Source organism: Phaeacidiphilus oryzae TH49 (genome assembly GCF_000744815.1).
Classification (GTDB): Bacteria; Actinomycetota; Actinomycetes; order Streptomycetales; family Streptomycetaceae; genus Phaeacidiphilus; species Phaeacidiphilus oryzae.
The window spans coordinates 5,993,661-6,106,243 of the sequence record NZ_JQMQ01000005.1; the positions used below are offsets into that span (position 1 = coordinate 5,993,661).

Consider the following 112,583-nt stretch of genomic DNA (forward strand, 5'->3'; position numbering starts at 1 on the left):
CCCCGACCCGGGCACCGACCTGGAGGAGACCCTGTCCGCCCTCACCGACCTGGTGCGGAGCGGAAAGGTCCTGGCGATCGGCGCCAGCGGGACGCCGGCCTCCGACATCGTCGAGGCGCGGCGGGTGGCCGAGCTCCGCGGTCTGGAGCGGTTCCACACCGAGCAGCCGCCGTACTCGCTGCTCAACCGGGGGATCGAGCGGGAGCTGCTGCCGGTGGCGCAGCGGCACGGCCTCGGGGTGCTGGTCTGGGGCCCGCTCGGGCAGGGGATGCTGACCGGCCGGGTGCGGCAGGGGCGGGCGACCGACGTCCGCCGGGCCGGGATGATGAGGGCGTTCGGCGACGAGCGGCGGCTGGACGCCGTCGAACGGCTGCTGCCGCTGGCCGCCGAGGCGGGGCTGCCGCTGACCCATCTGGCGATGGCCTTCGCGATCAGCCACCCCGGGGTGACCAGCGCGCTGCTCGGGGCGCGCACCATGGAGCAGCTGGACGGCCTGCTGGCGGGCCTGGACGTGGTCCTCTCCGACGAGCTGCTGGACCGGATCGACGAGATCGTCCCGCCCGGCACCGACGCCGGCCCCCTCGACCAGGCGTACCTGCCGCCGGCCCTGCGGGACCCGGCGCTCCGCCGGCGCCCGGCGGACGCGCGCTCGGCGGCCTGACCAGGGGCCGGTGGCCGGGGCCGGCGGTTATCCTCGATCTTCGTGGGTGCAGCCGTGCGGGCCGAGGGCCGAGAAGACCATCTGACGATACGAGTGGCGAAGCGGGACGAGTTCGCCGCGGTCGGCCGGCTGACCAGGGACGCGTACACGCTGGACTACCCCGGTCTCAGCCCCGGCTATGTGGACGAGATGGGCCGTCCCGAGCTGCGCGAGCAGGACTACGAGCTGTGGGTGGCCGAGGAGCCGGGCTCCGGGGAGCTGCTGGCCACCGTCTCCGTGCTGCGCCCGGGCCGGGACAACGGCGGCGAGATCCGCCCGGGCGAGCTGTACTTCCGGCTGCTCGCGGTCGCGCCGAAGGCCCGCAGGCGCGGACTCGGCGCCCGGCTCACCCTGTTCACCCTCGAACTGGCGAGGGAGCGCGGCCTGGACGCCGTCGTCCTCCACAGCGGCCCGGAGATGCTGCCGGCCCACGCGCTCTACACGGCCCTGGGCTTCCGGCGCGCGCCGGAGCGCGAGCGCAGCTTCCTGGACGACAGCGGCCGCGAGCTCCACCTCCTCACCTTCGTCCGGCCCCTCGACTCGCCGGCGGAGTGAAGAAGTTGACCAGGTTGCCGTCGGGGTCGCGGAGCAGCAGCGAGCGGTTGCCCCACGGCATGGTGGTCGGCCCGGCGACGAACTCGGGGACGAGGCCGGGGGCCGAGCCGGGGACGGAGCCGGACAGCTCCCGGTAAAGGGCGTCCACGTCCGCCACCCGGAACTCGATGATCACACTGCGGTTCTCCGCCGGGCGGGCGGAGCCCGGGGCGAAGAGCGGCACGGTCCGGGTGCTGCCGATGGCGAGGGTGCCGTGCGGGGTCCGCAGCTCGGCGAAGTCCTCGGTGACCCAGGCCGCCGGCACCCCGGTGGCCTTCTCGTAGAAGCCGACCAGGCGGTCGATGTCGGCGGTGATGATGCGCGTCGATACGAAGTCCATGGCGGCCACGCTAGGAGCTGTACCGGACGGAACCCGCCCGGTATCAGGATTAGGCTGCGCACCATGTCCCGACCGACCGCCCGTGTGCTGACCCTGCTGGAGCTGCTCCAGTCGGGCGGCACCCGGAGCACCGCCGAACTCGCCGACCGGCTCGGGGTCGACCCGCGCACCGTGCGGCGGTACGCGGAGCACCTGGCCGACCTCGGCCTGCCGGTGGAGTCGGTGCGCGGCCGGTACGGCGGCTACCGGCTGGGCCGGGGCTACCGGCTGCCGCCGCTGATGCTCGACGAGGACGAGGCGCTGGCCGTCCTCCTCGGCCTCCTCGCCGGCCCGCGGGCGGCCCGCGGCGGCGCGGCGGACACCGCGGCGGAGACCGCCGCGGAGACCGCCGCGGCCAAGATCCGCCGGGTGCTGCCGAGGCACCTCGCCGAGCGCCTGGACGGCCTTCTCGCCGCCCTCCGGTTCACCGACCGGACCGCCGCCGGGACGGCCGGCGCCCCCGCCGCCCCCTCCCCGGACGCGGCGGTCCTCCTCACCGTCGCGGACGCGGTCCGCCACCACCGCCCGCTGGCCGTCCGCTACACCGACCGCGAGGGCCGGCGCAGCGACCGCACCCTCCATCCGTACGGGATCGTCTCGCACTCCGGCCGCTGGTACGTGAACGGCGCGGACCCCGGCGCAGGGGAGGAGCGGACCCTCCGCCTCGACCGGATCGCCGACGCGCGTGCGCTGCCCGGCGCCTTCGAGCCGCCCCCGGGCGGGGCCGACCGGGCCGAGCGGGTGCTGGCGGGCTTCGCCGGGGCTGGGTACCGCCACCGGGTGGAGCTCCGTATCCAGGCCACCGTTCGGCAGATCCGGGCCCGTCTCCCCCCGGCGATCGCCCTCCTCGACGAGGCGGAGGCCCCCAGCGAGGAGATCTGGCGGGCCGTCACCATCCATGCGGAACGGCTCGATTGGCTCCCGCCGCTGCTGGCCGCCCTGGACCGCCCGTTCGTGGTCCGCGCCCCCGACGAGCTCCGGGCACTCACCCTCGCCTTCGCCGAGCGTCTCGCCGACCGGGCGCGCCGGGCCCCGTGACCGCGCGGGAGCGGGAGCGCGCCGGCGTCCGTCCTGGTCAGAACTCGCCGCCGGAGGCGTGGAGGGTCTGGCCGGTCAGCCAGCGGGCGGCGTCCGAGGTGAGGAAGGCGACGACCTCGGCGATGTCGCCGGGCTCGCCGAGGCGGCCCAGCGGGGTGTCGGCGAGGATGCGCTCCAGGACCTCGGGGCGGCCGCGGGCGGCCAGGGCCTCGGTGCGGACGGCGCCGGGCAGCACGCTGTTGACGGTGATCCCGCGCGGGCCGAGCTCCTTGGCGAGGGACTGCATCAGGGCGTCCGCGGCGGCCTTGCTGGCCGCGTAGATCCCGGACCCGGCGCGGCGGGAGACCGCGGCGCCGCTGGACATCAGGACGATCCGGCCGCCGTCCGGCAGCCGCCTGGACGCCTCCCGGAAGAGGCGGAAGGCCGAGCGGGTGTTGGTGTCGAAGACCAGGTCGTAGTCGGCGTCCGAGAGGTCGGCCAGGGCGCCGAAGCGGGCCACCCCCGCGTTGCAGACCAGGATGTCCGCCGGGCGGCCGAAATGCCGCTCGGCGGCGTCGAAGAGGACGGCCGGGGCGTCGGGCGAGGTGACGTCGGCGGGGACCGCGAGCGCGCGGGCCCCGGCGCGGTGGACGGCGTCCACCGTCTCCGCCGCCGCGCCGGCGTCCGCGCGGTAGTCGACCACCACCGCGGTGCCGTCCCGGGCCAGCCGTTCGGCCACCGCGCGGCCGATGCCCCGGGAGGCTCCGGTGACGATGGCGAGGCGGGTCTCGGGCGGCAGCGGGGCGTCGGCCATCCGGCCATCGTGGCACGCGGGCCGCGGCGTGGGACATACCGGTGACGCATCGGCGACGCACCGGCGCGCGCTCTGGTGCCGCCGGGCCCGGGGCGTGGATACTCGGTCCACGGCCGTCCTGACGGGAGGTCACCTCACATGGACCTGGGCCTCGTTCTCCAGACCGACCCGCCGGCGGCGGCGGTCGTCAGCCGGATGCGCCGGGCCGAGCGGGCCGGCTTCCGGTACGGCTGGACCTTCGACTCCGCCGTGCTGTGGGAGGAGCCGTTCGTCGTCCACAGCCGGATCCTGGAGCACACCGCGAAGCTCCGGGTCGGGCCGATGGTGACCAACCCGGCGACCCGCGCCTGGGAGGTCACCGCCTCCACCTTCGCCACCCTCAACGAGATGTACGGGCCGCGGACGGTCTGCGGGATCGGGCGCGGGGACTCCGCGCAGCGCGTCGCGGGACGCCGGCCGGCCACTCTCGCCCGGCTCGGCGAGGCGATGACCGTGATCAAGACCCTCGCCGAGGGCCGCGCCGCCGACGTCGGCGGCACCGAGCTGCGCCTGCCGTGGGTGCGGCCCGGCACGCCCGCCGCCCGGCTGCCGGTGTGGATGGCCGCTTACGGGCCGCGGGCCCTGGAACTGGCGGGCCGTCAGGCGGACGGCCTGATCCTGCAGTTGGCCGACCCGTACCTGGTCGAGTGGATGGTGCGGGCGTTCCGGGCGGCCGCCGAGAGGGCCGGACGCGACCCGGACGCGCTGACGGTCTGCGTGGCCGCGCCCGCGTACCTGTCCGACGCGGAGGGCCTCGGGCACGCCCGGGAGCAGTGCCGCTGGTTCGGCGGCATGGTCGGCAACCACGTCGCCGACCTGGTCGCGCGGTACGGGGACGCCTCCGACGCGGTGCCCGCCGAGCTGACCGACTACGTCAAGCGCCGCCAGAGCTACGACTACGCCCACCACGGCCGGGCCGGGAACCCGGACACCGCCTTCGTCCCGGACGAGATCGTCGACCGCTTCTGCGTGCTCGGCACCGCCGAGCAGCACCTGGCCAAGCTGGAGCGCCTCCGGGCGCTGGGCGTGGGGCAGTTCGCCGTCTACGCCATGCACGACGCCGTGGACCCGCTGATCGACGGCTACGGCGAGCACGTCGCCCCGCGCCTGCGGGGTTAGGGCGGACCGGCCCGCTCAGCCGGCTCCGGCCGCCCAGCCGGCCCGCAGCACCCCCTCTCGACCCCCGGGAGCCCGCGATGACCGCGACACCCGCGCCGACCCCCGCGTCGACGCCCCCAGAACCCGGCGTCATACCCGAGGGCGAGCGGCCGACCGGCCGCTACGCCAACCCCGACCTCCTTCCCATCCCCCCGGAGCGGCGCACCTGGGGGACCTACAACTTCCTGGCGCTGTGGGTCGGAATGTCCCACTGCATCCCGTCCTGGCTGCTCGCCAGCGGCCTGGTCGCGGCCGGGATGGACTGGGTGCAGGCGGTGGTCACCATCGCCGCCGCCAACGTCATCGTGCTGCTGCCGATGCTGCTCACCGGGCACGCCGGGCCGAAGTACGGGATCCCGTTCCCGGTCTTCGCCCGCACCTCCTTCGGGCTGCGCGGGGCCAATCTCCCCGCGCTGATCCGGGCCGCGGTGGCCTGCGCCTGGTTCGGGATCCAGACCTGGATCGGCGGCGAGGGGATCTTCCTGCTGGCCGGGAAGGTCTTCGGGCACGGCTGGCTGACCGTGGGCCAGTTCTGGGGCTTCCCCTGGACCCAGTGGCTCTCCTTCGGGATCTTCTGGCTGATCGAGGTCGCCGTGATCGTCCGCGGGATGCAGACCCTGCGCCGCTTCGAGAACTGGGCGGCACCGGTGGTGCTGCTGGGGGCGCTGGCACTGCTGGGCTGGATCACCGACAAGGCCGGCGGTATCGGCCCGCTCGTCGACCAGCCGTCCAGGCTGGGCTGGGGCCGGCACTTCTGGCCGGTCTTCTTCCCCTCCCTGATGGGGATGATCGGCTTCTGGTCGACGCTGTCGCTCAACATCCCGGACTTCACCCGCTTCGGCCGCTCCCAGCGCGCCCAGCTCCGCGGCCAGGCGCTGGGACTGCCGACCACCATGACCCTCTTCGCCCTCCTCTCCGTGCTGGTCACCTCCGGCTCGCAGGCGGTGTACGGGGCGCCGATCTGGGACCCGATCCAGCTCGCGGCGAAGCTCGACAATGTGGCCGGGGTGCTGCTCGCGCTGGTGCTGGTGATGGTCGCCACCCTCTCGGTCAACCTGGCAGCGAACACGGTGAGCCCGAGCTACGACTTCGCCCATCTGCTGCCGCGCTGGATCGACTTCCGCACCGGTGCGCTGATCACCTGCGTACTGGGCGTGGTGATCATGCCGTGGCGGCTGACGTCCAATCCGCACGTGTACATCTACACCTGGCTCGGCACCGTGGGCGGGCTGCTCGGCACCGTCGCCGGGATCCTGATCGCGGACTACTGGGTGGTCCGCCGCACCAGGCTGGCCGCCGCGGAGCTGTACAGCGGCAGCGGGCGGTACCGGTACGCGGCCGGGTGGAACTGGCGGGCGGTGGCCGCGTTCGCGGTGGGCGGGCTGCTCGCGGTCGGCGGCTCGTACTCCACCGTCGCGGGCGGGGTGAAGCAGGGGCCGTTCCCGGCCGGCGGGCTGGTCCCGGCGCTGAAGCCGCTGGCCGACTACGGCTGGGCGGTCGGGCTGACCGCCTCGCTGCTGGTGTACTGCCTCCTCACCTGGTTCGTCCCGCCGTGGCGCGCGGCGCACGCCGGGCCGCGCGGGGCCGGAGCGGCCGCCGGCGGGTCGCCGGGCGAGGAGGGCCGGCCGGCCGACGCCGAGGGCCGGCGGCGCCGTGGAGAGCGACGGCTCGCGGACGGCCAGTCGCCGTGACCCGGGCGCGGCGGGGTGCTGAGCTGGGCCGGCGGGCCGCCGCGCGCCCGTGCTCCGCGTCCCGCGGCCCGCGACCGAGCCCCGCGGCAAGGGGCCCGGCCTCAGGCGGCCGGGCCCCTTGCCGCGGTGGGACCGCCGGGGTGGTCAGGCCGTACCGGCGCGGGTGAAGTGGAGGGTGGCCGACACCGTCGTCGGACCGCGCATCGCGCTCAGCTGGTTCCAGGTGATGCCGTGGTCGGCGCGCTCGACCTGGAACTCGGTGCTGAGGACGACGGAGCCGTCCTGCTCCTGGCGTACCACGGCCTCGACGGCCTGCGGCCGGCTGACCCCGCGCACCGTCAGCTCGCCCTCGACCTGGACCTTGTCGCCCTCGCCCGTGGCGGCCCTGGCCACCGCGAAGGTGATCGTCGGGTGGCGCTCGCACTCGAAGAAGTCGGCGGAGCGCAGATGCTGGTCGCGCTTGGCGTTGCCGGTGTCCACGGACTTGGAGTCGACGGCGATCGCACCGGCGGCGGTGCCGTCCGGGTACACCTCGCCCTCGCCGGAGACGGTGGTGAAGGTGCCTCGCACCGTGACGAGGCCCCACATCCCCTTCTGTTTGAAGGCGACGTTCGAGCGGGCTGAATCGAGTTTCCACGAGCCGGTCGCGACATCGGTCGACATGGCTTCTCCGCGTAGGCGTTGAGTCGGGATGTGTGGCTGTGCCTCGCTGCGCACGCCCGTGGGCGTCAGGGAAATCCTATGCCCGTTGACGTGGGGGCGGGGGGCGGTTAGCGTCCGGGGGAGAGATTGACAAAATGTTGAAATCGCTGGTCCGTGGGGAAGGGATGGTGGCGCGTGGCGCGGTCGGTCTTTGGGGACGGGGGCAAGGGCGTCGTCGCGGAGGCGGACGCCCGACTGGCGGGCGTGGACGAGGAGTTGGCGCGGCGCTTCCCCGGCGAGCCGGCCGGCCGGCAGCCGGTGCACACGGTGTACGTGCCGGGGGACGCCTTCGGGCCGGGGACCGTCCGGGAGTGGGGCGAGCGCGCGCTGGCCGCGCTGGAGGAGCACGCGCCGGACGCGGCCGCCCTCGCCGCGGCGGTCGGCGCGCCGGTGGACGACGCCCTGTACGCGCGGGTCCGGGAGAAGCTGCGCCGGGAGCCGGTCGAGGACCTGCGGGTGGACTTCGAGGACGGCTACGGCGTCCGGGACGACGCCGAGGAGGACGCGGCCGCCGCCGCGGCCGCCAGGACGCTGGCCGCGATGGCGAGGGAGGGCGCGCAGGCGGGCCCGGGCGCGCCGCCGTACTTCGGGATCCGGATCAAGTGTCTGGAGGCCGCCGTCCGCGCGCGCGGGATCCGTACCCTGGACGTCTTCCTCGCCGAGCTGCTGGACGCCGCGGGCGGGGTACTGCCGGCGGGGCTGCTGCTGACCCTGCCCAAGGTGACCTACCCTCAGCAGGTCTCCGCGATGGCCCGGTTGTGCACCCGGATCGAGGAGTCCGCCGGGCTGCCGACGGGCCGGCTCGGCTTCGAGATCCAGATCGAGACCACCCAGTCCATCCTCGGCCCGGACGGCCGGGCGACGGTCGCCCTGATGATCGACGCCGCCGAGGGCCGCTGCACCTCGCTGCACTACGGCACCTTCGACTACAGCGCGGCGTGCGGGATCAGCGCGGCCCACCAGGCGCTGGACCACCCCGCCGCGGACCACGCCAAGGCGGTGATGCAGACCGCCGCCGCGGGGACCGGGGTCCGGCTCTCCGACGGCTCCACCAACGTGGTGCCGGTGGGCGGCACCGAGCAGGTGCGCTCCGCCTGGCGGCTGCACCACTCGCTGGTCCGGCGCTCCCTGGCGCGCGCCTACTACCAGGGCTGGGACATGCATCCCGGCCACCTGCCCACCCGCTACGCGGCGGTCTACGCCTTCTACCGGGCCGGGCTCGGGGACGCCTCGGCGCGGCTGGCCGCCTACCTCGACGCGCTGGACGCCGCGCGGCTCGGCGCGAGCGCGAGCGCGGGGACGGGGACGGGCCCGGGGGCCGGGGCGGGCGCCGGCGAGCCCGCGGTGCTGGACGAGCCGGCCACCGCCCGCGCGCTGGCCGGCTATCTGCTGCGCGGGCTGGACTGCGGGGCCTGGGCGCCGGAGGAGCTCGCCGCCCAGGGCGCGCGTCCGGCGCCGAGCCGCGCGCGGCTGGAGGAGCTCGCCGGGCGCTCGAAGCAGGGGTAGCCACACCGCAAGCGCGTGGCGCGCGAGGTGGCGCATCCGCCCCGAAGAGGCCCGGATGTGCACTGCCGCCCCACGGATTGCCGGATTCTACAGATGAATTGCCAGCGGGCGCGCACTACTTGAGTGCGCGCCCGCAAGTGTGCGCATGCGCCTAGGATTTCTCCCACTTGCTTGCGAATACCGCGAAAGCAGTGCTAGCAATTTGCCAAAGGTCACTCGGGATTCGCCCTGTGGCCGCACGCCGTCGGATTCACCCGGCACGCAACGCAAGGAACAGCACGCCATGCGCCTTACTTTCCTTGGAACCACGTCGAACAACGGCAATTGCCCTACGCTCTACCTGACAGATCGCGACACCTACGTCGTCCAGGGATACCTGGTCACCGACCAGGGCGCCCTCGATCAGCTGCGGGATCTCAATCCCGGCGAGACCGCCGTGGAAATCCCGCGCGCGCTGCTGGAGTTCGCGCCCCCCGGCGCGCTCCCCCGGATGGGGGGCCTCCCGTCCACGAGCGGGGCTGAACTGGTCACCGGTGCCGCAACGGGGGAAGACTCGGCATAGGCGGCCGGAGCGGTCGGGACCGCCCCGGCCGCCCGGACCGACTATGGGGAGCAGCACTCTATGACCGATTTCCAGCGCGAACGCGAGGCGCTCGGCGCCTGGCTGCACCGTCTGCGCCGGGACTCCGGGCTGAACGGCAAGGAACTGGCGCTCAGACTGGGCTGGGCGCCGTCCAAGGTCTCCCGGATCGAGAACGGCCGGCAGACCCCCACCGAGCCCGACATCGCCGCCTGGGCGGGGGCGGTCGGCCGTCCGGACGCCGCGGAGGAGCTGGTCGCCCGGCTGCACGCGCTGGACAGCCACTATGTGTCCTGGCGCCGCTCGCTGCAGGCCGGGCACGCCCCCCGGCAGCGGGTGGGCGCCGAACTCGACGCCCAGACCCGGGTGTTGCGGATCTTCGAGCCAGGGATGATCCCCGGCCTGCTGCAGACCGCGGAATATGCCCGCACCCTCTTCAGTGGACTGGTGGACCTCAACGGGAGCCCCGCGGACATCGCCGAGGCGGTCCGGGCCCGGATGGAGCGCCAGCATGTGCTGTACGAGCCGGACCGGGAGTTCCACATCCTGGTCACCACCGCCGCGCTGCGTACCCGGGTGTGCCGTTCCGAGGCCCACCGCGGGCAGCTCGACAGACTGCTGGCGGTCTCCTCGCTCGGCAACGTCCGGCTGGGCGTGGTCCCGGACCGGGCGGGATGGCCGCTGGCCCCGTTGCACCCGTTCTGGATCTACGACGAGCGGCTGGTCCAGGCGGAGATCTGGACCGCCGAGCTGAACCTCACCGAGCCCCGTGAGATCGGCCTCTACCGCCGGGTCTTCGACTCCTACGCGGAGATCGCCGTGTACGGCGCGGAGGCCAGGCGGATCGTCAACCAGGTGGTGGAGGAGCTGGTCCGGGAGGAGGAGGCGGCAGCGGAACGTTCCGCCGCGGCCTCCGCACCGGCGCCCCGGCCGGAGGCGACCGTGCCGGTGCAGGCCGCCCGGCCGGGGGCGGAGGCGGCTCCCACCGCCGGTCCCACTTCCGGGCCCTCGGCCTCGGCCGCACCGCCGGCCGCCGTCGGCGTCCCGTCCGGCGAGGGCGGTTCGGCGGGCGAGGGCGGCACGCCGACCGTCGGCGGCTCCGGTTCCGGGCCCTTCGGGATGCGCGGGGCCGGCGGCGGCGGCCGGCCGGCCGGCGAACCGCTCCGGCAGCAGCCGCACTCGCAGCAGCAGCCGCACTCGCAGCCGCAGCCGCAGCCGCAGCCGCAGCAACCGCAGCAGTCGCCGCAGAACCAGCTCCCGCCGCAGCTCGCCCGTAGTGAAGAGGTGCGGCAGCCGCCCGCGTTCGATCCGGCGCACGCCGTGGGAGTCGCCGGCGGTGACGGTGGAGGAGGCAGCGGAGGCGGCGGCCCCGACGGCGCCGCCGCCCGCGCGCCCGCCCCCGAGGGCGAGGCCGACCTCTACAGCAACTCCTCGCGCGCAGAGCAATCCTGAGCAACCGTCGACAATCCCGGCCCGGGGCTCCACCCCCGGGTGGAGCGGGCCGTCGGCCGTCCGCCCGCAGGATCCGCCCACGGGCGGTGGCCGCCGGCGTCCGCGGGGACGAGGCTGGTGGGCATGAGCAGTCTCCACTCCGCCCTCACCACGCTGACCTGGGTCTGCATCCTCGTCTTCGTCGCTGCCTGGATCCTCGGCGCGATCTGGTTCGGCCTCAGGTCGCCGGGCGGGGGCAGGAGCCGGCCCGGCGGCCGGCGGCGGGCCCTGGTCTCCCGGCTGGCGCTCGTGCTGGGGATCGCCCTGGTCATCCGGCTCACCAGCGGCGCCGGGGGCGGCTCCGGGCCCGGCTTCGGCTTCGGCTCCGGTACCGGCGCCGGCTCCGGCGTCTGGCGGCATCTCACCTGGTGGCAGCCGGCGGTGGCGGTGACGGGCGCGCTCCTCGCGGTCGCCGCCACCGCGCTGCTGCTCTGGGCGCGCTGGACGCTGGGGGTGATGTGGACCAGCGTTCCCACCGTCCAGGAGCACCATGAGCTGGTCACCACGGGTCCGTACCGGATCGTGCGGCACCCCATCTACACCGGCCTGCTGGCGTTGATCCTCGGCGCCATGCTGGCGCACGGCTTCGGCGTCTGGCTGGTCTACTTCGGGCTCGCCGTGCCGTGGCTGCTGCGCCGGGTCCGGGTCGAGGACCGGCTGATGGCGGGGCGCTTCGGCGAGCGGTACCGGGCGTACCGGGCGGAGGTCCCCGCGCTGCTGCCGTACCCCAGGCCTGGCCGGTAGCGGAATGCTCTGGCGTGGCGTGGATCGAACACGGAGGATGTGGCCATGCCCGAGACTCGAAGCGGTACACCCTTCCACGACCTGGACGCCTTCCTCCGGATACCGAGGATCGGCGGGCTCGCGCTCTCCCCCGACGGGCGCCGGCTGGTCGCCGCCGTGCAGCGACTCGCCGCCGACGGAAAGCGGTTCAACGGCTCGCTGTGGGAGCTCGACCCGGACGGCGAGCGCCCGGCCCGCCGGCTGACCCGCTCCGCCAAGGGCGAGTCCGCCCCCGGTTTCCGCCCGGACGGCACCCTCCTCTTCCTCTCCGGCCGGCCCGCCGAGGGCGCGGACGCGACCGAAGCCACCGACGCGAGCGGCGCCGACGAGGCCGCCGAGGCGGCCGGTCCCGAGGGCGGGAAGCCCGGGAAGGACGAAGCCGAGGAGACCACCGCCCTGTGGGCGCTCCCGCCCGGCGGCGGCGAGGCCGAGCGGGTGGCGGCCCTCCCCGGCGGCGTGGACGGCTACGCCACGGCCCGCGCGGCCGACCGGATCGCCCTCGGCACCAGCTTCCTGCCCGGAGCCGCGGACACCGCGGCGGACGCCGAGCTCCGGGCCGCCCGCCGGAAGGACGGCACCAGTGCGATCCTCCACGAGGAGCCGATGGTCCGGTTCTGGGACCACGACGTCGGCCCCGCCGTCCCGCGGCTGCTGACCACCGGTCAGCTTCCGGCGGAGCAGGGCGCCCTGGTGGACCACGGGTCGATGTCCCGGCACACCGGGGAGTACGCCCTCTCCGCGGACGGCGCCCTCCTCGCCCACGTCGTCGACGCCGGCGACCACCCCGACGAGGCCCGTACCGCGATCGTGGTCAGCGACGCCGCCACCGGCAAGCGCCTGCGGGTCCTGGACGAGCCCGGCCGGGACTACTACGCCCCCGCCTTCACCCCGGACGGCCGCGGCCTGGTCGCCGGCGTCCACCCGCACGACCGCTGGGAGGAGAGCGGCGAACCGAGCCTGGTGCTGATCGAGGACGCCGGGGACGCCGCCTCGGAGCCCCGCGACCTGCTGCCCGAGTCCGAGCTCTGGCCCTCCGCCCCGCTGGTCTCGCCGGCGCCGGGCCCCGACGGGGAGCTGGTCCTCTTCTTCGCCGCCGACGAACTGGGCCACGCCCCGGTCTTCCGGCTGACCGTGCCGCGGACCGGCGCGCCCGCGCAGCCCGTCCGGCTGACCGCTGACGGCGCCTACTCGGAGCTCGCCGTCACCCCGGACGGCCGCACCCTCTACGCGCTGCGCTCGCACATCGACGCCCCGCCGGCCCCGGTCCGGCTGGACGCCTGGGCCGCGGACCAGCAGACGGCCGTGATCCCGGCGCCTGGCGCGCTCGGCCCGGCGGACTTCCCCGGCCGGCTCGCGGAGGTGCGCACCACCGCCGAGGACGGGATGGCGCTGCGCTCCTGGCTGGTCCTCCCCGAGGAGGCGGGCGCGGACGCCCCGGCCCCGCTGCTGCTCTGGGTGCACGGCGGCCCGCAGCACACCTGGAACGCCTGGACCTGGCGGTGGAACCCGTGGGTGGCGGCGGCCAACGGCTACGCCGTGCTGCTGCCCGACCCGGCCCTCTCCACCGGCTACGGCAGGCGGATGCACGAGCGCGGCTGGGACAACTGGGGCGGCAACCCGTACACCGACGTGATCGCGCTGACCGACGCCGCCCTGGAGCGGCCCGACCTGGACGCCTCGCGGACCGGGATGATGGGCGGCTCCTTCGGCGGCTACATGGCGAACTGGATCGCGACCCAGACCGACCGCTTCCGGGCCATCGTCACCCACGCCAGCCTGTGGAACCTCAACGGCTTCGCCGGCACCACCGACTTCCCGGCCGCCTGGCGCCGGGAGATCGGCGACCCGCTGAGGCAGCCGGAGCGCTACGAGAAGAGCTCCCCCCACCTGCGGGCCGCACAGATCAGCACGCCGATGCTGGTCATCCACGGCGACAAGGACTACCGGGTGCCGATCGGCGAGGGCCTCGCCCTCTGGGCGGACCTGGTGCGCTTCGAGGTCCCGGCGAAGTTCCTGTACTTCCCGGACGAGGGCCACTGGATCCTCAAGCCGCCCAACATCCGCCTGTGGTACCGGACCTGGCTCAACTTCATGGCCCACCACGTCCTCGGGGCCGAGTGGGTGCGTCCGGACCACCTCTGACCAGCGAGGCCGCGCGCCGAATTGACGGTGGATCACGATCTGTGCAGTCTGCACACGATGAGGAAGCTGCGCTCGAAGAGTCGTTCGGGGCGGCTGCGGGCCGTCGTCGCCGCGCTGGCCGCCACGGCGGTGCTGGCCGCCTCGGCGGCCTGCGGCGGAGGCGGGAACACCGGGTCCGGCGATGGGACGACCGCGCCCACCGCCGTCGGCGGCGGAGCCGGCATAGCGCCGGCCACCGCCGGCCCGCGCCGCATCGCCGCCTGGCCGGCCCGGTCACCGCCGGCGGACCGTCCTTCCACGCCCAGACCGTCCGGATGGTCGTCCACAGCACCGTGGCCGGCCGTTCCCCGCGCCTGGAGTTCTCCAACCGCTACGGCAGCGGCCCGCTGGTGCTGGGCGCCGTGGACGTGGCGCTCCGGCAGGGGAGCGGCGGCAGCGGGGACGCCGTCCCCGGCAGCCACCGCACCGCCCGCTTCGCCGTCGCCGGCGGCGGGCCGGGCGCCGCCGCCACCTCCACCAGCGTCACCATCCCGGCCGGCGGGGAGGCCGTCACCCGGCCCGTGGCCCTGGCCGTCGGCGCCGACCGCTCCCTCCTGGTCAGCGTCTACCTGCCGAACCCGACCGGGCCGTCCTCCTTCCACGCCAACGCCGACGGCACCACCTGGGCGACCGCGCCCGGCGGCGGCGACCACGCCGCCGACGACAGCACCGCGGACTACCCGCGGACCTCCACCCACTGGTACTACCTGGACGGCGTCGACCTCGTCCCCGACCGGGCCCGCGACACCGTGGTCGCGTTCGGCGACTCCATCACGGACGGCTCCGCGGCCACCCCGAACGCCGACCGCCGCTGGCCGGACGACCTGGCCCGCCGCTTCACGGCCCGGCCCGGCGGCCGGCCGTACGCGGTGGTGGACGCCGGGATCGGCGGCAACCGGCTCCTCACCGACGCCCCGCTGCTCGAACACGGCGTCCCCGGGGTCGAACGCTTCACCAGGGACGCGCTGGACCGTCCCGGCGTCCGGTCGGTCGTCGTCCTGGAGGGCGTCAACGACATCGGCAACGACGCCGGACCGCACGGCGGTCCGCTCACCGCCGCCGAACTCGTCGGCGGGCTGCGGCGGTTGATCGACCTCGCGCACGCCCGGCACGTCCGCGTCTGCGGCGGAACGATCCTGCCCTTCCGCGGCGCCTTCTACTGGAGCCCGCAGGGCGAGCGGATCCGGGAGGCGGTCAACCGCTGGATCCTCACCTCGCACGCCTTCGACTGCACTGTCGACTTCGCCCGCGCGGTCGCCGATCCCGCCGACCCCGAGCGGCTGGCCCCCCGCTACGACAGCGGCGACCACCTCCACCCCGGCTCCGCGGGCTACCAGGCGATGGCGGACGCGGTCGACCTCCGGCAGGTCACCGGCGGCTGACGGCGGCCGGACCGGCGCGGCCGGGCGGGTCCGTCCCCCGACCGGGGCAGCCGGCCTGGCCGGCCGCCCGGTTCAGGCGCCCGGTTCGGCCGCCCGGTTCAGCCGACGGGGTTCGCCGTGGCCGCCGGACGGGCCGGAGCCCGGGTGGGGGCCGCCGGCACCGGCAGGTGGGGGGCCAGCAGAAGGCGGATCACCTCCTCCAGGCGGCGGTAGGCGTCGGCCAGCGTGCTGCGGCCGGTCACCCAGGCGATCAACTCGCCCTGCCAGGCCGAGTCGATCAGATGCGGCACCACCGACCGGGCCTGCGGCGGAAGTTCGGGAAGGATGGTGCGCAGCGACTCCTGGCCGACGCAGGCCATCCGCTGCACCGCCTCGCTGGCGAAGGGATCGGTGGAGACCGCGACCGAGACCAGCAGGTGGGCCATCTGCGGCTGCCGCTGGAAGGCCCGCAGCCCGCGGTGGACGAAGTTCACCACCCGGTCCGCGGGCTCGTCGGGGCGACGGCCGCCGCCGGCGCCGCCGCAGCCAGGTCGGCGAGCAGCTGCGCCCACCAGTCCGCGACCGCGGCGGCCAGCAGATGGTCCTTCGAGGAGAAGTACCGGTACGCGGTTCCCAGCGCGACCCCGGACCGCTCGCTGACGTGCTTCATCTGGACGCGTTCCACGCCCATCTCGGCGACCAGCTGGGTTGCTGCCTCGACCAGGTTCCTGCGGCGTTCCAACTGGCGGGGAGACATGGCCTCGACCGGCCGAGGGGACAGGTCAACCTTGGACACGCGCCCCATTCTACGGGGCGACCCCGCGCCGTAGTATGACGCCTGATCAGGTGAGACGGATCTGGCCGCCGCTCACCCGCACCTTCTGCGGCGCCAGCGGGGCCGGGGCGGGACCGGCCGCGACCGACCCGTCCTCGACCCGGTAGCGGCTGCCGTGGCAGGGGCAGTCGATGGTGCCGCCGGCCACCTTGTCGACGATGCAGCCGGCGTGGGTGCAGACCGCGCTGTACGCCTTGTACGTCCCGGCGGTCGGCTGCACCACCACGACCTTGGCGTCGGCGAACACCTTCCCGCCGCCGACCGGGACCTCCGAGGCGGCGCCGAGGGCCCGGCCGCCGGCGGCCGGGGAGGAACCGGCCATGCCGCTGCTGCCGCTGCCGCTGCCGCTGCCGTCGCCGTTTCCGCTGCCCGAGCCGGCCGAGCTGCCGGAGCTCCCGGAGCCCCCCGAGCCGCCGTAGCCGGACGAGCCCATGCCGCCGCAGCCGGCCAGCAGCAGGCCGCCCGCCGCCGCGCCCGCCCCGGCCAGCAGCGCGCGCCGGGCCGGGCAGCCCGGAAGGGCGGGGGCGTCCGTCGTCTCGTTCTCTGCCATGGTCAACTCCCGTTGTCCGTGTGGCTGTTGGGACTTCGGGGGGTGGTTACGCGGGCGACGGGCGAACGGTTCAGCCGTTCTTCCCGGGCTTCTCCTCCGGTCCTCGGGACTCCCCGGGCTTGCGCAGCCGCTCGCGGACCAGCGCCTCCTGCACGCAGGAGGCGACCAGGTCGCCGTCCCGGGTGTAGAACTCGCCGAGGGCGAGGCCGCGCCCGTCCGAGGCGGAGGGGCTGCGCTGGGCGAAGAGCAGCCACTCGTCGGCCCGGAACGGCCGGTGGAACCACATCGCGTGGTCCAGGGAGGCCACCGAGAGCTCGGAGCGGGCGCGCTTCTGCCGCGGCGGCTGCCGGTCCAGCGAGGCGGTCCCGGCCAGCGTCAGGTCCGACATGTAGGCCAGCGCGCAGACCTGGAGCAGCGGGTCGTCGTCCGGCAGCGGCGCGGAGGCCCGCACCCAGACGAACTGCTCCGGCATCCCCGGCTCCTCGGCCGGCAGCCCCTCCGCCCGCCGCGGCACGAAGCGCAGGTCCATCGCCAGATGGGTGTGGGAGGCGGCGTACCCCTCGGGGTCCAGCTCCTTCCACGCCGGGTACGGGTCCGGCAGCTCCTCGGGCGGCGGGACGACCGGCATGGTGCGCTGCCGCCCCTCGTCCTTCTCCGGGACCTTGAAGGAGGCGGAGAGGGTGAAGATCGCCTCTCCGTTCTGCACCCCGGTCACCCGGCGGGTGGTGTACGACCGGCCGTCGCGCACCCGGTCCACCTCGTACACGATGGGCCGCCGCGGGTCGCCCGGGCGCATGAAGTAGCCGTGCAGCGAGTGGACATGGCGCTCGGCGCCGACCGTACGGCCGGCCGCCACCAGGGCCTGGGCGGCGACCTGGCCGCCGAAGGCGCGCAGCGGCGCGCCGGCGTGGCACCAGCCGCGGAACAGGTTCTGCTCGATCTCGTCCAGGCGGAGCAGCTCGGCGAAGGCGCCCTTGCGCGCCTCTTCCTCGTCGGTCATCCGATCATCGTGGCAGGTCGGGCCGGGGCACCGGGTGTGATCTCGCCCACTGGACGCGTGCCGTCGCCCGCTCAGCCCTGCGGGATCTTGCGGAAGTCCCAGGAGCGGATCGCGGTCGGGGTGATCCGCAGCCAGTCGTGCCTGCCGTCCGGCGGCACCTCGTCCAGGCCGAAGTTCTTCCGGGCGAAGCCCTTGCGCACCGCCGGCGGGGCCTCGGCGGGCTCGGCGGAGCCGCGTACCTCCACCCCGCGCAGCTCCCCGTACTCGTGGCCGGCGTCGACCACGACGGCCACCCGCGGTTCGCGGACCGTGTCGGCCCAGCGCTGACTGCGGGTCAGCGAGTACAGCCAGAGGGCGCCCTCGCCGTCGCCCTCGCCGTCGTCCTCCCCGGCGGGGTCCCAGTAGAACCAGAGCGGGGTCGCGTGCGGGGAGCCGTCGGCGGAGACCGTGGCCACCCGGCAGGTGCGCTGCTCGGCCAGGAAGGCGTCGCGCTCCTGCCGGTCCATCATGATCCGCCGCCCGCGCCGCTGTTCATTCCTCGATGTCATGGGCGCACGTTACCTAGAACGAGTTCTATTCCGGAAGGGCCACGGCCGGCTCCGCGATCACCCGGTAGGCTGCCCGCCATGAACCCGTACACGGCTCTCGTACTCCCCCCTCCCGCGCGCTGAGCGGGCAGGGAAGACGGAGGGGCCGCAGGCGCTGAACGCGCCCGGCCCGCGCTGAACGCTGCCCGCGGAGACGACACCCACCCGTCCACGCGCGGACCAAGCGCTCATCCCGTACGGAGTCACCCCCTCATGCGCGCGACCTCACGCACGCTCCCGCGTTCCCTCGACCGCCCCGGCGCGGCCGGCCTCCCGGCCGAAGCCGGCCACCCCGGCGCCGCGCCCCGCCTGCTCTCCGTGCCGCGCGGGCTCGCCTACGCGGCCTTCGCCGCCGTCTCCTGGGGCACGGCCGGCGCCGCGGCCACCCTCCTCCACCAGTTCTCCGGGCTCGGCCCGTTCGCCATCACCTTCTGGCGGTTCTCACTCGGCGCCCTGCTGCTCCTCGCCGGCCGGATCCGCCGGCTGCCCCGGTGGCGGCAGCTGCGCCGGGAATGGCCGTGGCTGCTCGCCACCGCCGCCGGGATGTGCGTCTTCCACGTCTGCTACCAGACCGCGATCGTCCTCTCCGGGCTGGCCGTCGGCACCGCCGTCACCCTCGGCGCGGCCCCGGTGCTGACCGCCCTCGCCGCCCGGCTGCTCTTCGGCGAGCGGATCGGGCGCGGCGGCGCGACGGCCGTGCTGCTGGCCGTCGGCGGCCTGCTGCTGCTGGCCTTCGGCGGCGCCGGCGCCGGGACCGCCTCCGGTGGCACCGCACCGCTCTGGGGCTATCTGGCCGCCCTGGGCTCGGCGGCCGGGCTCGGCGCCACCAATCTGCTCAGCCAGTTCCAGGCCCAGACCCAGGCCCAGGCCGGGCGGCCCGGCGGCAGCGGGCTGAGCGCGCCGGACCGGGCGGCCGGCGGGTTCGCCGTCGGAGTGGTGCTGCTGCTCCCCGTGCTGCCCTTCGTCCAGCTGCTGCCCACCGGCGGCCGATGGGTCGAGGCGTACGGGCTGATCGCCTTCCTCGGGCTGGTGCCCTCCGCGCTGGCCTACGCGCTGATGTTCCGCTCGCTGACCGTGGTCAGCGCCACCACGGTGACCGCGATCGCCATGCTGGAGCCGGTCGCCGCGCTGCTGCTCGGAGCGACCCTCCTCGGCGAGCGGCTGACCGCGCCGGCGCTGGCCGGCACCGGGGTGCTGCTGCTCGCCGTGCTGCTGCTGGCGCTCGCGGAGCGGCGGCGGCCTGGCCGTCCGGGGTGAGCAGCGCGGATGAAAGGATGAGCGGGTGCATCCACCGTCCCACCCGCTCGCCCTCTCCTCGCTGCTGCCCGGTCCGCTGGCCGAGTTCGCCTCCGTGCTGGTGCTGATCGGCGTGCTCGCCTTCGCCGTGCTGCGGCCGCGGGGCTGGCCGGAGGCGCTGGCGGCGGTGCCGGGGGCGGGGCTGCTGATCGCCCTCGGGGCGGTGCCGTCCGGCCCCGCCTGGACGCAGCTGCGCACGCTGCTGCCGGTGGTCGGCTTCCTGGCCTGCGTCCTCGTGCTGGCCTGGCTGTGCGCCGAGGACGGGCTCTTCGAGGCGGCCGGGGAGCTGGTCGCCCGGTACACCGGGAGCAGCGCGCAACGGCTGCTGGTCGGGGTGTTCGCGGTGGCCGCCGTGGTCACCGCGGTGCTCAGCCTGGACGCGACGGTGGTGCTGCTGACCCCGGTGGTCTTCGTGACCGCGTCGAAGGTCGGCGCGCATCCGCGCCCGCAGGTGTACGCCTGCGGGCACCTCTCCAACACGGCCTCGCTGCTGCTGCCGGTCTCCAATCTGACCAACCTGCTGGCGCTGGGCGCGAGCGGGCTGAGCTTTCTGCGGTTCGGCGCGCTGATGGCCCTGCCGTGGGTGGCCGCGGTGGCCGTGGAGTACGGGATCTTCCGCTGGTTCTTCCGGGCCGACCTCGCCGAGCCGACCACCGAGGAGCGCAGGACGGGGGCGGAGGGGCCGTCCGGCCGGCTGCCGGTGTTCACCCCGGTGGTGCTGGGGCTGACCCTGGTCGGCTTCGTGGTCTGCTCGCTGCTGGGGGTCAACTCGGCCTGGGCGGCCTTCGCCGGCGCGCTGGTGCTGGCCGTCCGGGCGGTGGCGCGGCGGCAGGCGACGGTGCGGGGGGTGGTGCTGGCGGCGAACCCGGCGTTCTGCGTCTTCGTGCTGGCGCTCGGGGTGATCGTCTCGGCGGTGGTGCAGAACGGGCTGGGCCGGGCGGTGGGCGACGTGCTGCCGCGGGGCAGCGGGTTCCTGTCGCTGCTGGCGATCGCCGGGATCGCGGCGGTGCTGTCCAACGTGATCAACAACCTGCCGGCGGTGCTGGCGCTGCTGCCGCTGGTCGCGGGGGACGGGGCGGGGCCGGTGCTGGCGGTGCTGCTGGGGGTGAACCTGGGACCCAACCTCAGTTACGCGGGGTCGCTGGCGACCCTGCTGTGGCGGCGGGTGCTGCGTGACCACCAAGTCGACCCCGGGATCACCCAGTTCACCCGGCTCGGCGCGGTGACCGTCCCGGCGACGCTGCTGGCCGCGACGGCGGCGCTGTGGGCTTCGCTGGCGGTCACGGGCGGCTGAGCCCGGAGGGCGGACGAGGGGCGCGGGGTTTCCCGCGCCCCTCACCAGCGTCCTCGGTGCTGCGCTCCGGGCGCTCCGGGCGCTATGGGGCGCTACGGGGTGGCCGTGGTGGCCACGGGTGCGGCGGGGCGGGGGGCGCCGCAGCGTTCGGTCGGGGACGGCGCTGCGATCGCGCGCCACCACGGCTCCGGCGCGGGGGCCTTCGCGGGCTCGAAGGGGGCGCCGACGCGCGGCAGCGCGAGGGTGACCCCCGCGGACGCCGCCGCGGCCAGGGTGCGTTCCGCGGGCTCGTCCCAGGGATGCGGCGCCAGGTTGAAGGTCGCCCAGTGGATCGGCAGCATCAGCTCGCCGCCCAGGTCGAGATGGGCCCGTACGCCCTCCTCCGGCGTCATGTGGACGTCCGGCCACAGCTCGGGGCTGTACGCGCCGATCTGAACCATCGTCACGTCGAACGGCCCGTGCCGGGCCCCGATCTCGGCGAAGCCGGGGAAGTACCCGGTGTCCCCGCTGTGGTAGACCCGGTGCCGCTCGCCCTCCACCACCCAGGACGCCCACAGCAGCAGCGGGCTGGTGCGCGGGCCGCGCGAGCAGTAGTGCCGGGCCGGCGTCGCTGTCAGCCGCAGCCCGGCGGCCTCGGCCGTCTCGTTCCAGTCGAGTTCGACGATCCGCTCCGGCCGCACCCCCCACAGTTCGAGGTGGGCGCCGAGCCCCAGCGGCACCGCGAAGACCGCGTCGGAGCCGACCAGGCCGCGGATGGTCGGCATGTCCAGATGGTCGTAGTGGTCGTGGGAGACCACCACCGCGTCCACCCGGCCCAGCCGGTCCAGCGGGATCGGCGCGGGATGCAGCCGGCGGGGGCCGAAGCCGCCGATCGGCGAGCAGCGCTCGCCCCACACGGGGTCGAAGAGCACCCGCCGGCCGTCGATCTCGGCCAGCACCCCGGCGTGACCCAGCCAGGTCACTCGCAGCCCGGAGGCCGGCGGTTCGGCGAGCTCCTCGGGGGTCAGCGGATGGACGGGGATCTCCCCGGCCGGCAGCCGCCGGCTGCGGTCCTCCGCGAGGAAGGTGGTGCGCAGTGCGGACAGCATGGACCCCGGCTCACCGCGCCGGGTGGGGACGGGGTTGCGGAAGGCGCCGTCCACGAAGTTCGGCGAGCGCAGGATGCGCTCCAGCCGCTCCCCGGCCGGTTCGGCGCCGAAGGAGTCCGGGCGCAGCCGGCGGGCCACCGTCCCGGCCGCGTCGGTGACGCGCTCCGAGACCCGCTCGGTGACGTGGCCGGCGACCAGGGGAACGGAGCGGGAGACCGAGCCGGGGATCGTACGGGCGGCCTTGTTCAACCGCGAGAGCCAGGGGGTGGAGCCGGGCACGGCACCTCCTCGATCAGGGACGCCCCCGGACGGGGGCCTGACCTGCGGTCGCGCCGTCGGGCAGCGCTGCCCGGCCGCTGCGCTCCGACCCGACCGCCTCCGGCAGCGTACCCGGCGGGCCCCCGGCCGACCCGCCGAGCGGAGACGTGTTGATCTACCCGGGGGCGCCGGGCGGGGGCCCGGCGGCGGCCCGGCTCAGGCGTAGAAGCGGGTGATCGTCTCGGCCACGCAGTGCGGCTTCGGGCTGCCCTCGCTGCTGACGGTGAACCGGACGACGGCCTGCCGGCCGCCCGGCACCTCGTCCAGCGAGACCAGCTCGGCGCTGCCCCGGACCTTGGTGCCGACCGGCACGGGGGAGGGGAAGCGCACCTTGTTGGAGCCGTAGTTGACGGCCATCTTGATGCCCTCGACCGCGTAGCACTCCTTGGCCAGCAGCGGGATCAGCGAGAGGGTGAGGAAGCCGTGGGCGATCGGGCCGCCGAACGGGCCGGCCTTGGCGCGCTCCGGGTCGACGTGGATCCACTGGTGGTCGCCGGTGGCCTCGGCGAACAGGTCGACCTGTTCCTGGGTGACGGTGTGCCAGTCGCTGCTGCCCAGCTCGGTGCCGACGGCGGCGGCCAGCTCGTCCAGGGAGGCGAAGGTCTTCATCGGGCGGCTCCTCAGCGTCGCGCGCGGTGCGGATACGGCAGCGAGGGTATACCGACTGGTCGGTAGGGCGTCCAGAGGATCCCGGTCACAGTGGTCACAGTGGCAGGTGGCGGGCGCTACGCTCGGTTCGCAGGCGACGGGCCTAGCCGGGGGGCGGGGTGAGCGGGTTGGAGAGGCCGACCGAGTCGGCCGGCGCGGGGGGCAGGGAGTCCGCGCTCGCCGTGGACGTGGTGCTGGTCGGGGCGGAGTGCCCAGACGACCGGGCGCTCGGCGGCTCGCTGGGCGCCGCGGCGGGCGCTGCCGCGCTCGGCCGCGCGCTGGCCGCGGGCCTGCTGGACAGCGGCCCCGAGCACTGCCGGATCAGCACCGCCCTGCCGGACGGCGACGCCAACGCGCTGCACACCGCGGTCCGCGAGGGCGCCGGGCGGCCCGGGCGGCTGCTCGTCGTCTATCTCGCCGGGCAGCTGGTGGAGGACCCGCGGCGGCGGCGTCCGGTACTGGCCGTGGCCGGCTCCCGGCGGGAGGACGCCGGCCGGCTGGGGCTTCCCGTCTCCTGGGTGGCCAGCGCGATGGAGCACGGCCGGCACCCGGAGGCGCTGCTGCTGGTGGACGTCGCGGTCGGCCGTGCGGACTGGCCGCGGCTGGGGGCGGTCCCGGTGGATCTGACGGGGGACCAGGAGGCGGGCGCGGGCGTGAGCGCGGGCGCGGGCGTGAGCGTGGGGACGGGCGCGGGAGCAGGTGCAGGCCGGGCCGTCCGTTCCGGGCAGGCCGGCGGGCGTGCCGCCGAGGCGGTGTCCCTCCAGGTCTGGGGCCGGATCGTGCGCTACGGCGGGCACGGCGGGGTGTCCCGGCTGCGCCGGGTCGCCGGGCCGGAGGGCGCCTCGCTGCACGCCGGCGGTTTCGCCCGGGACCTCGCCGTCCTCCTCAACTCCGGGCTGCCCGGCGGGGAGCCGGTGCTCGACCCGGCCGCGCTGGACGGGGCGCTCGGCTCGGCGGGCTCGCCCTCCGAGGGCGTACGCGACCTGCCCGCACCCCCGCGCAGCCGGCTGCTGCTGCGCAATCGCGCGGCCCTGCGCGGACGACTCTCGCTGGACGCCCTCCCGCCCGCGCTGCGGGCCGAGTTGACGGCTGGTCAGGGCCCGGTCAACCAGCGGGAGGCGCCCCGCCGGCCGGACCGGCGGCAGGGCCGGCGCGAGCATTCCTGAACATCCGGGAGACAGATCCGACCACTCCGGACTACATGGCTGTCGGAAGAATTTTCCCGGCACCCTGGGACATGAGGGGGTGTGCGTCATATTCTGCAAACCCCGCAGGGTGATGTGAACAGCGGGAGTGGCGCAACGAGGGGGAGCGATGCGGCGCGAGCTGTGGTCACGGCGTACAGCGCCGGCGCTTACCGTCGGCGTCCTCCTGGTGGTCCTCTGGACGCTGTCCGCATGCGCCGGCGGGGGTGGCGCGCAGACCCTCGACGGTGATCCGGTGGCCGGAACCGGCGGCGGCACCCCGGCCGCTCCGCCCAGTTCGCCGATCCCCTCCACCGGTCCGCAGGGCGCGGCCGGCGTGGAGGTGCTGCGGATCTACCGCGGTTACTGGGCCTCCGAGATCCACGCCTCCGCCACCGCCGACGCGGCCGGTTCCGGCCTCCAGACCTACGCCACCGACAAGGCCCTCAGCGACGCCCTCGCCGGCGTCGTCCGCCTCCAGCGCTCCGGTCTGGTGATGACCGGGCGCCCGATCTACCGACCGAGGGTCACCTCGGTGGACCTCCAGAGCGACCCGCACACCGCGACGCTGTGGGACTGCCTCGACGTCACCGGCTGGCACCAGGCCACCGCCAAAGGCCACCACGACGCCGACCCCGCCCAGCGGCTCACCCGCTATGTGATCACTGTCCAGGCCAGGACCGTGGGGGAGACATGGATGATCTCCGACGTCAACCGCTACACCACCCAACCGTGCTGACGCGTTTTCGGGCACTGCGCGGCGGACTGGCCGCGCGGGCCGCCGTCACCGTGGCGGCCACTGCCGCCACCACCGCGCTGGCCTTCGCCGTGCCCTCGCCGATCGGCGCGGCGGCCTCGGCGGCCCCGGCGCGCGGCGGCGGGGGCGGGGGTGGGGGCAGCGGCTCGGTGTCGCAGTGCCAGATCGACTACGTCTGCACCGTCGCCAAGGACCCCGGTTCTCCGGGCTCGGCGAGTGGCGGCGGAGGGGGGAGCAGTGGCGGAAGCGGCGGCGGCGGGGGCATGCCGACCTGCAGCTACCAGGGGAAGACCTATGCCTGCGAGGTGCCCGGGGTAGGCGTCTTCGACTCCAGCGACGGCTGCTACTACCAGCAGGCCCAACCGCAGCCGCCCGCAGGGGACATCGCCTGGCAGGGCCACCAGCCCGGCGACGGCGCGGTGTACACCCGGACCTGCCTGGACCAGGGCGGGGGCGGCCAGATCGATGTCTGGCGGCCCAGGCCACCGGCCGTCCCGGGCGCGGTGGTCAGGGTGAACCCCGCGGACCTGGCCCGCCAGGCCCTGCAGAAGAACCCGCTGCCGGTCTCCCAGGTCGAACTGGCGCCCGCCGACAAGGCGCTGGTCGGCATGCCGATCTGGCTGTGGCTGGCCCGGCCGGCCGGGATGGCGGCCTGGCCGACCGCCGCGCGGCCGCTCGCCCTCCAGCCGGTCACCGCCGGCGGCACCACGGTGACCGTGGAGGTCTGGATCACCCAGGTGGTCTGGGACATGGGCGACGGCCACACGGTCTCCTGCAACGGGCCCGGCACGCCGTACCAGACCGGCGACTCCACGCCGGACTGCGGCTACCAGGGCTACGGGCAGCCCTCCGCGAACCAGCCCGGCCACCGCTACCCGGTGAACGCCACCGTCCAGTGGGCGGCCCGCTGGCGGGTCACCGCCGGGGGCAACGGCGGCGGGCAGCTCGCCCTCGACCCGGTGCCGCAGCGGGCCGGCTCGATCGAGATCGACGAACTCCAGGTCCTCAACAACTGACGGCTGGTCACAGCAGTGCAGCGCAGAACGAAGGGCGGCAGGAAGCGGATGGTGGACAACCCGGCGAACACCGCCTACCAGCGCGCCGCGGCGCCCCCCGGCGGGCCCGGCGGCGGCTACGGGACGCCCCTGGCCAACGGCGGCGGCCACGGCGGTGCGGGCGGCGCCGACGGCGGCAGCGGCCCGGGCGCTGTCGCGCCACCGCGCGCCCTGCGCGGGCGGCGGCGCAGACCGGCCGTGCTGGCGCTGGCCGTCGCGCTGATCGCGGCCGGCGGCCTCGGCGGTGCCGCGCTGTACACCTCCACCGGCAAGCGGGTCGCGGTCCTCGCCCTGGCCCAGAACGTCTCCGCCGGGGAGACGATCACCAGCCAGGACCTGGCCGAGGCGCGGATCTCCCTCGACCCGGCGCTCCGGCCGCTCAGCGCCCACAGCAAGGTGGTCGGCATGCGGGCCACCACCGACCTCAAGGCCGGCACCCTCCTCACCAAGGACGACCTGAGCAATGCCCCGCTGGTCACGGCGGGGAAGCAGGTGATCGGCGTGGCCGCCAAGAACGGCCAGCTGCCGGCCCGGCGGCTCTACCCCGGCGGTTCGGTGCTGATCGTCTCCACCCCCAGCGCGGCCGGCAACAGCGGCAGCGGCGGCGGTTCGGGCAGTGGAACGGGCAGCTCCGGCTCCTCCGCCAAGTCCGGTTCTGTGCAGCCCAGTTACGCCGCCACCGTGGTCGACGTCGGCCAGCCGGACGTCAACGGCACGGTGGTGGTGGACGTCGCCGTACCGGCCACCCAGGGCCCGGCCGTCGCCGACCTGGTCGCCGGCGGCCGGTTCGCCGTGGTGATCGCCGCGCAGGGCGGGGGTGGCGGGGGATGACCGTGGTCGCGATCGCCGGCGGTCCGGGCGCGCCCGGCGCCACCACCACGGCATTGGCGCTGCTGCTCGCCTGGCCGCTGGGCCCGGGGCGGCGGGTGCTGCTGGCCGAGTGCGACCCGGACGGCGGGGCCGTGCTGGCCGGTGCGCTGGAGGGCCGGGTGGAGGCCGTGTACGGGCTGCGCAACCTGGCCGTCGCCGACCGCCGGGGCCTCCTCGCCGAGACGCTGTGGAGCCAGCTCGTCGACCTGTCGCCGGACGGGGAGCAGAACCGGCTGCTGCTGCCCGGGCTCACCGATCCGGCCCAGGCGCCCGGACTGGCCTACACCTGGGAGCCGCTGGCCCGGTTGTTCCAGGACCTCCACCTCCAGGGCTGCGACGTCCTGGTCGACCTGGGCCGCTCCGGGGCGCACGGCGCCTCCTCGGTGCTGGCCCGGCGGGCGGACGTGGTGCTCACCGTCCTGCGGTCCACCCTGCGCGGGGTCAACTCGGCGCGGCCGAGGGTGAGTTCGCTGCACGCGGAGCTGGACGCGCAGGGTACAGGGGCGGACGCCCACGGCCTGCTGGTGGTGGGTGAGGGGCCGTACCCGGTGGCGGAGGTGGCGCGGCGGCTCGGCGCCCCCGCGCTGGGGCTGCTGCCGTATCTGCCGAAGCAGGCGCGGGTGCTCTCCGACGGCGGGGAGCCGGACCGGCGGTTCGTCCGATCCGAGCTGATGCGCGCGGCGCGCTCGACGGCCGACGCGGTACGGCAGTTGACGGCCCGCCGCCGGGCCCGGCTGGGGCTGCCGGACGTGCCGCCGCAGGGCGTGGCGCAGGGCCTGCCGCAGGCCCCGCCGCCCGGGCCGGGGCAGGCGCAGGGGCCGGCGAACGGGCGGGTCCACGGCCCGGCGCAGGCCGGGCCCTACCCCCACCCGCAGGCGGGACCGCAGCCGCAGGCGGGACCCAACCCACAGCCGGGACCGCAGCCGCAGCGGGCCCAGCAAGACCCGCGGGCCCAGGCGGGCCGACAGCAGCCCCCCGGCGTCCACCAGGCCCCGGGCGTCCCCCAGGCCCCCGGCGTCCACCAGCCGTCGGGGGCGGGCGGTCCGGGCGCGGGCGGTCCGGCGGCCGGGAGTCCGGCGGCCGGCGACCCCGCGGCGCCCCTCGCCGGGCTCGCTCCCCATCCCGCGCCGCCGCAGCCCGGCCCCGGCCATCCCCAGGTGATCCGCTGATGCCCAATCCGCCCCACCCGAACGCGGAGGCCGTGAACGGCTTCCACGGCGTCCCGCGGCCCCCGCCGGCGGGCCCGTCGGGACGCTCGCGCCAGGCGGCGCCTGGGGCGCCGCCGACCTGCCGCCGTCCGCACCCGCCGCACCCGCCCCGCCTGCGGTCGTCGGTACGCCCGTGGACCCGGCGGTGGCACGGGAGTTGAAGCGGCAGGTGGCCGCCGCCCTCCATGAGCGGGTGGCCCAGGACCCGGCCGCCGGAACCGACCAGGCCACCACCCGCCAGCGCGGCCGGGCGCTGATCGAGGAGGCGGTCGCCCGGTGGTCCGACGCCCACGCCCTGGCGCATGGCGTGCCGCCCACCCGGGAGCAGGACCGCGCCCTCGCCGAGGCGGTCTACGACCTCCTCTTCCGGGCCGGCCGGCTCCAGCCCTACCTGGACGACCCGGAGGTGGAGAACATCCTGGTCAACGGCTGCGACCAGGTGTGGGTCGCACGGGTCGACCAACCCCTGCGCCAGGTGCCGCCGATCGCCGACAGCGACGACGAACTCATCGAGCTGCTCCAGGATCTGGCCCGCCGGCACGGCGGCGGTGAGCGCACCCTCTCCACCGCCAGCCCGATGCTCGCCCTCCGCCTGGAGGGCGGGATGCGCCTCCAGGCCCTGACCGGCGTCACCCCGCGCCCGTACGTGGCCGTCCGCCGGCACCGGGTGGCCAGCGCCACCCTCGGTGACCTGGTCCAGCTCGGCACCGTGGACCACACCCTGGCGGCCTTCCTGGCCGCCTGCATCCGGGCCCGGAAGAACGTGATGATCACCGGCACCCAGGGGGTCGGCAAGACCAGCCTGCTGCGCGCGATGGCCGGCGAGATCCCCGCCGACGAGCGGATCGGCACCCTGGAGTCGGAGTACGAGCTGTGGCTGCACACCCTCGGCCATCTGCGCCAGGTGGTGCCGATGGAGGCCCGGGAGGGCAACGGGGAACGCGTGGACGGGCGCTCCGCGGGCGAGTTGTCGATCGGTGAGCTGATCCCGGCCGCGCTGCGGATGTCGCTCTCCCGGATCATCGTCGGCGAGGTCCGCTCGGCCGAGGTGGTCCCGATGCTCCGGGTGATGACCAACGGCGAGGGCGGCTCGATGTGCACCCTCCACGCCCGCACCCCGCACATGGTCGTCGACCGGATCGCCGAACTCTGCCTGGAGTACGGCGCCCAGATGACCGACTCGCTGGCCTACCGGCTCACCGCCAACGCGCTGGACTTCATCGTCCACCTGGCGATGGTCGACGAGACCGCGATCGGCGGGCGCCGGCACCGCTTCGTCTCGCACGTGCTGGAGGTCAGCGGCCTCGGCGAGTCCGGCCGCCCGGCGCTGAGCACCGTCTTCGGTCCCACCGCGGGCGAGCCGCGGGCGGTACCGCAGCTGCCCCCGGCCTGCCTGGACGACCTGCGGCGGGCCGGCTTCGACGCCCGGCTGCTCGAGGTCTCCCCGCACGGGAGCTGGGCGGCCCCGCTCGACCTGCGGATCCCCGGGGGCGGCGGACGTCCGGGAGGTGAGACCCGATGATCGTCCCCTCCACCGACCTGCTGGCCTTCGCCCTCTGCGGCGCCGCCGTGGTGGCCGGTCTTGTCGCGCTGTGGGCGTATCTGCGCGGCAGCGAGCCGGGGACGGGCCGCGGCGGGCGGCCGGACGGCGAGCGCGGCCTGGCCGTACGCCTCCGGCGGGCCTGGTACGGGACGACCGGGACGCCGAACCCGCGGACCGTGCGGCTGCGCCGGATCCAGGTCGGGCTCTCCCTCCTCGGCGGCGCCGGCGGCTGGCTGTACACCGGCGTCCCGCTCTCCGTGCTGCTGGTCCCGGTGCTGGTCTTCGCGCTGCCCTGGCTGCTGGACTCCACCCGGTCGCAGACCGACCGGATCGAGCGGCTGGAGGCCCTGGCGGAGTGGACCCAGCGGCTGGCCGACGTCCTGCTGCTGGGGGTGGGCCTGGAGGCCGCGGTGGTCAGCAGCCGGCGTACCGCGCCCGCGGCGCTGGAGCGCGAGATCAACGACCTGGCCGGGCGCCTCCAGGCGCGCTGGGCCCCGGCCGACGCCCTGCGCGCCTTCGCCGACGCGCTGGACGACTCGACCGCGGACAAGGTGCTGGCCGCCCTGCTGCTCCGGGCCACCGACCGCGGCCCCGGCCTGGCCCGGGCGCTGGGCGACCTGGCCGAGTCGGTCCGCGAGGAGGTCCGGCAGCGCCGGGCGATCGAGGCCGACCGGGCCAAGCACCGGGCCACCGTGCGGTGGATGGTGCTGATCATCCTGGGCGTGGTCGCCGTCGGCTCGCTCAACCACCGGTACACCGCCCCCTACGGCAGCGCGCTGGGGCAGTTGGTGCTGCTGGTGCTGGCGGCGGCGTTCTTCGCGGTGGTGCTGTGGATGCGTTCGCTGGCCGGCCAGAAGCCGGTGCCGCGCTTCCTGGAGCGGGACCGCCGGTCCCGCGCCGGGCTCCTCCCGCGGAGGCGGGCGGCGGAGCCGGACGGTGAGGGGGGTGGCGCCGGGGGCCCGTCTCCTGACGGGCTGCCGGCGCCCCTGCCCTCCGGAACCGAGGGGGTGGCCGGACGATGACCCCGCTCGCCTGGCTGATCGTGGTCGGCGCGCTGCTCGGCGGCGGACTCGCGCTGCTGGTCGCTGAGTTGCGGCCGGGGCCGCCTGACCTCGGCGCCGCCCTGGACCGCCTGGGCGCCGGCCGCGGCAGCGGGATGGCGGTGGAACCGCCTGCCCGGCGCGCCGGCGCGGAGTCCGCCACCCCGCGGCTCGACCGGCTCGGCGGGCGGCTGCTCGACCTGCCCGGGCTGACCCTCCCGCACCGCGAACTCGCCCTCCTCGGCCGCACCCCCGCCCGGTTCATGGCGCACAAGCTGCTCTTCGCGCTCCTCGGCCTGCTGATCCCGCCGTACCTGGTGGTCTTCGCGGCCCTGATCGGCACCGGGCTGTCGCCGGTGGTGCCGGTCATCGGATCGCTGGGGCTCGCGGCGGCGCTGTGGTTCCTCCCCGACCTGGTGGTGCGGAGCGAGGCCAAGGCCGGACGGGTGGAGTACCTCCACGGCATCGCCGCCTACCTGGAGCTGGTCGCGCTGGAGCGGGCCGCCGACTGCGGCCCGGCGGAGGCGCTGGTCCGGGCCGCCGCGGTGGGCCGCTCCGCGGTCTTCCGGCGGATCACCGATGCCCTGGACCGGGCCACACTGGCCCGGCAGGCGCCCTGGGACGGCCTGGAGGCGCTCGCCGGGGAGCTGGGCCTGACGCCGCTCCAGGACCTCGCGGACATCATGCGGATCTCCGGTACGGACGGCGCCGCCGTCTACCGCACCCTGCGGGCCCGCGCCCGCAACCTGCGGGCGGAGCTGCTGGCCGAGGACCTGGCCCGGGCGAACGTGGACAGCGAGCGGATGGTCGCCCCCGGCTCCGCGCTGGTCACGCTGATGACCGTGCTGATCGCCTTTCCCGCCGTCTACCAGATGTTCCGAGGGGGATGACCGGCCCCTCGTCCGTATCCATTGATCGCTATGTCGATGAAGAGACCCCGAGCAACGCCAGGCACCCCCGAAGGAACCACAGGAGTCCCCATGAGTCGGAACCTCCGATCCGCGGTCCCCAGCTCGCTGCCCGACTTCCTCCTCCCCGCCGTGATGGCCGTCCACGTGATCCGGCACCGCGCCCTCCGCGTCCAGCACGCCCGCGCGGACCGCGAGCGCGGGGCGCTCAGCATCGAACTCGCGCTGCTGGTGCTGGTGCTGATCCTCGCCGCCGGGCTGGTGGTGGCCGCGATCACCAAGCTGGTCACCTCCAAGGCGAACCAAATCGGCAACACGCCGTGAGGTTCCGGCCTCGCCTCCGCCTCCGCGTCCCCCGAGGGGAGGAGGGGGCGATGTCGATCAGCCTGGCCATGGTCTTCCCGGCCGTGCTGGCGCTGATCCTCCTCGTCGTCCAGGCCTGCCTGTGGTGGTACGCCCGCCAGGTGGCCCTCACCGCGGCGCGCGAGGGGAGCGAGGCCGCACGGGCGTACGGGGCGTCCACGGACGCCGGCGACGTCCAGGCGCGCAACGTCCTCGACCGGGTGGGAGGCGGGTTGACGGATCGTCAGGTGGAGATCAGCCAGATCGGCGCGGCGGCCGGCGGGGCGCCGCAGATCACCGTGACGGTGTCGGTGCGCGCGGAGTCGCTGCTGCCCTTCGTGCCCGGGCTGGCCATCGCCCAGCATGTCACCGCGCCGGTGGAGGAGTTCGTGCCGGACCCGGCGGTGGGGGCGGGCGGATGAAGGGGCGGGAGGATGAGCGGGAGGACGGACGGGAGAACGGCGGGATCGCCATCGAGGCGGCCATCCTGGTGCCGGCCATCCTGCTCTTCGTGCTCCTCGCGGTCGGCGCCGGCCGGATCGAGTCGGCCGGGGGAGTGGTGGACGCCGCCGCCCGGGACGCCGCGCGCAGCGCCTCCATCGCCCGGACCGCGGCGGCCGCCCAGGCGGCGGCCGAGAACGCGGCCCGGACGACGCTCAGCCAGCAGGGCGTGGACTGCCCGGACGTGCAGCCGCAGGTGGACACCTCCGGGCTGGACGCCCAGCTCGGGCAGACCGGGTACATCACGGTCACCGTGGTCTGCACGGTGCCGCTCGGCGACCTGATGGTGCCGGGCCTGCCGGGCTCGCACACCATGAAGAGCACCTTCACCTCGGTCGTCGACGCCTACCGGGCACGCTGAGGAGGCCGGGGAGAGGATGCGGAGAACCCCACTGCGCCGGCCGTGCGACGCGCGCGGCTCGCGCGGCTCGCGCGGCTCGCGCGGACCGCGCGGACTGCGCCGGCCGGGCGGGCTGCGGGAGGAGAGCGGTGCGCTCTCGCTCTTCGTCGCGCTGAGCGCGGTCGCGCTGCTGGTGGTCATCGGGCTGGTGATCGACGGCGGCGGGCGGCTGCGGGCGCTGGAGAACGCGGACGCGGTCGCCCAGGAGGCCGCGCGTGCCGCCGGCCAGGCGATCGACCAGCAGGCGGCGCTCAAGGGCCAGGGCTTCACGGTCGACCCGGCCAAGGCGGAGGCCGCCGGACAGCAGTACCTCGCGGCCAGCAACGCCCGCGGCACCGTGGTCGCCACCGCGCGGACCGTCACGGTGGACGTCTACGGCGACTACCACACCACCATCCTGGCCCTGATCGGCCTCGGCGACCTCACCGTCCACGGCCACGGCAGCGCCACCCTCATCGCCCGAAACGACTGATCCCGGAGCCGACAGCCATGCCGTCCAGCGCGCCCCGCGTACCCGCCTCCTCGTCGCCGCGTCCCGCCGCGCTGCCCGCGCGGCCCGTGCTGGGCCCGGCGGGCGGTGGCAGAGGGAGCGGCGGCGGGCGCGGGCGGCTGCGCGCCGCGCTGCGGGCGGTCGGGGCCTTCGTCCTGCTGGTGCTGCTGCTCGGCGGGCTGCCGGCGGCGCTGCTCTTCGGCACGGCGGCGGTGGTCGGCAACGGGGCGCCGGCGCCGGCCGGATCCGGCGGCGGGATCGTCGACCTGCTGACCCGGCCCGACAACGGGAACCTCTTCCTCTGGGCGCTGGTCGTGGTCGGCTGGGCGGCCTGGCTGTGCTTCGCCGCGTCGGTGGCCCTGGAGATCCCGGCGCAGCTGCGCGGGCGCACGGCACGCCGGGTGGCCGCGCTGGCCTGGAGCCAGCGGATGGCGGCGGGACTGGTCGGGGCGATCCTGGCGACCGTCCCGACCACGGGCGCGATGCTCGCCGCGGCGGCCACGCCCGCGCGCGCCTCGGAGAGCGCGCCGATGCGCGCGGACGCGCCGACGATCGCGCTGACGGCGGTACGGGGGGTCGCGAAGGGGGGCGCGAACGCTCCCACCGGGGCGCGTACCTACACCGTGCGGGAGACCCGGCCCGCCGAGAGCCTGTGGACCATCGCCGAGCGCGAACTCGGCTCCGGCAGCCGGTGGGTGGAGATCGCCCGCCTCAACCAGGGCCGCGAGATGGACGCCGAGGGCCGGACCTTCGACGCGGACCGCCCGATCCAGCCGGGGTGGCGACTGCTGCTGCCGCCGGGGGCCGGGACGGGTGCGGGCGCGGCAGGGGGTGCGGGCTCGGGAGCGGGCTCGGCGCCGGGGACGGGGACGGCGGCCGACGGGGGGCGGGTCACCGTGCAACCGGGGGACACCCTCTCCGCCATCGCCGCAAGGGAGTTGGGTTCCGCCGCGCACTGGCAGCAGCTCTACGACGCGAACCGCGGTGCGACGGACGGCGAGGGCCACCACCTCACCAACCCGGACCTGATCTACCCGGACATGACCCTCAAACTCCCCCGGGTGAGCACGAGTCCACCGGCCGCGCCCGGCGGCGCCCCGACGAAGCCGGCCCCGACACCGGCTCCGGCCCCGCCCGCCACGCCGAGCGCGGCGCCGACCGCGGATACGCCCGCCCCGACGCCGACCGGCAGCGGTGGCAGCGGTGGGGGTGGCGGCGGTGGCGCTGCTCCCGCTCCCGTGCCCAGCTCCTCGGCCCCCGGGCACACGCCCGCGCCGAGCACGGCGTCGAGCGCGAGCGCCGACGCGAGCGCAACACCGAGCAACGCCCCCACCTCGTCCGGCCATCCGACCGCAGCCGGGCAGGAGCCGGCTCCGGTGCCCGGCGGTTCGGCGCCCGCCCGCACGGCCGCGCCCACCGCGCGTCCGAGCGTCGGCGAGCCGGCCCCCGCCCCTACCGCCACGCCCGCCCCGGCGCCCACGCCCACGCCCACCGCCGCTCCCGCCCGTACCACCTCCAGCGATCTCGCCGCCGAGACCACCTTCGGCGGGACCGCCCTGCTCGCCGCCGCGCTGATCGCGGCGCTCGGGCTGCGCCGCCGCAGGCAGCAGCAGCGGCGCCGGCCGGGCCGCCGGATCCCCATGCCGCCGCCCGAGACCGCCGCCGTCGAGACCTCCCTGAGGAGCCGTCAGGACGCGGCCGGCCTCGCCCTCCTGGACCGCGCCCTGCGCAGCCTCGCCCGCACGGCGGCCCAGGAGGAGAAGCGCCTCCCGGCCGTGGTCGCGGTCCGCGTCACCCCCGCCCACACCGTCGAACTCCACCTCGCCATGCCGGGCTCGCCGATCGCCCCCTTCCGGGCCGCCCACGCCTCCACCGTGTGGTGGTGCACCCCGGACGCCGAGCACGGACTGCTCGACGCGGCGGCCGCGGCCGACGTCCCCGCCCCGTACCCGGCCCTGGTCGGGGTCGGCACCTCGCCGGACGGCAGTACGGTGCTCGTCGACCTGGAGGCGGTGCGGCTGGTCCAGCTCTCCGGCGAGCCGGCGGCGGTCGGGGCGGTGCTGCGCACCCTCGCCGTGGAGTTGGCGCTCTCGCCGCTCACCGACCACCTGCGGCTCCACCTGGTCGGCGAGGAACTCGCACCCGGCCTGGCCGAGGTGCTCGGCGCGGACCGGGTGCGAGTGCACACCGGCCTCGGGGAGGCGGTCGCGGCCGTCGAGGCCCGGGACCGCGCGGTGCGCGAACGCCTCCTCGCCGCCTCGGCCGCGCACGTCCGGGACGTGCGGGCCAAGGGCGACTCCGAGGACGCCTGGACCCCGGACATCGTCCTCTGCGCGAACGCCCCCGAAGGTGACCAACCAGGAGTGCTGGGGCGGCTGCTGGACGCCAGGCCGCGCACCTGCCTGGCCGTGGTCACCGGCGCGCCGACGGGGCCCGGTGCTCCGGTGGCCCGCTGGCACCTGCCGGTGGGCGAACCGGACGAGGCCTGCACGCTGCCCGGCTCCAACGTCGAGGTCCGGCTCCAGCGGGTGGGGGACGAGGAGTATCGGCACTGGCTCGAACTCCTGCGCACGGCGCAGCGCGAGGACGACGTGCCGGCGCACGAGCCCGAGCCCGAGCCCGCGCCTGCGCCAGCGCCCGTTCCTGCGCCCGCGCGGGCGTCGGCGGCGCCGTCGCCCGCAGCCGTACCTGCTCCGGCACCCGTGCCCCCGCCCGCGCCCGCGCCCGCGCCCGCGCCCGCGCCCGCGCCCGCGCCCGCGCCCCGTCCGCGGATCGTCGGTGAGCCCGCGGCTTCGGGCCCGGCCGCGTCGCGGCTGCCCGCGCCGACCCGCTCCGTGCCGCTTCGCGCGCTGCCGCCCGGGCCCGCCAGGCCCCCGGAGTTGACGCCCGCTCGGAACGGGGCGGACACTCCGGCCATGCCGGCCGGGCAGGACCGTCAGGACCGCCAGGGGCGCCCGGGTGCCCCCGGGGAACCTGGGGGGCCTGGGGAGCCCGGGGAGCAGGTCCTCGACATCCTCCGCGCGCCCGCCGGAGCCCGCGCCCCCCGGGAGCCCTCCGGCCCCCGGATCCGGCTGCTCGGCGAGGTCGAACTGCTGGGCGCCCGGGGCCCGGTCTCGGCCGACCAGCGGCCGCGGCTCACCGAGATAGCGGCCTATGTGGCGCTCAACCCCGGCAGCGACCAGCGCGCGCTGGAACTGCTGATCGACCCGGCCCCGCGCCGGCGCGGCCAGTCCGGCTCCGCCCGCGGGCCGGCCGCCGGACGCGGACTCGCGGTGGCCGTGGACCGGCTGCGCGACTGGCTCGGCGACGACCCGTCCGGCCGTCCCTACCTGCCGCTGGACAGCAGTCGCGGGTACGCCTTCGGTCCGGCCGTCTCCTGCGACTGGGACGAGTTCCGCGCCCTGCACCGCCGGGGCGTGCGCGGGACGCCGGGCGGGGACCGGGCGTTGGCCCGCGCCCTCGCGCTGGTCAGCGGCGCGCCCTGCGCCGTCGCCGACCCGACGGGGTACGCCTGGGCGGAGCCGTTCCGGCAGGACATGATCTCCGCGATCGTGGACACCGCCCACGAGCTGGCGGTCCGCCGGCTGCGGATCGGCGACCACCGCGGCGCGGAGGCCGCGGCGTACCGGGGGCTGACCGTGGAGCCCGGCACCGAGCTGCTCCACCGCGACCTGCTGACCATCTACGCGGCGGCCGGCGCCCGGGACCAACTCCTCAAGGCGGTCTCCCGGTTGCACGCCCAGGCGACCCGCGACGGGCACCCGCTGGAACCCGACACCACCGCACTCCTGCGGGACCTCCTCGAAGCCTGACGGGCACGAGAACCCCAGGATGCGGAATACTGCTCGTTCGACGCAGGTGTGACAGCGCCGCAACGGGCGCGACGGACGACGGGGCGGAACGGCATGAACGGGCGTGGGACCGAGGGGCGGACGGGGCGCCGAGGGGGTACCCGCCGTGACTGACCTGCCGGAGACGCCCCGCGACCTGCCGTTCAGGCCGCCGGCGCCGCTGAAGGAGACTCAGGAGCTGCCCGCGCTGGACGCCTTGACGCCGCCTGGCGCCGAGGCCGCGCCGATACCGGGGGCGGCCTCGCCCCAGCCCCCCTCAAGGCCCCTCACCTTCGCCGCGCCCCAGAGCGCATGGCCCTGGGCACCCCCACCGGCGACGCCCGCGTCGTCCCCCTCCACCCCCCAGCACACCGCGCCTGCGGGCCTCCCCGCCGCCGCGCCGCAGACCCAGCCGCCCGCGCCCGCGTCGCCGCCTCCCCCTCCGATCCCGGCGTTCGCCCCGGAGCCGGTGGCTGTGCCGCAGAGCCAACCGGCTCCCGACTCCGTGGGCGCCTTCCACGGTCAGCCGCCGGCGCCCGAGCCGCAGGCGGTGTTGCAGGGGCAGGCGTCTGTGCCCGGACCGCCGCCTCCCCCCTTGAATCCGGCGTTCGCGCCGGAGCCGGTATCTGAGCCGCAGGGCCAGCCGGCCCCCGGTTCCGAGGGCGTGGCCTACGGTCAGCCGGCCGCGCCTGAGTCGCAGGCGGTGTTGCAGGGGCAGGCGTCCGTGCCCGGACCGCCGCCTCCACCCTTGAATCCGGCGTTCGCCCCGGAGCCGGTGGCTGTGCCGCAGGGCCAGTCGGCCCCCGGTTCCGAGGGCGTGGCCTACGGTCAGCCGGCCGCGCCTGAGTCGCAGGCGGTGTTGCAGGGGCAGGCGTCCGTGCCCGGACCGCCGCCTTCACCCTTGAATCCGGGGTTCGCGCCGGAGCCGGTGGCTGTGCCGCTGGGTCAGTCGGCCCCCGGTTCCGAGGGCGTGGCCTACGGGCAGCCGCCCGCGCCTGAGTCGCCGACGGTGTTGCACGGCCAGGCGCCCGTGCCGCCGCCTTCACCCTTGAATCCGGGGTTCGCGCCGGAGCCGGTGGCTGTGCCGCAGGGCCAGCCGGCCCCCGGTTCCGCAGGCGTGGCCTACGGGCAGCCGCCCGCGCCCGAGGCGCCGACGGCGTTGCACGGCCAACCGTCCGTGGACGGGCGGTCGTCCGCGTCCTTTGTGCCGGGGTTCGGGCCGGAGCCGGCGACGGTGTCGCAGGGGCAGGCTGAGCCTGGGGCCGGGGACGCGGCCTACGGCCGGGCGGTCGCGCCCGAGCCGCCGACTCTGGTCTACGGCCAGGCGTCCGGCCCGGTGGCGCCGGCCGGTTTCGGTGAACAGGAGTTCGGGCCGGAGCCGGCGACCGTTCCCGCTGGCCAGGCCCCCGCGCCCGCGCCCGCCTTCGCTGCCGCTGCCGCTGCCGCAGGCGACGACGCGTGGCAGCTCTCGCCCGAGATCGGCGGCCCCGCGCTGCGGGGGCGGGTTCTGGTGGTCGAAGGGGGCCACGGGCGCGGCCTCCGGCGCTACCTGCCGCGCCGGGCCGGGGGCCCGCTCAGCACCGGGCTCTCGACGCTCCTCGCCGCCATCTCGCCGCAGATACTCGTCGCCGCCGATGTGGTGGACTCTGTGCACCTGCCGAGCGCCACCGACCCGTACACGGCCCTCACCCACATCCGCGCCGCCGCGCGGCACCCGGGTCCGCTCCTCGTCCACCTCGGCGGGCACCTGGTGGTCGACCGCCGCACCGGGCGGCTCAACCTCGCGCTGCGCGACACCCGCCCGTCCGCCCTCCGCGCCGACGCGCTCCCGTGGTCCGACGTGGCCGCGCAACTGCGCTCGCGCCCGCCGGAGTGGGGCACCCTGGTGATCGCCGACCTCACCGCCGACCCCAAGGCGATGCCGCTCCTGCGTACCGTCCCCTCGCCGCTGTCCCAGGGCATGCCGCTGTGGGGTGCGGTCAGCTCCGATCCGGACCAGGTCGGGATCTTCACCCGCGCGCTGGTCGAGGTGCTGCACACCGGACGCCCCGGCGCGGGCGCGGCCCTGACCCCGGATCAGATCCGGGGCCAGGTGCAGAGCGTCCTGCGACCCGACACCATTGTGGTCGCCGCCTACGACAACAGCGCCCAGGTCGCCTTCCGCAACTCGGCCCGCCGTACGGTCACCCCCTCCGCGCTGGCCACGGAGGCGGAGGAGGCCGCGGCCGAGCCGGCGCCCGGCACCGTCCCGCCGATGCCGTCGGCACCCCCCACCGTCCACCTCACCTCCGCGCCCGCGCCCGCGCCTGCCCCCGCCCCTGCGCCCACGTCCGCGCCGCAGCCGCCGCCGCAGCCGCAGGAGCCCGCCCCCGCCCCGCCGGCGCCGACTCGCCCCTCCCCACCCCGGACCCGCTCGCCCGGCACCGCGATGCCGTGATCGCGATCGTCAGCGCCGCCGATGCGGGGGAGCACCGCCGAGCGGCCGACCTCGCCGCCGAGTTGGAGACCGAGGTGGCCACCGAGCGCGGCCACGACACCCCGGCCGTGCTCCAGGTCCGCCAGGTGCGGGCGCATGTCGCGCGCCTCTCGGGGGAGCAGGCCGAGGCGGCCGGTCTCTACCGGGCGGTGGCCCTCGAACTCCTCCGGGTGCACGGCGCCGAGCACGACGAGACCCTCCAGGCCGCCGCCAACGCGGAGGCCTGCTGGCGGGCCATCGAGGACGATCCGACCGCCCGCCGGGTCGGCCGGGACATCGTCGACATGCGGCGCTCGGTGCCCGGTGAGGACGGCCGCCGCCTCCGCGCCGCCGAGCGCTACCAGGCCCGCCTCACCGGCGCGCTCCCCACCCCGGCCCTCCCTTCGGCGCCGGACCTCGCCCCAGGCCCGGACGACCTCTCGGTCTACTCAGACCCGGCCCCGGAGCGGGAGCCGCAGCCCGAGCCGACACCGCCGACCCCGACCACCGTGTCCCCCACGCCGGATGACGCCACATCAGGCGAAGACGAGGTCTCGACCAGCGCCTTCCGCAAGCCCGCCCCCGAGGACGGCTGACGCTCACACCGCGACCAGCCGCCCGCTCCGCCCCCGCAGCCGCAGCGAGGCGAGCGTCCCGCAGGCCAGCGCGACGGCCAGCAGGGTTACGCAGGCGGTGAACGAGGTCCGGGCGTCGCCCGCCAGCGCGGCATGCAGTCCGCGCACGGCCCAGTACCCGGGAGACGCCGGGGCCGCGTCCGCGACCCAGCGCGGCAGCACGCTGAGCGGGACCAGCGCCCCACCGAGGCTGCTCAGCAGCATCCCGCCGATGTCGAAGGCGGCCGACAGCTCGCCCATGCTCCGGGCCAGCACGCCGAACAGCGCCCCCATCCCCAGCAGCGTGCCGCTCCAGCACAGCAGCACGCCTGCCAGCAGCAGCGGGTGTCGGACCGTCAGGCCGAAGGCGAGAACGCCGCACCCCACGATCAGCAGCTGCTGCGCCAGCAGCGCGGCGAAGACCGGCACCGCCTTCCCGACCAGCAGCTCGGCCGCCCGCAGCGGCGCCGCCCGCAACCGGTCCCAGGTGCCGGCCAGCCGCTCGGTGAGGATCGCGCTCCCGGAGATGCTGAGCGCCAGCAGCGAGAAGGTGACCAGCGTCCCGGCGACCGCCTGCTCGGTGCCGGCGCCGGGGCCCTGGGCGGCCAGGTAGAGCGGCCGGAGCAGGGTCAGGAAGACCAGCGGGAGGACCATCCGGCTGAGCACCGGGCCGGGTTCGCGGACCATCAGCAGCAGGTTGTGCCGGATCAGCACCCCGGTCCGCAAGACCGACTCGAGGACCGGCTCGAGGACCGACTCAGGCAGCGGCGCCATCATCCGCCCTCTCCTCCTCCCTCTCCTCCTCCAACTGCCGGTAGAGGTCGTCGAGATCGGGCCGCCGGACGTCCACCGACGCCGGAGTGCGCCCGGTGGCCAGCAGCGCGGCCAGCTCGGCGCCGGGATCCCGGGTCCGCAGGCGGAGTTCGGGCTCGGCCGGGTCGGCGAAGGTCACCCGTAGTTCGCCCGGCAGCTCCCGGGTCAGCTCCTGCTGCGAGCCCCGGGCGATCACCCGCCCGGCCCGGGCGAGCGCCAAGGTGGCGTCCAGATCGACCAGTTCGGGCAGGTAGTGGGTGGTGTACAGGACGGCGGCTCCGGCCCGGGCGCGAGCCCGTACGGCGGCGAGCAGCGCCGAGCGGGTCTCCGGGTCGGCTCCGGCGGTCGGCTCGTCCAACAGCAGGAGCGGCGGCCGGCCGACCATCGCGGTGGCCGCCTGCACCCGGCGCCGCTGACCGCCGGAGAGGAGTCCCACCGGACGGTCGGCGAGCTCGCTGAGCTGCAACTCCTCCAGCACGGCGGCGATCTCGGCGTCCCGCCCTCGTCGTCCTCGCCCGCCTCCGGTGGACCCCGCCAGCCCGGCGAAGAGCCGGAGGTTCTGGCGTACGGACACGGTGGCGTAGAGGGACGGCTCCTGCGGCGCCACCCCCAGCAGCCGCCGGGCGGCCCGGCCGTCGCGCAGCGCGTCGACGCCGCCGATCCGGATCCGGCCCGCGTCGGGGCGGACCAGTCCGGTGACGGTCTCCACGAACGTGGTCTTCCCGGCGCCGTTGTGGCCGATCAGGCCCACGATCTCACCGGGTCGCACGGTCAGGTCGAAGCCGTCCAGAGCGCGCCGCCGGCCGTAGCGCTTGACCACTCCTTCGGCGTTGAGCATCGAGCCACCCCCTCAACCCTCTGTGCGAGCCGTTCTGTTCAACCAGGTATACGCTGTATACGTCTACACTGTATACCCATGGTGGGACGACGGGAAGAGATCCTGGACGCCGCCCTGGCCGTCGCGGACGAGCAGGGGCTGGACGCGGTCTCCATGCGGGCCGTGGCCGATCGGGTCGGAGTGACACCGATGGCGCTGTATCGGCATGTCAGCGGGAAGGCCGAGCTGCTGGACGGCATGCTGGGCCGCCTCCTCGCGGCGCTGCTGCCGACCCCGACGAAGGCCGCGAACGCCGCTGACTCCCCGCCCGCCGGGTGGAAGGGGCGCCTTCGCGCGTTCGCCCTCGCCTTCCGGGAGGTGACGCGGCGACACCCGTGGTCCGCCCAGTTGCTCTTCTCGCGGCCGGCGGTGACCCCGGACGCGGTACGCGTCGTCGACCTGATCTACACCGCGCTGCTGGAGGCCGGCGTGCCGGAGTGCGAAGTGCCCCGCCTGGAGCGGATGGTGAGCACTTTCGTGATCGGCTTCACCGCCTCCGAGGCCTCCGGCCGCTTCGGCGCCGGAAGCCTCGACCCGCGCGGCCGCCGCGGCCGGCTGCCGGAGGGGGAACTCCCCGGCCATGGTGCGCTCGCCCACTGGCTGGACCGGCCCGTCGACTACGCCGCCGAGTTCGACGCCGACCTGGCCGACATCACCCGGTTGATCGAGGCGACCGCCCGCCGCGCCGGTCCCGTAGCCTGACGCCGTCAGTCGTCCCGCATACGAGAGGCCGCCCGTCTTGTCCAGCCCGAGATCCGGTCCCGCCGCCGCCCCCACGCTCGCCCTTGCCGTCGCCCAGCCCAAGTGTGTGGCCCATGATGTGGCCGCCAATGCGATCGCCCATGCCGAGGCGGTGCGCGCGGCGGGGGCCCGGGTGGTGGTCTTTCCCGAGATGTCGCTGACCGGCTACGAGTTGGACGCGGAGCCGGTCGCCCCCGGCGACGAGCGGTTGCGCCCGCTGATCACCGCCTGCGCGGAGACCGGCACGCTGGCCCTGGCCGGTGCCCCGGTACTGCCGGGCCCGCGGATCGGCGTCCTCGCCGTGGACGGCGGCGGGGCACGCGTCGCCTACGGGAAGGTCCACCTCCACGACTCCGAGGCGGTCCGCTTCCGGGCCGGTGGGTACGCGGTGGTCGAGGTCGACGGCTGGCGCCTCGGCCTGGCCGTCTGCCGGGACACCGGGTTCCCCGAACACGCCGCCGTAACGGCCGCGTTGGGCAACGACGCCGGGGCCGCGGTCCGCACCGGCATCGACGCCTACGTGGCCGGCGTCGTCCATGCCGAGCACGAGTCCGGGCTGCACGGCGAGCGGGCCCGCCGGGTGGCCGCCGACCACGGCGTCTGGGCCGCCACCGCCGCCTTCGCCGGGCCCACCGGCGGCGGCTTCGCCCGCACCTCGGGCCGGTCCGGCATCTGGTCCCCCGGGGGCGACCTCGTCGCCGAGGCCGGGCCGGACGCCGGCGATCTGGCCCGGGCGGTCCTCACCAGGCCGTCGTCCTGACCTTCGCGGCCGGCCGGGCTGAGCCGCCGGCTCAGCCGCAGGCCCTCTCCCCGGCTCAGCCGGCCGGGGAGAGGGCCTCCGGGGCGAACTCCCGGACGGTCTCCAGGAGGAGGCGCTTGCTCGGGTTGACGAGTGGCACCCCCGCCACGGTCACCGTGGGCACCGTCTCGTTCCCGTCGGCGACCGTGCGGACGAAGGCCGCCGCGTCCGGGTTCCTGCGGATGTCCACCTTGGTGTAGCGCAGCCGGGTGAACTTCAGGCGCAGCAGGAGGTCCAGGCAGAACACGCAGTCCGGCCTCCAGTAGATGACGACGCCGTCCTGTCCCATCGTTCTCCCCCTCGTGGCGGTGGCCGGTCGCTCGATCATAGGCGCGGGGAGGGAGACAGTCGTCAACCGGCGGTTGACGGACCCGGCATCGTCAACCTAAGGTTGACGCATGGATCAGTTCCCGGTTTCTCTCGACAACCTCATCGCCTTCGTGCGCGCGATCCACCCGGAGGGCGACCCGCTCGCCCACCTCGGGGACGCGATGCGCGTCTCCAGCCGCCTCGAGGACCAGGGCGACGCCCTGATCGGCCACTTCGTCGACCAGGCCCGGCGCTCGGGCGCCTCCTGGACCCAGATCGGCGAGAGGATGGGGGTCTCCAAGCAGGCCGCCCAGAAGCGCTTCGTGGCACGCGCCGACGAGCTCGTCCCCGGGGGTGCGGGGAAGATGTTCGGCCGGTTCGCCCCGCGGGCCCGCAACGCTCTGGTCGCCGCCCGCCGGATCGCTGCCGGCGACGGCCCGGACTCGCCGGTGCAGCCCCGGCACGTGGTCGCCGGGCTGCTGACCGAGCCCGAGGGGATCGCCGCCCGTGCGGTCCACCAACTCGGCGTCTCGGAAGGGCAGTTGCTCGACGCCCTGGGCCTCCCGGCGGACGCCGTGACCCGGGGGGCCGACACCGCCACGCCGGTGGACATCAGCTCCGCCGCCGTCCACTTCGACACCGAGTCCAAGCAGACCCTCAGCCGGACCCTCAATGTGGCACTGCACTTCGGCCACAACTACATCGGCACCGAGCATCTGCTCCTCGCGCTGGCCGCCGAGGGATCGGCCAGTGGGCCGCTGCACTCCCTCGGCCTCGACGTCGACCGGCTCCGCCCGTGGATCACCGCCGAGGTGGAGCGGATCGCCGAGGCGAGGAAGGGGGAGCAGCGCCCGCCGGCCCAGGCCTGAGGGTGGGGACCCGAGCGCGGGGACCTGAGCGCGGGAGCCTGAGCGCGCGGGAGGCGCGCCCGGTCGGCGACAGTCCGCCGGCCGCCGTCGGTCAACCGGCCTCGCCGTGCCCCCAGATGAGGCAGTCGTGGCGGAGGTCCAGCGCCGGGTCCTGGTGGATCCAGGACCGGCAGTGCCGGGGGAGCCGGGTCTCGTAGCGGTAGCCGGCCCTGGCGGCCAGCCGCTGGGAGGCCGCGTTCTCCGGTGCGATCTCCAGCCACAGCCGGCGGAGCCCCGCCTCCTCGTGGGCCCACCGGGTCAGCGCCCGCACCGCCCGCAGGGCGATCCCCTGCCGGCGGCTCTCCGGCCGTACCCAGTAGGCGAGTTCGGCGCCGGTCGGCGGGCCGCCGGGGATCGCGGGCGGGTCCGGCATCAGGCCGATCGCCGCGAGCAGCCGTCCGTCCTGGACCACGCCGTAGGAGACCTGCCCGCCTGCGGCCGACTCCCATTCCGCCAAGGCGGCCTGAGCTGACGTCAGGTCGTACGGCCCGATCGGGCGCGCTCCCCAGAGGGACCGCGCCCGCTCCTGTCCCGTCGCTTCGACCAGGAGAGGGGCGTCCCCGGACCGCAGGGTGCGCAGCCTGGACCCGCCGAGCGCCAGATCCAGGTCGAGATCCATGGCTCCAGGTTACGAGCCCGGGCTCAGGCCGTGAGTGCCGCGTCGCCGCCGGTCCAGTCCGGGGTCTCCGCGCAGGCCGCGAGCAGCTCGTCCAGGGACAGTCCCAGGGCGGTGGCCAGGGCCGCGATGGTGAAGAAGGCCGGGGTGGGGGCCCGGCCGGTCTCGATCTTGCGGAGGGTCTCCGCGGAGACGCCGGCCGCCGCGGCGATCTCGACCATGCTGCGCTCGCCGCGTGCCCGGCGCAGCAGCGCCCCCAGGCGTTCGCCGCGTCGCCGCTCTTCCGGGGTCAGAGGGGTTCGCACCATGAGCGTGATACTAATACCGGTATAAGAATTGGTTCCCTGTGCGGTGGGCTGAGGAGCGGAAGACATGGTGGAGATCAAGACCGAACCGGCGCTGGACGCGATGCGGGAGGCCGGGCGTGTCGTGGCCGGTGCGCTGGCGGCGGCGCAGCAGGCGGCCGCCGTCGGGGTCTCGCTGCGCGAGCTGGACCAGGCCGCCCGGGCCGTCCTGGACGAGGCCGGCGCCCGCTCGCCGTTCCTCGGCTACCGCCCGCACTTCGCCCCCACCCCCTTCCCCGCGGTGATCTGCGCCTCGGTCAACGACGCCGTCGTCCACGGCATCCCGACCGACTACCGGCTCCGCGACGGCGACCTGGTCAGCATCGACTGCGGCGCCGAACTCGACGGCTGGACCGGTGACGCCGCGATCAGCTTCACCGTCGGCACCCCGCGCCCCGCCGACCTGGCGCTGATCGACGCCACCCGCCGGGCGCTGGAGGCCGGCATCGCCGCCGCCCGGCCCGGAAACCGGATCGGCGACATCTCGCACGCCATCGGCGCCGTCGCCCGCGCCGCCCGGTGCGGCATGCCCGCCGACTTCGGCGGCCACGGCATCGGCCGCCGGATGCACGAGGACCCCGGCGTGCCCAACCGCGGCCGCCCCGGCCGTGGCCTCCCCCTCCGCCCCGGGATGGCGCTCGCCATCGAACCGATGCTGATGGCGGGCGGCCGCGACGCCTACCGCACCGACCCGGACGGCTGGACGCTGCGCACCACCGACGGCAGCCGGGCCGCGCACATCGAGCACACCGTCGCCGTCACCGAGGAAGGGCCGCGCGTCCTCACCCTGCCGTGAGGCGGCCCGGCACTAGGCTGACCAGGGTGGCGCAGCAGCAGCATCCCGAGACCGCCCCGCAGCCCGGTGTCCGGCCCCCGGCGACGACCCCCCTGCTCGCCGTCGCGCTGGCCTACCTCACCTTCCTCAGCGGCTTCCTGGACGCCGTCAGCTATCTCGGCCTCGGGCGGGTCTTCACCGCGAACATGACCGGGAACGTGGTGGTCCTGGGGTTCGCCGCCGGGGGAGCGCCCGGGTTCTCGGTGCCCGGCACGGCGATCTCCGCCGGCGGCTTCCTCCTCGGCGCCGCGCTCGGCGGGCGGCTGGTCAGGCACCGGGGCCCGGCCCCGCGCTGGATGGACGCGGCGATCGCGGTGGAGGCGGCGGGCACGGCCCTGGGCGGGGCCTTCGAACTCCTCGGCCTCTCCCACTACCTGACCATCCTGGTGCTGGCCCTCGCGATGGGCTGCCGCAACGCGGCGGTGCGCAGCCTCGGCGTCGCCGACGTGACCACCACCGTGCTGACCGGAACCCTGACCTCCATCGCCGCCGACTCCCGGCTGGCCGGCGGCGGCAGCACCAGGCTCCCGCGCCGGGTGGGCTCGGTGCTGGCGATGCTGCTCGGCGCCATGGCGGGGGCGTATCTGCTGCGGACCAGCTCGGTCGCGGTCTGCCTGCTGGCGGCCGCGGCCGCGGACCTCGTTCTGCTGTTCGCGTATATCGCGCGAAACGGATGGCGTCCGGCGGCCGCGGCTGCCCAGGATGAGCCATGACTGAAGCAAGCACTCAGGGAAATGCCCCCCGTCGGAACCATCTGCTGGTGATCGGAGGCTCGGTCTTCCTGGGCCGGGCGTTCGCCGCCGAGGCGCTGGCCCGCGGCTGGCAGGTGACCACCTTCAACCGCGGCCGCTCGGCCCCGGACCTGCCGGGCGTGCGGGCGCTGCGCGGGGACCGCGAGGACGCGGCCGACCTGGACGCGCTGGCCGCCGCCGGCCCGTACGACGCGGTGGTGGACGTCTGCGGCTACACCCCGAGCACGGTGGGGGCCTCGCTGCGCGCGCTGGGCCCGGTGGCGCCCGCCTACCTCTTCGTCTCCTCGATCAGCGCCTGCCGCGGCTGGCCGGCCGAGACCGTCGACGAGTCCTCGGAGCGCTGGCCCTGCAAGCCGGACGCGGGCCCCGAGGACGGTGACTACGGGGTGCTCAAGGCGGGCTGCGAGCGCGCGGTGGAGGAGTACTTCCCCGGGAGGTCGCTGATCCTCGCCCCCGGCCTGATCATCGGCCCGGGCGACCCCACCGGCCGGGCCACCTGGTGGCTCGAACGGGCGGCCCGCGGCGGCCCGTTCCTCGCGCCCGGTGGGCGGCACCGCCCGATCCAGCTGATCGACGCCCGGGACATCGCGGCCTTCGGCCTGGACCGGATCGCGGACGGCGACGAGGGGCGCTGGCTGACCACCTCCCAGCAGCAGCGCAGCACCTGGGAGGAGTTCCTGGCCGGCTGCGCCGCCGCGGTGGCGAGCACCGGCCGGGCCCCCGCCGAGCCCGCCCGGCCGGTCTGGGTCGAGGACGGGTTCCTGCTGGACCACGACGTCGAGGTGTGGAACGAACTGCCGCTGTGGGCGCCGGCCGTCCCCGAGATGGACGGCGTCTGGAACCCGGACGCCTCGCGGGCGCTGGCGGCCGGGCTGACCCCGCGCCCGCTGGCGGACTCCCTCCGGGACGCCTGGGCCTGGCTGGACGAGCCCTCCGGCGACAACCGCCGCCTCGTCGCCGAGTACGCCCGCGGCAAGCAGGCCAAGGGCCTCCGCCCGGCCGGGATGGACCCGGAGCGGGAGGAGGCCCTGCTCGCCGAATGGGCCGGAGCGGCGCCGGTCGCTGGCAGCCGGCGTCAGGAGGCGTAGGCCTGCAGCTCGGAGAGCTGGCCGGCGGGCCAGCCGGTGTTGGCGGTGAAGGTCAGCCGCAGGTACCGGACGTTCGCCGGGCTGCTCAGCCTGGCCGTCGCGGTGTTACCGCTGGACGGGTCGAAGGTGTAGCCGGCGGACGGGGCGAGGGTGGTCCAGCTGCTTCCGTCCGTGCTGCCCTGGACGGTCAGCGTCTGGGTTCTGGTCTGCCAGGCGCTGGACGGGGGGAGGTCCATGACGAGCCGTCCGACCTGCTCGGTCGCGCCCAGATCGACCTGGAACCACTGCGGGAAGGCGTTGTCGGCCGACTCCCAGTAGCTGTTGGTGTCGCCGTCCACCGCGTTGGCGGGGACGTAGGTCTGGGTGGAGGCGCTGGCGGTGGCCGGTTTGCCGAGCGCCAGGTTCGGGTTCCCGGTGGGTGTCGGGGTGGGCGTCGGCGTCGGCGTCGGGGTGCCGGTCGAGCCGCCGCCGGCGGCCGGGGGCAGGCCGACCGGGGCCGGGAAGGCGGTCAGCGTCGGGCTGGTGCTCCAACCGCTGTTCCCCGTACCGAGGTTGAAGGCGAAGGTGCCCGCCGTGTCGTTCGGGTACCCGTAGTCGTACGCGCCGGCCACCCCCACGCTGCTCGCGGTGAGCCCGCTGACCGGGGCGGAGCCGGTGGTCTCGGCCTGGAAGACGGTGGTACCGGTCCAGTCCACGGTGTCGTCGCTGAACTCGACGCCGTTGACGGCGTTTCCGCTGCCGCCGCCGGAGACGATCTCGAAGGCGCTGTACGGGCTGTCGTCCACGGCGTTGCCGTCGACCTTGACCGAGACCCCGCTGAACGCCGAGTCGTAGGAGTCGAGGCGGATGGCGCCCATCGGGTGGTTCCAGTTGGGGTTCATCGCGCCGGTGCGGACGAGGGTGTTGCCGGAGACCGTGATCGTCCCGGAGAGCGGTGTGAACGGCTGCAGGAAGGCCTGGTTGGAGACGGCGATCCCGCTGCCCAGGGAGTTGCTGTCGACGATGACGTTGCCCTGGATGGTGTTGTCCGAGCCGCCGTAGTCGGCGATCCCGTTGGCCAGGGTGGGCTGGACGACGGTGTTGTCGGTGAAGGAGATCTGCCTGTCGGCCGCCGGGTAGGACCAGATGGCCAGGCCGTCGTCCCCCGTGTTGCGGAGGAAGTTGTCGTCGACGGTGTCGCCGCTCGCGTTGCCGTTGAAGTTGATGCCGTCGGCGTCGGTGGAGAGGATCTCGCAGTTCTCCACGGTGATGCCGGAGTTGTCGTACTGGAGCCACATGCCGACGTTGGTGTCCTGGATCCACAGCCCGTCCACCACCGAGCCGCTGCCCAGCGAACCGTTGATGGCGTTGGCGGTGGAGTCGTCGTGCCGGCCGACCGTGGAGCCGAGGATGGCGAAGCCGGAGAGGTTGATCGGCCCGGACACCGCGGAGGTGTTGTCGATGAAGGTGTTGGTCTCGATCTGCGAGTACCAGTCGCCGGCGCCGGCGATGGTCGCCTTCTGCATCTGCAGCGCGCTGCCGACCCTGTAGGTGCCCGGGGGGATCCACACCGAGGTGCCGGCCGCATTGGCGGCGCTGACCGCGGAGGCGAACGCGCCGGTGGAGTCGGCGGCGCCGGTCGGGTCGGCGCCCTCGCTGGTCACCGAGATCGAGCCGGAGGGCTGGGTGGCGGCGGCCGGGACGTCGTAGAAGTCGGCCACGTCCAGGGTGTAGGGGAGGGCCGAATCGCCCGCGTCCGCCTGGAACCTGACGGTGTCCCCGGCCTTCAGCGCGGAGGGCAGCCTCATCCGGGCGTCGTCGTAGAACTTGTGGGTCTTGCTGCCGGTGATGTTCCCGGTGGTGATGTAGCTGTAGGCCGAGGTGAGGTGGAGCCCGGTGGCGAGCTTGGCCCCGTTCACGTACACCGACAGCGTGCCGGAGGCGCCCTGCGGCAGGGCGTAGTGGAGGTCCAGGGCGTTCGCCGGGGCGGTCAGGGTGAACTGGACGTACTGGCCCTGGGCGGTGAGCTGCACGGCCTGCCGGCCGGAGGCCTCGGTGGCGAGCTCGCCCTGGGTGTAGTCCGGGCCGATCGCCTTGCCGGTGGTGGTGGCCTGCGGGCCCTCGGCCTCGTACTCGGTCATGCCGGGGATGCTGGCTCCGGTGCCGTCGGCGGCGCCGGCGGCGAAGGGGGAGAGGGCGGCCGGGGCGCTGCCCGCGGCCGGGGCGCCGCCCTGCGGGATCGCGGCGCTCGCGGGCCGGGGGAGCGCGAGGAGCGCCAGTCCGGCGAGGAGAGCGGCGGCCGCCAGTGCCGCCAAGGTCATGTTCCTGACAGGTCTGGAGCGGGTTCCGGTCTGCGTCTGCATGGCTCGGGACCGTAGTACTCCGTTCAGCGGGCTGCAAGATTCTGCGCAGGACGAGAAAAAAGACGATGGCTCGGCAAGTGCACTTGCGCGGGGGCGTTAGAGTCGGGCCATGAGTCGACGACTTGCCGATGTGGCGGAGAAGGTGGGGGTCAGCGAGGCCACGGTCTCGCGGGTGCTGAACGGCAAGCCGGGAGTGTCCGAGACGACCCGTACCGCCGTCCTCACCGCCCTGGATGTGCTCGGCTACGAGCGGCCGACCCAGCTGCGCGGCGAACGCGCCCGGCTGGTCGGCCTGGTGATGCCCGAGCTGCAGAACCCGATCTTCCCGGCGCTGGCCGAGGTGGTCGGCGGGGCGCTCACCCAGCAGGGGCTCACCCCCGTGCTGTGCACCGGGACGGTGGGCGGGGTCTCCGAGCCGGACTACGTGGAGATGCTGCTCCAGCAGCAGGTCTCCGGGGTGGTCTTCTTCGGCGGGCTGTACGCCCAGGCGGACTCCTCGCACGCCCACTACGCCCGCCTCGCCGCCCGCGGACTGCCCACCGTGCTGCTGAACGCGGCCGTGGACGGACTGGACTTCCCGCAGGTCTCCACCGACGACGCGGTCGCCGCCGAGCAGGCTCTGGAGCACCTCCGCCAGCTCGGCCACCGGCGGATCGGGCTGGTGCTCGGCCCGCCCGACCACATGCCTTCGCAGCGGAAGCTGGCCGCGGCCATGGACTTCGCCGCCCGCGAGGGGCTCGACCTCGTCGACCATCCCGAACTCCGGGTCGGGCACGCGCTGTTCACCATCGAGGGCGGCCAGGCGGTGGCCGGCCGGCTGGTCCGGGACGGCGCGACGGCGCTGGTCTGCGCCTCCGACCCGCTGGCCCTCGGGGCGGTACGGGCGGTACGCCGGCTGCGCCGCGAGGTGCCAAGCGACGTCTCCGTCGTCGGCTATGACGACTCGGCGCTGATGACCTGCACCGACCCGCCGCTGACCACCGTCCGGCAGCCGATCGAGGCGATGGGCCGGGCGGCGGTGGAACTCCTCGCCAAGGCGATCTCCGGGGCCCGGGTCAGCCACGACGAACTCCTCTTCGAACCGGAACTGGTCGTCCGCCGCTCCACCGGCCCGGCGCCGGTGAGCCCGCCGGGCGAATAGCCGGTGAGCCCGCAAGCGCAGTCGTGTTCTTGCGAATTCTCGTCGATATCTTGTGATCCTCGGCGGCAGCTGCTTTAGTGGTCCGCGCCCGGCCCGGTCCTCCCCGACTCGGGCCTCCGCGCGAACTCACCTGTCAACGAGGACATCTGATGACCTTTCAGCACAGACGCGGCTCCGCCCGCGAGCGCGCCCTCGCCGCAGCCGCCCTGGCCGCCGCCACCGGGCTCATCCTCACCGCCTGCAGCAGCGGCGGCAGCGGTGGCAGTGGAAGCGCCGACGCCAACGGCAAGGTGACGATCAGCATCGACTGCCAGCCGCCGACCAGCAAGCCGGCACTGCGCGAGATGTGGAACCAGGACATCGCCGCCTTCGAGAAGGCCCACCCCGACGTCACCGTCAAGTCCATCGACACCTTCCCCTGCGAGACCCCGGCACTCTTCACCGCGGCCCTCAAGGGCGGCACCGAGGCCAACGTCTTCTACACCTACTTCACCGACAAGCAGCAGGTGCTGGACGCGGGCCAGGCGGCCGACATCACCAAGTACGTCAACACCACCACCGTCCCGGCACTGAACGACATCAAGCCGGAAGTGCTCGCCACCCAGAAGGAGAACGGCAAGCTCTACGGTCTGCCCACCAACAACTACACGATGGGCATGATCATCAACCGCAGGCTCTTCAAGCAGGCCGGGCTCAACCCCGACCAGCCGCCCACCACCTGGGCCGACGTGGCCAAGGACGCCCAGGCGATCAGCAAGCTCGGCCACGGCGCCATCGGCTACGGCGACTACAGCGCCGGCAACAACGGCGGCTGGCACTTCGCCGCCGAACTCGACGCCATGGGCGGCCGGATGACCACCCCGGACGGCAGCAGGTCGGCCTTCGACAGCGCCCAGGGCCGGGCCGTCCTGCAGAACCTCCACGACCTCCGGTTCACCGACGGCGTGATGGGCACCACCCAGCTCTACAAGTGGGGCGACCTGCAGAAGCTGATGGCGGCCGGCAAGCTCGGGATGTACCTCGCCGCCCCCGACGACATCACCTACATGGTGCAGACCCTCGGCGCCCACTACAGCGACTTCAGCATGGGCCCGATGCCCGGCCAGAACGGCCCCGGCGCCGGCACCCTGGCCGGCGGCAACGACTACATGTTCAACGTCAAGGACACCCCGGCCCAGATCAAGGCCGGAGTCGAGCTGGTGGACTACATCGGCCTCACCGTCGGCCACGGGCAGCTCTTCGACTACGCGCGGCTGAAGGCCAAGGACCAGGCCGTCGGCCTGCCCGAGCCCGCCCTCTTCCAGGGCGCCACCAAGGCCCAGGACGACAAGCTCAAGGCGGCCAACGCCACCATGCCGGTCTCCTACTTCTCCTCGTACGCCGACGCCGCCGTCCCAGGCATCCCGGAGCCCCCCAATGCCCAGGCCATCTACAAGATCCTCGACAGCACCATGGCCGCAGTCCTCACGAACTCCGGCGCCGACATCGGCGGGCAGCTCCACACCGCCGCGCAGCAGGTCGACCAGGTTCTGGCCAACTCGCAGTGAGGGCAGTGGCCGAGACGGTGGCCGAGGCAGTGGCCGAGACGGTGGCAGAGCCGCCGGCAGAGCCGGCGCCCACGGCCGCGGCGCCACCGCCCAGCGGGTCCGGCACCACCTCACCGGGCACGCCTTCCTGATCGGCGCCACCCTCTGCTTCGCCCTCTTCTCCTGGTACCCGATGGTCCGCGAGTTCTTCCTCGCCTTCCAGCGCACCAGGACCGGGCGGACCACCTGGACCGGCTGGCACAACCTCCACCAGATCGTCAACGACCCGACCTTCTGGCAGGCCTGGCGGAACACCGGGCTCTTCACCGGCCTCGCGCTGGTCCTCGGCTACGCCCTGCCGTTCGCCGTGGCCGTGCTCCTCAACGAGCTCCGGCAGGCCCGCGGCTTCCTGCGGGTGCTGGTCTACCTGCCGGTGATGCTGCCGCCGGTCTCCGCCCTGGTCCTCTTCCAGTACCTGTACAACCCGGACTACGGCCTGATCGACCACCTCCTCCACGCCCTCCACCTGCCGGCCGTCGCCTGGCTCCAGGACCAGCGCACCGCCATGCTCTCCGTGGTCATCGCCTCCACCTGGATGAACATGGGCAGTGCCACCCTGATCTACCTGGCCGGACTGCAGGGCATCCCGGGCGAGCTGTACGAGGCGGCGGAGCTCGACGGGGCAGGGCTCCTCCGCCGGATCCGTCATGTGACGATCCCTCAGATGCGCAACGTGCTGTCGCTGATGCTGCTGATGCAGATCGTCGCCACCATGCAGGTCTTCGTCGAGCCCTTCGTCCTCACCAACGGGGGCCAGGGCGTCGGCGGGTCCACCATCACCGTCGTCTACCTGATCTACCAGTACGCCTTCAACTTCGACAACTACGGCGCCGCCTCGGCGCTCGGCCTGCTGCTGCTCCTGGTGCTGGCCGTGTTCTCCGCCCTGTACGTCCGCCTCAGCCGGCGCGTCGAGGAGTGAGCCCCTCCGATGGCCAGAACAGCAACCCCCGTACCCGAGACCAGAACGCTGATCTCGCCGGCCGCGCTGGCCCGCCCGCGCGGCCGGATCATCCACCGGACCGTGCTGGCGGCGGTCCTGGTGGTCTTCACCGCCGCCTTCCTCGGCCCGCTCTACCTGCTGGTCACCGGCGGCCTGAAGACCACCGCCGAGTCCATCGCCAACCCGCCCACCCTCTACCCCCACCACCTCGCCGCTGGCACCTACGGCACCGCATGGCATGAGCTCAACCTGGCCCGGCTGCTGCTGAACACCCTGTGGTACGCCTTCGGCGCGCTCGCCTTCCAGCTGGTGCTGGACACCGCGGCCGCCTACGCCCTCTCCAAGCTGCGGCCGGTGCTCGGCAACGCGGTGCTGGGCGCGATGCTGGCCACCCTGATGATCCCGGCCACCGTGCTGGTCGTCCCGCAGTACCTCACCGTCCTGGACCTGCCGGTCCTCCACGCCAACCTGCTCAACTCGCCCTGGGCGATCTGGCTGCCCTCGGTGGCCAACGCCTTCAGCATCTTCCTCCTCAAGAGGTTCTTCGACTCCATCCCCCAGGAGCTGATCGACGCCGCCTCGATCGACGGCGCCGGGCCGGTGCGCACCCTGGTCTCGCTGGTGCTGCCGATGTCCCGGCCGATCATCGCGGTGGTCTCGATCTTCGCCCTGGTGAACGTGTGGAAGGACTTCCTCTGGCCGCTGCTGGCCGAACCCGACCCGACCCGGCAGACGCTCAACGCGGGGGTGTACTCGCTCTCCAACGGCATCCCGCAGAACGTGCTGATCGCGGCCTCCGCCATCTCCGCCGTCCCGACCGTGCTCTTCTTCCTCGTCTTCCAGCGCAACATCATGTCCGGCCTGACCGCCGGCGGCCTCAAGGGCTGACCTCAAGGAGACCCCCGCAGTGGCAGTCACCCCTTCACCCGACTCCCCGTCCGCGGACGCCTGGTGGCGTACCGCCGCGATCTACCAGGTGTATGTCCGCAGCTTCGCCGACGCCAACGGGGACGGCGTCGGCGACCTCGCCGGCGTCCGCGCCCGCCTTCCGTACCTCGCCGAACTCGGCGTGGACGCCCTCTGGTACACCCCGTGGTACCGGTCGCCGTTCGCCGACGGCGGCTACGACGTGGCCGACTACCGGGAGATCGACCCGGCGCTCGGCACCCTCGCCGAGGCCGAGAAGCTCATCGCCGAGGCCGCCGACCTGGGCCTGCGGACCATCGTCGATATCGTCCCCAACCACGTCTCCAGCGCCCACCGCTGGTTCCGGGCGGCGCTGGCCGCAGGACCCGGCTCGCCCGAGCGGACGCGTTTCTTCTTCCGCCCCGGGCGCGGCGAGGAGGGCGAACTCCCGCCCAACGACTGGCAGTCCCAGTTCGGCGGCCCGGCCTGGACGCCGACCGGGGACGGCGAGTGGTACCTCCACCGCTTCGCCCCCGAGCAGCCCGACCTGGACTGGACCCACCCGGACGTCCGCCGCGAGCACGAGGAGGTGCTGCGGTTCTGGTTCGACCGGGGCGCGGCCGGCGTGCGGATCGACTCGGCGGCCGAGGTGGTCAAGGACCCCGGCCTCCCGGACCTGGCGGGCCGTACCGCCTTCCCGCCCGGCGGCCATCCGTACATCGACCGGGACGGACTCCACGAGCTCTACCGCGGATGGCGTGTCATCGCCGACTCCTACCACCCCGAACCCCGGGCGCTGATCGGCGAGCTGTGGCTGCCGGACGCCGACCGCTTCGCCCACTACCTGCGCCCCGACGAGCTCCACACCGCCTTCAACTTCGACTTCCTCACCTGCCCCTGGGACCCGGACCGGCTGCGCGAGGTGATCGGCGGCACCCTGGAGCGGCACGCCCCCGTCGGCGCCCCGCCGACCTGGGTGCTCTCCAACCACGACGTCACCCGGCACGTCACCCGCTACGGCCGCTCCGGCGACACCGGCTTCTCCTTCGAGGCCAAGACCCGCCCGGTGCCCGCCACCGACCTCGTCCTCGGCACCCGCCGGGCCCGGGCCGCCGCGCTGCTGGCCCTCGCCCTGCCCGGGGCGGTCTACCTCTACCAGGGCGAGGAGCTGGGCCTCCCCGAGGTGGAGGACCCGGAGCTGCTGCCGGACTCGGCCCGCCAGGATCCGATGTTCCACCGCTCCAACGGCTCCGACCCGGGCCGGGACGGCTGCCGCATCCCCCTGCCGTGGAGCGGCGACCGGCCGCCCTACGGCTTCTCCCCGCCGGAGTCCGCCGCCCCCGCCTGGCTGCCGCAGCCCCCCGGCTGGGGCGGCCACTCGGCCGAGGCGCAGTCCGCGGACGGGTCCTCGATGCTCAACCTCTACCGTGCGGCCCTGCGGCTGCGCCGCGACCGACCGGCCCTGCGCGGCGAGGAGTTCGCCTGGCTGCCGGAGCAGCCGCCCGGCGTGCTGGCCTTCACCCGGGGCCGGGCCCGCGCCTTCGCCTGCGTCGTCAACCTCTCCTCGCGGCCGGTCCCGCTGCCGGCGGACGGTACGCTCCTGCTCAGCAGCGAGCCGCTGCCCCCGGGAGAACTCCTCCCGGACACAGCGGCCTGGTTGGCGCTGCCGCCGGTCCCGACCGCGGACTGATCGGCCGTCAGACCGCTTTCAGGCCATGCCCGCTGAAGATCCCGCGCACCCGGGCCACCTCCTCCGGAGTCGGCGAGGGGGTGGCCGCGAGCGGGAACGGCCTCCCCAGCGCCTCCCACTTGGCCTGGCCGAGCTTGTGGAAGGGGAGGACGTCCACCCGGCTGACGTTGCCCAGCGAGGCGGCGAAACCGGCCACCCCGTCCACGTTGGCCGTGCCGTCCGTCAGCCCCGGCACCAGCACGAACCGGACCCAGACCTCCTTGCCGAGATCGGCCAGCCGGCGGGCGAAGGCCAGCGTCGGATCGAGCTGACACCCCGTCAACCTCCGGTACAGCGCCCGGTCCCAGGACTTGATGTCCAGCAGCACCAGGTCGACGTCGCGCAGCAGCGCGTCGGTGGCCCGGGCGCCCAGGAAACCGGAGGTGTCCAGGGCGGTGTGGTAGCCGAGCTCGTGCTTGAAGCGGTGGAACAGCTCGCCGCTGAAGACCGGCTGCAGCAGCGGCTCACCGCCGCTGACCGTGGCCCCGCCGCCGGCCGCCCGGATGAACCGCCGGTACCCGGCCGCCTCCGCGACCAGCCGGTCGGCGGTCATCCGGCGCCCGTTGCGCATCCGCAGGGTGTCCGGGTTCTGGCAGTACAGGCACTCCAGCGGGCAGCCGGCCAGGAAGACGGTGAACCGGGTGCCGGGCCCGTCCACCCCCGTGGACAGGTCCCAGGAGTGGACCGACCCGGTCACCGGAGGCCGGGTCGCGGCGGCGGGCGTCGCCCCCCGCCCCTCCAGCACTGCGGTCATCAGAGTGCCCCGTGGAAGGTGCGGTTGACGACGTCCAACTGCTGCTCGCGGGTCAGCCGGACGAAGTTGACGGCGTAACCGGAGACCCGGATGGTGAGCTGCGGGTAGTTCTCCGGGTGCACCATGGCGTCCTCCAGCGTCGCCCTGTCCAGCACGTTGACGTTCATGTGGAAGCCGCCGCTCGCCATATAGCCGTCCAGCACCCCGCGGAGGTTGGCCACCCGGTCCTCGGGGCTGCGCCCGAGGGCGTCCGGGGTGATGGTGTTGGTCAGCGAGATGCCGTCCTCGGCGTCGTCGTACGGCAGTTTGGCGACGGACATCGCGGAGGCGACGTAGCCGTGGAGGTCGCGGCCGTTCATCGGGTTGGCGCCGGGCGCGAACGGCCCGCCGGCCCGCCGGCCGTCGGGGGTGTTCCCGGTCTTCCTCCCGTACACCACGTTCGAGGTGATGGTCAGCACCGACTGGGTGTGCCTGGCGTCCCGGTACGTGGGGTGGCGGCGGACCTTCTCCATGAAGTCGTGGACGAGCCGTTCGGCGATGGCGTCCGCGCGGTCGTCGTTGTTGCCGAAGGCCGGGTACTCCCCGTCGATCTCGTAGTCGACCGCCAGCCCGGTCTCGTCCCTGATCACCCGCACCCTGGCGTACCTGATCGCGGAGAGCGAGTCGACGGCCACCGAGAGGCCGGCGATCCCGCAGGCCATCGTGCGCAGGACCGTCTCGTCGTGCAGCGCCATCTCAAGGCGCTCGTAGGCGTACCTGTCGTGCATGTAGTGGATGACGTTCAGCGCGTGGACGTACGTCCTGGCCAGCCAGTCCAGCATGGCGTCGTACTTCGCGGCCACCGTCGCGTAGTCCAGGTACTCGCCGGCGACCGGCTCGAAGCCCTCGACGACCAGCTTGCCGGTCTTCTCGTCCCGGCCTCCGTTGATCGCGTACAGCAGCGCCTTGGCGACGTTCACCCGTGCGCCGAAGAACTGCATCTGCCGCCCGACCGCCATCGCCGAGACGCAGCAGGCGATCGCGGTGTCGTCGCCGTACTTGGGCCGGGTCAGCTCGTCGTTCTCGAACTGGATGGCCGAGGTCTCGATGGCGGTCCGCGCCGCGAAGTCCTTGAAGCCGCGGGGGAGCCGGGGCGACCAGAGGACGGTGAGGTTCGGCTCCGGCGCCGGGCCGAGGTTGTGGAGGGTCCGCAGGGCGCGGAAGGCCGTGCGGGTGACCAGCGGCCGGCCGTCCCCGCCCATCCCGGCGAGGGTCCAGGTGACCCAGGTGGGGTCGCCGCTGTACAGCTCGTTGTACTCGGGGGTGCGGAGGAAGCGGACGACGCGCAGCTTGACGACGAAGTCGTCGATGAACTCCTGGGCCTGACTCTCCGTCAGTCGGCCGTCCTCGATGTCCCGTTGGAGGTAGACGTCGAGGAAGGCGTCGATCCGGCCGATCGACATCGCCGCGCCGTTCTGCTCCTTCACCGCGGCCAGGTAGCCGAAGTAAAGCCACTGCACGGCCTCCCGCCCGGTGGCCGCCGGCCGGCCGATGTCGTAGCCGTAGGACAGCGCCATCCGCTTGAGCTCGCCCAGCGCCCTGATCTGCTCCGCGAGCTCCTCCCGGTCGCGGATCACGTGCTCGCTCGGCCATTCGGCGTTCAGCCGCGCCCTGGCCTCCTCCTTGGCCTCGATCAGCCGGTCGACGCCGTAGAGGGCGACGCGGCGGTAGTCGCCGATGATCCGGCCGCGGCCGTAGGCGTCCGGCAGGCCGGTGATGATCCCGGAGGAGCGGCAGGCCCGGATCTCCGGGGTGTACGCGTCGAAGACGCCGTCGTTGTGGGTCTTCCGGAGGTGGGTGTAGACCTCCTTCAGCCACGGGTCGGGCTCGTAGCCGTACGCGCGCAGCGCGCTCTCGACCATCCGCCAGCCGCCGTTCGGCATGACCGCCCGCTTCAGCGGGGCGTCGGTCTGCAGTCCGACGATGAGGTCCTTGCGGTGGTCGATGTAGCCGGGGCGGAACGCGTCGATCCGGGAGGGGGTGCGGACGTCGACGTCGTAGACGCCGCGGGCGGTCTCCTCGGGGAAGAGCGAGGCGACCTGGGCCCACACCTCGCGGGTGCGTGCGGTCGGCTCCGCGAGGAAGGAGCCGTCGCCCTCGTACGGGGTGTAGTTCTGCTGGACGAAGTCCCGCACGTCGACGGCGTCCCGCCACCGCCCGCCCTTGAACCCCTCCCAGGGGTTCACTCGTTGCTGCGCCTGCGTCCGCTGAGGGGCCACGGTCATCTCCGCACCTTCCGCTCCGCTCGATCCCGACGCCTCCATTCCACGCTTTGATCGATCATTTCTCCACGCCCGAACGGCCCCGAGGGATGGGGCCGGTGGGCCCCGGCGCGGCCCCGTGCGCGGCGCCGCAGGCGCAAGCAGGGGGCGTGGGGAACTGCGCGGCTCGCATGCAACGGCGTCGCAGTCGGCGACGGAGTTCGGGTTGCCGCCCGTTGGCCGTTGCCGCGTGCGGCGCCGTAGATGCTTGGCCGCGCAGTTCCCCGCGCCCCTTTGGTCGCGCCTGCGGCGCTCCGCCGGGGGCGGGGCCGGTGGGCCTCGGCGGCCCGGGCGCTGCGCCGGAGGCGCAAGCAGGGGCGCGGGGAACTGCGCGGCTCGCGTGCGGCGGCGTCGCAGTCGGCGACGGAGTTCGGGTTGCCGCCCGTTGGCCGTTGCCGGCTGCGGCGTCGTAGTCGCTTGTCCGCGCAGTTCCCCGCGCCCCTCGCTCGCGCCTGCGGCGCTCCGCTCGGGGCGGAAAAAGTCGCCGCCGAAGCGCGTGAGCGCCCAGCCGGTTGCTGTCCAGGTAACCGGCCGCGCGCCGCGCGCCACGGCGGCGAGATCGAGAAGGCGGGAGGGGCAGCCGATCAGTCCCGATCGGCGAGGACCGCGGTCCCCTGGCCCACCCCCACGCACATCGTGGCCAGCCCCCGCCGCTTCCCCTCCCGCGCCATCCGATGCAGCAGCGTGGTGAGGATCCGGGCCCCCGACCCGCCCAGCGGATGCCCCAGCGCGATCGCGCCGCCGGTCGGGTTGACGATCTCCGGGTCCACCCCCAGCTGGTCCACGCAGGCCAGCGCCTGCGCCGCGAACGCCTCGTTGAACTCGGTGGTGTCCAGCGAGTCGATCGTCCGCCCGGTCCGCGCCAGCACCCGCTGGGTGGCCGGCACCGGGCCGATGCCCATCACGTCCGGGTGGACGCCCGCCGAAGCGCCGCCCGCGTACCGCGCCAGCGGTTCGAGCCCGAGGTCGCGCAGCGCCTCCTCGCTCACCAGCAGCACGCCCGCCGCCCCGTCGTTCATCGGCGAGGAGTTGCCGGCGGTGACCAGCCCGTCCTTCTTGAAGACCGGCTTCAGCGAGGCCAGCTTCTCCAGCGAGGTGTCCGGCCGGATCGTCTCGTCCGCCGCCACCACCTCCCCGTCCGGCCGGGTCACCGGCACGATCTCCGCGTCGAACGCCCCGTCCTTCGCCGCCGCCGCGGCGGCCTGGTGGGACCGCAGCGCGAACGCGTCCATCCGCTCGCGGGTGATCCCGTACCGCGCGGCGACCTCCTCCGCGGTCTCGCCCATGGACAGGACGCCGTGGAGGTCCCTCATCCGCGGGTTGACCAGCCGCCAGCCAAGCCGGGTGTCGTAGGTGGTCATCTTGCCGGGGAAGGCCTGGTCGGGGCGCTCGATGACGAACGGCGCGCGGCTCATCGACTCGGAGCCGCCGGCCAGCACGATGTCGGCCTCGCCGGCCGCGATGGCCCGGGCGCCGGTGGTGACCGCCTCCAGGCTGGAGGCGCAGAGCCGGTTGAGGGTGGCGCCGGGGACGGTCTCCGGCAGCCCGGCGAGAAGCAGCGCCATCCGCGCGACGTTCCGGTTGTCCTCCCCGGCCTGGTTGGCGGCGCCCCAGTAGACGTCGTCCACGCGGGCCGGGTCGAGCTGCGGGACGGTGTCCAGCAGCCCGCGGAGGACCGTCGCGGCGAGGTCGTCCGGGCGCACGGAGGAGAGGGCGCCCTTCAGGCGGCCGGTGGGCGTCCGGCGGGCGGCGGCGAAGTACACGGGTCGCATGGGTGCGGGCCTCCTCGTCGAGGTTCGGCTGGCTGCCGGTTAAACTAGCAGTGCAAGTTTTAACGACTCTAACCCACCCCCGGCCGGCGACGGAAGGTGACGAGGATGGCCCGCCCCCGCAACCCCCTGCTCAGCCGGGAGCGGATCGTCGCCGCCGCCCTCGCCGTGGTCGACGCCGAGGGCCTGCCGGCCCTCTCCACCCGCCGCCTCGCGGTCGAGCTGGGGGTCTCCGGCCCGTCCCTCTACAACCACTTCGGCTCGATGGACGAGCTGGTGGACGCGCTGGTCGACGAGGTCATCGGCCAGGTCGACCTGTCGATGTTCGCGGCGGACCGCCGGGTGCCCTGGCCGGAGGCCCTCCGCGCCTGGGCGCGCTCGTACCGGGCGGCGCTGGTCGGCCACCCCCGGCTGGTGCCGGCGCTCGCGCAGGGCCCGAAGCGGCGTCCGCACTGGCTCCACCAGGCGGACGTGATGTTCGGGGCGCTGGTCGCGGAGGGCTGGCCGCGCGGCCAGGCGACCCGGATCGGCGCCCTGATGCGCTACTACATCACCGGCTCCGCGCTGGGCTCCTTCGCCCTCTCCTTCACCGAGGACGGCGAGCCGATCGAGAGCGCGGACTACCCCCACCTCGGCGAGGCCCATCTGCTGACGGACCGTCAGCGCGAGATCGACGAGAGCGCCTTCGAGCTCGGGCTGGACTCGCTGATCGCCGGCCTGACGGCCCGCTACCGGGAGATCGCCGCCCGCCCGCGGCAGCGCCTGGCAGACTGACCGCCACCTCGTCCGGTGCGCCCTCGACGGTCAACTCCCCGGACGGGCGGGGCCCCTGAGGCGCCATGAGGTCGATCGCGATCGCACACGCTTCAACAACGATGTGCGGGATCGTGATGGTCGGAACCCTTGACACCGCCCCCGGGTGTTGGTGCGATTTGCACGCTCGCGTTTGAATGTGTTTTCTTCACTCCCCCGGGGAGGGGTCATGGCGCAACCGATCGGCAGACGCTCGATACTTCGTGGCGCACTTTTCGGAGCCGGCGCCCTTGCCGCCGGACCCGTCCTCGCAGCCTGCTCCAGCGGCGGCAGCACCAGCAGTGCCGACGTCAGCAAGGCCTCTGGCACCGTCACCTTCGGCTCGAACGCCGCCGTGCCCGAGCCCAAGGGCGCCTACGAGAAGCTGTTCGCCCAGGCCAAGCAGGCCACCGGCATCAGCGTCAAGCCCAACTGGGTCGACCACAACACCTTCCAGCAGCAGATCAGCAGCTATCTGCAGTCCAACCCGGACGACGTCTTCAACTGGTTCGCCGGCGAGCGGATGCAGTACTTCGCCGACCAGGGCCTGGTCAGCGACGTCGGCCAGGTCTGGGACAAGATCGGCGGCTCCTACACGGCGGCGATGAAGGCCCAGTCCAAGGGCAAGGACGGCAAGTACTACCTGGTGCCGTTCGACTACTACCCCTGGGCCGTCTTCTACAGCAAGAGCCTGTGGAAGCAGAAGGGCTACACCGCTCCCACCACCTGGGCGCAGTACATCGCGCTGGCCAAGAAGATGAAGGCGGACGGGCTGATCCCGATCGCCTTCACCGACAAGGACGGCTGGCCCGCGATGGGCACGTTCGACTACCTCAACATGCGGATCAACGGGTTCGACTTCCACATCAACCTGATGCGCAACGGGGACAAGTGGAACACCCCGCAGGTCAAGCAGGTCTTCGACACCTGGCGCGAACTGCTGCCGTACTACTCGCCCGGGGCGCTCGGCCTCACCTGGCAGGAGGGCGCGCAGCAGCTCCTCACCCAGAAGGCCGGGATGATGGTCATCGGCCTCGACCAGATCGGCACCATCTTCACCGGCTCCAAGGCCGACGACCTGGGCTTCTTCGCCTTCCCCGAGATCGACTCGCAGTACGGGCAGGATGCGGTGGAGGCCCCGATCGACGGCTTCCTCGTCTCCAAGTCGCCGAAGAACAAGGCCGGCGCCTTCAAGCTGCTGGAGTACCTGGGCACCGCCACCGCGCAGCAGTTCTGGCTGGGCTCCAACCCGGCGGACATCGCCACCGCCAACGGCGTGGACACCTCCAAGTACACCCAGCCGCAGGCCGACGCGGTGAAGCTGATCACCGGGGCCAAGCAGCTGTCGCAGTTCATGGACCGCGACACCCGGCCGGACTTCGCCGACCCGGTGCTGCTGCCCGCCATCCAGAAGTTCCTGAACAGCCCCGGCGACGCGGCGTCGATCATCAAGAACATCGACGCGCAGGCCAAGACCATCTTCACCGGCTGACACCGACGCTCCGTCACGTCGGTCCCCGGACGGCCGTCCCGCCGTGGGCTTCGAGCCTGCGGCGGGACGCGCCCGGATCGGCACACAACAGGACAGGCCAGAACAGTGCACGACACGAGGACGCGATGACTGTGGTCGAGGGGGCGGTCCGCGGCGCCCCGGAACGCGACGAGGGGCGGGGCCGCCGTCGGCGGGTCCGGCGGCTGACCGGGCGCGACCGGGTGGTGCTGAGCCTGATGGCGGGCATCCCGACAGTGCTCACGGTCGGGCTGGTCTGGTTGCCGGCACTGGCCTCGATCGTGCTGTCGTTCTCCAACTGGTCCGGTTTCGGGGACTTCTCCTCGATTCAGTGGATCGGCACCGAGAACTACAAGAACATCTTCACCATCTATCCGGAGTTCCCGCCGGCCATCGGGCACAACCTGCTGTGGCTCGCGGTGTTCTTCTGCCTGCCGGCCCCGGTCGGGCTCTTTCTGGCGGTGCAGCTGGACAAGCAGATCAAGTTCTCCCGGGTCTACCAGTCGATCCTGTTCATGCCGGTGGTGCTCTCCCTGGCGCTGATCGGCTTCATGACCGAGCTGATCTTCAGCCCCACCCAGGGCCTCCTCAACAACCTGACCGGGCACGCCGACCACCACGTCATCGACTGGATCGGCAACCCGTCGATCAACATCTACGCGGTGCTGGTGATGGCCTGCTGGCGGCAGACCGGCTATGTGATGATCCTCTTCCTGGCCGGGCTGAAGTCGGTCGACGCCTCCCTGAAGGAGGCCGCCTCGCTGGACGGCGCCAACGGCTGGCAGGTCTTCCGGCACGTCACCTGGCCGGCGCTGCGGCCGATCAACGTCGTGGTGCTGGTCGTCACCGTGATCGAGTCGCTGCGCGCCTTCGACATCGTCTACATCATCAACAAGGGCACCAACGGGCTCCAGCTGCTGTCGGTGCTGGTCACCGACAACATCATCGGCGAGGCCAGCCGGATCGGCTTCGGCTCCGCGCTGGCCACCATCCTGCTGGTGATCTCGCTGATCTTCATCGTGCCGTACCTGATCAGCATGTTCCGAAGGGATCGAGGCGAATGACCGCGGCAGCAACAGAGTTGACGGTCCGTCCGGCGGCGGCGGACGACGGCCGCCCGCCGCGGCGCTCGCCCCGGCCGGCCCGGATCGCCCTCCACGTCTTCCTCGTCGTCACCTGCGTGATCTGGATCGCGCCGCTGCTCTACGCCCTCTACACGGCGTTCCGGCCGTACGGGGACACGGCGACCCGAGGGTACGTCTCGGTCGGCGGGCACTACGGCTTCGGCAACTTCACCACCGCCTGGACGCAGGCGCAGCTGCCGCACTACTTCCTCAACTCGATCTACATCACGGTGCCGGCGCTGGTCCTCACCCTGCTGCTGTCCAGCATGGTCGCGTTCGTCGCCGCCCGCTTCAACTTCAAGATCAACATCGCTCTGCTGGTGCTGTTCACCGCGGGCAACCTGCTGCCCCAGCAGGCGATCATCACCCCGCTGTTCAAGCTGTACCAGATGATCCCGCTGCCGGAGTGGATGGCCGCCTCCGGCAAGATGGACGACTCCTTCCTCGGCGTCATCCTGATCAACGTCGCCTTCCAGACCGGCTTCTGCGCCTTCGTCCTCTCCAACTACATGAAGACGATCCCGGAGGAGCTTGGCGAGGCCGCCCTGGTCGACGGCGCCTCGGCGTGGCGCCAGTACTGGCAGATCATCCTGCCGCTGTGCCGCCCGGTGCTGGCCGCCCTGGCGACCCTCGAGTTCACCTGGATCTACAACGACTTCTTCTGGGCCACGGTCCTGATGCAGACCGGCTCCAACCGCCCCATCACCGCGGCCCTCAACAACCTCACCGGCGAGTTCTTCGTCAACAACAACCTCATCTCGGCGGCCTCGCTGATCGTCGCCGTCCCCACCCTGGTGGTCTTCTTCACCCTCCAGAAGCAGTTCGTCTCGGGGCTGACCCTGGGCTCGACCAAGGGGTAGTCCGCCCCGGGCTCCCGCCCCCGGCGTCCTGGGCCGGGCGTCCGAACGGGCCGGTCAGGGCCGCCCACTGGAGGAGCAGGACCGTCTTGGCGTCGGTGATGCGGCTGTCCCGGGTCATCGACAGCGCTTCGGGGAAGGGGAGTTCGAGGACCTCGATGTCCTCGCCCTCCTCGGGGAGCCCGCCGCCGGGGCCGGTGCGGTCGGCGGCGGTGTAGGGGGCCGCGTAGAAGTGGAGGCGCTCCGTCACCGAGCCGGGGCTCATGTACGCGTCGAGGACGTGGGTCAACGGGCCGAGGGCGACGCCGAGTTCCTCCGCCGCCTCCCGGCGGACGGCGGTGACCGGGTCGTCCTCGTCGAGGAGTCCGGCCGCGGCCTCGATCAGCATGCCGTCCGGGTGCCCGTTGACCTAGGCGGGGTAGCGGAACTGACGGGTGAGCAGCACGCAGCCGCGCTCCGCGTCGTACGGCAGGACCACCGCGCCGTTGCCGCGGTCGTAGGTCTCGCGCTGCTGGGTCTCCCAGCGCCCGTCGCGGCGGCGGTAGTCGAAGGTGGTGCGGCGCAGTACGTGCCAGCCCTGGGAGGTGAGCTCGACGTCCCGGACGACCACGTCCGGGTTGCCGGCCAGCTCGCGCCCGGCGCGGTCGAGGCCGGTGCGGCCGCGGTGGTCGGGGGTGTCGAGGCCCGGGCGGGCGGCCCGCCCTTCGTGGTGGTCGCTCATGCCGGGTTACGATACACGCAGAAACGTGCAGGAACAGGAGAGAATGCGGATGCTGGCTGCTGAGCGGCGCGAACACCTGCTGGGCCTGCTGGCCCGCGAGGGCAAGGTGGTGGCCAAGGCCGTCGCCGCCGAGCTGGGCATCTCGGAGGACAGCGTCCGCCGCGACCTTCGGGACCTCGCCGCCGAGGGCCTCTGCCACCGGGTGTACGGCGGCGCGCTGCCGGTCTCGCCGGCCGTGGCCGACTACGCGGCCAGGACCGCCGTCACCCCCGACGGCAAGCGGAGGGTCGCGGCCAGGGCCGCCGGCCTGGTCCGGCCCGGCGGGGCGGTGATCCTGGACGGCGGGACCACGGCGCTCGCGGTGGCCCGCGCCCTTCCGCCCGAACTGGACTGCACGGTGATCACCCACAGCCCGACGATCGCCGCCGCCCTCGTGGAGCATCCGCGGGCGGAGGTCTTCGTGCTCGGCGGGCGGCTCTTCAAGCACTCGGCGGTGGCCTGCGGGGCCGCCGCGGTCGAGGCCGCGCGGAACGTCTCGGCCGACCTCTGCCTCCTCGGCGTCACCGGGGTCCACCCGGACGAGGGGCTGACCACCGGCGACGCAGAGGAGGCCGCGATGAAGCGGGCGCTGGCCGCCCGGGCCGCGGACACCTACATCCTCGCCTCCTCGGAGAAGGTCGGGACCGCCTCGCGGTTCCGGGTGCTGCCCTGGGAGGAGGTCAGCGGGCTGATCACGGACGCCGATCCGCGGGACCCGGCGCTGGAGTGGGTGGCCGCGCTGGGCGTGGAGGTCCTCGCGGCCGGCTGACCCGGGGCGCTCGACCCGGGCGGTCGACCTGCGCGGTCGGCGCGTGCGGACGACCCGGGCGCCCGCCGCCGTGTGAGCAGGGCCGGGCCGGGTAGCGGCCTGTAGAGGCCCGGTTACGGACGAGGAGGCGGTCGAAGATGCCTGAGCACCAGAAACGCGGACCGATCGCGGCCCTGTGGGACCGGCTGACCGGCCGGTCGCGGCGGAGCGTCGCGCAGCCGGGGGCGGTGGACGATCCCGTGCCGCCGGTGCCGGGGCCGCCGCCCGGGCCGGGCGGTCCTGAGCCGGGGCCCGCGCCGGCGCCGGTGCCCGAGCCGCTGGGGCCGGACCCCGTGCCCCGCCCCCGCCGGAACCGGGGATCGTCGACCCCGAGCCGCCCCGCCCGCCCGGTCAGGGCGTCCCGCCGTCCCCCGAGCCGCCGGCCCAGCCGCCGGACCCGCAGCCGCCGGGGACGCGCTCCCCGGGTGGCCCTGAAGCGCCTGGCGGCCCCGCCATGCCCGGCACCCCCGGGGGCCCGGGAGCCGCTTGAGCCGCCGCGCGTCGGAGAGCGGAGAGAGCATTCGCCAGACGGGAGGCTCAGCCCATGGCACGTCCGCGCATCGTTATCGTCGGGGCCGGCTTCGCCGGGCACCAGGCCGCACGGACCCTCTCCAGGACCGCCCGCGGGCGGGCCCGGATCACCCTGGTGAACCCCACCGACTACTTCCTCTACGCCCCGCTGCTCCCCGAGGTCGCCACCGGCGTCCTGGAGCCGCGGCGGATCGCCGTCCCGCTGGCCGGCAGCCTGCCCGGGGTCGAGCTCGTCCTCGGGCAGGCCCGGCGGGTGGACGTGAAGGGGCGTCAGGTCTCGGTCACCGACCCGGAGGGCCGGGAGCACGAGCTGGGCTACGACCGGCTGATCCTCTCCGTGGGCAGCGTCAACAAGCTGCTGCCGGTGCCCGGGATCACCGAGCACGCCCACGGCTTCCGCGGCCTGCCGGAGGCGCTCTACCTCCGCGACCACATCACCCGCCAGCTCGAACTGGCCGACACCGCGGAGGATCCCGCGGAGCGCGCGGCCCGCAGCACCTTCGTGGTGGTCGGCGCCGGCTACACCGGCACCGAGGTCGCCGCCCACGGCGTCCTCTACACCGCCGACCTGGCCCGCCGGCTGCCCCGGCTGCGGCGCGAGGAGCCGCCGCGCTGGCTCCTGCTGGACGTGGCGGAGCGGGTGCTTCCGGAACTCGACCCGCGGCTCTCCCGCACGGCGGCGAACGTGCTGACCGACCGCGGTGTGCGGCTGCGCCTCGGCACCTCGGTGGCCGAGGCGACCGCCGACGGCGTCCGGCTGACCGACGGCAGCTCCGTCCCCACCAGATCGCTGATCTGGTGCGTCGGCGTCCGCCCCGACCCGCTGGTGGACGAGCTCGGGCTGCCCACCGAGCGCGGGCGGCTGCTGGTGGACGAGCACCTCGCGGTGCCCGGCTGCCCCGGGGTCTTCGCCTGCGGGGACGCCGCCGCCGTGCCGGACCCCAACCGGCCGGGGGAGTACACCCCGATGACCGCGCAGCACGCCGTCCGGCAGGGGCGGCTGGCCGCCCGGAACGTCGCGGCCAGCTGCGGCCAGGGCGCCATGCGGCCCTACCGGCATCGGGAGCTGGGCTTCGCCGTCGACCTGGGCGGGCCGGACGCGGCCGCCGATCCGCTGCACATCCCGCTCGCCGGGGCGGCGGCCAAGGCGGTCACCCGCGGTTACCACCTGGCCTCGCTGCCCAGCAACCGGGCGCGGGTGGCCGCGGACTGGCTGCTGGGCGCCCTGGTGCCCCGGCAGACCGTCCAACTCGGCCTGGTACGGGGCTCGGTGGTGCCCCTGGAGAACACCTCGCCGGAGACCCCGGTGCTGCCGCGGAGTCCTGGGGACGGGTGACGCCGGTTTCGCCGGGTATGGGCGGAGAAGAGGGGGGTGACCGACAGTACCGAGGTACGGGAGAGAGGACGTTCGGCATGGCCGGCAAGGGCGCGCTGGCCGAGTACCAGCGCCGACGCGATTTCGCGAGGACCCGCGAGCCGCAGGGCGGCGGCGGGGAGGCGGGCGACCGCCCGGTCTTCGTGGTGCAGATCCACGACGCCAGCTCACTCCACTTCGACTTCCGGCTGGAGGCCGACGGGGTGCTGAAGTCGTGGGCGGTCCCCAAGGGCCCGTCCTACGATCCGCAGGACAAGCGCCTGGCCAGCCCCACCGAGGACCATCCGATGGAGTACCGGGGGTTCGAGGGCGTCATCGGCGAGGGCCAGTACGGCGCGGGCACGGTGATCGTCTGGGACCAGGGCACCTACCGGAACCTCAGCAAGGACAGGAACGGCGAGGAGATCCCGATGGCCGAGGCGCTGGAACGCGGGCACGCCTCGTTCTGGCTGGACGGCGACAAGCTGCACGGCGGCTACGCGCTGACCCGGATGCGCCGGGGCGGCGGGAGCGGTGGCGGAGGCCGCGACCGGGAGGCCTGGCTGCTGGTCAAGGAGTCCGACCGGCACGCCGGAAAGGGCCACGGCACCGATCCGCAGCGGGCCCGCTCCGCTCTCAGCGGGCGCACCCTCGGCCAGGTCGCGGCGGAGGACGAGGAGCGCTGATGGCCGCACGGGACACGGACGAGGACCCCAGCGAATCCCCCAGCGAACCCCTCGGCGAACCCCTCGGCCGGCTGCCGGAGGAGCAGCGACGGCTGCTGCGCCCGGCCGGGGACGGGGGCCCGGGGCAGGCGATGCTGGCCACCCTCAGCGACCGCCGCGACTTCGGGCACTCCGGCGGCTCCGGCGGCTCCAACGGCTCCGGCTCCGGTGGGTCCGGTGGCCCGGCTACGGAGGACTGGCTCTTCGAGCGGAAGCTGGACGGCGTGCGGCTGCTCGCCGAGCGCCGCGACGGCGGCCCGGTGCACCTCCGCTCGCGCACCGGCAAGCGCCTGGACGGCACCTATCCGGAACTGGTCGACGCCCTGGCCGCGCAGAGCCGGCAGGACTTCGCCCTGGACGGCGAGGTGGTCGCCCTCGACCGCGGACGCACCGACTTCTCGCTGCTCCAGCAGCGCAGCGGGCTGACCGACCCGGACGAGGCCAGGGCCAGCGGGGTGGCGGTCACCTACTACCTCTTCGACCTGCTGCGACTTGACGGCCAGGACACCACCCGGCTGCCGCAGCGCACCCGCAAGGCGCTGCTGCGCGACGCCCTCGACTTCCGCGACCCGCTGCGCTGGACCGCCCACCGCAACCGCAACGGCCACGACCTGCTGGCCGACGCCTGCGCACGCGGCTGGGAGGGGCTGATCGCCAAGCGCGGCGACGCCCCGTACCAGCACCGGCGCTCCGGGGACTGGCTGAAGCTGAAATGCGGCGGCGGGCAGGAGTTCGTCATCGGGGGGTTCACCGAGCCGCAGCGCAGCCGGGTCGGGCTGGGCGCCCTGCTGCTCGGCTACTACCAGGACGGGGAGCTGCGCTACGCCGGAAAGGTCGGCACCGGTTTCGACACCCGCACCCTGCGCGAACTCCGCTCCCGGCTGGACGAGTTGGCGCTGGGCAGCCCGCCGTTCGCGGACCGGGTCCGGGAGCGGGCGCCGCACTGGGCGCGCCCGGAACTGGTGGCGCAGATCGGCTTCACCGAGTGGACCCGGGACGGGATGCTGCGCCACCCCCGCTACCTCGGGCTCCGGCACGACAAGCCGGCCCGGGAGGTCGTCCGCGAGGTCCCGCGCGAGCGGGCCGGCCGGCAGGAGGAGAGGACTCGATGAGCGCGAAGACGGAGGCCAGGACCTTCCGGGTGAGCGGGCGGAGCGTCGAGCTCAGCCGGGCGGAGAAGGTGCTCTTCCCCGACGACGGGATCACCAAGGCCGACCTGGCCGAGTACTACCGGGCCGCGTCCGCGCGGATGCTGCCGCAGTTGCGCGGCAGGCCGCTGATGCTGGAACGCCACCCGGACGGCATCGGCGACGCCGGCTTCATGCAGAAGGACGTCCCGGACTACTTCCCGGACTGGATCCACCGCGTCGAACTGCCCAAGGAGGGCGGCACGGTGAGCTATCCGCTGGCCGAGGATGCCGCCGCGCTGGTCTACCTGGTCGGGCAGGGCTGCACCACCCTCCACCGGTTCCTCTCCCGGGCCGACCGGCCCGACGACCCCGACCGGATCGTCTTCGACCTCGACCCGCCGGGCGACGACTTCGCCCCGGTCCGGGAGGCCGCGCTGCGACTGCGGCCCCTCCTGGAGGAGGAGTTGAGGCTGCCGACCCAGGTGATGACGACCGGCTCGCGGGGGCTCCACGTGATCGTGCCGCTGGACGGCAGGTCCTCGTTCGACGAGGCGCGGGAGTTCGCGCGGGGGGTCGCCGAGGTGCTGGCCGGCCGGTACCCCGAGAGCCTCACCACGGCGCCGCGCAAGCAGGCCCGGAAGGGCCGGCTCTACCTGGACGTCCAGCGCAACGGCTACGGGCAGACGGCGGTCACCCCGTACGCCGTGCGCGCCCGGCCGGGCGCCCCCATCGCGGCCCCGATCACCTGGGAGGACGTCGAGGACCCCGAGCTGGGCCCGCGCCGCTGGACCCTCGCCGACGCGGACGCCCTGCTGGCGGACGACCCGTGGTCCCCGTCCCCGCGCGGCCGCTCCCTCGCCGCGGCGGCCCGCCGGCTCTCCGCCCTCGCGGAGTGAGCGAGGGCCGGCCGCCGGAGAATCGGGTGACCGGTCCGGGGTGAGGGTGTCCCGCGGCGGGCGGGCCGGGCGCAGTATGGATCCATGGGATCCGTCGGAACGGCGAGTGCCGCGACGCTGGGGTTGTTCCTCGGGATCGGCGGAGCGGTCGCCTATCTCGCGGGCGTGCAGGGGCTGCGCGAGGCGCAGCGGCTGCTGCGGGTGGGGGTGCCGGCGCGTGCGCTGGTGAAGACCGCGGCGGGGGCCGGCGGCGTCCGGCCGCTGCTGCAGTTCACCACGCGGGAGGGGGCGGTGCTGGAGGTGTACTCCCCGGTCCCGCCATCCCGCGCCCGGCCGCTGGCCGACGGCCAGGAGGTCGACCTCGCCTACGACCCGCTGGACCCCCGGCAGGTGGTGGTGCGCGGCCGCGCCCGCCTGGGCCTGGAGTACGCGTTCCTGGCCTTGGGCGGCGCCGCGGTGCTGGGCGCGCTGGCGCTGTTCGCGCTGCTGTAGCGCTCGGCGCCGAGCGCAGCGCCGCAGGCGCGCGCAAGGGGCGCGCAAGGGGCGCGGGGAACTGCGCGCCCAGGCAGCGATGGCGCCGCAGCCGGCAACGGCCACCGGGCTGCAACCGGGACTCCGTTGCCGAGGGCGGACCGTAAGCGGCCGGGCGCGCGGTTCCCCGCGCCCCTTGCTTGCGCCCGCGGCGCTGCGCCAGGGGCGGGGCTCAGTCGCCGAGGCCCGCCTCCTCGAGGTCGAGGGTGCGCTGGAGGCGGCGGCGGGTCGCGTCGGTGATGCGGTGGGACGCGTAGAGGCGGCGGAGCTCGGCGGTCTCGGCGGCGATGAGCGCGCGGCGGAGTTCGCGGTGGGCGGACAGCAGGGAGTCGGAGCGGTCGCTCTCGGTGTCCGGGGAGCCCGCCGCGGCATCCTCTATGCGGGCGGTGAGGCCGCGGCGGAGCTGGTCGACGACGACGTCCGGCGCGGCGTCGAGCTCGGCGAGCTGCTCGAGTTCGGCGAGGCCGGCCGCGGCCAGCAGCTTCTCCGCATCGGCCTGTTCGCGCGCGGTCGCCTCCGGCTCCAGCGCGATGCCGGAGCGGCGTACCACCGGCGCCAGGCTGAAGCCCTGGAGGACGAGGGTGAGGACGACCACCCCGGTCGTCATCACCAGCACCAGCGAGCGGTGCGGCAGCGGCAGCCCGTCGCCCGCCGCCAGCGGGATGGTCAGCGCGGCGGCCAGCGGCATGACGCCGCGGGTGCCGGCCCAGGTGACCACCATCGGCACCCGCCAGGAGAGGTGCTCCTGCCCCCGCCGGCGGGCCATCAGCGCGGTCATCGGGAACACCCACAGCATCCGCAGCGCGATCACCGTCGCCGCGACCGCCAGCACGCCCCAGGCCCAGCCGCGCTCGTCGGGCCTCAGATCGTGGATGAGGGAGGGCAGTTCGAGGCCGATGACGGCGAAGACCACGCTTTCCAGCAGGAAGACCACCGTGTCGTAGACGGCGTGCACCTGAAGGCGGATCTGGGCGTTGGTGAGGCGGTGGCCGGTCCCGCCGAGGATCACGCCGGCGACCACCACGCCCATCACCCCGGAGGTGTGGGCGTCCTCCGCCAGCACATAGGCCGCGTACGGGGTGACCAGCGCGATCACCGTCTCCAGCACCGGGTCCTCGGTGCGCCGGCGGATCAGCATCACCACGCCGGCGACCGCCGCCCCTATCGCCGCCCCGCCGCCGGCCAGCAGCCCGAACTGGCCCACCGCGTGCGGCAGGGAGAAGGCTCCGGCCGCGACCGCGCCCCCGACCGCCACCTTGAAGAGCACCAGCGAGGTGGCGTCGTTGAAGAGCGACTCGGACTGCACCATGACCTGTATCCGCGGCGGCAGCGACAGCCGGCGGCCCAGCGCGGTCACGGCCACCGGGTCGGTGGAGGCCAGCACCGCGCCGAGGACGAAGGCCATCCCCCCGCTGAGCGGCGAGACCAGCCGGGCGACCACCGCCACCGCCACCGCGGTGGCCAGCACAAGGCCGATGGCGAGCACCGTGACCGGCCGCCACACCTGCTTGAGGTCGCGCGCGGAGATCTCCTCCGCGGAGGCGTAGAGCAGCGGAGGCAGCACGCCAACGCTGATCACCTCGGGGGAGACGGCGATGTCGGGCACGAAGGGCAGCAGCCCGACCAGCACCCCCACCACCACCAGCACGGACGGTGCCGGCAGGCTCCAGCGCCGGGCGCCGGTCGCCACCACGGTGGCCAGGGCCACGAGCAGCAGGATGACGGTCAACTCGGACATGGCGGCAGGCCCCCGGGAAGTCGTGAACGCGGAAACGGCTGTGGAACTGCCGACCAGACTTCCCGGCGCACCGCCCACCATCCTATTGAGACGGCGGTCTGCGTCAAAGCTTCGTAAACGAGGGCGGGCGTGGCGCAAGGGACCCGTTAACGGACGTCCCCCACCCGGATGACGTGCGCTTCCCTACCAGTGCCGGGTCCTCCGGCAGTGCGTCCCTTCGACCCCTGGGGTGGCTACCCATGTCCGACGTCGCCTACATCGGGCTGACGATCCTCGTGTTCGTCGTCCTCGCGCTGATCGTCAAGGGGGTGGAACGGCTGTGAGCGCCGACAACCTGATCGGACTGATCGTCTCCGTCGCCCTCGTCGGCTACCTCGTCATCGCCCTCATCCACCCGGAGAAGTTCTAGTGAACCCGACACTCGCGGGCCTGCTGCAGGCGCTCGCTCTGGTGGCGGCGCTGGCGCTGTCGTACCGCCCGCTGGGCGACTACATGGCGCACACCCTCACCACGCGGAAGCACCTCGGGCTGGAGAGAGGCGTCTACAAGCTGATCGGCGTGAACGGTGACGCCGAGCAGACCTGGGCCGCCTATGTCCGCAGCGTGCTGGCGTTCTCGGCCGTCTCGGTGCTCTTCCTGTACCTGCTGCAGCGCCTGCAGAGCCACCTCTTCCTCTCGCTGGGAATGAAGCCGGTCGGCCCCGGCATGTCCTTCAACACCGCGGCCTCCTTCGTCACCAACACCAACTGGCAGTCGTACTCGGGGGAGTCGACGCTCGGCCACCTGGTGCAGATGGCCGGTCTGGCGGTGCAGAACTTCGTGTCGGCCGCGGTGGGCATCGCCGTGGTGGCCGCACTGATCCGCGGTTTCACCCGGAAGAAGACCGAGCACGTCGGCAATTTCTGGGTGGATCTGACCCGCGTCACCCTGCGGGTGCTGGCTCCGCTGGCGGTGGTCTTCTGCATCGTGCTGATGGCCGGCGGCCTGGTGGAGAACTTCCACGGGATCCAGCAGATCCACACCCTCAGCGGAGGCACCCAGAACATCCCGGGCGGTCCTGTGGCCTCCCAGGAGGTCATCAAGGAGCTGGGCACCAACGGCGGCGGCTTCTACAACGCCAACTCCGCCCACCCCTTCGAGAACGCCAACCCGTTCACCAACTGGCTGGAGATCTACCTCCTGCTGGTGATCTCGTTCTCGCTGCCGCGCACCTTCGGCAGGATGGTCGGCGACAACCGGCAGGGCTACGCCGTCGTCTCGGTGATGGGCCTGTTCTGGACCGCCTCGGCCGCGCTGAACACCTTCTTCGAGTGGCAGCACAGCGGCACCGCGCTGCACGCGGCGGGCGCGGCGATGGAGGGCAAGGAGGTCGCCTTCGGCATTCCGGGCTCGGCGCTCTTCGCCACCTCGACGACGCTGACCTCGACCGGTGCGGTGGACTCCTTCCACGACTCGTTCAGCCCGGGCGGCGGCGGCCTGACGATCTTCAACATGATGCTCGGTGAGATCGCGCCCGGCGGTACCGGCTCCGGCCTCTACGGGATGCTGGTGCTGGCGGTCATCACGGTCTTTGTCGCCGGACTGATGGTCGGGCGGACCCCCGAGTACCTGGGGAAGAAGCTCAACGGCCAGGTGATGAAGTTCGCCGCGCTCTACATCCTCACCACCCCGGCGCTGGTGCTGGTCGGCACCGGCATCGCGATGAGCTTCACGGGTGAGCGCAACGCCATGCTCAACAGCGGGGCGCACGGCTTCTCGGAAGTGCTCTACGCCTTCACCTCGGCGGCCAACAACAACGGATCGGCCTTCGCCGGGCTCACGGTGACCGGGAACTTCTGGGAGGTCATGCTCGGCCTGGCGATGCTCTTCGGCCGCTTCCTGCCGATGATCTTCATCCTCGCGCTCGCCGGATCGCTGGCCCGCCAGCAACCCGTGCCCACCGGCACCGGAACCCTGCCCACCCACCGCCCGCTCTTCGTCGGAATGCTCTCCGCCGTGGTGCTGATCGTGGTCGGCCTCACCTACTTCCCGGCCCTGGCACTCGGGCCGCTCGCGGAAGGTCTCCACTGATGACCGTGCCCCAGACCCCCACCGTCCCGTCCCCGGCGCCGGCCGCGCCGGAGGGGCAGCAGCCGCCGCAGACGCCTGTGGAGCACCGCGTCGGCGGCGGGCTGATGGACCCCGGAATGCTCGTCAGGTCCCTCCCGGACGCGATGAGGAAGCTCGACCCCCGGGTGATGGTCAGGAACCCGGTGATGTTCGTGGTGGAGATCGGCTCCGTGCTGACCACCGTCTCGGCGATCCGGGTGGAGTCGGCCTTCGCCTGGGTGATCGCCGCCTGGCTGTGGCTGACCGTCGTCTTCGCCAACCTGGCGGAGGCGGTGGCCGAGGGCCGCGGCAAGGCGCAGGCCGACACCCTGCGCAGGACCAAGACCGACACCACCGCCCGCCGGGTGGTGGGCGACTGGGTGCCGGGCGCGCCCGCGGCGGCCGTCCGCGAGGAGGAGGTGCCGGCCACCGGGCTGCGGCTGGGCGACTTCGTGATCGTCGAGGCGGGGCAGACCATCCCCGGCGACGGCGACGTCGTCGAGGGCGTGGCCAGCGTCGACGAGTCGGCGATCACCGGCGAGTCGGCCCCGGTCATCCGGGAGTCCGGCGGTGACCGCTCGGCGGTGACCGGCGGCACCAGGGTGCTCTCCGACCGGGTCGTCGTGAAGATCACCTCGGAGCCCGGGAAGACCTTCATCGACCGGATGATCGCCCTGGTCGAGGGGGCGGCCCGGCAGAAGACCCCGAACGAGATCGCGCTGAACATCCTCCTCGCCTCGCTCACCGTCGTCTTCCTGCTGGCGGTCGTCACCCTGCAGCCGATGGCCGCGTACGCCGGGGCCGAGCAGTCCCTCGTGGTGCTGGTGGCCCTGCTGGTCGCGCTGATACCGACGACGATCGGGGCGCTGCTCTCGGCCATCGGCATCGCCGGGATGGACCGGCTGGTGCAGCGGAACGTGCTGGCGATGTCGGGGCGCGCGGTCGAGGCCGCCGGGGACGTCTCCACTCTGCTGCTGGACAAGACCGGGACGATCACCTTCGGCAACCGCCAGGCGGCGGAATTCCTGCCGGTCGGCGGGGTGCCGATCACCGAACTGGCCGATGCCACCCAGCTGTCCAGTCTCGCCGACGAGACGCCCGAGGGGCGGTCGATCGTCGTGCTGGCCAAGGAGAGGTACGGGCTGCGGGCGCGCGAGCAGGGGGAGTTGGCGCACGCGGAGTGGATCGGGTTCACGGCCCAGACCCGGATGTCGGGCGTCGACCTGGACGAGCCGTCCGGCACCCACCGGGTGCGCAAGGGCGCGGCCGGGTCGATCCGGAGCTGGGTCGAGGACGGCGGCGGCACGGTCGGCGCCGACCTGGAGGAGACCGTCGAGCGGATCTCCGGGATGGGCGGCACGCCGCTGGTCGTCGCCGAGAGGCGCGGCGGGCAGCCGGCCCGGGTGCTGGGCGTCATCCACCTCAAGGACGTCGTCAAGCACGGCATCCGGGAGCGCTTCGAGGACCTGCGCCGGATGGGCATCAAGACGGTCATGATCACTGGCGACAACCCGCTGACCGCCAAGGCCATCGCGGAGGAGGCCGGCGTGGACGACTTCCTCGCCGAGGCCACGCCCGAGGACAAGATGGCCCTCATCAAGAGGGAGCAGGCGGGCGGCAAGCTGGTCGCGATGACCGGCGACGGGACGAACGACGCCCCGGCGCTGGCCCAGGCGGACGTCGGCGTGGCGATGAACACCGGCACCATGGCCGCCAAGGAGGCCGGCAACATGGTGGACCTGGACTCCAATCCGACCAAGCTGATCGAGATCGTGGAGATCGGCAAGCAGTTGCTGATCACCCGGGGCGCGCTGACCACCTTCTCCATCGCCAACGACGTGGCGAAGTACTTCGCCATCATCCCGGCGATGTTCGCGGGGGTGTATCCGGGGCTGCGGCACCTCAACATCATGGGGCTGCACTCGCCGACCTCGGCGATCACCTCGGCGATCGTCTTCAACGCGCTGATCATCATCGGGCTGATCCCGCTGGCGCTGCGGGGGGTCAAGTACCGGCCGTCGAGCGCGAGTTCGCTGCTGCGCAGAAACCTCGGCATCTACGGGGTGGGCGGGCTGATCCTGCCGTTCGTCGGGATCAAGCTGATCGATCTCGTCGTGCAGTTCATTCCGGGCCTCCGGTAGAAGGGAGTTGATTCGACATGGCAGTCATGGGCAAGCCGCTTCCCACGCCGGTGCGCAACCACCTCACGGGACTTCGCCTGCTGCTGGTGTTCACGGTGCTGCTGGGACTCGCGTACCCGCTGCTGATGACCGGCATCGGGCAGGGCGTCTTCCACCACCAGGCCAACGGGTCGCTGGTGAAGGTCGAAGGAAAGGTCGTCGGGTCTTCGCTGCTGGGCCAGAACTTCGAGCTGAAGAACGGCAAGCCGGACCCCAGGTGGTTCCAGCCGCGGCCGTCCGCGGCGGGGGAGTCCGGGTACGACGGGGCCTCGTCGACGGCGTCGAACCTGGGGCCGAACGACCCCGGGCTGACGAAGACCGTCAAGCAGCGGAAGGCGGAGGTCGCGGCGTTCAACGGCGTCTCGCAGAGCCAGGTCCCGCCGGACGCGGTGACGGCCTCGGGGTCCGGGCTCGACCCCGACATCTCGCCGCAGTACGCCGCGATCCAGGTGGACCGGGTGGCGAAGGCGCGGGGGGTGGACGCGTCCAAGGTGCGCGCGCTGGTCGCGCGGTACACGCAGGGACGTGACGCGGGGTTCCTCGGGGAGCCGCGGGTGGACGTCCTGGAGCTGAACATCGCGCTGCAGAAGCTGAGTTGACGGGGTGCGGGACCGCCCCGGGCCCCGCTGAGTAGCCCCGGACGGAGCGCCGCAGGCGCGAACCAGGGGCGCGGGGAACTGCGCGCCCGGCCGTCTACGGCGCCGCACCCGGCAACGGGGTCTGGGTTGCAACCCAGTGGTCGTTGCCGGGTGCGGCGCCGTTGCGCGCGGGCCGCGCGGTTCCCCGCGCCCCTGGAATCGCCCTTCGGGCTTCTTCCGGGGGCGGCTACGCCGCCGTCGCGACGTCGCTGTCGCGTTCGACCAGCGCGGCGTACCTGCCGCCGAGGGACATCAGCTTCGCGTGGCTGCCGACCTCGGCGACCTCTCCGTGGTCCAGGACCACGATCTGGTCCGCGTCCCGGACGGTGGACAACCGGTGGGCGATGGTGATCGTGGTCCGCCCCGCGGACAGCGCGTCGATCGCCGACTGCACCGCCGCCTCGGTGCGGGTGTCGAGCGCGGACGTCGCCTCGTCCAGGACCAGGACCGGCGGGTCGCGGAGGATGGTCCGCGCGATGGCCAGGCGCTGCTTCTCGCCCCCGGAGAAGCGGTAGCCGCGCTCGCCGACCAGGGTGTCGTAGCCGTCCGGCAGGCCGGCGATGTGGTCGTGGATCCGCGCCGCCCGCGCCGCCGCGACCAGCTCCTCGTCGGTCGCGTCCGGCTTGGCGAAGCGGAGGTTGTCGGCGACCGAGGCGTGGAAGAGGTAGGTCTCCTGGGAGACCACCCCGACCGCCGCCGCCAGCGCCTCGAAGGAGAGGTCCCGGACGTCCGTCCCGTCGATGGTCACCCGCCCGGCGTCGACGTCGTACAGCCGGGGGACGAGGTAGCTGAGGGTGGTCTTGCCGGAGCCGGTCTCGCCGACCACGGCGAGCGAGCCGCCGGCCGGGATGTCGAGGTCGATGCCGCTGAGGGTGGGCCGCGGCTGCGCCGCCTCGTAGCGGAAGTCGACGTTCTCGAAGCGGACGTGGCCGGCCGCCCGCCGGTGCGGGGTCAGCGCGTTCGGCCGCTCGGTGATGCCGGGGACCAGGTCCAGGTACTCGAAGATGCGCTGGAAGAGCGCCAGCGAGGTCTGCACGGAGACGCCGACCTGGAGGAGGGAGACGGTCGGGCGGAACAGATTCTGCTGGAGGGTGGTGAAGGCCACCAGCGTGCCGATGGACGCCCCCGCCTGGCCGGCGGTGAGCATCCCGGCGACCCAGTAGATGACCGCGGGCATGCAGGCCATCACGATCTGGATGGTGGACTGCCGCCAGCGGCCGGCCATGTCGGCGCGGACCTCCAGGTCCGCCAGCGCCTGGGACTCCCGCTCGAAGTCCGCGCTGAGGGCGCGCGAGCGGCCCATGGTCCGGCCGAGGAGGATGCCGCTGACGGAGAGGGACTCCTGCATCACCGAGGAGATCACGGCGAGCTGCTTCTGCCGCTGGCCGGCTATCCGGCGCCGCTCGGTGCCGACCCGCCGGCTGATCCACACGAAGAGCGGGAGGAGCACCAGCGAGACGACGGTCAGCTTCCAGTCCAGCGCGATCATCGCGATGACCGTCGCCACCACGGTGGTGAAGTTGGACACCAGCGAGGTGGCCGTGGTGGTGACGGTGGACTGCATTCCGCCGATGTCGTTGGCGATCCTGGACTGCACCTCGCCGGTGCGGGTCCGGGTGAAGAAGGCCAGCGGCATCCGCTGGAGATGGGCGTAGACCGAGGAGCGGAGGTCGTGCATCACCCGCTGGCCCACGGAGGTGCTCAGATAGGTCTGGAGGACGGAGAAGACCGAGTTCGCCACGGCGATGACGATCATGCCCAGGGCGAGCAGCGAGAGGAGGCCGGTGCGGCCGTGCGGGATGGCGTCGTCCAGGATCCCGCGGAGCAGGAACGGGGAGGCGACGGACACCAGGGACGAGGCGCCCACCAGCAGTCCCACCACGAGGAGCTGGACCCGGTAGGGCCGGAAGAGCCGGACGATCCGGCGCAGTTGGCGCGGCGGTGCGGATTCCCCCGCCGCGCGCTTCGGCGGGGTCCAGTTGATCTCGGGTGGTTTCACTATGGGGTGCCTCCAGGGGCCGGGTTTCGGGACAGGTGAGGGTCTGCGCTCGTCAACTGAGCGTACAGCATAATTGTTCCCGCTAATAGTGAGTATAGCTCTGTAATTTTGGGGGCCGGCCGTTCAGCGCATCACCGTGCCCCCGTCCACGCTGAGGACCTGGCCGTTCACCCAGGACGCCGCGTCCGAGAGGAGGACGGCGGTCATCGCCGCGATGTCCGCGGGCTCACCGAGGCGCGGGCTCGGGGTGCCGCGCAGCAGCTTCCGCTTGAGCTCCTCGGAGGCGCTCTCGCGGACCCGGTCGGTCAGCACCAGACCGGGCGCGATGGCGTTGGCGCGGACGCCCTCCCGGCCCCAGCGCGAGGCCACATGCCGGACCAGGGCGTTGATCCCGGCCTTGGTGGCGGCGTAGGCGGGGCGGGTCGGCTCGCCGACGAAGGCGGCGTCGGAGGAGGTGTGGACGAGCGCGCCGCCGCCGCCCGCCAGCAGCCGCGGCACCACGTGCCGGGCGACCAGCATGTGGCCGCGGAGGTTGACCGCCATGATGCCGTCCCACACGGCGAGGTCCATGTCGACCACGTCGGTGTCGCCGGGCAGCAACTGCATCGCCCCCGCGTTGACGTGGGCGCCGTCCAGGCCGCCGTACGCGTCGACGGCGGTCTCGACCAGGGCGCGCACCGAGGCCTCGTCGGCGATGTCCACCCGCACCGGGACGGCCTGGCCGCCCTCCCCGATGATGGCCTCGGCGACGGCCTCGGCGCCGGGCAGGTCGATGTCGCCGACCACCACCCTGGCCCCCTCGGCGGCCAGCCGGCGGGCGGAGGCGGCGCCGATCCCGGTGGCCGCACCGGCGACGATGACGGACTTTCCGGCGAGTCGTTCGGCTTGGGGGGTCTCAGTCATGCGCGCCAGTATGGGAACGCCGTTCGCAGGAGGGAAGGGCGTCGCGGGCCGCGCGGCCCCAAGGCTCAGAGGTCGGTGAGCTCCTCGGCGTAGACCTGGGACAGCGGCTGCGGGCCCACGTACTGCTGGCAGTCGCACTGGCCGGGCTCGAAGCGCAGCGGCTTCCTGTTCTCGTCCCAGGCCGTGGGCACCTCGACGCGCTCGTGGCAGCGGCCGCCGCGGTCGTGCTTGGCGAGATGGTGGGTGCAGCCGCAGATCGGCTCCGGCGGCCTCCGGGCCGCCTCGACGGCCAGCCGCTCCTCCTTCGCCGCCTCGATCCTCTGCAGCCTCCGCTCATGGCGGTTGCGCAGCGCGGTGCGGACATTGTCCGTCACCCAGGCGAAGCCGCCCGTCCAGAAGACGATGAGCACCCACCAGAACCAGCTCACGGTTTCCCCCTCCCCGTGTCCCCCTGGCAGCCAGCATAGACGGCCGGGGTGACGGCGGGTCAGTTCTGCCGGGGAAGCAGCTCCTCGGCGAAGCGGGCCAGGAACTCCGGGAAGGGGCGGGTGCCGGCGTAGTAGACGACGAACTTGCTGAGGCCGGCGTCGATGTACTCGTCGAGGAGCGCGTGGAGCCGCGGCCAGTCGGCGGCGGCGAGCCGGCCGGGGTCGGCGCCGGGGCGGCGGTCGCGGGCGGTGGCCACCAGCCGGGGCGGGAGTTCGCCGTCGGCGAGGGTGAGGCTGATGCCGTAGTGGTCGGCGTCGATGGCGCGGCCGGCCTCGGCGGCGGACTCCTCGATGGCCTCCCGGGCGGCGCGGGCCTCCGGCGGGGTGAGGAAGCTGCCCAGCCAGCCGTCCCCGTGGCGGCCGACGCGGCGGAGGCCGGCGGGGGCGCTGCCGCCGAGCCAGAGGTCGAGCGGTTTGCCGGGGCCGGAGCCAGAGCCGGGGCCGAGGTCGCCTCCCGTGAGGGCGGCGCGGAGGTCGCGCAGGGCCTCGTCGAAGGCGTCGCCGCGGCGGACGCCGGCCGGGAGCGGGAAGTACGCCCGCTCGGCGCGGCGGGCCGGCTGGAGGCCGAAGACCGGCAGGACGCGACCCGGGGTGAGGGCGGCGAGAGACGCCAACTGCTTGGCGACCAGGGTGGGTTGACGTCCGGGCAGGACCGCGACGGAGGTGCCGGCCTTGAGCCTGCGGGTCCTGGCGAGGACGTGCGCCATGCCGATGAAGGGGTCGGCGGCGGGGGAGTGGATGTGCTCCGAGAGCCAGAGCGAGTCGATCCCCGCGGCCTCCGCCTGGTCGGCGACGTCCCCGAGCGTCCCCGCGGGCGTCGAGGCCCCGAGCCCCACCCCGAACCGCACCTTCAGCTTCGCCATGCGCCCGAGGGTAACGCGCGCGCCCCGGAGGTAGCGCCGCAGGCGCATCTCGGGGGCGCGGGGAACTGCGCGCCCGGCCGGCTACGGTCCGCACCCGGCAACGGCTCCCGGGTTGCAACCCCAGCTCCGTTGCCGCTTGCGGCGCCGTTCGCGCCGGGCGCGCAGTTCCCGCGCCCCTGAGCTGCGCCTGCGGCGCTACCTCCGGGGCGCGCGGCGGGTTCACAGGGGGACGGAGAGGCGGTAGCCGCGCTTGGGGACGGTCTGGACGAGGCCGGAGTGCTCGCCGAGGGACGCCCGCAGCCGCGCCACCGCCGCCTCCACCGCGTGCTCGTCCGGCGCCCGGCCGCCCGCCGTCGCACCCGCCCAGACGCGGCGGCGCAGCTCGGCGCGGCTGACCACCCAGCCGGGATGCTCGGCGAGCGCCCGCAGCACCGCCGCCGGGATCGGCGCGAGCGCCACGCTCTCGCCGTCCACCAGCAGCGCGCTGCCCTGCAGCACCAGCCGCCGCCCGGCCACCTCGAACTCGCGCCGGGCCCGGCGCGGCAGCTGCTCGGTGAGCTCGCGGACCAGGGAGCCCAGCCGCCCCCTGGCGGGGTGAATGGACGGGATCCCGAGGTCGTCCAGCGGCCGGGCGCAGACCGGGCCCACGCAGACCGCCAGGACGTCCGAGCGGAGGGCGTCCAGCAGCTCCCTGCGCAGCCCGCGGGCCTCCGCCGCCTCGATCAGGGCGACCGCGGCCGGCGCGCTGGTGAAGGTCAGCGCGTGCACCTCGCCGCGCACGGTGAGGTCGACCAGCCGCCGGACCGGCTCCGGGTCGGCCGGCGGCGCCCAGCGGTAGACCGGCACCGGGACCACCTCGGCGCCGCGCTCGCGCAGCGCCGCGGAGAAGGAGTCCAGCGGCAGCCCGTGCTCCTGGACCGCGATCCGGCGGCCCTTCAGGTCCCGGGCCAGCAGCCAGGTCAGCAGCTCGTCGGTGCCCTCGGACTGCGGGGAGTACTCCTCGCCCAGTCCGCTGGCCCGGACCGCGCCGGTGGCCTTGGGGCCGCGGCTGAGCACCACCGCCCGCCGGCAGGCGTCGGCGAGTTCGCCGCCGCGCCCCCACCCCTCGGCGGCGCTCATCCAGCCGCGCCAGCCCACACCGGTGGTCGCCACCACGTAGTCCAGCGGCGCCGCCAGGCACTCCTCGGTGGCCCGGCGCAGCGCGGCGTCGTCCTCCAGCGGGAGGATCCGCAGCGTGGGCGCCAGCACGACGCGGGCCCCGCGCCGCCGGAGCAGCGCGCTGAGCTCGTCCCGGCGGCGGGCGGCGGTGACGCCGACGGTGAACCCGGTCAGCGGACCGGGTGTCTCGGCGGGCTCGGCGGCCTCTGCGGCCTCGGCGGACCCGTCCGGCGCGGGGTCGGAGGAGGCGGCGGTTCGGTGGGACATGCGCACAAGATTCGAGGTAGGCCGTTCGGAACGGGTTTCCGGTATGTGACACGGAGGTTAGCAAGGCAGCCCGACGTGTTACCGAAGATATCCTCCGCCCCACCTTGTCCGGGCCGCCGTGTGCGTGACCGTTGCGGTCGCCGCAACACAGGCGACTCGGACGCGTAACGGGCCCCACGGACGCTCGATGGCATGACAGCGCCCGCCGCCACCCCGATCGCCGCCGGAGGTCCCCCCTCGGACCCCGCCGCCACGGCCACCCACTGCCCGTACTGCTCGCTGCAGTGCGGGATGGAGCTGCGGGTGGGCGCGGACGGCGCCGCGGGGGCCCCGGCCGTGGCCGTGGAGGGCGCCGACTTCCCCGTCAACCGCGGCGCCCTCTGCGGGAAGGGCCAGAGCGCGGCCGAACTGCTGGACCCCGCCGTGCGGTTGACGGTCCCGCTGATCCGCGAGCCGGGTGCGGACGGCGGCCGGCTGCGGCCCGCCGACTGGGACGAGGCGCTCGACCACGCGGCCCAGGGGCTGCGCCGGATCGCCGAGCGGTACGGCCCGGAGGCCGTCGGGGTCTTCGGCGGGGGCGGGCTCACCAACGAGAAGGCGTACCTGCTGGGCAAGTTCGCCCGGGTGGTGCTGCGCACCCCGATGATCGACTACAACGGCCGGTTCTGCATGTCCTCCGCGGCGGCCGCCCAGCGGAAGGCCTTCGGGCTGGACCGCGGGCTGCCGTTCCCGCTCGCCGACATCCCCCGCACCGGCTGCCTGATCCTGGCCGGCGGCAACCCGGCCGAGACGATGCCGCCGTTCGTCCGCTACCTGCGCGAGCTCCGGGAGAACGGCGGGCGGCTGATCGTCGTCGACCCGCGCCGGACCCGCACCGCCGAGCTGGCCGACCTCCATCTTCAGCCGGCGCCCGGCACCGATCTGGCGCTGGCCCTCGGGCTGCTGCACCTGCTGATCGCCGAGCGGCTGCTGGACGAGGGTTTCATCGCCGAGCGGACCACCGGCTTCGACGGCGCCCGGGCCGCCGCGATGGCCCACTGGCCGGAGCGGGTGGAGTCGATCACCGGCGTCCCGGCCCGCCGACTGCTGGACGCGGCACGGATGTTCGGCCGGGCGGAGAGCGGGATGGTGCTCACCGCCCGGGGGAGCGAGCAGCACAGCAAGGGCACCGACACCGTGGGCGCCTGGATCGACCTCTGCCTGGCCTCCGGCAAGGCCGGCCGGCCGTACTCCGGCTTCGGCTGCCTCACCGGGCAGGGCAACGGGCAGGGCGGGCGGGAGCACGGCCAGAAGTCCGACCAGCTGCCCGGCTACCGCTCGCTGACCGACCCGGCCGCGCGGGCGCAGGTCGCCGCGGTGTGGGGGATCGACCCCGCCGAGCTGCCGCAGCCGGGGGTCTCGGCCTACCGGCTGCTGGCGGGGGAGGGCGCCGGCGCCGAAGGGGTGCGCGGGCTGCTGCTCGCCGGCTCCAACCCGCTGGTGTCCGCGCCGAACGCGGGCCGGGTCGCCCGGCGGCTCAGGAAGCTGGACTTCCTGGTGGTCAGCGATGTGGTGGCGAGCGAGACCGCCCTCCTGGCCGACGTGGTGCTGCCGGTCGCCCAGTGGGCCGAGGAGACCGGGACGATGACCAACCTGGAGGGCAGGGTGATCCTCCGCCAGGCCGCCGTCACCCCGCCGCCCGGGGTGCGCAGCGACCTCGCCGTGCTGCGCGGCCTCGCCGAGCGGCTGGGCCGGGAGGGCGCGGCCAAGGGCTTCCCCGAGGACCCCGAGGAGGCCTTCGCCGAGCTGGCCCGGGCCTCGGCCGGCGGGCCCGCCGACTACTCCGGGATCGGCTACCGCCGGATCCGCGAGGAGCAGGGCGTCTTCTGGCCCTGCCCGGACCCCGGCCACCCGGGCACCCCCCGGCTCTTCCTGGACCGCTTCGCCACCGAGGACGGGCGGGCCCGGTTCGCCGCCGTGGACCACCGTCCGGCGGCCGAGGAGCCGGACGCCGGGTACCCGCTGCGGCTCACCACCGGGCGGGTGCTCTCCCAGTACCAGTCGGGCGCGCAGACCCGCCGGGTGGACGCGCTGAACGCGGCCGCGCCCGGGCCCTTCGTCGAGCTCCACCCGCGGCTGGCAGCGGAGTTGGGGGTCGCGGAGGGCGAGACGGTGGCGGTCGCGAGCCGGCGCGGCCGGGTCACCGTGCCCGCTCGGATCACCGACGCGATCCGCCCGGACACCGTCTTCCTCCCCTTCCACTGGCCCGGCGTCAACGAGCTGACCAACCCGGCGCTCGACCCGGTGTCGGAGATGCCCGAGTTCAAGATCTGCGCCGTCCGCGTGGAGCGGGCGGCGGCCGTCCCGAACGGGGGTGGGGCCGCATGACCGGCGCTCCTCCCGCGCGGATCGCGGTGGTCGGCGCCGGCATGGCGGCGGCCCGCTTCGCCCAGCGGTACACCGCCCTCGGCGGCCGCGGCACGGTGACCCTCTACGGCGCCGAGCCCCACCGCCCCTACAACAGGGTGCTTCTGGCCGACGTCCTCACCGGCCGCTACGACCCGGACGACCTCACCCTGCCCATGGGCGGCGCCCGGCTCCGGGCCGGCGACGAGGTGATGGCGGTGGACGTGGCCGCCGGCACCCTCACCCTCGCCTCCGGCCGCTGCGAGTCATGGGACGCGCTGGTGCTCGCCACCGGCGCCAACCCGGTGCTGCCCCCGCTGGGCCGGCTGCCGGAGACCGGCGTCCACTCCTTCCGCGGTCTCGCCGACTGCGCGGCCCTCGCCGCCGAGGCCGGCCACGCCACCCGCGCGGTGGTGATCGGCGGGGGCGTCCTCGGCGTCAGCGCCGCCCGCGCGCTGGCCGACCGGCCGCGCTCCGGCGGCCCCCGGCTGCCGGTGGAGATCGTCCACCAGGCCCCGCATCTGATCGAGCGCCATCTGGACGAGGGCGCGGCCGCGATGCTCCGCCGCGGACTGGCCGGGCTCGGCGTGGAGACCTACCTGGAGAACCGCGCCCGGGCGGTGCTCGGCGACCGCCGGGTGACCGGGGTGCGGCTGGCCAACGGCCACGTCCTCGACTGCGACCTGCTGGTCCTGGCCTGCGGGGTGCGTCCGCGCACCGGCCTGGCCCGGGCCGCCGGGGTGACCGTGCGGGACGGGGTGGTGGTCGACGACCGGCTCGCCGCCTCCGTTCCCGGCGTACCGGACGCCGAGGTGTACGCGATCGGCGACTGCGCCGAGCACCGCGGAGTCGTCCACGGCCTCTCCACCCCCGCCTGGGAGCAGGCCGAGATCCTCGCCGCCCGCCTCTCCGGCGCCGAGCCGGAGGCCGCCTGGCCGGGCTGGCTCAGCCCGTACACCCGGCTCACGGCCGGGCCGCTGGCCTACGCCTCGCTGGGCGAACTCGTCCCCGGCGGCGCCGGCCCGGACGCGAACACCGGCATCGGCGCCGGTTCCCGCACCGAGGTCCTGCGGCTGGCCGACGCCACCCGCGGCACCTACCGCTCGCTGCGGCTCCGCGAGGGCCGGCTGGTCGGCGGGGTGCTCTACGGCGACCTCGACACGGTGGACGCCCTCACCGGCGCGTACCGCCGGGGCGAACCCGTCCCCGAGCAGCCGCTCGAACTCCTGATCCGCCCGGCGGACGGCAGCGCCGCCGCACCGCACCACACCCCTACCACCCAAGGAGTGCCCAGCACATGACGCACCGTCGACTCGTCCTGGTCGGACACGGGCCCGTCGGCCAGCGATTCCTGGAGGCCCTCTGCGAAACGGGCCGACCGGAGGAGTGGGACGTCACCGTCCTCTGCGAGGAGCCGCGGCCCGCGTACGACAGGGTGCGGCTCAGCGCCTGGTTCAGCGGCACCGGGGAGGACGAACTCGCGCTCTGCCCGCCGGAGTTCATCGCCGAGAACGGCATCGACCTGCGGCTCGGCGAGCCGGCCGCGGCCATCGACCGGGCCGCGCGCACCGTCACCACCGCCTCCGGCGCCGTCGTCCACTACGACAAGCTGGTGCTGGCCACCGGCTCGTACGCGTTCGTGCCGCCGGTCCCCGGGCATGACGCGCCCGGCTGCCACGTCTACCGCACCCTGGACGACCTGGCCGCGATCCGGGCCGATGCCGAGCGGCCCGGGGTGCGCTCGGCGGCGGTGGTCGGCGGCGGGCTGCTCGGCCTGGAGGCTGCCGGCGCCATGCGGGCGCTCGGACTGACCACCCACGTGGTGGAGTTCGCTCCCCGGCTGATGGCCATCCAGGTCGACGACGGCGGCGGGCAGGCACTGCGGCGCCGGATCGAGGAACTGGGCGTCCAGGTCCACACGGGGGCCGGCACGGAGGCCATCGAGACCCTTGAGGGGGAGGGCGGCGAGCCCGGCCGGGTGAGCCGGATGCGGCTCTCCGACGGCAGCGTCCTCGATGTGGACCTGGTGGTCTTCGCGGCCGGCGTCCGCCCCCGCGACCAGCTCGCCCGGGAGGCCGGCCTGGAGGTCGGGCAGCGCGGCGGGATCGCCGTGGACGCGGGCTGCCGCAGCCGCACCGACCCGGACGTCCTGGCCATCGGCGAATGCGCGCTGACCGTCGACGGACGGGTGTACGGGCTGGTCGGCCCCGGCTTCGCGATGGCGGAGACCGCCGCCAGGCAACTCACCTCCGGCGAGGGGGAGTTCACCGGCGCCGACACCTCCACCAAGCTCAAGCTGCTCGGCGTGGACGTGGCCAGCTTCGGCGACGCCCACGGCAGCACCGAGGGCGCCCTGGACGTCCTCTACTCCGACACCCGCGGCGGCGTCTACAAGAAGCTGGTGGTCAGCCCGGAGGGGCTGCTGCTGGGCGGGGTGCTGGTCGGCGACGCCGAGGCCTACGACCTGCTGCGGCCGCTGGCGCTGAGCGGCGCCCCGCTGCCGGCCGAGCCGGAGCAGCTGGTGCTGCCCTCCTCGATCGGCCCGGCCGGCGGGGCGGTCAAGCTGGAGCTGCCGGACGACGCGGTGGTCTGCTCCTGCCACCACGTCAGCAAGGGCGCCATCCGGACGGCGGTCTCCGAGGGCGGCTGCGGCAGCCTCGCCGAGGTGAAGAAGTGCACCAAGGCCTCGACCGGCTGCGGCAGCTGCGTCAAGCAGGTCACCAAGATCGTCAACGACGAGCTGGCCGCCCAGGGCATCGAGACGGCCACCGGCCTCTGCGAGCACTTCGCCCAGTCCCGCGCCGAGCTCTACGAGATCCTGCTGGTCACCGGGATCGACACGTTCGCGGAACTGGCCGCCAGGTACGGGAAGGGCGAGGGCTGCGACGTCTGCAAGCCGGCCGTGGGCTCGATCCTGGCCAGCCTGGACCGGCCGGCGCACATCCTGGACGGCGAGAGCGCCGCGCTCCAGGACACCAACGACCACTTCCTGGCCAACCTCCAGCGGAACGGCTCGTACTCGGTGGTGCCCCGGGTGCCCGGCGGGGAGATCACCCCGGAGGGCCTGATCACCATCGGCGAGATCGCCCGCGACCACGGCCTCTACACCAAGATCACCGGCGGTCAGCGGATCGACATGTTCGGCGCCACCGTCGACCAGCTGCCGGAGATCTGGCGGCGCCTGGTCGAGGCCGGCTTCGAGTCCGGGCACGCCTACGGAAAGGCGCTGCGGACGGTCAAGTCCTGCGTGGGGTCCACCTGGTGCCGGTACGGCGTGCAGGACTCGGTGGCCCTGGCCATCGAACTGGAGCTGCGCTACCGCGGGCTGCGCAGCCCGCACAAGCTCAAGTCCGCGGTCTCCGGCTGCGCCCGCGAGTGCGCGGAGGCGCAGAGCAAGGACTTCGGGGTGATCGCCACCTCCGAGGGCTGGAACCTCTACGTCGGCGGCAACGGCGGGATGACCCCGCGGCACGCCGACCTCCTCGCCTCCGACCTGGACAAGGAGACCCTGATCAGGACCATCGACCGGTTCCTGATGTTCTACATCCGCACCGCCGACCGCCTGGAGCGCACCGCCCCCTGGCTGGAGCGCCTGGAGGGCGGCCTGGACCACCTGCGGGCGGTCGTGATGGACGACTCGCTCGGCATCGCCGACGAGCTGGACGCGCTGATGGCCCGTCATGTCGCCGACTACCAGGACGAATGGGCGGCGGTTCTGGAGGACCCGGAGCGGCTCGCCCGCTTCGTCTCCTTCGTCAACGCGCCCGGGGTGCCGGACGCGACCGTCCGCTTCGTCCCCGAGCGCGGGCAGAAGAAGCCCGCCGAGCCGGACGCCCTGGTGGACGAGCTCTTTTCCGCATCGAGCCCCGAGCCGGTCCTGGTGGCCGGCCCCGGACTGGAGGTCCGCTCCTGATGAGCCAGACACTCGGCAGCACGATCGAGCGTGCGCGCGACCGCGACCGCGAGGAGGGGCCCTGTGCCCAGCAGGTCGTCGAACTCCTCTGGGAGGACGGCTGGTTGGAGGTCTGCCCGGTGGACCGGCTGACCCCCGGGCGGGGCGTCGCGGTGCTCCTGCCGGACGGCCGGCAGGCGGCGCTCTTCCTCCTCCGCTCGGGAGAGCTCTACGCGGTCGGCAACCGGGACCCGTTCAGCGGGGCCTGGGTGATGTCCCGCGGGATCACCGGCAGTCGGGGCACCGGCCCTGACGCCGTGCCGACCGTCGCCTCGCCGATGTACAAGCAGGCCTTCGACCTGCGCAGCGGCGCCTGCCTCGACGAGCCGCTGACGCCGGAGGGCGAGCCGGCCGGGCTCGGCTCCTACCGCGTCCGCGCGGTGCTCGCGCGGCAGGAGGTGTCGGCGTGAGTCCCGCCCCCACCTCTGCCTCCGCCCCTGCCTCCGCCCCTGCTTCCGCCCCGGCCTCCGCCCCCGCGCTCGCCGGGCATCCGTCGACCTCCTTCTCCCGGCCGCCGATCACCGACTGGCGGCCGGAGGACGAGGGCTTCTGGCGGGCCTTCGGCGCCCGGATCGCCCGCCGCAACCTCATCCAGTCGGTCTTCTGCGAGCACATCGGCTTCTCGGTGTGGAGCCTGTGGTCGGTGCTGGTGCTCTTCCTCGGGCCCGCGTACCACATCGACCCGGCCGGGAAGTTCGTCCTCACCGCGCTGCCGAACGCCCTCGGCGCGGTGCTGCGGGTGCCGTACACCTTCGCGGTGGCCCGGTTCGGCGGGCGGAACTGGACCATCGTCAGCGCGCTGCTGCTGCTCCTGCCGACGCTGCTGGCCGCCGCGGTGCTCCGGCCCGGCGTCTCCTACGGGCTGCTGCTGGTGGTGGCCTGCACGGCCGGCGTCGGCGGCGGCAACTTCGCCTCCTCGATGGCGAACATCAACGCCTTCTACCCGGACCGGCACAAGGGCCGGGCGCTGGGCCTCAACGCGGGCGGCGGAAACGTCGGCGTGGCCGTGGTGCAGCTGGTCGGCCTCGCCGTGCTGGCCACCGCCGGGGCGGGGCACCCGCGGGTGCTGCTGGCGGTGTACGTGCCGCTGATCGTGCTGGCCGCGCTGGGGGCGGCACTGCGGATGGACAACCTGGCGCCGGGGACCACCGCGGTCTCCCGCGACCTGGCCCGGCACGCCATGCGGGACGTCTGCCGGGAGCCGCACACCTGGGTCATCTCCGCGCTCTACGTCGGCACCTTCGGCTCGTTCATCGGCTTCGGCTTCGCCTTCGGGCAGGTGCTCCAGGTGCAGTTCCACGGGCAGTTCGGGACGCCGGTACGGGCGGCCGAACTGACCTTCCTGGGGCCGCTGCTGGGCTCGCTGATCCGGCCGGTCGGCGGCTGGCTGGCGGACCGGTTCGGGGGAGCGGTGGTGACGCTGTGGACCTTCGTCGCGATGGCGGCGGCCACCGGCGTCATCCTCGTCGCCTCGGCGGAGCACTCGCTGCCGCTCTTCATCGCGGCGTTCACCGTGCTGTTCGCGCTGACGGGGGTGGGCAACGGCGCCACCTACAAGATGATCCCGTCGGTGTTCCGGAGGAAGTACCCGGACGCGCCGGGGGAGGCGCGGCGCCGCTCCACCGCGCTGATCGGGCTCGCGGCGGCGATCGGCGCCTTCGGCGGCGTCCTGGTCAACCTGGCCTTCCGCGCCTCCTTCCAGTCCGGCGACCAGGGCCGCAGCGCGTATCTCGCCTTCCTGGCGGCCTATGCGGTCTGCGCGGTCCTGACGGCGACGGTCTACCTCCGCCGCGGCGCGGCCACGAGGATCGCCGGCAAGGCGGTCTGACCCGCGCCCTGCCCCGAACGCAGCGCCGTAGGCGCAAGTACTGAGCTTCGCGACGCGATGTCGCTGCGGGCCCCTGGGGTGTCGCGGCGGAGCCGCAAACCCAGGGGCGCGGGGAACTGCGCGCCCAGCGGCTTACGGCGCGCAGCCGGGTACGGAGTCCGGGTTGCAACCCAGGCGCCGTGGCCGGGTGCGGCAGCGTGCGGCGCTGGCCGCGCAGTTCCCCGCGCCCCTGAAGCGGCCCTTCGGGCCTGCTTCCGGGGCGCTCGCTACGCGGGCCTGCGGAGGAAGGCCTCCACCGCCCGGATCGTGGCCGCGGTGTCCTCGAAGAGGTGCGCGCGGAGGCCGCAGGCTCTCGCCGCGATGACGTTCGCCGGCAGGTCGTCCACGAAGAAGATTTGCTCGGCCGGGAGCGCGAGCCGCTCGCACAGCAGGCGGTAGACCGCCGGATCCGGCTTGCCGACGCCGACCTCGTGCGAGTAGACGACGTCGTCCACCAGCGAGCACAGCCCGTACGCGGCCTCCTCGCGCTCCCGCGCGCCGACCCTGCTGTTGCTGAGGATCCCGGTCCTGCACCGCCCGGAGCCCGCCAACTCCCGGACATAGTCGACCAGTTCGCGGTTGAGCACGCCGACGTACTCCCGCCAGTACTCCTCCCGCCAGCGGGCCAGCGCGGCCTCGTCCAGCCCCAGGCCGCGCCGCACCCCCGCGTACCAGTCGGCCTCGCTCACCGCGCCGACCACCGCGGCCGCCTCCAGGTCGGCGAGGACCGCGTCCACCGCCTCCTGGGACATCCCCAGCCTGTGCCGCCACTTGGCCCGCACTCCGTGCTCCGGGGTGAACTCGAGCACCCCGCCTATGTCGAAGACCACCGCGCTTCCCGTCATGGGCTTCACGGTAGGGGGTGGCAAGGTGTCGCACCGGCCCGCCGGGAATCATTATGATGATTCCTCGGACGCTGTGGCGCGGAGCCGCGGCCGGTCAAGGGGAGAGGAGGGCGCGCGATGAACCACGTCCGCGACCCGGCCCGCCGCGCCCGCCCCGCGTCGAGCCGGGCCGAGCAGGCGGCGGCCCAACTCGCCGCGCTCGCCGAGCAGTCCGAGCCCGGGGCCCGGCTCGGCACCAAGGAGGACCTGCGCACCCGCTGCGCGGTCTCGGTCGGCACCTTCAACGAGACCCTGCGGCTGCTCCAGGCCCGCGGGGTGATCACGGTCCGGCCGGGGCCAGGCGGCGGGATCTTCGCCGCCCAGCAGTCCCCGATGGTCCGGCTGGGCAACTCGGTGCTCGCCCTGGACTCCGCGCAGACCGACGTGGCCGGGGCGATCCGGATCCGGGACGCCCTGGACCCGCTGCTGATCGAGGACGCCCTCTGGCACGCCTCGCCCGCGGACATCGCCGCCATGCGGGAGCGCCTGGAGGAGATGCGCGCGGCCGCCGAGGCCGCCGACCCCACCGCCTTCCTCCACGCCAACTGGCGCCTCCACGCCCGGATCGCCGCCACCAGCCCGGACGAGCTGCTGCGCTCGCTCTACACCAACCTGCTGGACCTGGTCGAGGGCCACACCCTCCGGGTCCTGCCGACCGGCGAGGACGGCAGGCCCGTGGACGCGTACATCGCCGGCCGCTACGAGCTGCACCGGGACCTCGTCGACGCGCTGGAGCGCCATGACCGCGAGGAGGCGCTGCGGCTGATCCGCCGGCACGCCGACACCCCACATAATTCATCATGATGATTTACGGGCGAACCCTTGACGCTGCGACTCCGGCGGGGAGAGCATCGCGGTAATCATCATGCTCGAATCGAGGAGTGCCCCGTGCGCATCGCCAATGTCTCCGGCCGGCTGGCTCTGATCACCGCGGACGGTACCCGGGCCGTGGACGTGGAGCGCGCGTCGGACGGCCGCTTCGCCGCCGACCCGCAGGCCGTGTACGAGCACTGGGACGCCTTCCGTGAGTGGGCCGCCGGCGCCGAGCTGCCGGAGGGTGAGCCCTTCGACGCCGCGGACCTGGGCGCGCCCGTCCCGGCCGCCCGGCAGATCTTCGCGATCGGCCTCAACTACCGTGCCCACGCGGACGAGTCGGGCTTCGACGCGCCCGAGGGACTGCCCCCCGTCTTCACCAAGTTCGCCACCGCGATCACCGGCCCGGTGACCACCCTGGAGCTGCCCGAGGGCGGGCACAACGACTGGGAGGTGGAGCTGGTCGCGGTCATCGGCAAGCGGGCGCGCGAGGTCGCCGAGGCCGACGGCTGGGACTACGTCGCCGGGCTCACCGTCGGCCAGGACGTCTCCGAGCGGATCGGCCAACTGGCGGGCCCGGCCCCGCAGTTCAGCCTCGGCAAGTCCCACCCGGGCTTCGCGCCGACCGGCCCCTGGGTGGTCACCACCGACGAGTTCGACAACCCCGACGACCTCGAACTGCGCTGCACCGTCAACGGCGAGGAGATGCAGAAGGGCCGCACCCGCGACCTGATCGTCTCCGTCCCCGCCCTGGTCGCCCGGCTGTCCCAGGTGCTGCCGCTGCTGCCCGGCGACATCATCTTCACCGGCACCCCGTCCGGCGTCGGCATGGGCCGCAAGCCGCAGCGCTGGCTGGCCGACGGCGACCTGCTGGTCAGCACCATCGAGGGGATCGGCGAGCTCCGCCAGACCTGTCGCGGCTGACGCGGCCCGGCGTTCCGCCGTTTCCGCCGTACTCGTCGTTCCCGCCGTTCCCGCGTTTCCCGCTGTTCCCGCTGTGCCCGCCGGTCCCAGGATGACGAAGGAGTCAGCCATGGCACTGCACCGTCTCGCCTCCGTGACCATGGGAGTGCCCCAGCCGGCCGAAACGGCCGCCTACTACACCGAGTTCGGCCTCACCGAGGCCGGCGGCGGCTGGCTGGCCAGCCGGGACGGCGGCCGGCAGCTGCGGATCGTGCCGGCGCCGACCCGCCGCCTGGTGGAGCTCGGCGTCGGCGTGGACGACCCCGACGACCTGGCCGCCGCTGCCTCCCGGCTCTCCGCCCTCGGCGTCGGGGCCGACGTCCGGGCCGGGCTGGCGGACGGCCGGCTGGCCGCCGTGGAGCCGGTGACCGGCGTCCGGGCCGTCCTCCGGGTCGAGCCGCGGATCACCCAGCCGCCGGTCGCCGCCACCCCCTACAACGGCCCCGGCCGGACCGAACGGCCGGACGTCCGCGCCCCGGCCGTGCTCCGCGAGGACCGGGTGCGGCCGCGCAAGCTCGGCCACGCGGTCCTGGGCACCCCCGACTTCGCCGCCACCACCGCCTTCTTCCGGGACGGCCTCGGCTTCCGGGTGAGCGACCTGATGGGCGAGGCCGGGGCGTTCCTGCGGTGCTCCACCGACCACCACAACCTGCTGGTGCTGGCCGCCCCGCTGGCCTTCCTCCACCACACCTCCTGGCAGGTCGAGGACGTCGACGAGATAGGCCGGGGCGCCACGTCGATGCTGGCCGACCACCCGGAGCGGCACGTCTGGGGCCTGGGCAGGCACCATGCCGGCTCCAACTTCTTCTGGTACCTCAAGGATCCGGCGGGCAACTTCTCCGAGTACTACTCCGACCTGGACTGCATCCTCGACGACCAGCTGTGGAAGCCGGAGGTCTTCGACGGCGCCCGCGGCCTCTACAACTGGGGCCCGCCGCCGCCCCCGTCCTTCATCAACCCGGACGACCTGGCCGAGCTGATGGCCGGACTGCACGGCGGACGGGCCTGAGCCCGGCCCCCGAACCCCCGTCCGGGGGCCGCCGGCCCGGCGTTTACCATGGTCTCTCGGCCGCCGTGGCGCGGGCCCGCCGGGCGGTCGGTTCCCCTTTCCAGCAGGACTCCGAACGGTGCGGCACGCCCGGGCGCGGCCGGTCCCCGGCACCCGTCGACCGGACTCGTGATCCCGCCGAGCCTCGGAGCAGCACCCGCATGACGCAGACCCAGACGCCCCCGCGCCGGAACGGCCCGGCAGCCGCCGGCGCGGGCGACGCCCCGGACCGCTACGCCCGCAAGGCGGTCCTGGCCTCCGCCCTCGGCTACGGCATGGAGGGCTTCGACCTGCTGGTGCTCTCCTTCGCCCTGTCGGCGATCACGGCGGGGCTGCACCTCTCCACCGCCCAGGCCGGCTCCCTCACCACCATCACGCTGATCGGCTGCGTGCTGGGCGGCCTGGTCTTCGGCCTCCTCTCCGACCGCTTCGGCCGGATCCGGGTGCTCACCTGGTCCATCGTCGTCTTCGCGGTCTTCACCGGGCTGACCGCGGTCTCCGGCGGCTACGCCGAGATCGCGGCCTTCCGCTTCCTGGCCGGCACCGGCATCGGCGGCGAGTTCGGCATCGGCATGGCGCTGGCCGCCGAGGCCTTCCCGAGCAGCCGGCGGGCCCGCGGCACCTCGTATGTGGGCCTCGGCTGGCAGGCCGGGGTGCTGGTGGCGGCGCTGGTCTCCGGGCCGGTCATCGGGCACTGGGGCTGGCGGGCGCTCTTCGCGCTCGGCGTGCTGCCGGCCGTGGCGGCCTTCCTCTTCCGCCGGAGGATGGCCGAGCCGGAGGCCTTCGCCCGCGCGGAGGACAGGGGCGCGGCGGCCTCGCTCCGCGAGCTGGTGGCCACCCCGGCGGCCCGCCGGGCCTCCCTCGGCGTGCTGGTCCTGACGTCCGTTCAGAACTTCGGCTACTACGGCATCATGACCTGGCTGCCGTCCTACCTGGCCAAGCAGTTCGGCTACGGCCTCACCAGGTCCGGCGCCTGGACGGCGGTCACGGTGCTCGGGATGGCCCTCGGCATCTGGGTGTTCGGACAGCTCGCGGACCGGATCGGCCGGCGCCCCACGTTCTGGATCTTCCAGGCCGGCGCGGTGCTCTCGGTGCTCGGCTACTCGCAGCTGAGCTCCTCCGGCGCGCTGCTGGTCGGCGGCGCGGTGATGGGGGCCTTCGTCAACGGGATGACCGGCGGCTACGGCGCGCTGATCGCCGAGCTCTACCCGACCCATGCCCGGGCCACCGCGCAGAACGTCCTCTTCAACCTCGGCCGCGGGGTGGGCGGGCTGGCCCCGCTGGTGGTGGCGCTGGTCGCCGGCTCGCTCGGGTTCGCCCGGGCGATCGCCCTGCTGGCCGTCGTCTACGTGCTGGACATGGCGGCGATGCTGCTGATCCCGGAGCGCCGGGGCGCCGAGCTGGACTGAGCGGACGGGCCCCGGCGCCGCGACGGCGCCGGGGCGGGCGGAGGTGCGAGGGCGTCACTCGGCGGTGGCGGTCGCCGGCGCGGCCGGCGGCTCCTGGGCGCGCTGCTCGACCAGGTTCGCGGCCGGCGGCGCCGAGGTGTCCCGGTGCGGGATCAGCCACAGCGCGATGGCGGAGCAGACGCAGCAGCCGATGATGTAGACGCTGATCCAGGTGCTCGAACCGGTGCCGTCCAGGATCGCCACCGCGATCAGCGGCGCCGGTCCGCCCGCGATCACCGAGGCCAGCTGGTAGCCGAGACCGGCACCGCTGTAGCGGACGTTGGCCCCGAAGCCCTCCGCGATCAGCGCCGCCTGCGGCCCGTACTGGATGTCGTGGAAGATCAGCGAGACCACGATGGCGAGCAGCGCCATCCCGGTCTTCTGGGTGTCCAGGAGGCCGAAGTACGGGAAGGTGAAGAGCGCGGTGCAGAGGATGCCGATCCCGTAGATCAGCCGGCGCCCGAACCGGTCCGAGAGGTAGCCGCAGAACGGCACCGTGAAGAGGCCGACGGCGGCCGCCACCAGGGTGTCGTTGAGCAGCTGGTTGCGGCTGTAGGCGAGGTGCTCGGTGCCGTAGGTGAGGACGAAGGTGATGAAGATGTAGAACGGCGCCTGCTCCGACATCCGGACGAAGGCGGCGGTGAGGATCTCCCGCGGCTGACGCCGGATCACCTCCCACAGCGGCTGGCGGACGACCGTGCGCTCCTCCTTGAGCCGGTCGAAGGCGGGGCTCTCCAGCACCCGCAGCCGGACGTAGAGGCCGATCGCCACCAGTACCACACTGGCCAGGAACGGGATCCGCCAGCCCCAGTGGACGAAGTTCCCGCCGGTGGCCGAGGACATCCAGCGGACCATCGCGGTGGACACCAGCAGGCCGATGGGGACCCCGAGTTGGGGCCAGCTCGCCATCAGCCCCCGCCGGCCGCTCTTGCCCCATTCCATGGAGAGGAGCACCGAGCCGCCCCACTCGCCGCCCACGCCGAGCCCCTGCACGATCCGCAGCACCACCAGCAGGATCGGGGCGCCCAGGCCGATCGAGTCGTAGCCGGGCAGCACCCCCATCAGCGCGGTGCCCAGGCCCATCAGCAGCAGGGTGATGATCAGTGTGGACTTCCGGCCGACCCGGTCGCCGAAGTGCCCGAACACCGCGGCACCGAGGGGCCGGGCGGCGAAGCCCACGAACTGGGTGGCGAAGGAGGCGAGGACGCCGGTGTACTGCGCGTGCGAGGGAAAGAAGACGTGCGGGAAGACCAGTGCCGCGGCGGTGCCGTAAAGGAAGAAGTCGTACCACTCGATCGCGGTGCCGACGGTGCTCGCGACCGCTGCGCGCCGACGGTGTCCGGACGCTTGCGGGGGTGACTGCTCGGACATGGTGGAGGATCCCCTATCGACAGGATGGACCACTGAGCCTCTTCGGGTCGTCCGAGAGAGTGATGTGCATCACAGCCGCTGTCAAGGGTCCGCACAGCGGGACGGCGCCGCCGAGGCCGAGTCGTGATCTGCTGTCGTCCCATGATGCGGGACGAACTGTCTCTCATCTTGAAATGCCCCTGCTCTGACGGTAGTCAAGAGGGGTGCCAGGGCGCGGTCATGGGGACGGCGCGCACATCGGGAGGGGGAGGTCTGCGATGACCGGGTCCGATCCGGCGGGTCCGCGGGACATCGGGCGGAGGCGCTGGCTGATGCTCGCCCTCGGCCTCGCCTCACAGGCCGCGGCCTGCGTGTTCATCTACGGAGTGCCGTATCTGGTACCGGAGTTGCGGGCGGCCGAGCGGCTCTCCCTGGCCCAGTCCGGCACGGTGGTCGCGGCCCCGACGGTCGGGCTGGTGGTCGCCCTGATCGCCTGGGGCGCGGCGGCCGACCGGTACGGCGAGCGGGTGGTGCTGACCGCCGGACTCGGGCTGGCGACGGCGGCGCTGCTGGCCGGCCTGGCGGTGCACGGGGCCGTCCTGCTGTGGGTGGTCTTCTTCCTGGCCGGCGCGGCCGGGGCGTGCGTCTCCGCGGCCAGCGGGCGGGTGGTGATGGGCTGGTTCTCGGCCCGGGAACGCGGGCTGGCGATGGGCATCCGGCAGACCGCCACCCCGCTGGGGATGGGCGTCGCCGCCGTCGCCGTACCGCCGCTGGCGGCCGGGCACGGGGTGCACGGGGCGCTGCTCTTCACCGCCGTGCTGACCGCGGCGGTGACGGTGGCCGTCGGGCTGTGGGTGGTCGACCCGCCGCGGGCGGCGGAGCGGGGGCGGGCGGCCGAGGCGCCCAGGCCCGCCTCCCCCTACCGGAGCACCCCGGCGCTGTGGCGGATCCACGGGTCCAGCGCGCTGCTGGTCTGGCCGCAGTTCACGGTCAGCGCCTTCGGGCTGGTCTACCTGGTCGACGTGGAGCACTGGGACGCGGCCGGCGCGGGCCGGCTGATGGCGGTCGGCCAACTGCTGGGCGCGCTGGGGCGGATCGCGGTGGGCAGGTGGTCCGACCGGGTCGGCAGCCGGCTGCGGCCGATCCGCCGGCTGGCCGTGGCCAACGCGGTGCTGATGGCCGGGCTCGCGGTGTCCGGGCTCGGGCCGTCCTGGCTGTCCATCGGGCTGCTGGTGGCCGCCTGCGGGCTGACCGCCGGGACCAACGGGCTGGCCTTCACCTCCACCGCCGAGCTGGCCGGTCCGGAGTGGGCGGGGCGGGCGCTCGGGGTCCAGAACACCGGCCAGAACCTGACCGCCTCGCTGACGCCGCCGCTGGCCGGCGAGCTGATCGGTGCCGCCGGGTATCCGCCGGCCTTCGCCCTGGCGGCGGTGTTCGCGGCGGCCGCCGCCTTCGTCACCCCGTCCGACCGCGGGCTGCGGCCCGGTTACGGCAGGGTGAGCTGCCAGGAGACGCCGAAGCGGTCGTTCACCCAGCCGAACCTGCGGCTGAAGCCGTAGGAGCCGATCGGCATCAGCGCCTGGCCGCCCTCGGAGAGGGCCGCGTACAGCCGGTCGATCTCGGCCTCGTCGGCGCACTCGACCCAGAGCGACATCGACGGGGTGAAGCCGAACTCGTGGTGGACGTGGCTGTCGATGGCCATGAACCGCTGGCCGGCGAGGGCGAAGACGGCATGCAGCACGCTGCCCTCGGGGCCGGGTCCCTCGGCGCCGTAGCGGGTGATGTCGATCATCTCGGCGTCCTCGAAGAGCGACAGGTAGAAGGTCATCGCCTCCTCCGCCCTGCCCTCGAACATCAGGAAGGTGGTGATCTTCTGCGCTGGTGCGGCGGCCATCCTGCGGGTGCTCCCTCGGTCCTCGTCCCTGGTGGAGTGCTCCGCCCGAGGTTAGACCGCCCGCGCCGCCGTCCGGGCGCCGACGCACTGCGGCCCCTGCCGTCGGGGGGATTGCCGGCAGGGGCCGCAGCTGGTGCGTGATCGGTGTCTGGTACCCGATTGCTCCTTCTGCCAGTGTGCGCCCTCGGGACGCATGTGCGCAGGGAAAGTCACGAAAAGGTCTCGACGCACTGCGGCGGAGGCTCACTCGGGCTGCGGTCCGCCGGGCGGGTGGCCGGTGTCGAGGAGGCGGTCGATCTCGTTCTGGTCCACGCCGGCCTGCAGCAGGCGGGCGGACAGGGCGCGGATCGTCCGCTCGTTGGTCTCCTGGCCGCGGTAGAGATGCTGGGCGGTCTCGAAGGTGTCGGCGGCCGCGACCTCCCGGCCTGCGGCGAGGACCTTGTCGACGAACGCCGCCGCGGCGGCCTGGTCCAGGTCCTCGGTGAGGGTCATCAGTTCGTTGGTGAAACGGACCTTGAGATGCGGGGTGGTCATCCTCCCAGAGGAGCGCATGACCGAGCCCCGCGCGACCCGAGCCGCGCCCGGTCGGCGGCGGGGCGCTCAGTCGCCGTTCGCCGGCGGGAGTTCGTCCATATGCTTCATGGCCTCCATGACCGCGTGGACGGTCAGCGAGGAGGCGGGGCCCACCGGGGAGAAGGTGTAGACGGTGCCGGAGGTGGCGAAGGCGAGGTCGATCTGGACGGTGTCGCCGGGCCGCGGGGTGCGCTTCAGATGGGTGAGGGCCAGGCGGGCCGCGGTGGCCCGGAGGGTGACCGTGGAGTGCGGCGGAATGGTCAGCCAGGGGCTGCCGCCGGTGCCCTGGACGGCGACCGCGGCGGCCCACGGGGTGGTGGCGTTGACCAGGCGGTCGGCCACACCGCCCTCGTTGCGGATGGTGACGTACGCGTAGGCCGGGGCGCCGGGGCGGGCCGGGGCGTCCAGATGGGCCTGGCTGAGCGAGATCACCGGGCGGGTGGCCGCGCTCGGCGGGGTCGCGACCGCCGAGGCGGAGGCGTCCGAGCCCGGCAGCCGTCCCCAGACGAGGAGGAGGACGGCGGCCAGGGCCAGCACCGGCGCCTGCCAGAGCAGGGCGCGCCGGGCCCGGCCCGCGCGGCGGCGGGCCGCCGCCCGCTCCAGCCGCTCGGCCTCCGCCTCCAGCTCGTCGAGGGAGAGGGCCGAGAGGTCGGTCCAGGCTGCCGAGTCGTCGGGGGACGGCCTGCGCATCAGCGGGTCACTCGCCCGAGCCGGACCAGTCGAAGTTCTTGAACGGCATCACCTTGCCGACGTTCAGCTGGATGTTCTCGTGCGAGGTGAGGGTGATGTCCGACGGGTTCCCGCTGATCTTCTTACCGTTCACATACGCCGTCACGGTGCCCTTGGCCGGCCCGACCTGGCTGCTGCTCAGCTGCTGGCCCCACACGCCGAAGAAGTCCCCGAGGGTGTACTTCTGCTCGTTCGGCGACTCGATGTGCAGCACGCCGGTCTCGTCGTGGGTGTGGAGGTAGTAGAACTTGGATCCGCCGCCCACGAAGTAGCTGCTGCCGTTGTTCTGGATCTGGTACGGCGGCACGATGCCCACGCCGTACGGCACCAGCCTCTGCTGGCCGTTGACGTAGATCTGCAGGTGGGCGTGGATGTGGTAGGCGGTCTGCTCCATGTTGTTGGAGCCGACCCGGCCGTCGATGGTCTGGCCGGTGGCCTCGTTCTGCGCGGTGGCCAGCAGCTGGCTGCTGACGTCGAAACTCTGCGCGCCCGGCTTCCCGCCGGTCGGCAGGCTGGTGATCTTCGTGCTGCCGCCCGAGGAGGCCGCCGAGCCGCCGCTGTTGCCGGCCAGCGAGACGCCGAGGACGGCGAGGCCGGCGACCACCACCACGGCGCCGCCGATCGAGGCGATCCGGATGTTCCGCTTGCGCTTCGCCTCGGCGGCGCGCTGGGCGGCTATCTTCTCCTGCGCACTGCGGCGGCGCTCCGCCTTGGTGGGCTTCTTCTGCTGCGACATGGGTCCTCGTGGGGGAGGGGCGAGTGGATACGCACGGCGACGGCGGTCAGATTAGCCGATTGATCCGTGAACGGATCCATTGATGCGTAAGTGAAACCAAGCCACGAGGGTGGTGACGGTGGGCGCGGCGCCGGAAAGACCGGGGCAGGTCAGTAGCCGGCGGCGATGGCGATGATCTCGGCGACGGTCTTGGGGTGCGAGAGGAAGGGCGAGTGGCTGGAGTCCGGCAGCTCGTGGACCTGGCCGGCGCGGACCGAGAGCTCGCGCTGCACCGGCGTCGGCGTCGCGTTGTCCCGGCCGGTCAGCACATACGTCGAGGGGATCGTCCGCCAGGCGACGGCGTTCGGGGACTGGCGGAGCACGGTGGCCGACATCGGCCGCAGATGGCGGACCGCCTCCGCGGCGGCGGCCGGGTCGAGGTCGGCGCAGAAGAGGGTGGCCGCCCGCTCGGGCTTCACCGTCACCGTGCCGTCCTCGCCGAACTCGAGGTCGGCGGGCGGATCGAGGATGTCCGGCCCCGGGTCGGGCACCGCGTAGCCGACCAGTGTCTCGCCCTCGTCGGCCATGTAGGCGCAGACGTAGACGAGGTGGCGGACGGCGGGGTGGCCGGCCGCGGCCTCGGTCGCGGGGATGCCGCCGTAGGAGTGGGCGACCAGCACGACGTCCCGGTAGGCGTCGAGGGTGCGGCGGATCTCGGCGGCGTCCGCGTGGAGGTCGCCCAGCGGGGCGCCGTCCGGACCGCTGCGGCAGCTGGGCAGGTCCACGGTGGTGGAGGGGATGCCGTCGCCGTCCAGCTCCTCGACCACGCGGTGCCAGGACCAGGGGCTGTGCCAGGCGCCGTGGACGAGCACCACGGTGCGGCCGGCGGGAACGCCATCGGCGGCGGCCATACGGATCTCCCTTCCGGGGCGGGGCCGTTGCGGGCCTTCGCGGGCGCGTACCCGCGGACGGGCGGACGTGCGGACGGGCGTGGACATGCTTTCACCGGACCGGCGCCCTGTCATCACTCAGGAGGAGCGGTGGGTCTCCCCGTGCGGGGCCGGGCAGTGGTCGCCGGCGCCGTCGCCCGCGCCGGGGGAGTCCTCCGGGCCGGGGGCGTCGTCCGGGGGGACCTCGCCGACGGTGAGGAGGCGCGGGGCGGCGTGGTCGACCTGAAGGGTCGTGTGGTCGATGTGCAGCTCGTCCCGAAGGGTGTGCTCCAGGCGCTGGCGCACCGCGTGGCAGTCCAGCCCGGGGGAGACCAGGACGTGGGCGGAGAGCGCGGGGAAGCCCGAGGTGATGGTCCAGATGTGCAGGTCGTGGACCTCGACCACGCCCGGCACGGCGGCCAGCGCGGAGCCCACCCGGGCCGGTTCCAGGCCCGCGGGCGCGCCCTCGAGGAAGATCTTCCATGACTCACCGACCAGGGCGTAGCCGGCCCGCAGCATCAGCGCGGCGACGATCAGGGAGGCGATCGCGTCGGCCCGGGCGAAGCCGGTCAGCATGACCACCAGACCGGAGGCGGCGGTGGCGATGAAGGCCCAGAGGTCGTTGAGGATGTGCTGGAAGGCGCCCTCGACGTTGAGGCTGGTGCGGTTGGCGCGGGAGAGCAGCCAGGCGGCGCCGATGTTGACCGCGATCCCGGCCAGCGAGGTGGCCAGCACGAGGCCGCCCTGCACGGCCGGCGGCTCGATCAGCCGGCGCACCGCCTCGATCACGAAGAGGACCACGAGCACCAGCAGGGTGATCCCGTTGATCTGCGCGGAGAGGATCTCCGCCCGCTTGAGGCCGTACGTCCAGCGGCCGCGCGCGGGGCGGGCGGCGAGCCGCATGGCGAGGAGGGCGAGGGCGATCGAGGCGGCGTCGGTGAGCATGTGGCCGGCGTCGGAGAGCAGCGCCAGCGAGTGGGCGGCGAGGCCGGCGGCGACCTCGGCCAGCATGTAGAGGACGATCAGGGAGAGGGCGCCGAGGAGGTAGCGCCGGTCGGCGTCGGCGGAGACGCCGTGCGCATGGCCGGCGTGCCCGGCGTGCCCGGCCTCGCCGTGCCCGGCGGGGCCGTCCTTGTGGTCGGGGTGTTCTCGGTGGGCCACCGCGGTCCCTCCCGTAGCTGCTGGGGGCACCACCCTAGCCGATACATGAACGGCCTTTCATACTTCGAAATGGTTGTCAGTTCCGGGGCTCAGCGGCGGCGCATCACGGCGGGCTCGTGCCGGCGCAGCAGACGGGACGTCAGCAGGGCGAAGCCCAGGCCCAGTACGAGGAGGACGGCGGCGTCCGCCGTCCACTGGCCCGCCGTGTGCGCCCAGAGCGGGTCGACGGACGACGGATGCGCGGGGTCGACCGGCGGCCCGATCCGCCGCAGGTCGATGGTGGCGGCCTGGGCGGCCACCGCCCACCGGGACGGCGAGAGCCAGGCCAGCTGGGCCAGCCCCACCTGGTTGAAGACCGGGAAGACCGTTCCGGTGAAGACCACCTGGCAGACCGTCACCAGCACCAGCAGCGGCATGGTCTTCTCCGCGGTCGCCACCACCGAGGAGATCACCAGGCCGATCAGCATCGAGACCACCGCCAGCACCACCACCGCGAGCACCAGCTCGGCCTCCGCCGGCTGGACGCGCAGCCCGTGGGCGGGCATCCGCCGCCCGAAGAGCCCGATCACCGCGAGGAGCAGGCCCTGAAGCGCCGTCACCACGCCCAGCACCAGCACCTTCGAGGTGAGATACGCCGAGCGGGAGAGCCCGGTGGCCCGCTCCCGCTCGTAGATCACCCGCTCCTTGACCAGCTCCCGGACGGCGTTCGCCGTCCCGGTCAGGCAGGCGCCGATGGCGAGGACCAGCAGCACCGAGACGGCGTCGGTGTTCCGGTTGGGCGCGCAGCCCGGCGCGACACCGGCCTGCGAGGCCGGCCCGAAGCCGGTGGCCGCCGGCACGGCCAGCGCCAGCAGGCCCATGATCAGCGGCAGGGCGACCAGCAGCCCGACGTAGCCGCGGTCAGCGGCGATCACCGCGCAGTACCGGCGGGTGAGGGTCGCGGTCTGGGCGGGCCAGCTCTGCGGTTTGGGCGGATGCGCGGCGACCCGCGCGGGCGCCGCTCCGGCGGACCGGCCGGGCCCGCCGGAGGCGCCGCCCGGCCCGCCGGACCGCGGCGGGGACGGGGTCTGCGCCTCGATGTCGGCGGCGAACATCTGGTAGTGGATCGAGCCGCGGTAGCGTTCGGCCCAGTCCAGGTCGGGGAAGGCGTCGAAGTCCTGGAAGACGTCCGCCCAGTCGGGCCGGCCGAAGAAGCGCAGGGCCTCCTCCGGCGGTCCGAAGTAGGCGGTCCGCCCGCCCGGGGCGAGCACCAGCACCCGGTCGCAGAGGTGGAGGTTGGCGACCGAGTGGGTGACCACCGCGACCGTCCGGCCCTCGTCGGCCAGGCCGCGGAGCATCGTCATCACCTGGCGGTCCAGCCCCGGGTCGAGACCCGAGGTGGGCTCGTCGAGGAAGATCAGGGACGGCTTGGTGAGCAGCTCCAGGGCGACCGACACCCGCTTGCGCTGGCCGCCGGAGAGTGCGGTGATCCGGTTGCCGGCCCGCTCGGTGAGGGCGAGGCCGGCGAGCACCTCGTCGACCCGGCGCTCCCGCTCGGCCTCGTCGGTGTCGCCGGGGAAGCGCAGCCGGGCGGCGAAGAGCAACGCCCGGCGGACCGTCAACGGGGCGTGGAGGATGTCGTCCTGGGGGACGAGCCCGATCCGCTGGCGGAGCTCGGCGTAGTCGGCGTACAGGTCGCGGCCGTCGTAGCGGACCTCGCCGGAGTCGGCGGGGCGGTAGCCGGTGAGGGCGCGGAGCAGGGTGGACTTCCCGGAGCCGGACGGGCCGACCACGGCGACCAGCGACTTCTCGGGCATGGCCAGGCTCACCCGGTCCAGCAGCACCTTCTGCCGCTCACCCTTGCCGACCCGGACGGTGAGGGCCCGGGCGGTGAAGGTGACCTCGCCGGTGTCGACGAACTCCTCCAGGCGGTCGCCGACCAGGCGGAAGGAGGAGTGGGCGATGCCGACCGTGTCGGCCGGGCCGATCGGGGTCCTGCGCTGGATCCGGGCGCCGTTGACGTAGGTGCCGTTGTGGCTGTCCAGGTCGGCGATCTCGTAGCCGCCCTCGGGGGTGCGGCGGAGCTCGGCGTGGTGGCGGGAGGCGATCAGGTCGGCGACCACCAGGTCGTTGTCCGGGGCGCGGCCGATCCGCAGCACGGGGGCGGCCTGGCCGAGGTCCAGGACCATGCTGGGGCCGCGGGCGCCGACCAGGTCGGGGGCCGGCAGGCCGGGCTCCGACGCGGCGTCGAGGTCGTGGTCCAGGTCGTGGTCGGGCCCGGGGGGTCCGACGGCGACGGTGGGCGGCGAACCGGCGCCCGCCGGGGCCTCGGCGCCCGCCGCGGCCCCGGTACGGAAGCGGAGGCGCGGGCCGTCGACGCCGGAGCCGAGCCGGACCACCGACCCTGGCGGCACGGGGACGCGGTGCACCGGGCGGCGGGCGACGAAGGTGCCGTTGGTGCTGGACAGATCGGTGAGGACCCAGGCGTCGGCGCCCGGGCCGCCGGCCGGATCGGGTTCGATCCGCGCGTGCTGCCAGGAGACGCGCGAGTCGCTGAGCACGATGTCGGACGCGGGGTCGCGGCCGACGGAGTGGGTGCGGCCGGGGACCAGTGTGTGCGGCCCCGCCTGGGTGTCGACGATCATCGACGAGCCTCCCCCTGCTGCCTGCTGCGCCTCGCCGGCCCCCGGGGGCGCTGCCCGGCGTGCCGGCCCTCGCCACAGGTTGACCGATGCCCGGGGCGCGGGGCAGCGGCCGGGGGAGGGTGTGTGGTGCGGCTACGTCAGAGGGGGGAGGGCGGGGCCGTCGGTCCGCCGGGGTGGGTGACCGGGTCCGGAACGGGGGCCCGCAGGTAACGCTGGATCACCGGTCCCGCCCAGCCGACGAGTTGGGCCCGGCTGAGGGCGACCATCGGGGGCATCCGGATCAGCAGCCTGGTCAGCGCGAGGCCCAGCAGCTGGGAGGCGATCAGGGTGGTGCGCGCCGGTGCCTCCGCCGGGTCCGCGACCAACTGCGAGATCCATGGGGTGAGTTGGCCGCTGACGATCCGCCGGGCCTGCTCCGCGACCTCCTCGTTGGTGGCCGCCGCGCGCAGCAGGGCGGCCAGCGCCTCGCCGCTCTCGCCCTCCCACAGGCCGAGGAAGTGCGCCGCGAGGACGTGGCCGGCGCTCTCCTCCTGGATCGCGGCCGGGTCGGGCAGGCGCAGGTCGAGGGCGACGGCGGCGCCGAAGAGGCCGGCCTTGCTGCCGTAGTACCGGATCACCATCGCCGGGTCGATCCCGGCGTCCGCGGCGATGGAGCGGATGGTGGCCCGCTCGTAGCCGTCGGCACCGAAGCGGACCCGGGCCGCGGCGAGGATCGCAGCCCGGGTGGCGTCCGAGCGGCGGGCGGTCCTGGCGGGCTTCCGGGGCTCGGCGGGCTCCCGGGACCCGGCGGGTTTCCCGGGTTCGGCGGGTTCCCGGGGCTCGGCGGGTTCCCGGGGCTCGGCGGGTTCCCGGGGCTCGGCGGACCTCCCGGGCTCGGTGGGCCGGTGCGCGGGGCGGGGGTCGGCGGGCGGCATGTCAACGATTGTAGGCCAACGGTCGTTGACTTGACCGCGAGCGGCGGACTACCGTGAAGTCAACACCCGTTGACCATCGCAGCGGACCACATCAGGGGGTCGCGTCATGAGCAGCACGGACACGCGGACAGTCATCGTCGGAGCCGGGCCCACCGGGCTGCTCCTCGCCGGGGACCTCGCCGAGGCGGGCGTGGAGGTCGTCCTGCTGGAGCGCCGCCCGGCCTCGGACGACAACCTCACCCGGGCCTTCGCGGTGCACGCCCGCACCATGGAGGAGCTGGACGCCCGCGGGCTCGCCGACGAGCTGATCGCCACCGGCCGCCAGGTGCGCGACCTCCAACTGCTGGGCGCCCTGCGGGTGTCGATGGAGAAGCTGCCGACCCGCTTCCCGTTCGTGCTGATCACCCCGCAGTACCAGGTGGAGCGGCTGCTCGAGCGGCGGGCGCTGGCGGCGGGGGCCCGGATCGTCCGCGGTGCCGAGGTGGTGACGCTCCGTCAGGACGCGGACGGGGTGACCCTGGAGACCGCGGGCGGGGGCGAGGGCGGCGGATCGGCGGAGACCTACCGCGCGGCGTACGTCGTCGGCACCGACGGGGTGCGGAGCACCGTACGGCGGCTGATCGGGATGCCGTTCCCCGGCGACACGGTCCTGAAGTCGGTGATCCTCGGCGACGTGCGGTTCGCGGACGCGCCGAAGGAGGTGCTCACCGTCAACGCCAACCGGCACGGGCTGGCCTTCACCGTGCCGTTCGGCGACGGCTACCACCGGGTGATCGCCTGGAACTCCGATCCGGCCCGGCAGGTCTCCGAGGACGAACCGGCCGACCCCGAGGAGCTCCGCCAGATCATGCGGTCGGTGCTCGGCACCGACTTCGGGATGGCCGACGCGCGCTGGACCGGCCGCTTCCACTCCGACGAGCGGCAGGCCCCGCAGTACCGGGCGGGCCGGGTCCTGCTGGCGGGCGACGCCGCCCACGTCCACTCCCCGGCGGGCGGGATGGGGATGAACACCGGGCTGCAGGACGCCGCCAACCTCGGCTGGAAGCTGGCGGCCGTGCTGAGCGGACGGGTCCGCGGGGAGGCGGCGGAGGAACTCCTCGACTCGTACCAGAAGGAGCGGTGGCCGGTCGGCAAGGCGGTGCTGCGCACCTCGGGAGCGATCGTCCGGCTGGCGCTCGGGGTGTCGCACGGCGGGGTGCTGGGCGCCGGCCGGCGGCTGGCGGTCGGCGGGCTGCTGCGCACCGTCGGCGGTGTGCTGCCGACCCGGCGCGGGGCGCTGCGGGTCAGCGGCGTGTCCTTCGCCTACGGCGGCTCCGCCGACCGCAAGTCCCTGGTCGGGCGGCGGATCCCGGACCTGCGGCTGAGCGGGGACCGGCCGCGCCTCTACGAGGCGCTGCGCGGCGGCCGCTTCGTCCTGGTGACGGCGGACCCGTCGATCGCGGCGGCGGCCGGGAAGCCCGGCGACCTCCTCCGCGTCACCGCCCCGGCGGGCAGCCTGCCCGCCGGCCTCCTGGTCCGCCCGGACGGCTACGCCGCCTGGTCGGGAACCACCCCGGCCGGCCTGCGGGAGGCACTGGCCCGCGCGGGGGCGGCTTCCTGAACCCGGCACGGCACGAGCGGAGTGCCCGCCCGGCGGTGGCCGGCGTGCCTCGCCCGGCGCGCCCGGCGCGCCCGTCCGGCCCGTCCCCGTCCGGCCCGTCCCCGTCCGGCGCGCCCCCCGTCCCGCCGGGCGGGGGGCGCCCGTCTCGCCCGGGGCGGCTCGTCAGCGGGCGGGCTCGTGGTTGATCCGGCTGGTGGGGAGGGGGGAGGCGGGCCGGCCCGGGGTCTGTTCCACGGGCCGGACCAGGGCGCGGCCGGTGCGCTCCTCGGCGTCCGCCGCCACCGCGCCGGCGCCTGCCACCTCTCCCGCCGCCGCCTCGCCGGTCTCGCCGGGGGCGGGGGTGCGGCCGATGTCCTGCCAGCCCCAGGCGCGGCAGGCGTCCAGCAGCGGGCGGTCCGCCTCGTCGACCACGATCGCCGCCATCGCACCCCGACGGGTGCCGGTGAGGAGTTGGTCGTGGAGGTGCTCGGCCACCCCGTGCCGCTGGAACCGGGGGTGCACCAGGAACTGCACGATGCCGAACACCTGCCCTGCCGCGGTGAGTTGCTCCACCTCCGGCGGCAGGCCGTCGTCCATCGGCGGCCACCAGGAGCCGTCCCGGCCCAGCGGATAGCCGTAGACGCAGCCGACCAGGCGGGCCGGCTGGCCCAGGTTCGCGGTCTCGGCGACCTGCATCGCGAAGCCCTCCCGGCGGACGTCCGCGGTCAGCCGGTCGATGAACTCCTCGCGGTGGGCGAACTCCTGCCCCGGGGTACGCGGGCAGCACTCCACGAAGAGGTCCGCCAGGGCGTCGCGGTGGTCGTCCGCCTGCCACCGGTCCAGCGGGCGGAACCGCACGTCCTCCACGTCGCTGCGGATCAGGTGATGGGGGCGTCCCAGCACCATGGCTCCTCCTTCGTCGTCGCGTCTGCTTGCCGCTCTCCGCTCGTCTGCCCCCGCCCGGCGCCCGCACTCCGCCGAGAGGGGCCGGAGAGGGGCCCGGAGGGGCCGGAGGCCGCGGCGGCAGGCTGCGCATAGGGTCGTGGGCATGGAGCAGGAGCAACCGCCGGTGCTGACCGTCGCCGGGCCCGGACGGCACGAGACCGAGGTGAAGCGCTCGCGCTTCATCTGCTCGCTGGCGCGGGTCGCCGACGAGGCCGCGGCCCAGGAGTTCATCGCCCGGGTGCGCAAGGAGTTCTGGGACGCCCGGCACAACTGCACCGCCTTCGTGGTGGGCGAGGCGCCGCCGAGGGAGCGGTCCAACGACGACGGCGAGCCGGCCGGGACGGCGGGCGCGCCGATGCTGGAGGTGCTGCGCCGGCGCGGCCTCACCGACACGGTCGCGGTGGTCACCCGCTACTTCGGCGGGGTGCTGCTCGGCGCCGGCGGCCTGGTGCGGGCGTACGGCGGGGCGGTCTCCGAGGCGCTGGACGCGGTGGGGGTGGTCGAGCGGCGGCCGGTCGCGCTCCTCGCGGTGGAGGTCGACCACACCAGGGCGGGGCGGCTGGAGAACGAGCTGCGGGCGGTCGGCCGGGAGGTCCGGGACGTCTCCTACGGGGCGTCCGGGGCGCGCTTCGAGGTCGGCGTCCCGGAGCCGGAGACGGCCGCCTTCGAAGCCTGGCTGGCCGAGGCCACCGGCGGCGCCGCGGCCGCCGAGCGGATCGGCACGGTACGGGTGGACGTGCCGCTGGGGACGCCCCGGCGGGGCTAGTCCGGCTGCGCCCCGGCCATCCGAATAGCGGGACGCGTTGTGACTATCCAACAAAACTCGGTGGATGAATCGATCGGAGCGGTTGTCCTGAAGCGGGCGATCCCGCTGGCAGAGTGGGCCTGGCAGTGAAAGCTGCGGCAGTACGGCTGATTCGAAGGGGACGAGCCATCGTGGAGAGCACACAGCGCCAGATCGGTCGGGGCATCCAGGACTGCGATGTCGTCGTCACCGGGGTGGGCGCCACCACCCCCCTCGGTGCCGACGCGCCGTCGACCTGGCAGGGGCTGCTGACCGGCGAGTCCGGGGTGGTCGCGCTGGAGGAGGACTGGGCCGAGCAGCTGCCCGT

At 74.3% G+C, this 112,583-nt stretch carries 103 protein-coding genes and 1 pseudogene (2 of these 104 cut by a window edge); 66 read left to right on the forward strand and 38 right to left on the reverse strand.

The genetic code is table 11. The features are described from left to right. Together BS73_RS30340 and BS73_RS30345 are read left to right on the forward strand one after the other, a co-directional pair. Window positions 1–661: the 3' portion of an aldo/keto reductase gene (locus BS73_RS30340; RefSeq protein ID WP_037577637.1), read on the forward strand. It extends 362 nt beyond the left edge of the window; the window shows 661 of its 1,023 coding nt (coding positions 363–1,023); its start codon lies beyond the left edge, outside the window; the stop codon is at window positions 659–661. A 42-nt stretch (window positions 662–703) separates the two neighbouring features. Then, on the forward strand, window positions 704–1,255 hold the full coding sequence (locus BS73_RS30345) for a GNAT family N-acetyltransferase (protein WP_152617776.1): 552 nt from the start codon (window positions 704–706) through the stop codon (window positions 1,253–1,255). Here the strand turns inward: BS73_RS30345 and BS73_RS30350 are convergent. After that, window positions 1,218–1,634 (reverse strand): VOC family protein, encoded by a 417-nt coding sequence (locus BS73_RS30350; protein WP_037581877.1) that lies wholly within the window; start codon window positions 1,632–1,634, stop codon window positions 1,218–1,220. The two genes, BS73_RS30345 and BS73_RS30350, sit on opposite strands and share 38 nt — an antisense overlap. Before the next feature lie 63 nt (window positions 1,635–1,697). On the opposite strand from BS73_RS30350, the gene BS73_RS30355 reads away from it, so the two are divergent. Beyond that, the gene (locus BS73_RS30355) at window positions 1,698–2,711 is read left to right on the forward strand and encodes a helix-turn-helix transcriptional regulator (RefSeq protein ID WP_037577638.1); all 1,014 of its coding nucleotides are present in this window, start codon (window positions 1,698–1,700) and stop codon (window positions 2,709–2,711) included. Window positions 2,712–2,748: 37 nt separating this feature from the next. Here the strand turns inward: BS73_RS30355 and BS73_RS30360 are convergent, their stop codons facing one another. Next, window positions 2,749–3,504, reverse strand: coding sequence for an SDR family oxidoreductase (locus BS73_RS30360; RefSeq protein ID WP_037577639.1), 756 nt, complete (start codon window positions 3,502–3,504; stop codon window positions 2,749–2,751). A gap of 138 nt (window positions 3,505–3,642) precedes the next feature. Here BS73_RS30360 and BS73_RS30365 point away from each other — a divergent pair, with 138 nt between their 5' ends. Both BS73_RS30365 and BS73_RS30370 read left to right on the forward strand, forming a co-directional pair. Continuing rightward, a complete protein-coding gene (locus BS73_RS30365; RefSeq protein WP_037577640.1) occupies window positions 3,643–4,662 on the forward strand; it encodes a TIGR03842 family LLM class F420-dependent oxidoreductase in 1,020 nt (339 codons plus the stop codon). 77 nt (window positions 4,663–4,739) lie between these two features. After that, window positions 4,740–6,392: an NCS1 family nucleobase:cation symporter-1 gene (locus tag BS73_RS30370; protein ID WP_152617777.1), complete on the forward strand. Its 1,653-nt coding sequence runs from the start codon at window positions 4,740–4,742 to the stop codon at window positions 6,390–6,392. 144 nt (window positions 6,393–6,536) lie between these two features. On the opposite strand, the gene BS73_RS30375 is transcribed toward BS73_RS30370, so the two are convergent. Next, entirely contained in the window at window positions 6,537–7,055 is a 519-nt protein-coding gene (locus BS73_RS30375) for a YceI family protein (protein ID WP_037577641.1), read from the reverse strand. A gap of 174 nt (window positions 7,056–7,229) precedes the next feature. Between BS73_RS30375 and BS73_RS30380 the strand changes: the two genes are divergently transcribed. From BS73_RS30380 to BS73_RS30405, 5 genes are all read left to right on the forward strand, one after another. Beyond that, window positions 7,230–8,600 carry a DUF6986 family protein gene (locus BS73_RS30380; RefSeq protein WP_051941158.1) on the forward strand — a complete coding sequence of 457 codons (1,371 nt, stop codon included), beginning with the start codon at window positions 7,230–7,232 and terminating at the stop codon, window positions 8,598–8,600. Window positions 8,601–8,883: 283 nt separating this feature from the next. Continuing rightward, window positions 8,884–9,162 (forward strand): hypothetical protein, encoded by a 279-nt coding sequence (locus BS73_RS30385; RefSeq protein WP_063837094.1) that lies wholly within the window; start codon window positions 8,884–8,886, stop codon window positions 9,160–9,162. A 60-nt stretch (window positions 9,163–9,222) separates the two neighbouring features. Then, the gene (locus tag BS73_RS40540) at window positions 9,223–10,632 is read left to right on the forward strand and encodes a helix-turn-helix domain-containing protein (RefSeq protein ID WP_063837095.1); all 1,410 of its coding nucleotides are present in this window, start codon (window positions 9,223–9,225) and stop codon (window positions 10,630–10,632) included. 123 nt (window positions 10,633–10,755) lie between these two features. Then, window positions 10,756–11,415, forward strand: a complete 660-nt coding sequence (locus tag BS73_RS40545; RefSeq protein WP_037577642.1) for a methyltransferase family protein — start codon at window positions 10,756–10,758, stop codon at window positions 11,413–11,415. Window positions 11,416–11,460: 45 nt separating this feature from the next. Further along, complete coding sequence (locus tag BS73_RS30405) at window positions 11,461–13,596, forward strand: prolyl oligopeptidase family serine peptidase (RefSeq protein ID WP_037577643.1); 2,136 nt, start codon at window positions 11,461–11,463, stop codon at window positions 13,594–13,596. A gap of 32 nt (window positions 13,597–13,628) precedes the next feature. On the opposite strand, the gene BS73_RS35250 is transcribed toward BS73_RS30405, so the two are convergent. Continuing rightward, window positions 13,629–13,895, reverse strand: coding sequence for a hypothetical protein (locus BS73_RS35250; protein ID WP_084704466.1), 267 nt, complete (start codon window positions 13,893–13,895; stop codon window positions 13,629–13,631). A 15-nt stretch (window positions 13,896–13,910) separates the two neighbouring features. Here BS73_RS35250 and BS73_RS30410 point away from each other — a divergent pair, with 15 nt between their 5' ends. Beyond that, window positions 13,911–15,017 carry an SGNH/GDSL hydrolase family protein gene (locus BS73_RS30410; RefSeq protein ID WP_084704467.1) on the forward strand — a complete coding sequence of 369 codons (1,107 nt, stop codon included), beginning with the start codon at window positions 13,911–13,913 and terminating at the stop codon, window positions 15,015–15,017. 98 nt (window positions 15,018–15,115) lie between these two features. Here the strand turns inward: BS73_RS30410 and BS73_RS35255 are convergent, their stop codons facing one another. The 5 genes from BS73_RS35255 to BS73_RS30430 all read right to left on the reverse strand — a co-directional run bounded on the left by BS73_RS35255 (window position 15,116) and on the right by BS73_RS30430 (window position 17,929). After that, a complete protein-coding gene (locus BS73_RS35255) occupies window positions 15,116–15,490 on the reverse strand; it encodes a hypothetical protein (RefSeq protein WP_152617778.1) in 375 nt (124 codons plus the stop codon). Then, window positions 15,487–15,792: a TetR/AcrR family transcriptional regulator gene (locus tag BS73_RS30415; protein ID WP_161789721.1), complete on the reverse strand. Its 306-nt coding sequence runs from the start codon at window positions 15,790–15,792 to the stop codon at window positions 15,487–15,489. The genes BS73_RS35255 and BS73_RS30415 overlap by 4 nt, the downstream gene beginning before the upstream one ends. 46 nt (window positions 15,793–15,838) lie before the next feature. Next, window positions 15,839–16,381, reverse strand: coding sequence for a Rieske (2Fe-2S) protein (locus BS73_RS30420; protein ID WP_037577644.1), 543 nt, complete (start codon window positions 16,379–16,381; stop codon window positions 15,839–15,841). 70 nt (window positions 16,382–16,451) lie between these two features. Then, complete coding sequence (locus BS73_RS30425) at window positions 16,452–17,381, reverse strand: acyl-CoA thioesterase (protein WP_037577645.1); 930 nt, start codon at window positions 17,379–17,381, stop codon at window positions 16,452–16,454. Window positions 17,382–17,452: 71 nt separating this feature from the next. After that, window positions 17,453–17,929, reverse strand: a complete 477-nt coding sequence (locus tag BS73_RS30430) for a pyridoxamine 5'-phosphate oxidase family protein (RefSeq protein WP_084704469.1) — start codon at window positions 17,927–17,929, stop codon at window positions 17,453–17,455. 252 nt (window positions 17,930–18,181) lie between these two features. On the opposite strand from BS73_RS30430, the gene BS73_RS30435 reads away from it, so the two are divergent. After that, on the forward strand, window positions 18,182–19,225 hold the full coding sequence (locus tag BS73_RS30435; RefSeq protein ID WP_084704470.1) for a DMT family transporter: 1,044 nt from the start codon (window positions 18,182–18,184) through the stop codon (window positions 19,223–19,225). 25 nt (window positions 19,226–19,250) lie between these two features. Then, complete coding sequence (locus BS73_RS30440) at window positions 19,251–20,558, forward strand: SLC13 family permease (protein WP_407675092.1); 1,308 nt, start codon at window positions 19,251–19,253, stop codon at window positions 20,556–20,558. Window positions 20,559–20,650: 92 nt separating this feature from the next. Here the strand turns inward: BS73_RS30440 and BS73_RS30445 are convergent, their stop codons facing one another. Further along, window positions 20,651–21,784, reverse strand: a complete 1,134-nt coding sequence (locus tag BS73_RS30445; RefSeq protein ID WP_051941606.1) for an MBL fold metallo-hydrolase — start codon at window positions 21,782–21,784, stop codon at window positions 20,651–20,653. A 336-nt stretch (window positions 21,785–22,120) separates the two neighbouring features. Beyond that, window positions 22,121–22,573: a MaoC family dehydratase gene (locus tag BS73_RS30450; protein WP_037577646.1), complete on the reverse strand. Its 453-nt coding sequence runs from the start codon at window positions 22,571–22,573 to the stop codon at window positions 22,121–22,123. Between the two features lie 167 nt (window positions 22,574–22,740). Between BS73_RS30450 and BS73_RS38470 the strand changes: the two genes are divergently transcribed. The 15 genes from BS73_RS38470 (at window position 22,741) to BS73_RS35275 (ending at window position 39,791) form a co-directional block, all read left to right on the forward strand. Then, window positions 22,741–23,778 carry a hypothetical protein gene (locus BS73_RS38470; protein ID WP_037577647.1) on the forward strand — a complete coding sequence of 346 codons (1,038 nt, stop codon included), beginning with the start codon at window positions 22,741–22,743 and terminating at the stop codon, window positions 23,776–23,778. Between the two features lie 148 nt (window positions 23,779–23,926). Then, window positions 23,927–24,535 carry a hypothetical protein gene (locus BS73_RS35260; protein WP_051941163.1) on the forward strand — a complete coding sequence of 203 codons (609 nt, stop codon included), beginning with the start codon at window positions 23,927–23,929 and terminating at the stop codon, window positions 24,533–24,535. Then, window positions 24,529–25,569, forward strand: coding sequence for a hypothetical protein (locus BS73_RS35265; RefSeq protein WP_051941164.1), 1,041 nt, complete (start codon window positions 24,529–24,531; stop codon window positions 25,567–25,569). The genes BS73_RS35260 and BS73_RS35265 overlap by 7 nt, the downstream gene beginning before the upstream one ends. A 48-nt stretch (window positions 25,570–25,617) precedes the next feature. Next, the gene (locus BS73_RS30470; RefSeq protein ID WP_084704471.1) at window positions 25,618–26,439 is read left to right on the forward strand and encodes a flagella basal body P-ring formation protein FlgA; all 822 of its coding nucleotides are present in this window, start codon (window positions 25,618–25,620) and stop codon (window positions 26,437–26,439) included. Beyond that, window positions 26,436–27,647: a hypothetical protein gene (locus BS73_RS40790; RefSeq protein WP_063837096.1), complete on the forward strand. Its 1,212-nt coding sequence runs from the start codon at window positions 26,436–26,438 to the stop codon at window positions 27,645–27,647. Before BS73_RS30470 ends, BS73_RS40790 begins: the two co-directional genes overlap by 4 nt. A gap of 184 nt (window positions 27,648–27,831) precedes the next feature. Continuing rightward, on the forward strand, window positions 27,832–29,208 hold the full coding sequence (locus tag BS73_RS30480; RefSeq protein WP_235215586.1) for a CpaF family protein: 1,377 nt from the start codon (window positions 27,832–27,834) through the stop codon (window positions 29,206–29,208). Then, window positions 29,205–30,251, forward strand: a complete 1,047-nt coding sequence (locus tag BS73_RS30485; protein WP_063837097.1) for a type II secretion system F family protein — start codon at window positions 29,205–29,207, stop codon at window positions 30,249–30,251. Before BS73_RS30480 ends, BS73_RS30485 begins: the two co-directional genes overlap by 4 nt. Beyond that, complete coding sequence (locus BS73_RS30490) at window positions 30,248–31,159, forward strand: hypothetical protein (protein WP_037577649.1); 912 nt, start codon at window positions 30,248–30,250, stop codon at window positions 31,157–31,159. Before BS73_RS30485 ends, BS73_RS30490 begins: the two co-directional genes overlap by 4 nt. A gap of 90 nt (window positions 31,160–31,249) precedes the next feature. Continuing rightward, a complete protein-coding gene (locus BS73_RS38475) occupies window positions 31,250–31,501 on the forward strand; it encodes a hypothetical protein (RefSeq protein ID WP_037577650.1) in 252 nt (83 codons plus the stop codon). Between the two features lie 50 nt (window positions 31,502–31,551). Then, the gene (locus tag BS73_RS38480) at window positions 31,552–31,941 is read left to right on the forward strand and encodes a TadE family protein (RefSeq protein WP_051941166.1); all 390 of its coding nucleotides are present in this window, start codon (window positions 31,552–31,554) and stop codon (window positions 31,939–31,941) included. Further along, on the forward strand, window positions 31,938–32,381 hold the full coding sequence (locus BS73_RS30505) for a TadE/TadG family type IV pilus assembly protein (RefSeq protein ID WP_051941167.1): 444 nt from the start codon (window positions 31,938–31,940) through the stop codon (window positions 32,379–32,381). The genes BS73_RS38480 and BS73_RS30505 overlap by 4 nt, the downstream gene beginning before the upstream one ends. Before the next feature lie 16 nt (window positions 32,382–32,397). After that, complete coding sequence (locus tag BS73_RS30510) at window positions 32,398–32,892, forward strand: hypothetical protein (protein WP_235215587.1); 495 nt, start codon at window positions 32,398–32,400, stop codon at window positions 32,890–32,892. A 17-nt stretch (window positions 32,893–32,909) separates the two neighbouring features. Beyond that, window positions 32,910–36,722 (forward strand): LysM peptidoglycan-binding domain-containing protein, encoded by a 3,813-nt coding sequence (locus BS73_RS35270; protein WP_051941168.1) that lies wholly within the window; start codon window positions 32,910–32,912, stop codon window positions 36,720–36,722. 1,252 nt (window positions 36,723–37,974) lie between these two features. Continuing rightward, window positions 37,975–39,177, forward strand: coding sequence for a hypothetical protein (locus tag BS73_RS38485; protein WP_037577652.1), 1,203 nt, complete (start codon window positions 37,975–37,977; stop codon window positions 39,175–39,177). Continuing rightward, a complete protein-coding gene (locus BS73_RS35275) occupies window positions 39,174–39,791 on the forward strand; it encodes a hypothetical protein (RefSeq protein ID WP_051941169.1) in 618 nt (205 codons plus the stop codon). Before BS73_RS38485 ends, BS73_RS35275 begins: the two co-directional genes overlap by 4 nt. Window positions 39,792–39,794: 3 nt before the next feature. On the opposite strand, the gene BS73_RS30535 is transcribed toward BS73_RS35275, so the two are convergent. Next, on the reverse strand, window positions 39,795–40,583 hold the full coding sequence (locus BS73_RS30535) for an ABC transporter permease (protein WP_084704473.1): 789 nt from the start codon (window positions 40,581–40,583) through the stop codon (window positions 39,795–39,797). Next, on the reverse strand, window positions 40,567–41,460 hold the full coding sequence (locus BS73_RS30540; protein WP_037577653.1) for an ABC transporter ATP-binding protein: 894 nt from the start codon (window positions 41,458–41,460) through the stop codon (window positions 40,567–40,569). Before BS73_RS30540 ends, BS73_RS30535 begins: the two co-directional genes overlap by 17 nt. A gap of 78 nt (window positions 41,461–41,538) precedes the next feature. Between BS73_RS30540 and BS73_RS30545 the strand changes: the two genes are divergently transcribed. Beyond that, the gene (locus BS73_RS30545) at window positions 41,539–42,201 is read left to right on the forward strand and encodes a TetR/AcrR family transcriptional regulator (RefSeq protein WP_037577654.1); all 663 of its coding nucleotides are present in this window, start codon (window positions 41,539–41,541) and stop codon (window positions 42,199–42,201) included. Between the two features lie 37 nt (window positions 42,202–42,238). Beyond that, complete coding sequence (locus BS73_RS30550) at window positions 42,239–43,000, forward strand: carbon-nitrogen hydrolase family protein (RefSeq protein ID WP_051941170.1); 762 nt, start codon at window positions 42,239–42,241, stop codon at window positions 42,998–43,000. Window positions 43,001–43,055: 55 nt separating this feature from the next. Here BS73_RS30550 and BS73_RS30555 read toward each other — a convergent pair whose 3' ends face one another. After that, window positions 43,056–43,328, reverse strand: a complete 273-nt coding sequence (locus BS73_RS30555) for a glutaredoxin domain-containing protein (protein WP_037577656.1) — start codon at window positions 43,326–43,328, stop codon at window positions 43,056–43,058. A gap of 109 nt (window positions 43,329–43,437) precedes the next feature. Between BS73_RS30555 and BS73_RS30560 the strand changes: the two genes are divergently transcribed. Beyond that, window positions 43,438–44,217: a Clp protease N-terminal domain-containing protein gene (locus tag BS73_RS30560; RefSeq protein ID WP_037577657.1), complete on the forward strand. Its 780-nt coding sequence runs from the start codon at window positions 43,438–43,440 to the stop codon at window positions 44,215–44,217. 91 nt (window positions 44,218–44,308) lie between these two features. On the opposite strand, the gene BS73_RS35280 is transcribed toward BS73_RS30560, so the two are convergent. After that, window positions 44,309–44,875, reverse strand: coding sequence for a GNAT family N-acetyltransferase (locus tag BS73_RS35280; protein ID WP_051941171.1), 567 nt, complete (start codon window positions 44,873–44,875; stop codon window positions 44,309–44,311). 23 nt (window positions 44,876–44,898) lie between these two features. Next, window positions 44,899–45,180, reverse strand: coding sequence for a helix-turn-helix domain-containing protein (locus BS73_RS30570; protein WP_037577658.1), 282 nt, complete (start codon window positions 45,178–45,180; stop codon window positions 44,899–44,901). 64 nt (window positions 45,181–45,244) lie between these two features. On the opposite strand from BS73_RS30570, the gene map reads away from it, so the two are divergent. The 3 genes from map to BS73_RS38490 are packed head-to-tail and all read left to right on the forward strand — an operon-like array spanning window position 45,245 to window position 47,891. Then, window positions 45,245–46,012, forward strand: a complete 768-nt coding sequence (map, locus tag BS73_RS30575; protein ID WP_037577659.1) for a type I methionyl aminopeptidase — start codon at window positions 45,245–45,247, stop codon at window positions 46,010–46,012. A gap of 26 nt (window positions 46,013–46,038) precedes the next feature. Next, window positions 46,039–46,764 (forward strand): YoaK family protein, encoded by a 726-nt coding sequence (locus tag BS73_RS30580; RefSeq protein ID WP_063837098.1) that lies wholly within the window; start codon window positions 46,039–46,041, stop codon window positions 46,762–46,764. A gap of 47 nt (window positions 46,765–46,811) precedes the next feature. Next, window positions 46,812–47,891, forward strand: coding sequence for a Rossmann-fold NAD(P)-binding domain-containing protein (locus BS73_RS38490; RefSeq protein WP_161789722.1), 1,080 nt, complete (start codon window positions 46,812–46,814; stop codon window positions 47,889–47,891). On the opposite strand, the gene BS73_RS30590 is transcribed toward BS73_RS38490, so the two are convergent. After that, complete coding sequence (locus BS73_RS30590; RefSeq protein WP_084704474.1) at window positions 47,879–50,191, reverse strand: discoidin domain-containing protein; 2,313 nt, start codon at window positions 50,189–50,191, stop codon at window positions 47,879–47,881. The two genes, BS73_RS38490 and BS73_RS30590, sit on opposite strands and share 13 nt — an antisense overlap. A 151-nt stretch (window positions 50,192–50,342) precedes the next feature. On the opposite strand from BS73_RS30590, the gene BS73_RS30595 reads away from it, so the two are divergent. The 5 genes from BS73_RS30595 (at window position 50,343) to BS73_RS30615 (ending at window position 56,496) form a co-directional block, all read left to right on the forward strand. After that, window positions 50,343–51,374: a LacI family DNA-binding transcriptional regulator gene (locus tag BS73_RS30595; protein ID WP_037577660.1), complete on the forward strand. Its 1,032-nt coding sequence runs from the start codon at window positions 50,343–50,345 to the stop codon at window positions 51,372–51,374. Window positions 51,375–51,523: 149 nt separating this feature from the next. Beyond that, on the forward strand, window positions 51,524–52,921 hold the full coding sequence (locus tag BS73_RS40120; protein ID WP_051941173.1) for an extracellular solute-binding protein: 1,398 nt from the start codon (window positions 51,524–51,526) through the stop codon (window positions 52,919–52,921). 172 nt (window positions 52,922–53,093) lie between these two features. Beyond that, entirely contained in the window at window positions 53,094–53,879 is a 786-nt protein-coding gene (locus tag BS73_RS30605) for a carbohydrate ABC transporter permease (RefSeq protein ID WP_084704475.1), read from the forward strand. A gap of 9 nt (window positions 53,880–53,888) precedes the next feature. Then, window positions 53,889–54,788, forward strand: coding sequence for a carbohydrate ABC transporter permease (locus BS73_RS30610; RefSeq protein ID WP_037577661.1), 900 nt, complete (start codon window positions 53,889–53,891; stop codon window positions 54,786–54,788). Window positions 54,789–54,807: 19 nt separating this feature from the next. After that, window positions 54,808–56,496: a glycoside hydrolase family 13 protein gene (locus BS73_RS30615; RefSeq protein WP_037577662.1), complete on the forward strand. Its 1,689-nt coding sequence runs from the start codon at window positions 54,808–54,810 to the stop codon at window positions 56,494–56,496. 7 nt (window positions 56,497–56,503) lie between these two features. Here the strand turns inward: BS73_RS30615 and pflA are convergent, their stop codons facing one another. The 3 genes from pflA to BS73_RS30630 form a co-directional block, all read right to left on the reverse strand. Further along, on the reverse strand, window positions 56,504–57,289 hold the full coding sequence (pflA, locus tag BS73_RS30620) for a pyruvate formate-lyase-activating protein (protein WP_037577663.1): 786 nt from the start codon (window positions 57,287–57,289) through the stop codon (window positions 56,504–56,506). Next, on the reverse strand, window positions 57,289–59,553 hold the full coding sequence (pflB, locus tag BS73_RS30625; RefSeq protein WP_037577664.1) for a formate C-acetyltransferase: 2,265 nt from the start codon (window positions 59,551–59,553) through the stop codon (window positions 57,289–57,291). Before pflB ends, pflA begins: the two co-directional genes overlap by 1 nt. Before the next feature lie 620 nt (window positions 59,554–60,173). Further along, a complete protein-coding gene (locus tag BS73_RS30630) occupies window positions 60,174–61,361 on the reverse strand; it encodes a thiolase family protein (RefSeq protein ID WP_037577665.1) in 1,188 nt (395 codons plus the stop codon). A gap of 105 nt (window positions 61,362–61,466) precedes the next feature. Here BS73_RS30630 and BS73_RS30635 point away from each other — a divergent pair, with 105 nt between their 5' ends. From BS73_RS30635 to BS73_RS30650, 4 genes are all read left to right on the forward strand, one after another. Then, a complete protein-coding gene (locus BS73_RS30635) occupies window positions 61,467–62,132 on the forward strand; it encodes a TetR/AcrR family transcriptional regulator (protein ID WP_037577666.1) in 666 nt (221 codons plus the stop codon). A 208-nt stretch (window positions 62,133–62,340) separates the two neighbouring features. Beyond that, window positions 62,341–63,642 (forward strand): ABC transporter substrate-binding protein, encoded by a 1,302-nt coding sequence (locus BS73_RS30640; protein WP_037577667.1) that lies wholly within the window; start codon window positions 62,341–62,343, stop codon window positions 63,640–63,642. 125 nt (window positions 63,643–63,767) lie between these two features. After that, window positions 63,768–64,724, forward strand: coding sequence for a carbohydrate ABC transporter permease (locus tag BS73_RS30645; protein WP_037577668.1), 957 nt, complete (start codon window positions 63,768–63,770; stop codon window positions 64,722–64,724). After that, on the forward strand, window positions 64,721–65,644 hold the full coding sequence (locus BS73_RS30650) for a carbohydrate ABC transporter permease (protein ID WP_084704476.1): 924 nt from the start codon (window positions 64,721–64,723) through the stop codon (window positions 65,642–65,644). Before BS73_RS30645 ends, BS73_RS30650 begins: the two co-directional genes overlap by 4 nt. Here BS73_RS30650 and BS73_RS30655 read toward each other — a convergent pair. Then, a pseudogene (locus BS73_RS30655) lies at window positions 65,589–66,362 on the reverse strand (NUDIX domain-containing protein). The gene BS73_RS30650 and the pseudogene BS73_RS30655 sit on opposite strands and share 56 nt — an antisense overlap. Window positions 66,363–66,411: 49 nt before the next feature. Here BS73_RS30655 and BS73_RS30660 point away from each other — a divergent pair. The 6 genes from BS73_RS30660 to BS73_RS30685 all read left to right on the forward strand — a co-directional run bounded on the left by BS73_RS30660 (window position 66,412) and on the right by BS73_RS30685 (window position 72,337). Continuing rightward, on the forward strand, window positions 66,412–67,170 hold the full coding sequence (locus BS73_RS30660) for a DeoR/GlpR family DNA-binding transcription regulator (RefSeq protein ID WP_037581948.1): 759 nt from the start codon (window positions 66,412–66,414) through the stop codon (window positions 67,168–67,170). Window positions 67,171–67,753: 583 nt separating this feature from the next. After that, a complete protein-coding gene (locus BS73_RS30665; protein WP_037577670.1) occupies window positions 67,754–69,076 on the forward strand; it encodes an NAD(P)/FAD-dependent oxidoreductase in 1,323 nt (440 codons plus the stop codon). Between the two features lie 77 nt (window positions 69,077–69,153). After that, entirely contained in the window at window positions 69,154–69,780 is a 627-nt protein-coding gene (locus tag BS73_RS30670) for a DNA polymerase ligase N-terminal domain-containing protein (protein ID WP_037577671.1), read from the forward strand. Next, complete coding sequence (gene ligD, locus BS73_RS30675; RefSeq protein WP_084704477.1) at window positions 69,780–70,931, forward strand: non-homologous end-joining DNA ligase; 1,152 nt, start codon at window positions 69,780–69,782, stop codon at window positions 70,929–70,931. The genes BS73_RS30670 and ligD (BS73_RS30675) overlap by 1 nt, the downstream gene beginning before the upstream one ends. Beyond that, the gene (gene ligD / locus BS73_RS30680; protein WP_037577672.1) at window positions 70,928–71,845 is read left to right on the forward strand and encodes a non-homologous end-joining DNA ligase; all 918 of its coding nucleotides are present in this window, start codon (window positions 70,928–70,930) and stop codon (window positions 71,843–71,845) included. Before ligD (BS73_RS30675) ends, ligD (BS73_RS30680) begins: the two co-directional genes overlap by 4 nt. Window positions 71,846–71,929: 84 nt before the next feature. Further along, the gene (locus BS73_RS30685; RefSeq protein ID WP_051941174.1) at window positions 71,930–72,337 is read left to right on the forward strand and encodes a DUF3592 domain-containing protein; all 408 of its coding nucleotides are present in this window, start codon (window positions 71,930–71,932) and stop codon (window positions 72,335–72,337) included. Window positions 72,338–72,548: 211 nt separating this feature from the next. On the opposite strand, the gene BS73_RS30690 is transcribed toward BS73_RS30685, so the two are convergent. Continuing rightward, entirely contained in the window at window positions 72,549–74,114 is a 1,566-nt protein-coding gene (locus tag BS73_RS30690; protein WP_037577673.1) for a Na+/H+ antiporter, read from the reverse strand. 319 nt (window positions 74,115–74,433) lie between these two features. Here BS73_RS30690 and kdpF point away from each other — a divergent pair, with 319 nt between their 5' ends. Genes kdpF through kdpC form a run of 4 tightly spaced genes read left to right on the forward strand, consistent with a single transcriptional unit; the run spans window position 74,434 to window position 78,981 of the window. After that, window positions 74,434–74,523, forward strand: a complete 90-nt coding sequence (gene kdpF / locus BS73_RS37905; protein ID WP_037577674.1) for a K(+)-transporting ATPase subunit F — start codon at window positions 74,434–74,436, stop codon at window positions 74,521–74,523. After that, entirely contained in the window at window positions 74,523–76,184 is a 1,662-nt protein-coding gene (kdpA, locus tag BS73_RS30700) for a potassium-transporting ATPase subunit KdpA (RefSeq protein ID WP_037577675.1), read from the forward strand. Before kdpF ends, kdpA begins: the two co-directional genes overlap by 1 nt. Continuing rightward, window positions 76,184–78,343, forward strand: coding sequence for a potassium-transporting ATPase subunit KdpB (kdpB, locus tag BS73_RS30705; RefSeq protein ID WP_037577676.1), 2,160 nt, complete (start codon window positions 76,184–76,186; stop codon window positions 78,341–78,343). The genes kdpA and kdpB overlap by 1 nt, the downstream gene beginning before the upstream one ends. 26 nt (window positions 78,344–78,369) lie before the next feature. Then, window positions 78,370–78,981, forward strand: coding sequence for a potassium-transporting ATPase subunit KdpC (gene kdpC / locus BS73_RS30710; protein ID WP_051941175.1), 612 nt, complete (start codon window positions 78,370–78,372; stop codon window positions 78,979–78,981). A 226-nt stretch (window positions 78,982–79,207) separates the two neighbouring features. Here the strand turns inward: kdpC and BS73_RS30715 are convergent, their stop codons facing one another. The 5 genes from BS73_RS30715 to BS73_RS30735 form a co-directional block, all read right to left on the reverse strand. After that, the gene (locus BS73_RS30715; protein WP_037577677.1) at window positions 79,208–81,019 is read right to left on the reverse strand and encodes an ABC transporter ATP-binding protein; all 1,812 of its coding nucleotides are present in this window, start codon (window positions 81,017–81,019) and stop codon (window positions 79,208–79,210) included. A gap of 123 nt (window positions 81,020–81,142) precedes the next feature. Beyond that, window positions 81,143–81,922 carry an SDR family NAD(P)-dependent oxidoreductase gene (locus BS73_RS30720; protein ID WP_037577678.1) on the reverse strand — a complete coding sequence of 260 codons (780 nt, stop codon included), beginning with the start codon at window positions 81,920–81,922 and terminating at the stop codon, window positions 81,143–81,145. Window positions 81,923–81,987: 65 nt separating this feature from the next. Continuing rightward, window positions 81,988–82,350, reverse strand: coding sequence for a hypothetical protein (locus tag BS73_RS30725; RefSeq protein ID WP_037577679.1), 363 nt, complete (start codon window positions 82,348–82,350; stop codon window positions 81,988–81,990). A gap of 59 nt (window positions 82,351–82,409) precedes the next feature. Next, a complete protein-coding gene (locus tag BS73_RS30730; protein ID WP_235215588.1) occupies window positions 82,410–83,273 on the reverse strand; it encodes a TIGR03854 family LLM class F420-dependent oxidoreductase in 864 nt (287 codons plus the stop codon). A gap of 219 nt (window positions 83,274–83,492) precedes the next feature. Beyond that, window positions 83,493–84,698 (reverse strand): uroporphyrinogen-III synthase, encoded by a 1,206-nt coding sequence (locus tag BS73_RS30735; RefSeq protein ID WP_084704479.1) that lies wholly within the window; start codon window positions 84,696–84,698, stop codon window positions 83,493–83,495. Window positions 84,699–84,890: 192 nt separating this feature from the next. Here BS73_RS30735 and BS73_RS30740 point away from each other — a divergent pair, with 192 nt between their 5' ends. From BS73_RS30740 to BS73_RS30760, 5 genes are read left to right on the forward strand one after another with little or no spacing between them, the layout of a single operon-like run. Further along, on the forward strand, window positions 84,891–87,065 hold the full coding sequence (locus tag BS73_RS30740; protein ID WP_084704480.1) for a molybdopterin oxidoreductase family protein: 2,175 nt from the start codon (window positions 84,891–84,893) through the stop codon (window positions 87,063–87,065). Continuing rightward, the gene (locus tag BS73_RS30745) at window positions 87,062–88,384 is read left to right on the forward strand and encodes an NAD(P)/FAD-dependent oxidoreductase (protein ID WP_051941176.1); all 1,323 of its coding nucleotides are present in this window, start codon (window positions 87,062–87,064) and stop codon (window positions 88,382–88,384) included. The genes BS73_RS30740 and BS73_RS30745 overlap by 4 nt, the downstream gene beginning before the upstream one ends. After that, window positions 88,381–90,996 (forward strand): nitrite reductase large subunit NirB, encoded by a 2,616-nt coding sequence (gene nirB / locus BS73_RS30750; RefSeq protein ID WP_037577680.1) that lies wholly within the window; start codon window positions 88,381–88,383, stop codon window positions 90,994–90,996. The genes BS73_RS30745 and nirB overlap by 4 nt, the downstream gene beginning before the upstream one ends. Further along, entirely contained in the window at window positions 90,996–91,445 is a 450-nt protein-coding gene (locus BS73_RS35285) for a nitrite reductase (NAD(P)H) small subunit (RefSeq protein ID WP_084704481.1), read from the forward strand. Before nirB ends, BS73_RS35285 begins: the two co-directional genes overlap by 1 nt. Further along, the gene (locus tag BS73_RS30760) at window positions 91,442–92,863 is read left to right on the forward strand and encodes a nitrate/nitrite transporter (RefSeq protein ID WP_037577681.1); all 1,422 of its coding nucleotides are present in this window, start codon (window positions 91,442–91,444) and stop codon (window positions 92,861–92,863) included. Before BS73_RS35285 ends, BS73_RS30760 begins: the two co-directional genes overlap by 4 nt. A 266-nt stretch (window positions 92,864–93,129) precedes the next feature. On the opposite strand, the gene BS73_RS30765 is transcribed toward BS73_RS30760, so the two are convergent. Next, on the reverse strand, window positions 93,130–93,747 hold the full coding sequence (locus tag BS73_RS30765; protein ID WP_037577682.1) for an HAD family hydrolase: 618 nt from the start codon (window positions 93,745–93,747) through the stop codon (window positions 93,130–93,132). Window positions 93,748–93,864: 117 nt separating this feature from the next. Between BS73_RS30765 and BS73_RS30770 the strand changes: the two genes are divergently transcribed. The 4 genes from BS73_RS30770 to BS73_RS30785 all read left to right on the forward strand — a co-directional run bounded on the left by BS73_RS30770 (window position 93,865) and on the right by BS73_RS30785 (window position 98,019). Next, on the forward strand, window positions 93,865–94,590 hold the full coding sequence (locus tag BS73_RS30770; RefSeq protein WP_037581967.1) for a FadR/GntR family transcriptional regulator: 726 nt from the start codon (window positions 93,865–93,867) through the stop codon (window positions 94,588–94,590). An 84-nt stretch (window positions 94,591–94,674) separates the two neighbouring features. Further along, on the forward strand, window positions 94,675–95,523 hold the full coding sequence (locus BS73_RS30775) for a fumarylacetoacetate hydrolase family protein (protein ID WP_037577683.1): 849 nt from the start codon (window positions 94,675–94,677) through the stop codon (window positions 95,521–95,523). 109 nt (window positions 95,524–95,632) lie between these two features. Continuing rightward, window positions 95,633–96,571 (forward strand): VOC family protein, encoded by a 939-nt coding sequence (locus tag BS73_RS30780; protein ID WP_037577684.1) that lies wholly within the window; start codon window positions 95,633–95,635, stop codon window positions 96,569–96,571. Between the two features lie 200 nt (window positions 96,572–96,771). After that, the gene (locus BS73_RS30785) at window positions 96,772–98,019 is read left to right on the forward strand and encodes an MFS transporter (protein ID WP_051941177.1); all 1,248 of its coding nucleotides are present in this window, start codon (window positions 96,772–96,774) and stop codon (window positions 98,017–98,019) included. A gap of 54 nt (window positions 98,020–98,073) precedes the next feature. Here BS73_RS30785 and BS73_RS30790 read toward each other — a convergent pair whose 3' ends face one another. Next, window positions 98,074–99,429 carry an MFS transporter gene (locus tag BS73_RS30790; protein ID WP_084704482.1) on the reverse strand — a complete coding sequence of 452 codons (1,356 nt, stop codon included), beginning with the start codon at window positions 99,427–99,429 and terminating at the stop codon, window positions 98,074–98,076. A 257-nt stretch (window positions 99,430–99,686) separates the two neighbouring features. Between BS73_RS30790 and BS73_RS30795 the strand changes: the two genes are divergently transcribed. Beyond that, entirely contained in the window at window positions 99,687–100,967 is a 1,281-nt protein-coding gene (locus BS73_RS30795; RefSeq protein WP_063837099.1) for an MFS transporter, read from the forward strand. On the opposite strand, the gene BS73_RS30800 is transcribed toward BS73_RS30795, so the two are convergent. From BS73_RS30800 to BS73_RS30835, 8 genes are all read right to left on the reverse strand, one after another. Then, window positions 100,895–101,302 carry a VOC family protein gene (locus tag BS73_RS30800; RefSeq protein WP_037577685.1) on the reverse strand — a complete coding sequence of 136 codons (408 nt, stop codon included), beginning with the start codon at window positions 101,300–101,302 and terminating at the stop codon, window positions 100,895–100,897. The two genes, BS73_RS30795 and BS73_RS30800, sit on opposite strands and share 73 nt — an antisense overlap. Window positions 101,303–101,545: 243 nt before the next feature. Next, entirely contained in the window at window positions 101,546–101,836 is a 291-nt protein-coding gene (locus BS73_RS30805; RefSeq protein ID WP_037577686.1) for a hypothetical protein, read from the reverse strand. A gap of 66 nt (window positions 101,837–101,902) precedes the next feature. After that, complete coding sequence (locus BS73_RS30810; protein WP_037577687.1) at window positions 101,903–102,565, reverse strand: copper chaperone PCu(A)C; 663 nt, start codon at window positions 102,563–102,565, stop codon at window positions 101,903–101,905. Window positions 102,566–102,572: 7 nt separating this feature from the next. Beyond that, window positions 102,573–103,340, reverse strand: a complete 768-nt coding sequence (locus tag BS73_RS35290) for a hypothetical protein (protein ID WP_051941178.1) — start codon at window positions 103,338–103,340, stop codon at window positions 102,573–102,575. Between the two features lie 149 nt (window positions 103,341–103,489). Then, the gene (locus BS73_RS30820; protein ID WP_051941179.1) at window positions 103,490–104,230 is read right to left on the reverse strand and encodes an alpha/beta fold hydrolase; all 741 of its coding nucleotides are present in this window, start codon (window positions 104,228–104,230) and stop codon (window positions 103,490–103,492) included. A 117-nt stretch (window positions 104,231–104,347) separates the two neighbouring features. Further along, on the reverse strand, window positions 104,348–105,409 hold the full coding sequence (locus tag BS73_RS30825; protein WP_084704484.1) for a cation diffusion facilitator family transporter: 1,062 nt from the start codon (window positions 105,407–105,409) through the stop codon (window positions 104,348–104,350). Window positions 105,410–105,498: 89 nt separating this feature from the next. After that, the gene (locus BS73_RS30830; protein ID WP_037577688.1) at window positions 105,499–108,033 is read right to left on the reverse strand and encodes an FHA domain-containing protein; all 2,535 of its coding nucleotides are present in this window, start codon (window positions 108,031–108,033) and stop codon (window positions 105,499–105,501) included. Window positions 108,034–108,170: 137 nt separating this feature from the next. Beyond that, window positions 108,171–108,947, reverse strand: a complete 777-nt coding sequence (locus BS73_RS30835) for a TetR/AcrR family transcriptional regulator (RefSeq protein ID WP_084704485.1) — start codon at window positions 108,945–108,947, stop codon at window positions 108,171–108,173. A 106-nt stretch (window positions 108,948–109,053) separates the two neighbouring features. On the opposite strand from BS73_RS30835, the gene BS73_RS30840 reads away from it, so the two are divergent. Further along, the gene (locus BS73_RS30840) at window positions 109,054–110,547 is read left to right on the forward strand and encodes an FAD-dependent monooxygenase (protein WP_037577689.1); all 1,494 of its coding nucleotides are present in this window, start codon (window positions 109,054–109,056) and stop codon (window positions 110,545–110,547) included. 162 nt (window positions 110,548–110,709) lie between these two features. Here the strand turns inward: BS73_RS30840 and BS73_RS35295 are convergent, their stop codons facing one another. Then, complete coding sequence (locus tag BS73_RS35295; protein ID WP_051941180.1) at window positions 110,710–111,432, reverse strand: hypothetical protein; 723 nt, start codon at window positions 111,430–111,432, stop codon at window positions 110,710–110,712. A 142-nt stretch (window positions 111,433–111,574) separates the two neighbouring features. Here BS73_RS35295 and BS73_RS30850 point away from each other — a divergent pair, with 142 nt between their 5' ends. Both BS73_RS30850 and BS73_RS30855 read left to right on the forward strand, forming a co-directional pair. After that, on the forward strand, window positions 111,575–112,237 hold the full coding sequence (locus BS73_RS30850; RefSeq protein WP_200886741.1) for a YigZ family protein: 663 nt from the start codon (window positions 111,575–111,577) through the stop codon (window positions 112,235–112,237). Window positions 112,238–112,407: 170 nt separating this feature from the next. Next, window positions 112,408–112,583 carry the 5' end (the start) of a beta-ketoacyl-[acyl-carrier-protein] synthase family protein gene (locus BS73_RS30855; protein WP_235215589.1) on the forward strand. 1,075 nt of this gene lie beyond the right edge of the window, so only the first 176 of its 1,251 coding nucleotides appear in the window; its start codon is at window positions 112,408–112,410; its stop codon lies beyond the right edge, outside the window.

Bases quoted from the DNA above. Each gene is read 5' to 3' on its own strand.
- BS73_RS40545 (WP_037577642.1), top strand. From the start codon at position 10,756: ATGAGCAGTCTCCACTCCGCCCTCACCACGCTGACCTGGGTCTGCATC.
- BS73_RS30665 (WP_037577670.1), top strand. From the start codon at position 67,754: ATGGCACGTCCGCGCATCGTTATCGTCGGGGCCGGCTTCGCCGGGCAC.
- BS73_RS35290 (WP_051941178.1), bottom strand. From the start codon at position 103,340: ATGTCGCAGCAGAAGAAGCCCACCAAGGCGGAGCGCCGCCGCAGTGCG.
- BS73_RS30470 (WP_084704471.1), top strand. From the start codon at position 25,618: ATGGTGGACAACCCGGCGAACACCGCCTACCAGCGCGCCGCGGCGCCC.
- BS73_RS30740 (WP_084704480.1), top strand. From the start codon at position 84,891: ATGACAGCGCCCGCCGCCACCCCGATCGCCGCCGGAGGTCCCCCCTCG.
- BS73_RS40790 (WP_063837096.1), top strand. From the start codon at position 26,436: ATGACCGTGGTCGCGATCGCCGGCGGTCCGGGCGCGCCCGGCGCCACC.
- BS73_RS30595 (WP_037577660.1), top strand. From the start codon at position 50,343: ATGAGTCGACGACTTGCCGATGTGGCGGAGAAGGTGGGGGTCAGCGAG.
- BS73_RS30555 (WP_037577656.1), bottom strand. From the start codon at position 43,328: ATGGGACAGGACGGCGTCGTCATCTACTGGAGGCCGGACTGCGTGTTC.
- ligD (WP_084704477.1), top strand. From the start codon at position 69,780: ATGGCCGCACGGGACACGGACGAGGACCCCAGCGAATCCCCCAGCGAA.
- BS73_RS30540 (WP_037577653.1), bottom strand. From the start codon at position 41,460: ATGCTCAACGCCGAAGGAGTGGTCAAGCGCTACGGCCGGCGGCGCGCT.
- BS73_RS30485 (WP_063837097.1), top strand. From the start codon at position 29,205: ATGATCGTCCCCTCCACCGACCTGCTGGCCTTCGCCCTCTGCGGCGCC.
- BS73_RS30800 (WP_037577685.1), bottom strand. From the start codon at position 101,302: ATGGCCGCCGCACCAGCGCAGAAGATCACCACCTTCCTGATGTTCGAG.
- BS73_RS30640 (WP_037577667.1), top strand. From the start codon at position 62,341: ATGGCGCAACCGATCGGCAGACGCTCGATACTTCGTGGCGCACTTTTC.
- BS73_RS30560 (WP_037577657.1), top strand. From the start codon at position 43,438: ATGGATCAGTTCCCGGTTTCTCTCGACAACCTCATCGCCTTCGTGCGC.
- BS73_RS30785 (WP_051941177.1), top strand. From the start codon at position 96,772: ATGACGCAGACCCAGACGCCCCCGCGCCGGAACGGCCCGGCAGCCGCC.
- BS73_RS30770 (WP_037581967.1), top strand. From the start codon at position 93,865: ATGAACCACGTCCGCGACCCGGCCCGCCGCGCCCGCCCCGCGTCGAGC.
- BS73_RS30360 (WP_037577639.1), bottom strand. From the start codon at position 3,504: ATGGCCGACGCCCCGCTGCCGCCCGAGACCCGCCTCGCCATCGTCACC.
- BS73_RS30840 (WP_037577689.1), top strand. From the start codon at position 109,054: ATGAGCAGCACGGACACGCGGACAGTCATCGTCGGAGCCGGGCCCACC.
- kdpC (WP_051941175.1), top strand. From the start codon at position 78,370: ATGGGCAAGCCGCTTCCCACGCCGGTGCGCAACCACCTCACGGGACTT.
- BS73_RS30780 (WP_037577684.1), top strand. From the start codon at position 95,633: ATGGCACTGCACCGTCTCGCCTCCGTGACCATGGGAGTGCCCCAGCCG.
- BS73_RS30545 (WP_037577654.1), top strand. From the start codon at position 41,539: ATGGTGGGACGACGGGAAGAGATCCTGGACGCCGCCCTGGCCGTCGCG.
- BS73_RS38480 (WP_051941166.1), top strand. From the start codon at position 31,552: ATGTCGATCAGCCTGGCCATGGTCTTCCCGGCCGTGCTGGCGCTGATC.
- map (WP_037577659.1), top strand. From the start codon at position 45,245: ATGGTGGAGATCAAGACCGAACCGGCGCTGGACGCGATGCGGGAGGCC.
- BS73_RS30410 (WP_084704467.1), top strand. From the start codon at position 13,911: ATGGTCGTCCACAGCACCGTGGCCGGCCGTTCCCCGCGCCTGGAGTTC.
- BS73_RS30365 (WP_037577640.1), top strand. From the start codon at position 3,643: ATGGACCTGGGCCTCGTTCTCCAGACCGACCCGCCGGCGGCGGCGGTC.
- BS73_RS30635 (WP_037577666.1), top strand. From the start codon at position 61,467: ATGGCCCGCCCCCGCAACCCCCTGCTCAGCCGGGAGCGGATCGTCGCC.
- BS73_RS30670 (WP_037577671.1), top strand. From the start codon at position 69,154: ATGGCCGGCAAGGGCGCGCTGGCCGAGTACCAGCGCCGACGCGATTTC.
- BS73_RS30505 (WP_051941167.1), top strand. From the start codon at position 31,938: ATGAAGGGGCGGGAGGATGAGCGGGAGGACGGACGGGAGAACGGCGGG.
- BS73_RS30730 (WP_235215588.1), bottom strand. From the start codon at position 83,273: ATGGCGAAGCTGAAGGTGCGGTTCGGGGTGGGGCTCGGGGCCTCGACG.
- kdpB (WP_037577676.1), top strand. From the start codon at position 76,184: ATGACCGTGCCCCAGACCCCCACCGTCCCGTCCCCGGCGCCGGCCGCG.
- BS73_RS30645 (WP_037577668.1), top strand. From the start codon at position 63,768: ATGACTGTGGTCGAGGGGGCGGTCCGCGGCGCCCCGGAACGCGACGAG.
- BS73_RS30570 (WP_037577658.1), bottom strand. From the start codon at position 45,180: ATGGTGCGAACCCCTCTGACCCCGGAAGAGCGGCGACGCGGCGAACGC.
- BS73_RS35285 (WP_084704481.1), top strand. From the start codon at position 90,996: ATGAGCCAGACACTCGGCAGCACGATCGAGCGTGCGCGCGACCGCGAC.
- BS73_RS30805 (WP_037577686.1), bottom strand. From the start codon at position 101,836: ATGACCACCCCGCATCTCAAGGTCCGTTTCACCAACGAACTGATGACC.
- BS73_RS35270 (WP_051941168.1), top strand. From the start codon at position 32,910: ATGCCGTCCAGCGCGCCCCGCGTACCCGCCTCCTCGTCGCCGCGTCCC.
- BS73_RS35295 (WP_051941180.1), bottom strand. From the start codon at position 111,432: ATGGTGCTGGGACGCCCCCATCACCTGATCCGCAGCGACGTGGAGGAC.
- BS73_RS30425 (WP_037577645.1), bottom strand. From the start codon at position 17,381: ATGACCGACGAGGAAGAGGCGCGCAAGGGCGCCTTCGCCGAGCTGCTC.
- BS73_RS30435 (WP_084704470.1), top strand. From the start codon at position 18,182: ATGCGCGCGACCTCACGCACGCTCCCGCGTTCCCTCGACCGCCCCGGC.
- nirB (WP_037577680.1), top strand. From the start codon at position 88,381: ATGACGCACCGTCGACTCGTCCTGGTCGGACACGGGCCCGTCGGCCAG.
- BS73_RS30820 (WP_051941179.1), bottom strand. From the start codon at position 104,230: ATGGCCGCCGCCGATGGCGTTCCCGCCGGCCGCACCGTGGTGCTCGTC.
- BS73_RS30630 (WP_037577665.1), bottom strand. From the start codon at position 61,361: ATGCGACCCGTGTACTTCGCCGCCGCCCGCCGGACGCCCACCGGCCGC.
- BS73_RS30830 (WP_037577688.1), bottom strand. From the start codon at position 108,033: ATGATCGTCGACACCCAGGCGGGGCCGCACACACTGGTCCCCGGCCGC.
- BS73_RS30835 (WP_084704485.1), bottom strand. From the start codon at position 108,947: ATGCCGCCCGCCGACCCCCGCCCCGCGCACCGGCCCACCGAGCCCGGG.
- BS73_RS30810 (WP_037577687.1), bottom strand. From the start codon at position 102,565: ATGCGCAGGCCGTCCCCCGACGACTCGGCAGCCTGGACCGACCTCTCG.
- BS73_RS30350 (WP_037581877.1), bottom strand. From the start codon at position 1,634: ATGGACTTCGTATCGACGCGCATCATCACCGCCGACATCGACCGCCTG.
- BS73_RS30650 (WP_084704476.1), top strand. From the start codon at position 64,721: ATGACCGCGGCAGCAACAGAGTTGACGGTCCGTCCGGCGGCGGCGGAC.
- BS73_RS35280 (WP_051941171.1), bottom strand. From the start codon at position 44,875: ATGGATCTCGACCTGGATCTGGCGCTCGGCGGGTCCAGGCTGCGCACC.
- BS73_RS35260 (WP_051941163.1), top strand. From the start codon at position 23,927: ATGCGGCGCGAGCTGTGGTCACGGCGTACAGCGCCGGCGCTTACCGTC.
- BS73_RS30765 (WP_037577682.1), bottom strand. From the start codon at position 93,747: ATGACGGGAAGCGCGGTGGTCTTCGACATAGGCGGGGTGCTCGAGTTC.
- BS73_RS30690 (WP_037577673.1), bottom strand. From the start codon at position 74,114: ATGTCCGAGTTGACCGTCATCCTGCTGCTCGTGGCCCTGGCCACCGTG.
- BS73_RS30510 (WP_235215587.1), top strand. From the start codon at position 32,398: ATGCGGAGAACCCCACTGCGCCGGCCGTGCGACGCGCGCGGCTCGCGC.
- BS73_RS30795 (WP_063837099.1), top strand. From the start codon at position 99,687: ATGACCGGGTCCGATCCGGCGGGTCCGCGGGACATCGGGCGGAGGCGC.
- BS73_RS40120 (WP_051941173.1), top strand. From the start codon at position 51,524: ATGACCTTTCAGCACAGACGCGGCTCCGCCCGCGAGCGCGCCCTCGCC.
- pflA (WP_037577663.1), bottom strand. From the start codon at position 57,289: ATGACCGCAGTGCTGGAGGGGCGGGGGGCGACGCCCGCCGCCGCGACC.
- BS73_RS30590 (WP_084704474.1), bottom strand. From the start codon at position 50,191: ATGACCTTGGCGGCACTGGCGGCCGCCGCTCTCCTCGCCGGACTGGCG.
- BS73_RS40540 (WP_063837095.1), top strand. From the start codon at position 9,223: ATGACCGATTTCCAGCGCGAACGCGAGGCGCTCGGCGCCTGGCTGCAC.
- BS73_RS30735 (WP_084704479.1), bottom strand. From the start codon at position 84,698: ATGTCCCACCGAACCGCCGCCTCCTCCGACCCCGCGCCGGACGGGTCC.
- BS73_RS30405 (WP_037577643.1), top strand. From the start codon at position 11,461: ATGCCCGAGACTCGAAGCGGTACACCCTTCCACGACCTGGACGCCTTC.
- BS73_RS30355 (WP_037577638.1), top strand. From the start codon at position 1,698: ATGTCCCGACCGACCGCCCGTGTGCTGACCCTGCTGGAGCTGCTCCAG.
- pflB (WP_037577664.1), bottom strand. From the start codon at position 59,553: ATGACCGTGGCCCCTCAGCGGACGCAGGCGCAGCAACGAGTGAACCCC.
- BS73_RS30385 (WP_063837094.1), top strand. From the start codon at position 8,884: ATGCGCCTTACTTTCCTTGGAACCACGTCGAACAACGGCAATTGCCCT.
- BS73_RS30420 (WP_037577644.1), bottom strand. From the start codon at position 16,381: ATGGCAGAGAACGAGACGACGGACGCCCCCGCCCTTCCGGGCTGCCCG.
- BS73_RS30610 (WP_037577661.1), top strand. From the start codon at position 53,889: ATGGCCAGAACAGCAACCCCCGTACCCGAGACCAGAACGCTGATCTCG.
- BS73_RS30450 (WP_037577646.1), bottom strand. From the start codon at position 22,573: ATGAAGACCTTCGCCTCCCTGGACGAGCTGGCCGCCGCCGTCGGCACC.
- BS73_RS30490 (WP_037577649.1), top strand. From the start codon at position 30,248: ATGACCCCGCTCGCCTGGCTGATCGTGGTCGGCGCGCTGCTCGGCGGC.
- ligD (WP_037577672.1), top strand. From the start codon at position 70,928: ATGAGCGCGAAGACGGAGGCCAGGACCTTCCGGGTGAGCGGGCGGAGC.
- BS73_RS30850 (WP_200886741.1), top strand. From the start codon at position 111,575: ATGGAGCAGGAGCAACCGCCGGTGCTGACCGTCGCCGGGCCCGGACGG.
- BS73_RS30430 (WP_084704469.1), bottom strand. From the start codon at position 17,929: ATGACATCGAGGAATGAACAGCGGCGCGGGCGGCGGATCATGATGGAC.
- BS73_RS30660 (WP_037581948.1), top strand. From the start codon at position 66,412: ATGCTGGCTGCTGAGCGGCGCGAACACCTGCTGGGCCTGCTGGCCCGC.
- BS73_RS30605 (WP_084704475.1), top strand. From the start codon at position 53,094: ATGGTCCGCGAGTTCTTCCTCGCCTTCCAGCGCACCAGGACCGGGCGG.
- BS73_RS30790 (WP_084704482.1), bottom strand. From the start codon at position 99,429: ATGTCCGAGCAGTCACCCCCGCAAGCGTCCGGACACCGTCGGCGCGCA.
- BS73_RS30720 (WP_037577678.1), bottom strand. From the start codon at position 81,922: ATGACTGAGACCCCCCAAGCCGAACGACTCGCCGGAAAGTCCGTCATC.
- BS73_RS30375 (WP_037577641.1), bottom strand. From the start codon at position 7,055: ATGTCGACCGATGTCGCGACCGGCTCGTGGAAACTCGATTCAGCCCGC.
- BS73_RS30535 (WP_084704473.1), bottom strand. From the start codon at position 40,583: ATGGCGCCGCTGCCTGAGTCGGTCCTCGAGCCGGTCCTCGAGTCGGTC.
- BS73_RS30370 (WP_152617777.1), top strand. From the start codon at position 4,740: ATGACCGCGACACCCGCGCCGACCCCCGCGTCGACGCCCCCAGAACCC.
- BS73_RS30685 (WP_051941174.1), top strand. From the start codon at position 71,930: ATGGGATCCGTCGGAACGGCGAGTGCCGCGACGCTGGGGTTGTTCCTC.
- BS73_RS30745 (WP_051941176.1), top strand. From the start codon at position 87,062: ATGACCGGCGCTCCTCCCGCGCGGATCGCGGTGGTCGGCGCCGGCATG.
- BS73_RS38475 (WP_037577650.1), top strand. From the start codon at position 31,250: ATGAGTCGGAACCTCCGATCCGCGGTCCCCAGCTCGCTGCCCGACTTC.